100 protein-coding genes and 2 pseudogenes are annotated in these 86,652 nt (G+C 37.6%); 45 read left to right on the top strand and 57 right to left on the bottom strand.

All coding sequences use genetic code 11. The annotated features are described in order from the left end of the window. Positions 1 to 13: 13 nt before the first annotated feature. From WIW52_RS06075 to WIW52_RS06060, 4 genes are read left to right on the top strand one after another with little or no spacing between them, the layout of a single operon-like run. Positions 14 to 124, top strand: coding sequence for a hypothetical protein (locus tag WIW52_RS06075; RefSeq protein WP_443295577.1), 111 nt, complete (start codon positions 14 to 16; stop codon positions 122 to 124). A gap of 41 nt (positions 125 to 165) precedes the next feature. Continuing rightward, entirely contained in the window at positions 166 to 837 is a 672-nt protein-coding gene (locus WIW52_RS06070) for a DsbA family oxidoreductase (protein ID WP_337709250.1), read from the top strand. A gap of 55 nt (positions 838 to 892) precedes the next feature. Next, the gene (locus tag WIW52_RS06065; RefSeq protein WP_337709265.1) at positions 893 to 1,042 is read left to right on the top strand and encodes a hypothetical protein; all 150 of its coding nucleotides are present in this window, start codon (positions 893 to 895) and stop codon (positions 1,040 to 1,042) included. Continuing rightward, entirely contained in the window at positions 1,008 to 1,259 is a 252-nt protein-coding gene (locus WIW52_RS06060) for a hypothetical protein (protein WP_337709249.1), read from the top strand. Before WIW52_RS06065 ends, WIW52_RS06060 begins: the two co-directional genes overlap by 35 nt. 59 nt (positions 1,260 to 1,318) lie before the next feature. Here the strand turns inward: WIW52_RS06060 and WIW52_RS06055 are convergent, their stop codons facing one another. Beyond that, entirely contained in the window at positions 1,319 to 2,266 is a 948-nt protein-coding gene (locus WIW52_RS06055; RefSeq protein WP_337709248.1) for an IS110 family transposase, read from the bottom strand. A 246-nt stretch (positions 2,267 to 2,512) separates the two neighbouring features. Here WIW52_RS06055 and WIW52_RS06050 point away from each other — a divergent pair, with 246 nt between their 5' ends. The 8 genes from WIW52_RS06050 to WIW52_RS06015 all read left to right on the top strand — a co-directional run bounded on the left by WIW52_RS06050 (position 2,513) and on the right by WIW52_RS06015 (position 9,280). Continuing rightward, positions 2,513 to 2,896: a CBS domain-containing protein gene (locus tag WIW52_RS06050; RefSeq protein WP_443295573.1), complete on the top strand. Its 384-nt coding sequence runs from the start codon at positions 2,513 to 2,515 to the stop codon at positions 2,894 to 2,896. Positions 2,897 to 2,927: 31 nt separating this feature from the next. Beyond that, positions 2,928 to 3,563 carry a hypothetical protein gene (locus WIW52_RS06045; protein ID WP_337709247.1) on the top strand — a complete coding sequence of 212 codons (636 nt, stop codon included), beginning with the start codon at positions 2,928 to 2,930 and terminating at the stop codon, positions 3,561 to 3,563. Between the two features lie 119 nt (positions 3,564 to 3,682). Continuing rightward, a complete protein-coding gene (locus WIW52_RS06040) occupies positions 3,683 to 4,000 on the top strand; it encodes a hypothetical protein (protein ID WP_337709246.1) in 318 nt (105 codons plus the stop codon). Between the two features lie 148 nt (positions 4,001 to 4,148). Then, entirely contained in the window at positions 4,149 to 5,753 is a 1,605-nt protein-coding gene (gene thsA, locus WIW52_RS06035) for a thermosome subunit alpha (RefSeq protein ID WP_337709245.1), read from the top strand. Positions 5,754 to 5,805: 52 nt separating this feature from the next. Further along, positions 5,806 to 6,270 carry a hypothetical protein gene (locus WIW52_RS06030; RefSeq protein WP_337709244.1) on the top strand — a complete coding sequence of 155 codons (465 nt, stop codon included), beginning with the start codon at positions 5,806 to 5,808 and terminating at the stop codon, positions 6,268 to 6,270. A 38-nt stretch (positions 6,271 to 6,308) separates the two neighbouring features. Then, positions 6,309 to 7,130 carry an isoaspartyl peptidase/L-asparaginase gene (locus tag WIW52_RS06025; RefSeq protein WP_337709243.1) on the top strand — a complete coding sequence of 274 codons (822 nt, stop codon included), beginning with the start codon at positions 6,309 to 6,311 and terminating at the stop codon, positions 7,128 to 7,130. A 449-nt stretch (positions 7,131 to 7,579) separates the two neighbouring features. Beyond that, positions 7,580 to 8,695: an MFS transporter gene (locus WIW52_RS06020; RefSeq protein WP_337709242.1), complete on the top strand. Its 1,116-nt coding sequence runs from the start codon at positions 7,580 to 7,582 to the stop codon at positions 8,693 to 8,695. 111 nt (positions 8,696 to 8,806) lie between these two features. Next, positions 8,807 to 9,280, top strand: coding sequence for a DUF2258 domain-containing protein (locus WIW52_RS06015; protein WP_337709241.1), 474 nt, complete (start codon positions 8,807 to 8,809; stop codon positions 9,278 to 9,280). 6 nt (positions 9,281 to 9,286) lie between these two features. Here the strand turns inward: WIW52_RS06015 and WIW52_RS06010 are convergent, their stop codons facing one another. Next, positions 9,287 to 9,553 carry a 50S ribosomal protein L13e gene (locus WIW52_RS06010; protein WP_337709240.1) on the bottom strand — a complete coding sequence of 89 codons (267 nt, stop codon included), beginning with the start codon at positions 9,551 to 9,553 and terminating at the stop codon, positions 9,287 to 9,289. 345 nt (positions 9,554 to 9,898) lie between these two features. Here WIW52_RS06010 and WIW52_RS06005 point away from each other — a divergent pair, with 345 nt between their 5' ends. The 3 genes from WIW52_RS06005 to WIW52_RS05995 are packed head-to-tail and all read left to right on the top strand — an operon-like array spanning position 9,899 to position 12,073. Beyond that, on the top strand, positions 9,899 to 10,867 hold the full coding sequence (locus tag WIW52_RS06005) for an SPFH domain-containing protein (protein WP_337709239.1): 969 nt from the start codon (positions 9,899 to 9,901) through the stop codon (positions 10,865 to 10,867). Further along, positions 10,854 to 11,264 (top strand): hypothetical protein, encoded by a 411-nt coding sequence (locus tag WIW52_RS06000; RefSeq protein WP_337709238.1) that lies wholly within the window; start codon positions 10,854 to 10,856, stop codon positions 11,262 to 11,264. The genes WIW52_RS06005 and WIW52_RS06000 overlap by 14 nt, the downstream gene beginning before the upstream one ends. Positions 11,265 to 11,290: 26 nt before the next feature. Next, positions 11,291 to 12,073, top strand: a complete 783-nt coding sequence (locus tag WIW52_RS05995) for an aldose 1-epimerase (RefSeq protein WP_337709237.1) — start codon at positions 11,291 to 11,293, stop codon at positions 12,071 to 12,073. On the opposite strand, the gene WIW52_RS05990 is transcribed toward WIW52_RS05995, so the two are convergent. After that, complete coding sequence (locus WIW52_RS05990; protein ID WP_337709236.1) at positions 12,043 to 12,576, bottom strand: hypothetical protein; 534 nt, start codon at positions 12,574 to 12,576, stop codon at positions 12,043 to 12,045. The genes WIW52_RS05995 and WIW52_RS05990 overlap by 31 nt on opposite strands. A gap of 36 nt (positions 12,577 to 12,612) precedes the next feature. Continuing rightward, the gene (locus WIW52_RS05985) at positions 12,613 to 13,431 is read right to left on the bottom strand and encodes a cation diffusion facilitator family transporter (RefSeq protein WP_337709235.1); all 819 of its coding nucleotides are present in this window, start codon (positions 13,429 to 13,431) and stop codon (positions 12,613 to 12,615) included. Between the two features lie 173 nt (positions 13,432 to 13,604). Here WIW52_RS05985 and WIW52_RS05980 point away from each other — a divergent pair, with 173 nt between their 5' ends. From WIW52_RS05980 to WIW52_RS05970, 3 genes are all read left to right on the top strand, one after another. Next, the gene (locus WIW52_RS05980; RefSeq protein WP_337709234.1) at positions 13,605 to 14,258 is read left to right on the top strand and encodes an APC family permease; all 654 of its coding nucleotides are present in this window, start codon (positions 13,605 to 13,607) and stop codon (positions 14,256 to 14,258) included. Next, positions 14,215 to 15,132, top strand: coding sequence for an APC family permease (locus WIW52_RS05975; RefSeq protein WP_337709233.1), 918 nt, complete (start codon positions 14,215 to 14,217; stop codon positions 15,130 to 15,132). The genes WIW52_RS05980 and WIW52_RS05975 overlap by 44 nt, the downstream gene beginning before the upstream one ends. A 188-nt stretch (positions 15,133 to 15,320) precedes the next feature. Next, positions 15,321 to 15,635, top strand: a complete 315-nt coding sequence (locus WIW52_RS05970) for a helix-turn-helix transcriptional regulator (RefSeq protein WP_337709232.1) — start codon at positions 15,321 to 15,323, stop codon at positions 15,633 to 15,635. A 9-nt stretch (positions 15,636 to 15,644) separates the two neighbouring features. On the opposite strand, the gene WIW52_RS05965 is transcribed toward WIW52_RS05970, so the two are convergent. From WIW52_RS05965 to WIW52_RS05915, 11 genes are all read right to left on the bottom strand, one after another. After that, a complete protein-coding gene (locus WIW52_RS05965) occupies positions 15,645 to 16,007 on the bottom strand; it encodes a DUF973 family protein (protein ID WP_337709231.1) in 363 nt (120 codons plus the stop codon). A gap of 61 nt (positions 16,008 to 16,068) precedes the next feature. Continuing rightward, positions 16,069 to 16,848, bottom strand: coding sequence for a hypothetical protein (locus tag WIW52_RS05960; RefSeq protein WP_337709230.1), 780 nt, complete (start codon positions 16,846 to 16,848; stop codon positions 16,069 to 16,071). Positions 16,849 to 16,878: 30 nt separating this feature from the next. Next, positions 16,879 to 18,225 carry an ATP-binding protein gene (locus WIW52_RS05955; protein ID WP_337709229.1) on the bottom strand — a complete coding sequence of 449 codons (1,347 nt, stop codon included), beginning with the start codon at positions 18,223 to 18,225 and terminating at the stop codon, positions 16,879 to 16,881. After that, complete coding sequence (locus WIW52_RS05950; protein ID WP_337709228.1) at positions 18,222 to 18,731, bottom strand: hypothetical protein; 510 nt, start codon at positions 18,729 to 18,731, stop codon at positions 18,222 to 18,224. The genes WIW52_RS05955 and WIW52_RS05950 overlap by 4 nt, the downstream gene beginning before the upstream one ends. Before the next feature lie 67 nt (positions 18,732 to 18,798). Further along, complete coding sequence (locus WIW52_RS05945; RefSeq protein WP_337709227.1) at positions 18,799 to 21,531, bottom strand: hypothetical protein; 2,733 nt, start codon at positions 21,529 to 21,531, stop codon at positions 18,799 to 18,801. A 61-nt stretch (positions 21,532 to 21,592) separates the two neighbouring features. Further along, complete coding sequence (locus WIW52_RS05940; RefSeq protein WP_337702822.1) at positions 21,593 to 22,294, bottom strand: class II glutamine amidotransferase; 702 nt, start codon at positions 22,292 to 22,294, stop codon at positions 21,593 to 21,595. A gap of 153 nt (positions 22,295 to 22,447) precedes the next feature. Next, positions 22,448 to 22,981 carry a hypothetical protein gene (locus WIW52_RS05935; RefSeq protein WP_337709226.1) on the bottom strand — a complete coding sequence of 178 codons (534 nt, stop codon included), beginning with the start codon at positions 22,979 to 22,981 and terminating at the stop codon, positions 22,448 to 22,450. Further along, positions 22,968 to 24,533: a phospholipase C gene (locus WIW52_RS05930; protein WP_337709261.1), complete on the bottom strand. Its 1,566-nt coding sequence runs from the start codon at positions 24,531 to 24,533 to the stop codon at positions 22,968 to 22,970. Before WIW52_RS05930 ends, WIW52_RS05935 begins: the two co-directional genes overlap by 14 nt. A gap of 84 nt (positions 24,534 to 24,617) precedes the next feature. Beyond that, positions 24,618 to 25,607, bottom strand: a complete 990-nt coding sequence (locus tag WIW52_RS05925) for an energy-coupling factor transporter transmembrane component T family protein (RefSeq protein ID WP_337709225.1) — start codon at positions 25,605 to 25,607, stop codon at positions 24,618 to 24,620. Then, entirely contained in the window at positions 25,582 to 27,144 is a 1,563-nt protein-coding gene (locus tag WIW52_RS05920; protein WP_337709224.1) for an ABC transporter ATP-binding protein, read from the bottom strand. Before WIW52_RS05920 ends, WIW52_RS05925 begins: the two co-directional genes overlap by 26 nt. After that, positions 27,141 to 27,878, bottom strand: coding sequence for a hypothetical protein (locus WIW52_RS05915; RefSeq protein WP_337709223.1), 738 nt, complete (start codon positions 27,876 to 27,878; stop codon positions 27,141 to 27,143). The genes WIW52_RS05920 and WIW52_RS05915 overlap by 4 nt, the downstream gene beginning before the upstream one ends. Before the next feature lie 310 nt (positions 27,879 to 28,188). Between WIW52_RS05915 and WIW52_RS05910 the strand changes: the two genes are divergently transcribed. Continuing rightward, positions 28,189 to 29,025 (top strand): hypothetical protein, encoded by an 837-nt coding sequence (locus WIW52_RS05910; RefSeq protein ID WP_337709222.1) that lies wholly within the window; start codon positions 28,189 to 28,191, stop codon positions 29,023 to 29,025. An 8-nt stretch (positions 29,026 to 29,033) separates the two neighbouring features. After that, positions 29,034 to 29,351, top strand: a complete 318-nt coding sequence (locus tag WIW52_RS05905) for a hypothetical protein (RefSeq protein ID WP_337702831.1) — start codon at positions 29,034 to 29,036, stop codon at positions 29,349 to 29,351. Here the strand turns inward: WIW52_RS05905 and WIW52_RS05900 are convergent. The 13 genes from WIW52_RS05900 to WIW52_RS05840 form a co-directional block, all read right to left on the bottom strand. Next, on the bottom strand, positions 29,348 to 29,917 hold the full coding sequence (locus tag WIW52_RS05900; RefSeq protein WP_337709221.1) for a carbonic anhydrase: 570 nt from the start codon (positions 29,915 to 29,917) through the stop codon (positions 29,348 to 29,350). The two genes, WIW52_RS05905 and WIW52_RS05900, sit on opposite strands and share 4 nt — an antisense overlap. A 154-nt stretch (positions 29,918 to 30,071) precedes the next feature. Further along, a complete protein-coding gene (locus tag WIW52_RS05895; RefSeq protein WP_337709220.1) occupies positions 30,072 to 31,211 on the bottom strand; it encodes an MFS transporter in 1,140 nt (379 codons plus the stop codon). 26 nt (positions 31,212 to 31,237) lie between these two features. Beyond that, positions 31,238 to 31,714 carry a hypothetical protein gene (locus WIW52_RS05890; protein ID WP_337702836.1) on the bottom strand — a complete coding sequence of 159 codons (477 nt, stop codon included), beginning with the start codon at positions 31,712 to 31,714 and terminating at the stop codon, positions 31,238 to 31,240. 95 nt (positions 31,715 to 31,809) lie between these two features. After that, positions 31,810 to 33,165, bottom strand: coding sequence for an APC family permease (locus tag WIW52_RS05885; RefSeq protein ID WP_337709219.1), 1,356 nt, complete (start codon positions 33,163 to 33,165; stop codon positions 31,810 to 31,812). Positions 33,166 to 33,317: 152 nt separating this feature from the next. Then, positions 33,318 to 33,719 (bottom strand): SRPBCC family protein, encoded by a 402-nt coding sequence (locus WIW52_RS05880; RefSeq protein ID WP_337709218.1) that lies wholly within the window; start codon positions 33,717 to 33,719, stop codon positions 33,318 to 33,320. Further along, a complete protein-coding gene (locus WIW52_RS05875; RefSeq protein WP_337709217.1) occupies positions 33,716 to 34,213 on the bottom strand; it encodes a class I SAM-dependent methyltransferase in 498 nt (165 codons plus the stop codon). Before WIW52_RS05875 ends, WIW52_RS05880 begins: the two co-directional genes overlap by 4 nt. 45 nt (positions 34,214 to 34,258) lie before the next feature. Next, positions 34,259 to 34,741: a PaREP1 family protein gene (locus WIW52_RS05870; protein ID WP_337709216.1), complete on the bottom strand. Its 483-nt coding sequence runs from the start codon at positions 34,739 to 34,741 to the stop codon at positions 34,259 to 34,261. Then, entirely contained in the window at positions 34,716 to 36,842 is a 2,127-nt protein-coding gene (locus tag WIW52_RS05865; RefSeq protein ID WP_337709215.1) for a protein kinase domain-containing protein, read from the bottom strand. The genes WIW52_RS05870 and WIW52_RS05865 overlap by 26 nt, the downstream gene beginning before the upstream one ends. A gap of 130 nt (positions 36,843 to 36,972) precedes the next feature. Beyond that, positions 36,973 to 37,290 carry a PH domain-containing protein gene (locus tag WIW52_RS05860; protein WP_337709214.1) on the bottom strand — a complete coding sequence of 106 codons (318 nt, stop codon included), beginning with the start codon at positions 37,288 to 37,290 and terminating at the stop codon, positions 36,973 to 36,975. 38 nt (positions 37,291 to 37,328) lie between these two features. Next, on the bottom strand, positions 37,329 to 38,306 hold the full coding sequence (locus WIW52_RS05855) for an ABC transporter ATP-binding protein (protein WP_337709213.1): 978 nt from the start codon (positions 38,304 to 38,306) through the stop codon (positions 37,329 to 37,331). Beyond that, positions 38,299 to 39,258 (bottom strand): ABC transporter ATP-binding protein, encoded by a 960-nt coding sequence (locus tag WIW52_RS05850; protein WP_337709212.1) that lies wholly within the window; start codon positions 39,256 to 39,258, stop codon positions 38,299 to 38,301. The genes WIW52_RS05855 and WIW52_RS05850 overlap by 8 nt, the downstream gene beginning before the upstream one ends. Beyond that, positions 39,255 to 40,343: an ABC transporter permease gene (locus WIW52_RS05845; RefSeq protein ID WP_337709211.1), complete on the bottom strand. Its 1,089-nt coding sequence runs from the start codon at positions 40,341 to 40,343 to the stop codon at positions 39,255 to 39,257. The genes WIW52_RS05850 and WIW52_RS05845 overlap by 4 nt, the downstream gene beginning before the upstream one ends. After that, positions 40,340 to 41,371: an ABC transporter permease gene (locus WIW52_RS05840; RefSeq protein WP_337709210.1), complete on the bottom strand. Its 1,032-nt coding sequence runs from the start codon at positions 41,369 to 41,371 to the stop codon at positions 40,340 to 40,342. Before WIW52_RS05840 ends, WIW52_RS05845 begins: the two co-directional genes overlap by 4 nt. 280 nt (positions 41,372 to 41,651) lie before the next feature. Here WIW52_RS05840 and WIW52_RS05835 point away from each other — a divergent pair, with 280 nt between their 5' ends. Next, positions 41,652 to 43,484, top strand: a complete 1,833-nt coding sequence (locus WIW52_RS05835; RefSeq protein ID WP_337709260.1) for an ABC transporter substrate-binding protein — start codon at positions 41,652 to 41,654, stop codon at positions 43,482 to 43,484. 46 nt (positions 43,485 to 43,530) lie between these two features. Here WIW52_RS05835 and WIW52_RS05830 read toward each other — a convergent pair whose 3' ends face one another. The 3 genes from WIW52_RS05830 to WIW52_RS05820 form a co-directional block, all read right to left on the bottom strand. Then, a complete protein-coding gene (locus tag WIW52_RS05830) occupies positions 43,531 to 43,941 on the bottom strand; it encodes a hypothetical protein (RefSeq protein WP_337709209.1) in 411 nt (136 codons plus the stop codon). Positions 43,942 to 44,080: 139 nt separating this feature from the next. Beyond that, positions 44,081 to 44,293, bottom strand: coding sequence for a hypothetical protein (locus WIW52_RS05825; protein WP_337709208.1), 213 nt, complete (start codon positions 44,291 to 44,293; stop codon positions 44,081 to 44,083). 78 nt (positions 44,294 to 44,371) lie between these two features. Next, on the bottom strand, positions 44,372 to 45,070 hold the full coding sequence (locus tag WIW52_RS05820; RefSeq protein ID WP_337709207.1) for a hypothetical protein: 699 nt from the start codon (positions 45,068 to 45,070) through the stop codon (positions 44,372 to 44,374). A 117-nt stretch (positions 45,071 to 45,187) separates the two neighbouring features. On the opposite strand from WIW52_RS05820, the gene WIW52_RS05815 reads away from it, so the two are divergent. After that, the gene (locus WIW52_RS05815) at positions 45,188 to 45,448 is read left to right on the top strand and encodes a hypothetical protein (protein WP_337709206.1); all 261 of its coding nucleotides are present in this window, start codon (positions 45,188 to 45,190) and stop codon (positions 45,446 to 45,448) included. Here WIW52_RS05815 and WIW52_RS05810 read toward each other — a convergent pair. Both WIW52_RS05810 and WIW52_RS05805 read right to left on the bottom strand, forming a co-directional pair. Then, a complete protein-coding gene (locus WIW52_RS05810; RefSeq protein ID WP_337709205.1) occupies positions 45,433 to 46,230 on the bottom strand; it encodes an MBL fold metallo-hydrolase in 798 nt (265 codons plus the stop codon). The genes WIW52_RS05815 and WIW52_RS05810 overlap by 16 nt on opposite strands. Then, positions 46,217 to 46,930: a DUF3834 domain-containing protein gene (locus WIW52_RS05805; protein WP_337709204.1), complete on the bottom strand. Its 714-nt coding sequence runs from the start codon at positions 46,928 to 46,930 to the stop codon at positions 46,217 to 46,219. Before WIW52_RS05805 ends, WIW52_RS05810 begins: the two co-directional genes overlap by 14 nt. 34 nt (positions 46,931 to 46,964) lie before the next feature. Here WIW52_RS05805 and WIW52_RS05800 point away from each other — a divergent pair, with 34 nt between their 5' ends. From WIW52_RS05800 to WIW52_RS05780, 5 genes and pseudogenes are all read left to right on the top strand, one after another. After that, positions 46,965 to 47,342, top strand: coding sequence for a thioesterase family protein (locus tag WIW52_RS05800; protein ID WP_337709203.1), 378 nt, complete (start codon positions 46,965 to 46,967; stop codon positions 47,340 to 47,342). 31 nt (positions 47,343 to 47,373) lie between these two features. Next, positions 47,374 to 47,952 (top strand): alpha/beta hydrolase family protein, encoded by a 579-nt coding sequence (locus WIW52_RS05795; RefSeq protein ID WP_337709202.1) that lies wholly within the window; start codon positions 47,374 to 47,376, stop codon positions 47,950 to 47,952. Then, the gene (locus WIW52_RS05790; protein ID WP_337702871.1) at positions 47,945 to 48,586 is read left to right on the top strand and encodes a maleate cis-trans isomerase; all 642 of its coding nucleotides are present in this window, start codon (positions 47,945 to 47,947) and stop codon (positions 48,584 to 48,586) included. Before WIW52_RS05795 ends, WIW52_RS05790 begins: the two co-directional genes overlap by 8 nt. A 940-nt stretch (positions 48,587 to 49,526) precedes the next feature. After that, positions 49,527 to 49,779: pseudogene (locus tag WIW52_RS05785) on the top strand (hypothetical protein). Between the two features lie 565 nt (positions 49,780 to 50,344). Next, entirely contained in the window at positions 50,345 to 51,325 is a 981-nt protein-coding gene (locus WIW52_RS05780; RefSeq protein ID WP_337702873.1) for a metallophosphoesterase family protein, read from the top strand. Here WIW52_RS05780 and WIW52_RS05775 read toward each other — a convergent pair. From WIW52_RS05775 to WIW52_RS05760, 4 genes are all read right to left on the bottom strand, one after another. Beyond that, the gene (locus tag WIW52_RS05775; protein ID WP_337709201.1) at positions 51,304 to 51,426 is read right to left on the bottom strand and encodes a hypothetical protein; all 123 of its coding nucleotides are present in this window, start codon (positions 51,424 to 51,426) and stop codon (positions 51,304 to 51,306) included. The genes WIW52_RS05780 and WIW52_RS05775 overlap by 22 nt on opposite strands. Positions 51,427 to 51,649: 223 nt before the next feature. Continuing rightward, complete coding sequence (locus WIW52_RS05770) at positions 51,650 to 52,924, bottom strand: TldD/PmbA family protein (protein WP_337709200.1); 1,275 nt, start codon at positions 52,922 to 52,924, stop codon at positions 51,650 to 51,652. Positions 52,925 to 52,926: 2 nt separating this feature from the next. Next, positions 52,927 to 54,309: a TldD/PmbA family protein gene (locus WIW52_RS05765; RefSeq protein WP_337709199.1), complete on the bottom strand. Its 1,383-nt coding sequence runs from the start codon at positions 54,307 to 54,309 to the stop codon at positions 52,927 to 52,929. 154 nt (positions 54,310 to 54,463) lie between these two features. Continuing rightward, positions 54,464 to 56,029: an ammonium transporter gene (locus WIW52_RS05760; protein ID WP_337709198.1), complete on the bottom strand. Its 1,566-nt coding sequence runs from the start codon at positions 56,027 to 56,029 to the stop codon at positions 54,464 to 54,466. A gap of 264 nt (positions 56,030 to 56,293) precedes the next feature. Here WIW52_RS05760 and WIW52_RS05755 point away from each other — a divergent pair, with 264 nt between their 5' ends. Continuing rightward, positions 56,294 to 56,806 carry a zinc ribbon domain-containing protein gene (locus tag WIW52_RS05755; RefSeq protein WP_337709196.1) on the top strand — a complete coding sequence of 171 codons (513 nt, stop codon included), beginning with the start codon at positions 56,294 to 56,296 and terminating at the stop codon, positions 56,804 to 56,806. A 48-nt stretch (positions 56,807 to 56,854) separates the two neighbouring features. On the opposite strand, the gene WIW52_RS05750 is transcribed toward WIW52_RS05755, so the two are convergent. Beyond that, the gene (locus WIW52_RS05750) at positions 56,855 to 57,538 is read right to left on the bottom strand and encodes a peroxiredoxin (protein ID WP_337709194.1); all 684 of its coding nucleotides are present in this window, start codon (positions 57,536 to 57,538) and stop codon (positions 56,855 to 56,857) included. A 145-nt stretch (positions 57,539 to 57,683) separates the two neighbouring features. On the opposite strand from WIW52_RS05750, the gene WIW52_RS05745 reads away from it, so the two are divergent. From WIW52_RS05745 to WIW52_RS05735, 3 genes are all read left to right on the top strand, one after another. Beyond that, positions 57,684 to 58,094 carry a hypothetical protein gene (locus WIW52_RS05745; protein ID WP_337709192.1) on the top strand — a complete coding sequence of 137 codons (411 nt, stop codon included), beginning with the start codon at positions 57,684 to 57,686 and terminating at the stop codon, positions 58,092 to 58,094. Positions 58,095 to 58,850: 756 nt separating this feature from the next. After that, a complete protein-coding gene (locus WIW52_RS05740; RefSeq protein WP_443295561.1) occupies positions 58,851 to 59,159 on the top strand; it encodes a hypothetical protein in 309 nt (102 codons plus the stop codon). A gap of 61 nt (positions 59,160 to 59,220) precedes the next feature. Then, positions 59,221 to 59,544, top strand: coding sequence for a hypothetical protein (locus WIW52_RS05735; RefSeq protein ID WP_337709191.1), 324 nt, complete (start codon positions 59,221 to 59,223; stop codon positions 59,542 to 59,544). 2 nt (positions 59,545 to 59,546) lie between these two features. Here WIW52_RS05735 and tenA read toward each other — a convergent pair whose 3' ends face one another. The 5 genes and pseudogenes from tenA to WIW52_RS05710 form a co-directional block, all read right to left on the bottom strand. After that, a complete protein-coding gene (tenA, locus tag WIW52_RS05730) occupies positions 59,547 to 60,212 on the bottom strand; it encodes a thiaminase II (protein WP_337709189.1) in 666 nt (221 codons plus the stop codon). An 874-nt stretch (positions 60,213 to 61,086) separates the two neighbouring features. Further along, complete coding sequence (locus WIW52_RS05725; RefSeq protein WP_337709188.1) at positions 61,087 to 61,695, bottom strand: trimeric intracellular cation channel family protein; 609 nt, start codon at positions 61,693 to 61,695, stop codon at positions 61,087 to 61,089. Between the two features lie 68 nt (positions 61,696 to 61,763). Beyond that, a complete protein-coding gene (locus tag WIW52_RS05720; protein ID WP_337709186.1) occupies positions 61,764 to 62,120 on the bottom strand; it encodes a hypothetical protein in 357 nt (118 codons plus the stop codon). A gap of 197 nt (positions 62,121 to 62,317) precedes the next feature. Next, a pseudogene (locus WIW52_RS05715) lies at positions 62,318 to 63,753 on the bottom strand (MFS transporter). 93 nt (positions 63,754 to 63,846) lie between these two features. Further along, the gene (locus WIW52_RS05710; protein WP_337709184.1) at positions 63,847 to 64,407 is read right to left on the bottom strand and encodes a zinc ribbon domain-containing protein; all 561 of its coding nucleotides are present in this window, start codon (positions 64,405 to 64,407) and stop codon (positions 63,847 to 63,849) included. Positions 64,408 to 64,523: 116 nt separating this feature from the next. Here WIW52_RS05710 and WIW52_RS05705 point away from each other — a divergent pair, with 116 nt between their 5' ends. Next, entirely contained in the window at positions 64,524 to 65,156 is a 633-nt protein-coding gene (locus WIW52_RS05705; RefSeq protein ID WP_337709183.1) for a hypothetical protein, read from the top strand. A gap of 100 nt (positions 65,157 to 65,256) precedes the next feature. Here WIW52_RS05705 and WIW52_RS05700 read toward each other — a convergent pair whose 3' ends face one another. Continuing rightward, positions 65,257 to 65,682, bottom strand: a complete 426-nt coding sequence (locus WIW52_RS05700; RefSeq protein WP_337709182.1) for a hypothetical protein — start codon at positions 65,680 to 65,682, stop codon at positions 65,257 to 65,259. Between the two features lie 241 nt (positions 65,683 to 65,923). Between WIW52_RS05700 and WIW52_RS05695 the strand changes: the two genes are divergently transcribed. Then, complete coding sequence (locus tag WIW52_RS05695) at positions 65,924 to 66,496, top strand: hypothetical protein (RefSeq protein WP_337709180.1); 573 nt, start codon at positions 65,924 to 65,926, stop codon at positions 66,494 to 66,496. Positions 66,497 to 66,513: 17 nt separating this feature from the next. Here the strand turns inward: WIW52_RS05695 and WIW52_RS05690 are convergent, their stop codons facing one another. Then, positions 66,514 to 67,881: a dihydrolipoyl dehydrogenase gene (locus WIW52_RS05690; protein WP_337709179.1), complete on the bottom strand. Its 1,368-nt coding sequence runs from the start codon at positions 67,879 to 67,881 to the stop codon at positions 66,514 to 66,516. A gap of 32 nt (positions 67,882 to 67,913) precedes the next feature. Continuing rightward, on the bottom strand, positions 67,914 to 69,875 hold the full coding sequence (locus WIW52_RS05685) for a serine/threonine-protein kinase (RefSeq protein WP_337709178.1): 1,962 nt from the start codon (positions 69,873 to 69,875) through the stop codon (positions 67,914 to 67,916). 150 nt (positions 69,876 to 70,025) lie between these two features. Here WIW52_RS05685 and WIW52_RS05680 point away from each other — a divergent pair, with 150 nt between their 5' ends. Next, positions 70,026 to 71,189: a family 1 glycosylhydrolase gene (locus WIW52_RS05680; protein ID WP_337709177.1), complete on the top strand. Its 1,164-nt coding sequence runs from the start codon at positions 70,026 to 70,028 to the stop codon at positions 71,187 to 71,189. A 311-nt stretch (positions 71,190 to 71,500) separates the two neighbouring features. On the opposite strand, the gene WIW52_RS05675 is transcribed toward WIW52_RS05680, so the two are convergent. From WIW52_RS05675 to WIW52_RS05650, 6 genes are all read right to left on the bottom strand, one after another. Then, complete coding sequence (locus WIW52_RS05675) at positions 71,501 to 72,499, bottom strand: zinc ribbon domain-containing protein (protein ID WP_337709175.1); 999 nt, start codon at positions 72,497 to 72,499, stop codon at positions 71,501 to 71,503. A 73-nt stretch (positions 72,500 to 72,572) separates the two neighbouring features. Next, a complete protein-coding gene (locus tag WIW52_RS05670; protein ID WP_337709173.1) occupies positions 72,573 to 73,148 on the bottom strand; it encodes a hypothetical protein in 576 nt (191 codons plus the stop codon). A gap of 233 nt (positions 73,149 to 73,381) precedes the next feature. Continuing rightward, positions 73,382 to 74,215 (bottom strand): protein kinase domain-containing protein, encoded by an 834-nt coding sequence (locus WIW52_RS05665; RefSeq protein WP_337709258.1) that lies wholly within the window; start codon positions 74,213 to 74,215, stop codon positions 73,382 to 73,384. Between the two features lie 12 nt (positions 74,216 to 74,227). Continuing rightward, a complete protein-coding gene (locus tag WIW52_RS05660; protein WP_337709172.1) occupies positions 74,228 to 74,617 on the bottom strand; it encodes a hypothetical protein in 390 nt (129 codons plus the stop codon). 101 nt (positions 74,618 to 74,718) lie between these two features. Beyond that, complete coding sequence (locus WIW52_RS05655; RefSeq protein ID WP_337709171.1) at positions 74,719 to 75,288, bottom strand: hypothetical protein; 570 nt, start codon at positions 75,286 to 75,288, stop codon at positions 74,719 to 74,721. Between the two features lie 8 nt (positions 75,289 to 75,296). Next, positions 75,297 to 76,589 carry a cryptochrome/photolyase family protein gene (locus WIW52_RS05650; protein ID WP_337709169.1) on the bottom strand — a complete coding sequence of 431 codons (1,293 nt, stop codon included), beginning with the start codon at positions 76,587 to 76,589 and terminating at the stop codon, positions 75,297 to 75,299. Positions 76,590 to 76,907: 318 nt separating this feature from the next. Between WIW52_RS05650 and WIW52_RS11280 the strand changes: the two genes are divergently transcribed. From WIW52_RS11280 to WIW52_RS05640, 3 genes are all read left to right on the top strand, one after another. Continuing rightward, on the top strand, positions 76,908 to 77,069 hold the full coding sequence (locus WIW52_RS11280; RefSeq protein WP_443295574.1) for a DUF4898 domain-containing protein: 162 nt from the start codon (positions 76,908 to 76,910) through the stop codon (positions 77,067 to 77,069). An 84-nt stretch (positions 77,070 to 77,153) separates the two neighbouring features. After that, on the top strand, positions 77,154 to 77,819 hold the full coding sequence (locus tag WIW52_RS05645) for a hypothetical protein (protein ID WP_337709168.1): 666 nt from the start codon (positions 77,154 to 77,156) through the stop codon (positions 77,817 to 77,819). A 98-nt stretch (positions 77,820 to 77,917) separates the two neighbouring features. Continuing rightward, positions 77,918 to 78,448: a hypothetical protein gene (locus tag WIW52_RS05640; RefSeq protein ID WP_337709166.1), complete on the top strand. Its 531-nt coding sequence runs from the start codon at positions 77,918 to 77,920 to the stop codon at positions 78,446 to 78,448. Here the strand turns inward: WIW52_RS05640 and WIW52_RS05635 are convergent. Then, positions 78,426 to 78,752 (bottom strand): hypothetical protein, encoded by a 327-nt coding sequence (locus WIW52_RS05635; protein ID WP_337701204.1) that lies wholly within the window; start codon positions 78,750 to 78,752, stop codon positions 78,426 to 78,428. The genes WIW52_RS05640 and WIW52_RS05635 overlap by 23 nt on opposite strands. Before the next feature lie 125 nt (positions 78,753 to 78,877). On the opposite strand from WIW52_RS05635, the gene WIW52_RS05630 reads away from it, so the two are divergent. Beyond that, the gene (locus WIW52_RS05630; protein ID WP_337709164.1) at positions 78,878 to 79,183 is read left to right on the top strand and encodes a DUF4364 family protein; all 306 of its coding nucleotides are present in this window, start codon (positions 78,878 to 78,880) and stop codon (positions 79,181 to 79,183) included. 129 nt (positions 79,184 to 79,312) lie between these two features. After that, positions 79,313 to 79,708 (top strand): helix-turn-helix domain-containing protein, encoded by a 396-nt coding sequence (locus tag WIW52_RS05625; RefSeq protein WP_337709257.1) that lies wholly within the window; start codon positions 79,313 to 79,315, stop codon positions 79,706 to 79,708. Positions 79,709 to 79,719: 11 nt separating this feature from the next. Here WIW52_RS05625 and WIW52_RS05620 read toward each other — a convergent pair whose 3' ends face one another. Then, a complete protein-coding gene (locus WIW52_RS05620; RefSeq protein WP_337701197.1) occupies positions 79,720 to 79,932 on the bottom strand; it encodes a CDGSH iron-sulfur domain-containing protein in 213 nt (70 codons plus the stop codon). A gap of 67 nt (positions 79,933 to 79,999) precedes the next feature. Between WIW52_RS05620 and WIW52_RS05615 the strand changes: the two genes are divergently transcribed. Next, a complete protein-coding gene (locus tag WIW52_RS05615; protein WP_337709163.1) occupies positions 80,000 to 80,329 on the top strand; it encodes a winged helix-turn-helix transcriptional regulator in 330 nt (109 codons plus the stop codon). A gap of 276 nt (positions 80,330 to 80,605) precedes the next feature. On the opposite strand, the gene WIW52_RS05610 is transcribed toward WIW52_RS05615, so the two are convergent. Beyond that, positions 80,606 to 80,827, bottom strand: coding sequence for an LSM domain-containing protein (locus WIW52_RS05610; protein ID WP_337709255.1), 222 nt, complete (start codon positions 80,825 to 80,827; stop codon positions 80,606 to 80,608). 165 nt (positions 80,828 to 80,992) lie between these two features. Here WIW52_RS05610 and WIW52_RS05605 point away from each other — a divergent pair, with 165 nt between their 5' ends. Both WIW52_RS05605 and WIW52_RS05600 read left to right on the top strand, forming a co-directional pair. After that, a complete protein-coding gene (locus WIW52_RS05605; RefSeq protein WP_337709162.1) occupies positions 80,993 to 82,084 on the top strand; it encodes an RsmB/NOP family class I SAM-dependent RNA methyltransferase in 1,092 nt (363 codons plus the stop codon). Next, the gene (locus WIW52_RS05600; RefSeq protein WP_337709160.1) at positions 82,081 to 82,341 is read left to right on the top strand and encodes a zinc-ribbon domain-containing protein; all 261 of its coding nucleotides are present in this window, start codon (positions 82,081 to 82,083) and stop codon (positions 82,339 to 82,341) included. The genes WIW52_RS05605 and WIW52_RS05600 overlap by 4 nt, the downstream gene beginning before the upstream one ends. Here the strand turns inward: WIW52_RS05600 and WIW52_RS05595 are convergent. Then, positions 82,324 to 82,944 carry a stage II sporulation protein M gene (locus WIW52_RS05595; RefSeq protein ID WP_337701189.1) on the bottom strand — a complete coding sequence of 207 codons (621 nt, stop codon included), beginning with the start codon at positions 82,942 to 82,944 and terminating at the stop codon, positions 82,324 to 82,326. The genes WIW52_RS05600 and WIW52_RS05595 overlap by 18 nt on opposite strands. Before the next feature lie 162 nt (positions 82,945 to 83,106). Between WIW52_RS05595 and WIW52_RS05590 the strand changes: the two genes are divergently transcribed. Next, on the top strand, positions 83,107 to 83,496 hold the full coding sequence (locus WIW52_RS05590; RefSeq protein WP_337709159.1) for a hypothetical protein: 390 nt from the start codon (positions 83,107 to 83,109) through the stop codon (positions 83,494 to 83,496). Here WIW52_RS05590 and WIW52_RS05585 read toward each other — a convergent pair. Beyond that, positions 83,493 to 84,920: an elongator complex protein 3 gene (locus WIW52_RS05585; protein WP_337709253.1), complete on the bottom strand. Its 1,428-nt coding sequence runs from the start codon at positions 84,918 to 84,920 to the stop codon at positions 83,493 to 83,495. The genes WIW52_RS05590 and WIW52_RS05585 overlap by 4 nt on opposite strands. 89 nt (positions 84,921 to 85,009) lie before the next feature. On the opposite strand from WIW52_RS05585, the gene WIW52_RS05580 reads away from it, so the two are divergent. Beyond that, positions 85,010 to 86,335, top strand: coding sequence for an MFS transporter (locus WIW52_RS05580; RefSeq protein WP_337709158.1), 1,326 nt, complete (start codon positions 85,010 to 85,012; stop codon positions 86,333 to 86,335). A gap of 219 nt (positions 86,336 to 86,554) precedes the next feature. Beyond that, the coding region (locus WIW52_RS05575) for a peptide-methionine (S)-S-oxide reductase (RefSeq protein ID WP_337709252.1) at positions 86,555 to 86,652 on the top strand (98 nt) is incomplete at its 3' end.

The following is an 86,652-nucleotide window of genomic DNA, read 5'->3' as shown; positions in this document are numbered from 1 at the left end:
AGCTCAAGAACTCTTGAGTGCAGCTGAACAGACCAGAAGAGAGGACTTAATAGAAGAAACGAGAAAGTTAACCGGTGATAAGAAAACTGACTTATCTGAAATTACGAAGACGATGAGGAAATAGTAAATAGATGCTTTTTAAATCTTTACTGGTTTCTTAAACATATGATTAAGTTAACATTTTTCCATGATGTAATTTGTCCCTTCTGTTATATGACTTCTAAAAGGTTGAAAAAAGTAGTAAACGAGTTTAAGGGAGAAGTAATAGTAAATCACAAGGCTTTTGCAATCATTTCGTCTTTAGAGGACTTAAAGGCTATAGCTCCTACTGAAGAAGATGCGAGACAAGTATTTCTTAATGAGTTCTCTATTTTAAAAAGATATATACCAGATTATGACCCTGAAAAGGTAATAGGTAAAGGAAAAATAAAGTACGTATGGTCTATTCCTCCTTTGATAGCGTGTAAGGCAGCGGAATTCCAAAAGGGTGATGAAGGACACTGGGAGTTTTTTGATAAAGCACAAGATAAGTTCTTTCTTGAAGGCGAGGACATAACAGATGAAAAGGTACTAGTATCTATAGCTGAGGAAATTGGATTGGACGTTAACAAATTTAAAGAGGATCTGAATGCTAAGAGGACAAAACTGGCTGTGATAGAGGACGAAGAAGAGGCAAAAGCTATGGGAATTAGAGGAGTCCCTGCAATATTAGTTAATGACACTTGGTTAATAAGGGGGGTACAGGAAGAAAATTACTATCGAGCTGTTATAAAGGACATATTAGAACACGGAGAACCTAAGGAAATAAAGTTGAAAGCTTATTGGGAAAAAGACTAGTATTTTTCTAGTCTGTTATAACGCCTCTAGTCGTTTTAAAAGTGAATTTTGGAATATGAAACAAACTACCAGTACTTTTTACAATGAAAGGGGGTTAAGGGGGCAGAGAGCCTCGCCAGCGGGGATGGATAGCCCCGTGTTTAAATACTTCTTTGTCAAAATTTCTCTCAGTGATGCTAATGACGCTCTTCCCCAGCTCGATTGAGGGCTTAATGGGACTGTGGGAGGAGCAACCGTTATCTTCCTTTTCCTTCAAGGGACTAGAGCTTGGTAATGAAAGTCCCATCTTCACATGGGAGTGGTTCTCTGAGCCACTCGACTGCTCACCAGATGAGAGATGTAAACCCGAATCGATGGTGGGAACGATGAGCTCTCTGGAAGTGAACCCTCGACCCTTCCAGGGCGGAGAGCTTCCGGTATAAAAACTTTCCTTAAAAATTGAGCATAGTCCACACTACTTACGCAAGTGATGAAACCTGCTTTACTCACTAGTATCAAAGGGCTTATTGTAATACATCACAGCCCAAGTAATAACAGCCAACTTTCTAGCACACGCAATAATCAACTTCCTTCCTCTAAGCCTACCCTTGTGCTCCTCATAAAAACGCTTGATAACAGGATTAACCTTAATAGCAGTCAAGGCTGCCAAGTAAAAAGCCCTCCTCAAAACGGCATCACCCCTCTTGGATATACCCCTTGTGATAACACTCTTACCACTAGACTCAACAACTGGGTCAAGACCACAATAAGCAACAAACCTCTTCTTATCACTAAAGCGCTTAACATCACCAACCCTAGCCAAAATAATACAACCCAAGGTTTTACCAATACCGGGTATGGTGAAAATCAAACTATCCTTGGGAACTAACTCTCTAAGCCTGTCCTCAATCTCCCTCTTCCTACCCTCAAGCCTCTCAAGCTCCTCCAAAAGAAACCTAACCTCAGACATGACAATACTATCCCCACCACCCCTCAAAACCTCCTCCAAATTCCTCTTTGACAAACTGCTATAGCCTAAAAGTACTAAATCCCTCCTCAACCTATTCTTAACCCTAGCAATACTCCTAGTAATAAAATCCCACTGGCTTGTTAACTCCCTAGCTTCACTTGTTACAAACTCACTACCCATACTTACAACTATTTCTGCTAGCTTTTTAGCATCATTCTTATCACTCTTCTTACCCCTAAAACCCTTGAATTTCTTGAGTATAAAGGGATTAATAATCCTAACATCATACTCATTATTCAACTTTGCCAGGTTAACGTGGTAAACTCCGGTACTCTCAATACCTACTTTGCAACCCTTTGGCAAAATCTTCCTTATCTCCTCAAACCCTTGCCTATCATTAGTAAACTCGTAGAGTTTACCTTGAAAATACACGATTAATTTATCTTTTGATACGTCTATTCCTGAACTGGGTGCCTCCAATTACACTCACCCTTATGTTTTATTCGGGCTTTTTGCCCAACTTCCGGTCCGAGTTGGAGGCGGCCAAGCTCCCCACCGGGCTTTAAGCCCAAGGAAGTCAACGGCCTACACCCCAGTCAGATCTGTATTACCCAGATCTGACTAATATGTTTTATATAAGGAAGTCAGATAGATAACACTATATCGTGTTATTTCTGCTAAGGATCAAAAGGAAAGCTTATTTGGATAGAGAATATATAATGAATTATGAAAGCTGTTAAGAACTATATGTCGTCACCAGTATTCCAAGTTGAGGCAAATACCTCAATTCAAGAAGTATGTAAGTTAATGATGGAAAGAGGAGTAGGATCTGTAATAATAACAGAGAATGGTGTACCAAAAGGTATCTTCACTGACAGAGATGCTATAAAAGCGTTTTCGCTTGGTTTAAGCCCCAATGATGAAGTAAGACTCGCTTCAACGCTCGGTAACCTGATCACTGTGGATGAAGACACGGACCCGTTCACCGCAATTGATATTATGACAAAGAACAAGATCAGGCACTTACCAGTAAGGGATAAAAAAGGGAATATAGTAGGAATGTTTGCCATAACTGATATCTCAAAAGTAATGCACGATATGACCCCTTAACTTAAAAAATTCCAGTCGAAAATATTTTCAAATGAAAATAGTAACTTTGTTACCGTTATCAGCTAAGAATTTGAAAGAGGTAAATGAAGCAATAGTATCATCTTTAGATAATAACAAACATAAGTACGAAATTTTCTCTCTTTTTTACCAAAAGATATCCGTGGTGGGCCAAAGTAGCTATGATATGGTCTTTTCTCCAGAACTTCTTGAGGGCGAAATGTCACTATTACACCTTCTTTCTCCTTTAGTTATCAGGACAAACTCATCCTTATCTTTTCATACTCCACGACTTAGGCCTCCGTTAAAACTCGAATTAAAGGGAAAAAGTCTGTTGATCGGTTCACCTCTAGTTGAAGGGTTAATAAGTGTTACTAGTCATGATTGCTTGTTGAGTACAGACGAGGAGATCAGGGCTGTTTATCCTTTACCGTTTAGAGATGAAGTATTCGATAACGTAATTCTTTCCGAGATAATGGATTATGACTTAGTGAAAGAAGCTTATAGAGTTACTAAGAGAGGAGGGAAAGGGTTTATCATCGTTCCCTTTTGTGTAGACCCTGTTAACGCCCTTAAGGTATTGTCAGTAAAGTTTAGAATGATCAACGCTATAGCAAAGAACCGCTTCTGGATTATTGAAGGAATTAAGAGTGACTCGAAGCGCGTGTAACTACCTACTGAAAATCTCGTCTTTTGGGGCTTGGATGTCAAAGGCTTAACCACCTCATTTCTTCGGCACCATTTAGAAAAAGAAAACATTTTTAATTCATGTACAGTTAGCAATACTAAATGGTCAAAGTATACAAGTACGGAGATTATTATTTTGCAGGAGTGAGTCACGTTATTCCAGGTTATTTGCAAGACGTAGTTTTCGTTTATAAACAAGGTAACAACTGGACTTCAATAAGTGCTGAGAAATTAAGAACTAATAATGGGTCTTTAATACAAATAGCTGAAAGAATAAAGTACGCTACTCACGAAGACGATATAGAAAAAGCCGTATCAGAGTTAAAAAGGATGGGGATAAAAATCGAGGAAGTAGATAAACCGCCTTTTCCGCTAAAGATCTTAGAAGGGAAGAAGAAAATACAAGCGGAGTTCGACTAATCCGGCCCAGATTCAGTCATCATTTTTCAGTTCCGCAGAGACTCTTCATCTCGATGTAGAGGTTATTCAGGGTTAATTAACAGACCTTTAAGCCCTGCTTGTTTTAATTCATCTTCGTTTAAATATAATGAATACGAGATTTAAAACCATGTCAGTATTGTTTAAGGAAGGAACTCAAAGAGAGAGTGGTGTAGAAACAATAAAGTCGAACATTTTAGCAGTTAGGACATTAGCAGAGATGTTAAAGACTAGCTTGGGACCGAGGGGTATGGACAAGATGCTAATAAGTGGGACTTCTGACGTCACCGTAACTAACGATGGAGTTACGATAGTAAAGGAAATGGATGTTCAACACCCAGCAGCTAAGATAATAGTAGAGGCTGCTAAAGCACAAGATACACAAGTTGGTGACGGTACTACATCAGCCGTAGTACTAAGCGGTTTCTTAGCTGAACAAGCTGAAAAATTACTAGATCAGAAGATCCACCCGGTCACAATTATTGACGGATACAAAAAAGCCCTTGAATTCTCACTTGAACTCGGAAAGAGGTTCGCCCTCAAGGTCGATCCAAATGACAGAAAGATCTTATCTCAAATAGCATATACTGCACTTAGTAGTAAGTTCTTTTCCTCCTCTACTACTTTAAACAAGATCATAGACATCTCAATCGATGCTGTACTGAGCGTGGCCGAGAAAGTAGGAGACCAATACGTAATTGATATGTCAAACATTAAATTCGTGAAAAAGAGAGGAGAAAGTGCTGATGAAACAGAACTCGTAAAAGGATTCGTCTTAGATAAAGAAGTAGCTCATGAAGGGATGCCGAGAAGAGTTGAAAAGGCTAAAATTGCCGTAATAGATTTCGGCTTAGAAGTAGAAAAGCCAGAGATTTCAGCTAAAATGAGCTTTACCGATCCTGAACAGATAAGGGAAGCTTTAGAAGAGCAGACAAAGTATGTTAAATCACTTGTGGATACATTAGAAAAGCTCGGAGCCAAAGTAATCATCGGACAAAAAGGTATGGATGATATTGCATTATACTTCTTAGCAAAGAAGGGAATAATCGCAGTAAAGAACGTAAGTAGAAGTGATTTAGAGAAAGTAGCTAAGGCAGTTGGGGCTAAAATAATATCGTCCATTAAAGATGCTTCGTCTGACGACTTAGGCTATGCTGAAGTTGTAGAAGAAAGAAAAATTGGGAACTCGAAGGCAATATTTATTGAAGGGGCTAAAGACGCTAAAGCTGTTACAGTTTTAGTGAGAGGCTCCAGCGAGATAGTGATGGACGAAATCGAGAGAAGCTTCCAAGACTCAATAAATGCAGTTAAGAACGTTCTCAACTACCCGTACATAGTAGGCGGTGGAGGAGCTTACGAAGTAGAGCTTGCTATGAGATTAAGGGAGGAAGCTAAAAAAGTAGGAGGAAAAGAACAGCTAGCAATTGAGGCCTTTGCAGATGCATTAGAAGAAATAGCTACAACTTTAGCTGGAACCGCTGGGATGGACGAAATTGAAACTATAGTTCAGCTCAGGAACTTACATGCAAAGGGTTATAAATTCGCGGGAGTAAATGTAGAGAGCGGAAAGATAGAAGAAGATATGATGAAAATAAACGTCATTGACCCGTTAGTAGTAAAGGAAAGTATCCTAAAAAGCTCGGTAGAAGCTGTAACAGCATTATTGAAAATTGATGACTTCATAGCAGCAGCCCCCATGAAACAAAATCCACAACAGCAACAGCCTTACGGTTAAATAATTAAGCCGTGAAAGAGTTTTTTATCTATAATAATGTATTATGCCGTTGATGAATAAACTGACTCTCTTAGGAGTTATTCTAATTATCATCGGTGTAATACTATTTGTACTAGATTCGACCGTAGCACCAACCTTAATAAAGCCCTCAGTTAGTGGGAGCACTGTTATCCCTTCTAAAGGAGAATTTAGACTTCCATTAGCTGGAAGTTCTATTACTGCTGTCCAATATAATTCCTCTGGAACGCTACAACTAGAGAATCTACCCAATACTTCCGTTAGAGAGAATTTGCCTCAGGGACATCTAGTAACAGTTGAAAACTTGAACTCAACTCCTAGCTACATCGTATTTTACAATCCGAATTCCTATAACGTGACCCTAACTTACAAGGAGTCAACTGTAAACATAGGACAAGCCGCGACTATAGGAATTCTATTTATAGTGTCAATTGCTTTGTTTATAGTAGGAGTAGTAATAGCAATATATGGGTTTATAAGAGGTAGAAGGAGAGCATGATAAATAATAATATTTGGTTTACTTAATACTGTTCTTTCATGAGGTATAACAAACCCGTTTTAGCTGTGCATGGTGGTGCTGGAGATTGGAACAAAAGGGATAGTGATAAGGCATTAAGCGAGATCAAGAAAGCATTAGAGAGGGGGTTCGAACAGTTTAAGGCAGGATCTTCAATTGAGGCTGTGGTCGAGGCTATAGCCTACATGGAAGATTGCGGAATTTTCGATGCCGGGGTGGGAAGTGTGAAGAACCTAAAAGGGGAAGTAGAAATGGACGCAGGGATAATGCATGGTAACACTATGTCTGTAGGTGCAGTAGCCTCTACGAGGGCCAAAAACCCCATTAAAGAAGCGTTAAAAGTAATGAAACTTACTAAACACGTACTACTGGTAGGTGAAAGAGGAGACTTAACATTAAAAGAACTAGTAGGTTCCAGCACCATATCTGGCGATACAGTGGGGGCGGTAGCATTGGACAAAGCCGGGAATTTGGTAGCAGGGACCAGCACTGGAGGAATTTTCGGTAAACTACCTGGGAGGGTAGGGGATTCTCCAATACCTGGTGCAGGTTATTACGCTACTGAAAAAGTCGCCGTCTCCTCTACTGGTACAGGGGAGATAATTCTGAAAATTTTACCCGCAAAAGAAGTAGATATCCTCGTTTCAATGGGATTTAGGCTTGAAGATGCTATAAGGAGTGTCATTAATAAAATAACTGACAGATTTGAAACGGATAACGTAGGGCTGATAGGTGTTGACTACAGAGGTTTCGTATCAGCTCATTATAACACAAAAGGTATGGCTAGGGGTGTAAAAGACCAACAAACCCTTCGTGCTTTCATATTTGAAGGGGAACTCTAATGAATCTCTCTATTTAACTGAGATATGGCGTTAATGTTTCTAGGCTGGTATTAAGTTGACCTGAACAATTGAAGACACGAAATCCAAGTCAAGTAATGTATAATTAACTTAACATTAGAGCTTTTTTCCTTATTATTACTTTATAGTCAGTTCTTTTCGGTAATCTCAGATTAAGAAATACTTAAAATCGACAATAACAAATGCTGAAATACTCTCAGTTGTAACAAACACGCGTCAATTCACTTTCTACTGTTGTAAACTGACAGATCCCTTAAGATCCATGATTAGACTTCTTTATCTCTTTGAAAGGATCATGTTCACAGAGAATGTTTTAATGTGAGTGATTTAAACTAAAATATAACTAAAATATAAAGGTTATACACTTTCTTTTCCTTCGTTAAGCAATATATATCAAATAGCATTATATAATCAAATTATAACAATTATTCATGGCTCTAAAGAACAAGGGAGAAGTACTGAAGATCTCTTTCTCAGCATTCTTTGCAGACTTAGGGTATCAAGCAGCAGTTGGAGCCTTACCTATATTACTTGTAGTATACTTCCACGCACCAGTAGTCATTTATGGTATTGTAGAGGCGTTAAACTACGGTGGAGGAAGTTTAATTTCTCTATTGGGGGGATACATGGCGGATAAAATAGGAAGTAAAGTCATAGCAGTCACTGGTAATGCATTGATCATAATACTATCATTTACCGGATTAGCCCAGAATTACGTTGAAGCTGCCCTATTATTTATAGCCGGATGGTGGTCGCGGAACTTCAGGACCCCAGCAAGGAGGGCACTGCTGGCTGAAGTAACTTCTGAAGAAGAGAGAAAGGAAGCCTATGGCATTTTACATTCTTTAGGCATAGGAGGGGCAATGCTAGCTGTAACGTATTTGACACTATCGCTCTATTTCAACATATGGATAGGTTATGTGTTGTTATTTACTGCAGTTCCTCTCACAATTTCTACGTTGCTATTGTTGATAGTAAAGGCTGGAAGAAAAGGTACAGTAAGAAGACCCAGAAAAACAGCTCTATTTCTAGTTATTTCTACTATGTTTTTTGGATTTAGTCAATATAGTTTTGGTTTCCCGATACTCACAGCATACGATTTCTCACATAAAACCTATTTGGCTACTGTAACGTACGGAGTTTTCTTAGGTTTCTCTTCTCTTTTCGGATATATCTTCGGCAAGATAAGACTGGAGAGTTATAAAGGACTTGCTTTCTTAGGTTATTTACTGGCAAGTATTGCTACTCTGGGTTTTGCCCTTCTATCGTCAGGAGGTCTAATTTTCATATACTTGTTATCGTCAATAATGGGGATCGCTGTAGCGTCAACCGAGACTTTCGAACCCACAATTATGTCGAAACTAAGCCCAGAAGGTTTAGGCTCGGGAATGGGTGCTCTATCCTTCGGAAGAAGTATAGGACTCCTTATTGGAAATTCGTTAATGGGCTTCTTATACCAAATAAGTTATGTATACGCCTACTTATTTGCGTCAACAATGTCGTTCATTGCGTTCTTAATAGTCGTTTCTAAAGTTAGAGAGGGTTAAACAATCAGAGATTTTTTGTTTAGTATTCTAATAATTAAAGGATTTCAGTTCTTTTTCCATAAAAATAGAATTCCACAATGTTTTAATTATCCGTAAAATATAATTATAAATATGACAGAGGAGTATTCAAGAGATCTTGAAAGAGCAGAAGAGTACGAGCAAATTACAGCTAGAGCAACAGCTCTAGGAAAAAACAAGATGGAATTAAGTACCGGACTTATTATAGCTGCCAGATATGCAGACAAACTTAGGAGAGTTGCTCTAGTAGCTTTCAGTAAAATGGTCCCAAAAGAAGTAATTATTAGAGACATTGCAGAGTTAAATAAACAGCTCTACGACAAGATCGTTAATGAAATGAAGCTTGACAAGATTAGTGTGATTAAGATTATAGTAGATGCAGAATATGACGAGCAAAATAAGAAGTTAGTATTCTCTAATCTGAGAATTTTAAGGTACTATAATGAAGAAGAAATCAAAAAGATGTGTAAGAGTTATGAAGATAAGATAAAAGCACTAGAGGAAGATATTCAGAACTATAAGAAAAAAGTAGTTCAGATAGAACAACTCCTGAAGTCAATGGAGTAAGATAGTTTACTGTTTCTTTTCTTCACTCTTGCTCTTCTCCTCTTGTTTTTTGTTAATACTTTCAACATATTTTACTAATGCATCTACGTTCTCCTTGTGGACACTTTTTCTCCTCTTGTCAATTCTTATACTTAATTTCTTAGCTTGTAGTAAAGTGAGCTTTGCTTCCTTTATTTCGCCTATGCTAAACCCCCTTCCTTCTTTAGTTTCCTTTCTCTCGTACCTATACTCGAAATGGTAGTTAGGCCTCTTAACGATAGGCCTAAGCTCCATACTGAGATAAATTATATACATCACACTTTAAAATTAACGTCGAAGTGAGTTTTAAATAAAGAACCTACTTAAAAATATACATCACACTTTTCTACAGTGTCTAACTAAGCGAGGGAAAAAGCAATCTGTGAATAAAACATTGGTTAATCTAAGAGATAAGGTATAAATTATCACAACCATAGAAGATGCATACATAATAATTTAAACTATCTGATGTTCAATTAGTGAATATTTTATAAATAACAATGAGATGCTCGTCATAGGAAAGTCATGTTATAATCCACTTACGCTTTACTATCGATAAGGTTTTTAAACTCATAAGAGAATGTTGAAATTTGAAGGATTATGTCAATTTCAATAAGAGGTCAGGTAATTTCTACTGAATTAGACAACGGAACTTCAGCAATGGGTCAAGATGTAATAATTTTCAGATATCCTAGAGAAAATATTACCTCGAAATCTTTAATAATAGTGCAACCGACAGAGAAATGTGTAGTGGTGATCCAGGGTCAAATAGCTGCTGAACTACCACCTGGAAGTCATAACATACAGTCGCCAGCAAATCCGCTCTCAGCATTTCTTTCTAAATTCAGATATAACCAACTACCTTATGACACCGTAGTATATTTCATTTCGACCACAAGACATGAAGTTAGGCTAGCCGGTGTTAGTCAAACAGACGACCTTGTACCACTGGAATACGAAGTAGCTGTATATTTCAGAGTCCAGAACCCCTCATTACTAATAACTAACGTTCAGTTCGGGGCTCAGTTTTTCAGAGACGCTGATCTGGCAGCCTATATATCACCCATAGTAGACCAAGAGGTAAGTCAAGTGTTAAATCACGTGAAGCTAATCGAAGTATTTAAGAAGTTTGGCGATATAACTACTGCCGTAACAGCCGGTCTCAAAACGTTCTTATCTGAGATAGGAGTCGAGTTAATATCAGTAAGAATGATAAAGCTAATTCCCCAAGATCCAGAGCTCAGAAGGATCTTACAATTAAGAGATCTAGGTATTGAGATATACGACGCAGTAAGGTTAGGATTAGCGAGGCTTCTTGCCGAGAAAAGCGACCCAGCAAGCGTAAACATGGCTTTGGGCATACCTTATTTCCCAGATTTATCAACAATAGTAGTCAGCGGTGCACCGTACACTACAACCGGAGTAATGCTAGGGACTCAAGGAGGAAATACGCCAGGTGGGCAATCCTCTGGAGGAGGAACTGCTCCGAATCCCTCACTGTTCCAAGCGGCAATAAAACAAGTCTTCGGAGACGTAAAGACCAGTGGGACTAAAAATGATGAACAGTAGGGATCTAAGCTGGAACATAGCTGCAGGTGTAGGTTTTTCTTTCGTATTAACCATAATCATGGCTATTACTGCTGTAGCCGTTAAACTTTTCTACCCTCCGTCGATGATCTCGATCTCACCTATAATATCTCTTTTTATTACACCGGCTCTTGGAATAATTCAGTTAATAGTATTGGCTCTTAGCATAGCCTTTGTAACACCTATCAGGTCGAACTTAATTGTAAAAGAGCTCGGAGGAACTAGAAAATTAGGGTCCTACATAGGGGCAGGTTATTTAATATTTTCTATTCTCCCCTACGCCTTTCACGTACCCTATATTCAGACGTATGTGGGATTAATAATTGCATTTAACATAATTAACGGGGCTATCGGAGGCTTTGCCTCGTCGGTAAGTTAAAAGCCTTTTTTACAATATATCTTCTCATGGAGATAAGGAAGGGCGACTCTAGGGCAGTCATTCTCGAGAAAGGTGCTTATTTGTTCAGCTTAACTTTGAAAGGTAAGGAAGTTTTACTTCAAGGAAAGGAGAGACAAACAAGAGGGGGAATGGCGTTATTAATACCGTTCGCTAACAGAATAAAGGGCGGAGAGTACACGTGGAATGGAAAAGAATACTCATTACCAGTCAACACTGAAGGAAATGCAATACACGGGCTAGTTGTAGACAAAATATGGAAAATAGTAAAATCAAACGATACCTCTGTGTCGCTGTCATTAAGCCTTGATTCTGAAGGCTATCCCACATCGTTAGAGGTTAACACTCTCTACGAGATAGACTTTGACAGTATCCTTGTCAGACTTCAAATAAACAACATTGGTAACTCTAACGCACCACTTACAGTAGGTTTTCACCCTTACTTTATTGTTAAGGGATTATGGAATCTAACCCCCAATAAGGGAAAGAAATGCGTAAGTATAAATAAAATACCTACTGGAGAGATGATTGAGGAAGAGGTAGACGGAACTAAGCAATACGATGATTGTTTTTATATGCCTATCGAGGAGTTAGTGCTTTCCTCTGAGTACTCGGAGGTTAAAATAAATAAGAAAAATCTGGGCTATGTGCAAATATACACTACCCAGAACGCAGTAGCAGTTGAGCCTATGAGCGGAGCTCCTGATGCTTACCATAACGGTATAGGTCTTAAGGTCATACATCGTGGAGAAAAAGTTACCTACGAAGTAAAATTTGAATTGTTGAGATAAGGAGTTATTACCCTATTTTTGACAAGGAAGAGCTTTACTGGGAGCTTGGACTCGTAGAAAAACTTTAGATTTTCTTCCTTATCATCATAAACTTCGACGTCTCCCTTAAAAATAGAGATTATCTGGGCTTTCCATTCTTCATCCTTCATCTTCATTTCGTCATCTGTCCTACAAATAACTCCATTTACTATAAGACCGTGCGATAGTAGGGAGAAATCAACATAACTCCTTACGGAACAATGCCTAGCCGTTAAAACAAAAACTTTATCCCCTTGTTTAATCCTTAGTTTCAGATACTCAATCAAATCGACATTAGGCTCTGCCAAATAGTGGTATTTAGTATAGGCTAGAGAATATATTGCACTCTTACCGGGCCTTTTCTCCTTTCTCACCTGCTCTCCCGTTAATTTCTGACCCCATAATTCCAAAGCTGCTTGTTCCACACAAGGGTCTGTATTGAAGAGAGTGTTATCGAAATCAACTAAAAGAATTTTGAATGACACTAGCCATCTTGTTCTCGATATTATTTAACTTTTTATTCAAAACTCATGTTCGTGGAGAATATTACTCTCAAACTGTATAGTTACATGCGTAATATCGAATTTCTTTTTCAATATATCCTCTGCCATCTCTCTCTTCTTGTCTAACTCGCTCAATGTAATATCAGGATTTTCCCTTACATGTAGTGTAGCGATCCTAATATGATCGCATAAGTTCCAGACGTGTATATCGTTTATTTCCTTAAAAATTGGATTCAGATCTCTTTTCACTTCATTAACATTAACCGGAGAGCGTTCCATAAAGACATAATAAGAATTCTTTAAAACACCAACAGAGAAAAGTAGGATTATGGGAATCGTTAAAATTGCGGCAATTGGATCTAGGAAGTAATATTTTGTAAATACTATTGCTAATCCCGTTACAGCACCTATCAAGTATACTAAACTATCTTCAAAAGCATGAAATAAAATTCCAGTATTTTTGTCCTCATCTTCTCCGCTTTTTACTACTAGTACTGAAATAAAAAGGGACACTAATGAGGAGAGTAAAAGAATGTAAGGGTTATCAGTGACTCGATTAAGAAGGAATATAGCATCAAACACAGCTCCTAGACTTGAACCCATTATTACGGTAAAAATATTAAGTAAAGCACTCAGTACTTCTAATCTATGAAGACCGTAAGTATACACTCCATCCCTCTTATTGACTACTTTAATAATATATGCAGAAATCGAGACTACTAGGGCATCAAGTAGTGCATGTATTGCTTCCGTTCCTAAAGTAACGCTCCTACCTACAAAAGCTGTAATAAGGGCCAGTACAAATATTGACCAAAACCCTAGTTCTGTTTTTCTCACAATCTTTTATCTCACTGTAATTTTAAATACTTACTTTAGGGAAGTCCAAATGAACTCAATTTTTAATAGTAATACAGATAATTAACTTGTATAATTTTAATTTCTTGTTACACAATTTTCTTGTCTTTTTTAATAAATGGTTATATAGGCTTATATACTTTATATATGTAATAATGCCATTACGTAAAGAATTAGGTTTAATTGAACTTGTAGTTATAGGTATCGCGGGAGCAGTAGGGACTGGAGTCCTCTTTAGTTCAGCAGGTATGGCGGCAGTAGCAGGACCGGGTGTAGTGTTGGGATGGATATTGGGATCGATCTTCTACTTCTTTGTAAGCCTTACTTACGTTGAGTTATCCTTAACTTATCCTGAAGCTGGAGGCCCTTCAAGATATGCTTTGTACAGTCACGGAAGAGTAACAAATTTCATAAACGCCATGGCTGACTTGATCTGGTACCTTTTCATACCGCCTATCGAGGCCTTAGCCGTAGTAGAAGGTTTAGATTTCTTTTACCCTGGTTTGATCAACCAACAAACGGGCGTACCTACACTACAAGGTGTTATATTAGGAGTTATCCTACTCTTATTATTCGTTCCGTTTAATTATTTCGGTGTAAAAGTTTTTGGAAGGTCAACTTTAGCTTTCGGTATTATTAAACTTATCATGTACGTTGCTGTAGCTATAGGAGTTGTATTCGTATCGTTTAACGTTAGTAACTTCACTTCTTACGGTTTCTTACCTTTCGGAATAGCAGGAGTTTTTTTCAGCGGTTCCCCTTGCAATGTTTGCGTTCGGAGGGATAAGAGTTTTACCAGATTACGCTGAAGAGACTAAAGACCCAGATAAGCTTAAAGAGGGAATAATCTTGACGGTATTAGGACAATCCCTAATTTATGTACTGTTCGCGGTTGCATTTGTAGGAGCGATTAACTGGAGCGGACTGGGAATTAAAGAGGGGGATTGGTCCGCTTTATCATCTCTCCCTGGAAATCCCTTTATAGATATTGCTTCATCATACCATGCTAATGCGTTATTATTACTTACGGTTATAATAGGGATTATAGGACCTTTTGTTACAGGCTATATATACTTGGGAGCGGGTACCAGAGTGCTATTTGCTATGGGGAGGTCAGGATACGTCCCGAAAGTGATGGAAGATTTGCATCACAAATACGCAATACCCTCTTGGGCCTTATTAGTCTTTGTGATAGTAGGAGCAATAGTAACGTACATTTCTTCACCCTTACCAACGATTTACGGCTTAATTACTGATTCAGTAGTAGCCGGTTACCTCGGGTTTTCAGTTAATCCAGTAGCCATGATGGTATTAAGGAAGCAAGGCATATCTAGGAAAATCATTCCGGGGGGTGCCATCATTGCTGGGATAGCTTTCGCTTCAGCTTCACTGATTGTATTCTGGTCGGGTTGGCCTCTAGTCCCTTATGCGGTCTTACTACTTACTATAGGCTCAGTAATATTTGGAGTTATTTACAAGATAAAGGAGAACTTCACTAACTCTTTATGGTACATAGTCTATATAGCGTTCCTTACACTAATGTCTTACATAGGGTCTGACGGTGCGTTAAACCTTATCAATTTCTACTTAGCGTCAGCTATTGTAGCAATAGTTTCAGTAGCAGTGTTCTACCCTTGGGGAGTTATTTCCGGCATGAAAGAGGTGAGGACTAAACAGAATTAATCAAGTTTAACTTCTATACCTTTTTCTCCTTTATGTTAAACTAATATAACTAAATCTTTTATTAAATAGATTTTTCTTAATATTAGAGTAGACCATTTAATAAATACTTATTAAAATTTTTCGACGGTTTTGCAAAAAATTATAATATAGTATAATCTATTCTTTTCACATACATGAAAGGAGAACGAATGATAATGTTACGAGGACTACTGCCAGTCTTTGTCTCATTTATAATCTACAAAAGAGGAAAAAGAGCAAGAGCAGCAGATATAGTAAAAGATTTACAGTACTTATACGGAAGACCTATACCAAAGAGCTTGGTGTTCACAACACTGAAAAGATTGATAAGATATGGAGTAGTTGAAAAAGAGACTGACGGAAATAGAACCTTTTATATTTTAAATGAGGACGGTGAAGTATTTTTAATTAGACATATTGAGATTTTAAAGAATATGAATGTGGTCATACAGAAGGTAATAAGCGAAATGGAGAATAACGGATAATTTTGTTAACTAAACTAAAACAATCGCAGGAATGCCAACAGTATCCTTATCTGCTGTTGTTAGCATAACTGTAACTCTCTCTCCTACCCTTAATGAGTTGAGCATTCCAGAGAAATATATCGTTACTTGGTTATATCCCTTTCTCAAGTACGGTGGATTAATAACTTGAGATGTATAGGGGGTACCGTCTATTTGAGCTGACAGTAAATAAACTTGCCCTAAAGAATATAGATGTAACCTCACCATTCCGTTTAGGTAAACTTCGCCCACTTTCAAATATTTCACTAAATTTGCCTGAGGATAAGGAGATTGAGTAGACGTTGGCTTATTATTATAGGTAGTGTAATTATACTGAGTATTAGACCCACTCATAATTAACTATTTAGATATTTTGAAGCGCATTAATAAATCTTATCCGCTTATTCTAAAAGACTTATCTTACCTCATTCACCCATTCATACTTACCGTCTTGTATAACTAAGTTAGTGTTAGTATACTTTTCCTCTGCCGTCAAGATCGCGTCAATATTTCTCTTAACATCACCACCCAGTACGTTGTAACAGTTCCTTAGGTCTTTAATCATCATAAATTTTAACAAGGTCAAATCTGGAGGAGAGACTTCATTGCATTCAAACTTAGCGAAATCCCTTTCGAATATTCCTCCCTTTTGGATAAGTAACGCGAGGATTGGATAGTAATAGTTACAATCACCAATTTTTATTGGTTTTACTACCTCCCCTATATACATCATAACGTTTGTCAGGCATTTTTCGTCCCACGCATCTACTTCAATCAGATCGTTAATAATTAACTTTCCGTCCCCTTCAAAGTACTCAACCTTTCTTACACCAAAATACAAAACTTTTTGAAGTTTATCTAAGTCCCAACCATGATATATTACTATACTCGGGGTTTGATTTTCCACAATTTTAAACAGTCTTTTTATATCTTTTAATATAGCCTTAAGGTCAGCATAGAGATGAAGTTCCTTACGCAGGTCCTCGTCGATCACTACCACTCCGCTCTTGTTAATTTTTATCGTAGCTCTTTTGTGACTTACGTCTAGTAAGCTCTTTACATCCTCTACGTCCAACGACTCAGCGGTAATAATTCTTAGACTCCCGACATCTAGTTCCAATTCACCTAACAGTTTCAAAGGGATTTTGAGAGCCTCTGCGACTTCTATTAGCTTGATTATTCTTTCGTCAATCACAATAAGAAATGTGAAAACATGGTAAAAACGTTATGTCACGACTTCAGAGTTGGTTACATTGCTTTCCTTTTGTGACAGTAAAATAATTTTTAGTAATCCCCTTACTTTCTCCTCTAAGATAACAGTATCCCCACGGATCATTCTCACAACTTCTAACGTTGATAATTCTACGCTGTCTACACCTTCTAACGATATTTTTCCGTTGGTTATAACGAATCTCTTAGCAACTTTATACTCCTTTTTATCATGCTCTATAACATTAATGAAAGGTAATAATTGTGTCTCCGAGTCAACTTCTTGATTATTCATTAACTTCACCAGTCCTATATAAGCATATTCGCCGTAAATGAAGAATAGACCTACCGTAATATTTTTCCCTTTCACTTCCACTCTCTTACCTCTGGGGTGAACATATGTTATATCGTATTCTTTAGCCAAGTTTGTTAACTCTTCTCTTATCATTTTCTCTAGAGTTTTTGAGTCTGTTTCTATGTCTTTAAGAGTATAGGAGTTCTTTACTTTCTCCTTTACACAACTTAACTCCTCACTTCCACAATCATTTACTGCTTTATCAACTTCATTTTTGACGTATTGTAGAATAGAACTGACCGTGTTGAGTTCTTTACCGTTCCACACTGATAGAACTATTGGATATAATTCTTCACTTAGTGGTTTGCAGTAAACCTCTATGATTTCCCTTATATCATCCGCAGTTAACGCACTATCAAGGCTTATCCTACTCTCGTCAAGTCTTCTCCTTATAGCTAGGTCTGTGACCTTGTTATAAGCATCTGTAGGTATAGCCATTAAGACCGGTACAGCAAGGCCTGAATTTATAAGCCTATGAATCTTAGGTAAGTGTGAGTCTCTAACTTCATCTATAAATAACACTACGTCAGTTACTGACTTTAGATCCCCTATAAGTTTAAGCATACCGTCGAAATCTCTCGTGTAATTTATGCAATATAACCTGATCAAGGGATCATTCAGTTTATCGCAAAGACCCTCTAAATGCTTCTCAAAGTTTATGCCTCTAATCCTCTTAAAGAATGTGTAACCGTACTTCTTCTTATCCATTTTCGGGAGTACTATCTCTCTAAGCTTAAACTTGTCTACTTTACTCCAGAACTCGTCTTCTATCTCGTTTTTGCTGGCAAGATCAAGGAAGAACGTGAACATTTTGTCTTTACACGACTCTTCAGCCTTCCTAAGTATCGTAGTTTTTCCCATCCCAGGTTGTCCAATGATCGACGCAACGTCCTTAGAGCTTATTATCTCTAACGATTTATTTAAGTACTGCCTATAGGTAGGGCCTGCTAATACTATCTTATCGGAAGACCAAGTAGTTACAGTTACTTTAGGTATATTACATATCATTTCCCATTACCCCTCCTTCTTATAATCCCGTAAACTACACCTTTCTTTACTAAACCCTCCTCACCTCCTGCTATGAGGTCGTATAAAGACTCTATATGGTTCTTAAACTTAGAGTAAAATTCTTCCTTAGGTAATCCCAACTCAACCCTTATTGATTGGAGGGAAGCATATCCTAAATTATCCTTTATTTCATCGTAAATTTTGTCAAAAAGGGAATAGTCTATCTTAGACTTCTCGTTTACCAGATCTTCTAACCTCCTTAGCTCTTCCTTTATTTCCTTAAGCATGTTAAGAATTTGAGTTATCGGATCGGTTTTAACTGGTTCGTAAGCCTTACCACCTCCAACTTCGTATCTCCTTATCAAGCCCTCATCTTCCATTTGCTTAAGAAGCTCCTCAACTATCTCAGGACTCTCTTTTATTTTCTTTTTTATTTTAGAAAAGGCGACGGGTTTGCCGTCATATAATTCCTGAAGAACAGTCAATAGTTGTTCCTTCGTAATCATAATTCTTAGCTTAACTTAGTGTTTATAAAAACGTAAAGGTATATAATACTCTCCGTGTTAAACGAGATTACAATATAATGCCAGTGTCCCTTTCATCTCTCCTGCCTAACGTCAGAAGTCCTACCTTCACTGAGCCTGGCTTAAACTTATTACTAGTGATTACTGACGGATTCACCATAGGCTGTATATTTACACATATAAATGCCAAACCTTGACTCTTAGCGTTGTCTATGATGTCTTTAATGATAGTGAGGGCTGAAGTATAATGAGTGTTAAAGATTTTGTTAAAGTTTTCTATAAATTTCTTCTCATCATCTATAAGCTTTACAACTTCCTCGGCTTGGGGAAACTTTAACGTTATTATAATTTCAGGGTGTTCATTCCCCTCATGCTCAAGATAGACTTGTTCCCCCTTTACCGTAATTTTGTGACCGTGATGGCTTAAACTGAAACCGTCTTCTAAAGTTATGATGGGTGTGGTAAAAGAGAATAATTCAAAATTTTTTCTAGTTACTATTATCGTCCTATTATTAACTGTTATTGTATTTCTATCCGGCACGTAGATTATTATAGGTAGAGCCACATTCCTAAAAGTCTCATAATCCGTAGATTTCACGCCGAGAGAACTTTGAGAAGAAACCGGAAAAGGTAAGCCACAATCGATCTCATTTATTACCGATGCAAATTCCTCAGCGTTAAATTTGGACGGTATCTCGTTCTCAGGCGGGAGCCTCAGACCTCTTATCAACGTGTTTAGCATATACTGCCTAAATAAAGGCAACATTACATCTTTACCTCTCTCTCCGTGTCTTGTTAAGTGTTTATAGTAGAAATCGATTAATCCCTCCATACTAGTTGTAGCACTCTTTATCTCTGACTTTGTGACGTTAGCCTTATTTATACCGAGAAGATAAAAGTGACTTCTACTGACTCTAATTCCGTTTGCCTCCAATAATTTTATGAAATAAGCGTCCCTTAAAGTTAGAATAAGATCATAAATAAACTTCTCTCTATTGTCGTCGTATACAAGCCTGAGAATATTTCTTGTGAACGAGGATCTAGGGTTATAACATATTCTTTCTAATAATGCATAAACTCGGTGCATATCGTACTTTAACTTAGCACTAGTGATTTCGAATGCTTTTATGGAGAGTTCTGCTATTTTCCTTACGTCAGGCTTTGGCTGAGTTTTATTGTTAAAGAAAATTGTTACTACTAAGTCATTAAGAAACCTCATCAGAAACTCGTGTCTAGCATCTAGTTGTTTAACAATATCTATGTCTAACTCGTTCACTCGTTCGATTATGTTCCTAACAGTGTTTATAACCTTCTCAATCCCGCCTAAGAGGATTAAACTGCCGTCTAAAAGGATATTTACAAATAGATCCCCTAATCCGTAGTAAACTTTACACCCCAACTGTTCCTCCACGAAAGGTATTGAAAACAAGTAACTACCTTCACGTTGAAGTAAAAGACTGCTAAAAGGAATATAATAGTGAGAATTCCGACAATCCGAACTCGTAAGTTCGTATATTGCCTTTGAGAAATAAAATGAAGGGGTATCGTAATTGAATTTCTTTCCTAATAATTTTTCGAGGATTTCTGACTGATATTTTCTAATCTTCTTTACTTGATATTCCTTAAAATTCTTTAATAATAATAAAGATGACTCTGTTTCGTTTCTGTTCACTGTCGCTATTAATTCTTTTAGAAAGTCTAACGTGATTATAGGAGTTACTAATAGGTAAAAATCTCCTTGTTTTACAAGAGTCAAATCTTCTACCCTTATATAACCAACGTCATTTACAAATTCCTTTCTAGATATAATATCTAAATAGTCTTTCACATATTCCTTTATCCTTTCTGGCGGAGCCATAAACATATTTATGAATAATTTCTCTGTTCCGCCTATGTACTCAGCTTGTTTACCTATAATATAAACTGGGAAAAACTCCGTAAAGAAGTCTAAAAGCTCTTCGAAGAATATAGCGGAAAAGGACTTATCCAACGTCTCTGTAATTGATTTGGTTCCTACTAAAATGAGGTATTCGTCCGGTCTATTTGGTTTTAACTCTGTTATCAACCGATCTAAGTCATCTCTCAAAGCGTTGAGACAAGTTAATTCCTCACGCTTTCCCTTGTAAGAAACTCTGCAAGGCTTGTATAATGTCTTACCCATATCTTTAAGTTCGCCTTTTTCAAATTTGTACACATTTAGCGGATATCCTGATGCATAGCTTAATATACTCCCTACTATCGATTGATAGAACTGATTATCAAAGACTTTCGACGTAATATATTGCACTCTTATGTCTTGGAATATATAAAATCTTTCTATAAATTCTATCCTGTTTTCCTTAGGATTTTCCATCCTTAACTCAAAAAGAAACTTATGCGTACCGCTCTCTCTTATGACAATCGGGACGTAGAAGGATACAACTACCAAATATTTCTTCCCTTGTATATCAACGTGATACCTCGTTTCATTATTGGGTCTCTTAAGTTTTATTTTCCTCGTAGATCTTGTTTGTGCTACACTTTCCGTTTGACCCTCCAGTTTAAAGTATAACCTCATTTGATCTGAGCCGGAATCCACATCTCTTAAGACAAGATAGAATTCATTTGGAAGGTTTACGATTTCAGGAATATTGATCTCTATTTCGGATTCTCTGGGCTCGTCCATACTTGTGGGATAATTAACGAGAAATGTAGACGACATATATACGTTTATTCCCTCTATAGGGATCCTCAACTTTCTAGTAGGTGAACCAGTATGATCAAAGCTCTTGATAATATTCATAACATACACTCTTAAAAAATAATACTATAAACTTTGTTCACATAGAGCATTCATAAGTTATCTACAGTTCCCCTAATGAACCGAACATCACTTCGTCTCCACTTTCGCAGAAATAAGATAAGGAAGAAGAAAACACTACGTTCTCTTCTCGGTAGAGTTTATAATACTCACTAGGTATACCTTTCTTTTTCACGTAATCTTCGTTGTAAAAATTGACGTAGAGGAGTTGCGGTATGCCTTTCTCCCTAGGGATCCTCAGGATGAATAAGTTTAGTGCACTCTTAGTAAACTTCTTCAATTTGTCTATAGACTCTTTACTCAATCCTTCCCTGACGAGAAATTTCCCTATGAGTTCCGAATCGACCATAAACTGAGGGTCTATTCCCAAATATTTCCCTAAAGAAAACTTATCAACACTACCATTGTGAGCAAAATAGAGTAGCTCATGTGGGGTAGACTCTATGTAAGGGTGTGAGAACTTCGAGTCGACTAATTCTTTCTGCGAAGCTAATCTAGCGTGTATGATCACCCAAATCTGACCTTCCAAAATATCTAATATTTTCCACAATTTATTATCAGAAAAGATCGGCAAACTACTTCTGTAGTGAATTAAGGTTCCGCTGTCACTATACACGACTATACCCCACCCGTCACCATGAACATCGCCAGTAATAGGATCCTTTTCTGCAGCCTTTACAAGACAAGAGACATAATTTTTCAACTCCTCCTTGCTTTTTCCCTTATATGCAAGCATCCTACACAAAGCTAATCGTTCATATTAACCGCTTAGTCGGATTTTAATTTACCTTTAATTCTTCAACGAGTGTGAAGACCTTATTGTTTGTTTACTGTAAATAAGATCCAAACTTTCGGTTCAGCCAAAGTGGGCAAATAAGTTAAAAACATAAAAAGTTACTTAAACTAACCCGCTGGTAAGTACAACGAATCCAACAGAATACAGTATTGCAACTGCTAATCCTTTCAGTACTTTTTTCGATACCCTTTTAGACAAATCCCTAAATACAAATAAACTCCATAAGAAACCCAGGGAACCCCCTATCAATCCCAACGCACTACCAGATATTATCCATGCACTCACAGAAAATATATCGACTTCCAGTCCCTCAGCTACAATACCGATAAAGGCGAGCAGGAAAGCACTGTTCGGTTCAGGATAATTGTCCTCATAAAGGAAGTAGATGGCTAAAGACACGAGTAGAAGTCCTAACAAGAGTTTTATATAATATTCTGTTATATCGGACACTAGAATAGGTAGCATGATGAAAGTTAAATACAACATTAGTGTAACGACCAGAATACCACTGATTACACCCATGTTAGCCTTAGCTTTATCTTTCAAAGACGCTAGGCTCCAAAACATACTCATTTCAAATCCTTCGAAAGAGGAGGGAATAAAAGAGGCTAAAAAACCTACCTCATTTATATCCATTACTTCCCACCTTATTACCAGACCTCAACCTTAGTGCCCCCGCAGCTAAGAATCCTATTAGACCCGAGTATGTATAGTATTGAACTACGAAAGAATACATCACAAATGATGAGTTATAGTATAGAGCTATACCGGTAACTAATAACATTAAAACTAATGATAAATTTAGTAGAAGCTTTCTCTTAGACCTTATTAAAAATGACGTTACTATCAACGCAAACCCCGTAAATGTCATGGGAAATAAGAATGAGACTGCAGGGGCTGGGTACACTTGAGCGTAAGACTGTCCTTGAGATACCTTAGCTATAAAACCGTAATGAACTGGGTACTGTAAAGGTATTGGATAAGTCCAGTTATTAGGCGTCAAAATTATTGGAGGCCTTGGCTTTGAAGAGAAGTTGAAAGCTTGTAAAATGCCTTTCACATCACTATTCTCTACCCACTTCGTAAGCCATGGTAGATGCCAATTATAGTCTATAAACCCCAGAAGAGTATAACCGGAAAGCGTGTAGTTATCTACCCATGCCTCTTTAGCATAAGGGGATATTATAAGCAAAGGAGTCCTTTGTCCTAAGCCCATTGTGTTAATCGCAGGCGGGGTGATTTGGTCGTAATAACCTCCTCCTTCGTCAAACGTTATGAATATTACTGTTGAGTTCCAATAAGGGCTCTCCATTACTTGGTTTATAATGTTACTAAGCTCTACAGCACCCTTAGTGACGTTGTAAGGCGGGTGCATGTCATACTTGTCAGCGTTACATCCGATTAACATAACCCAACTTACTGCCGGTAGTTCACCGTCCTTAAGGTCGTTAAAGAACGTAGTTAGGCCGTGAATGTGGGATTGATATTGTTGAATCCCTATAAACGCGTTTAACGGCCAAGGAATACCTCCCTGATAATCATAAACGAAATAGTCCCACGAGATACCGTAAGAGCTTAGCTGATAGAATATTGTCTGATTAATTGGAATTACATTAGAAGCACTATCGGTAAAGAAGTTAGGAGGTGCGCCGGTTAAGAAAGCAACCCTGTTAGGCTCCGTAAGCCCTAATACCGGAGCGTAGTAATTATCTGCTAAAACATATTCCTCAGCGTAATCCCATAATATCCCTACCTGCTGATAGGAAAAGTAAGCCATAGACTGAGGGCCAGAGTAATAGACAAAGCCTATCGGCTTTCCGAACCAATAATCCCCGTGATATGATGGCCAACCTTCGTAAGGGTCTACCGTATCCCATGAATTAGCATAATAAGGATGTGATACACCAGCTAACGGAAACCAAGGGACGTTGGGTACCGTGATATAACTCAAGACTCCATTTTTAGACTGTTGTAACTGACTATAGTTGGTGTAAAGCCCTTCGGGCCACATGACAGATAGAGTAATGTTATTCACTATAGGAGGCCATCCAAAGGGATATGTACCGAACAAGTTGTCAAAAGAGTGGTTTTCTTCGATTATGATAATGACGTGCTTTATAGGAGTAGCAGTAGGGGTCTCTGAAGAAGCTATTGGAGAGAATAAAATTAATACTACGAAAGATAGCATAATTAGATTCCTAATTATAGATTTCATCAGAAACACCTAATAGATATTTTGAAGGTAATTTAAAAAGTTGTCTAATAAAAAGACTTACAATCCTTCGTAAGGTATCGTCCTACCGAAACCGGTTAAATTCGCAACAATATCAACAATGATTAATAACACTATCACTGCAAACATAATATAATCCAGTTTACCAAGAGTTAGATTAACTAATGACGTCCTGCTAGGATAAGCCCTGAAACCTCTAGTATCGGCTGAAATTGCCAATGTTTTTGCTCCCCTAAATAAGTACACTATCGCCGGGACTATAGCCATTATTCCGGCGTAAAGGTAATAAAATACCCTTAGAATCCTTGGCTTATTATGACTTAACCCTCTAAGTAACTGCATCTTTACGGAAGTATCTAAAACTTCGAAGATCTTAGGCACTGTCCTGACACCGACCATAACGGAGAATGTAATGGGGAGTGGGACCTTCATCTTGGTGAACATCCTAAAGATGTCAGAAGTTGTAGTTGTGAGAATTAAAAGAAGTGCTGAGACTAGTGTTGCCGTAACCCTAAAGGATGTCTGAAGACCGTAAATCAGCGCTTGCAAAGTGAGGACAGGCTCGTAACCCATGTAAGTGAAATAACTCGGCCACACCCATACGGTTTCGTAAGATGAAGGATTAGGGAATACCAACTCGAGAACGCTAATGGGAGTATAAGGAGCTATCGCCCACGTAGAGCCTATAATTGTAGAGAACACTAAGAGTATTACGTAAAGGAATTTCTTAAGACCGTTATTAAGAGTTAGATAAAGAGGAAGTATAGCTAGAGTTAGTAGAGCACCTATCCACCATATAGTAGTTGAAGCAACAACCATAACCACAACTCCGAAGACCAACTTTGTAATCGGATTTAATTTGTAAAGGAATGTACTTCCTCTCTCAAACCTGGTCAGCTCGATAAAACCCCTAAGACCTATTGCACCAATTATTATTACGACAGGTAATGCTACACCATAAAAGAACAGAAACCAACTTATCACGTTTTGAGTTAGGGGATTTTCATAAAGGAAATTCCAAGGAACCATATTTCATCACCAAATACTCCGTGGGAGGATGAATCCCAAGCCCTTCTTTGGAAAATATTTCCTCCGGTTTATCGTCAGCAACTATCCTTCCCTTTTCCATAACTACCACTCTATCACAGAACTTATCTACGAACCTTGAGTCATGCGTGACTATTAGGAAGGAAAATCCCTTATCTCTCAGGTACTGAACTTCTTTTCCAAACATCTCTCTGTGATACCAGTCTTGTCCGCTCGTGGGTTCGTCCATTAAAAGTACTTTAGAACCAGAAGCAATAACTGAAGCCATAGCCACCCTCCTCCTCTGACCCATCGACAGCATTAAAGGGTCTTCACGCCTTATTTCGTATAAAGAAAACATCTTTAGAATCTCGTCCAGCCTCTCTCTACTATAAATACCTCTATTTTTCATAGCAAAAGCAACTTCGTCTTCAACCGTTCTTTTTATAAACATCACGTCAAAGTTTTGAGGTAAGTATCCAATGTAAGCACCCCTTTCCATAATACTCGATTTGCTCAAGTCCTTTCCCTTTACTACCAGCTTTACCTCTGACTTCAAATTACGGTCTAAAATACCCATGATCGCCTTTAACAGAGTAGACTTTCCGGCACCGTTCTTACCCATTAGTGCGGTTATTTCACCCTTACGTAAGGTTAAAGACGTGTCTACTATTACCTTACTTGACTTCTTGTCCCAAACTTTCACCTCTGCATGTAAAATTGTGCTGTCCCCTTTCATCCTAGGTGGAGGTATATAAACGTAATCTTTAAGGGATTTACGGGTTCCTAAGTGTGAATAGTAATCCGGTACTTCCACCCCGGCCTCCCTTAAGAGGTGAACCTTATCGAAAAGCTCCTCTTTTTTAACGTCAAAAACTAACCTGCCTTTTTCTACTAAAACTACTCTATCAACATAAGGTAAAACCCTTTCCAACTTATGTTCAACAATTATTAACGTCCTTTTCTCCTGCCTAAACTTCTTTACAAGGGAAAAAATCTGAGCCGTTCCCTCAGGATCGATGTTAGAGGTGGGTTCATCAAGAATCAAAGCCTTAGGGTTCATGGCCAAAACTGAAGCAATGACTGTCCTCTGTAACTCACCTCCAGAAAGCTGTATCGTCTCCATATCTAAAAGTTCGTGAACTCCAGTGATCTTTGATGTCTCGATCACTCTGTTCATTATCTCTTCGGGGGGTAACATCAGGTTCTCCGGACCGAACGCAATTTCGTCTATGACCTTGTGATTAAAAACCTGCATTTCAGGGTCTTGTAAAACTGTCCCCACTTCTTTTGCAATATCGAAAATAGGAGTCTTCCTCGGATCCTTACCGAAGACGTTTATTTCCCCTTTTACATTAGCAGAAATCATATTAGGGATTACGCCATTGATTACGTTTATAAGTGTCGACTTACCGGATCCAGACTTACCCACTATCAAAATAGACTCTCCTTCCTCTACGTGAAAATCATGAACTACCAGAGACGGTTTGGCTCTACCTGTATATACCACCTCTACGTTTCTTAGCTCTATTACATTCACTGTCCCACCGCCCTAGCTATGTAATATGCTAGAACCCCACCTATAATACCCATTATAATATCTCCGGGTAGGAATGCTTGTAGATGAAATATTATTTTCCCCCAGTTGGGAGCGTATGCATATATGAATGGCCCGAAGAAACCACTATAAAACAATGGGTCTGGCAGTGCCCATAGAGCACCGACTATACCGCCCTCCAAGGCAGCTAATACATTAGTTCTCCTCACAGATACAGCATATGGTTGGTCTACTTCTTTTGGAGTATAACCAATACCGAATATCTTTCCCTTAGTGAACACTATCATTAAATCAACGAAAAGACCGTACGTTAACGCCTCGTATATAAAAAACATAGGTTCTCCTCCGAAACCATAGTGAAATAAGTCCGATAGAAAACTATATATGAATAACGTCAACATACCCACACCGGGTTTTCTAACCAACCCCGCTACTATGAAAACTATTATTAGTCTTCCCCAGAAACCCACACTAACAAAAGGTGTACTGGGAAGGAACCTTCCTATGAAGCTTCCTATGTAGAACTCCCATACCATTGCGAAGGCTCCACCTATACCTATGTAGACGAGATCCAATGTAGTGAACGCCTTTAAGCCTCCATATTTCTTACCTATAAAAAATACTATTGCTAGAGCTATGGCGAAATATCCTACTACAACTTCCCACGGTAATTCTCCAGGTTCATTTACCGCACCACTTATACCGTTAAAACCCATGTTTCCTCGATATAAAGTTACTAACACAATTTATAAGGATATCCTATTTAGACTATATATATTTTATAATTCTCTTTACAACTATGTATTGCTATGATTAATAGATTTTTAATAATGATAATATCAGTCAGACGTATTTCGATACAGAATTTAACGTGGAAACTGTTTTAACTGGAAAAATCCTTATATTATTCACCGTCTCAAGTTTAGTGTAAATAATGTGGACGTGTCGCGGCACTGACTGGTGAGGACGCTTGACCGCCTGAACCCTATATTATTGTTTTTAAACCACGTAAGTAAAATATACACTATGAGTAAAGGCACTTACCTGATTAAAAACGGCAATAGGATAACCGTTATAACGGGGAATTATACAGCTGAGTTTGAGGGAAATTCTGTAAAAGGCTTCATGGACTTTCAGGGATTAAAAGTTGAGTTTGAGGGAAAAGTAAACTCTCTGCCTAAAACAGTAGAAGAGGCAAACGAGATCATAAAATCCCTATTCTTAAGCCCGCCTATAAAGGTCAAAATGGGATCCGTTGTAGAGGCTGAAAACGACAAAGTAAAGATAAAGGCTTGGGGGATAATCATAAACGACATTAATTCTCTATTTAATAAACTCTCTGAAATAAAAATTTTCCCTGTGGATGTTAATAAAATTTCTCATTACTATGACCTACCTCCTAAGGTAGTGAAGAATATTCTTAAGGAAAGCCCTTTAGAGGTGGATGAGAGAGCACAAAGGGATTTTATGCACAAATATGGGACCCAGTTGCCCCGAGTAGAAGAACTGGGAGAGTTTAAGGTCATACTTGACGTAGACAAAAACTTTGGTATTGCCAGACTATTTTATAACAATATCTTGATATACTCAGTTAAGGTTAGCCTCTCTACACTTGCACACTACCTTAAACTTGATACCAAGGATTTAACTGAGGAACTTTTATATTCCCTTGAGGCTCTTATTAATCTCGCTGGCAAAGCTACTGGTAACGTGTTACCAGGTGTAGTTGAGGTACATAATGACGGTATCATAAAGATCACGAGTTCTAACGAAGTCGCGGAGATACCTATAAACGATACGAGTAGGCTTAGTGAGTTCATCGATGAGCTGAGGAAAAAGTTTTTACTATTAAGTCATAGATAGTGTTAGAAATGAGCATATTCGGCTTAGACGTAAAGAGAATTCATGAGAGTATCAGATCGCAATTGGATGATATATTGACAGAGTCTCACGAAGTGAGGGGAATTTCTAAAGGTTACGAGATAAGGCAGAGATACACGAGAAATATCGACGGTGAGATAGAGGAAATCTTCGTTAAGAAAGGGGATTATAGCGTAAGCCTTTACATAAACTCCAACGGAATATATACAGTAACTATTACCAAAGATGGAAAGATAGAGGCTAAAGAACTCTCACGTGAAGAGTTAGAAAAAATTATCAAAGATATTCTTTCGACCATATCGGGTTAGATCTTCTTACAATCACCGCTTGAACAGTTATAAATATCTTTAAAACCTAATTTATCTTTAGCTATTTCTATATCAGCCTTTACGTCGTCTATTGAAGTTGATTGTAGGATATATGCACCGATTTTATCAGTGGGCCTTGCCGTAATAGGGTAGAAGTACACTTCCGTCTTTTTCTGTGGCCACTGTATCTTCTTTACGTCGATTAACTCCGTCTTGACGTTCTTAGTCACTTCCTTTTTTAACATCTCTTCGTTTATTTTTGCGTTTAATTGTTCTAACTCCTCTAAAGTCTCGAACTTCTGCCCTGAGAAAACATCCACTAGCTTTTCCTTAACGTTTTTGCTTACATTTTCGCCCTTCTTTACGACGTTGAAGACGAGCTTCATTGCAGCACAATCCGTGTGAGGAAGGTATATAACCTCGTCCGGGTTTATCTCCTTAAGCCTTTGTAAGAACTCCTTTACATTTGCACCAGCATTCCTGAAAATTAACGTGTCTTTGTCTGTCCTCTTCAATATTTCATCAGTGAGTCTGTAGTCCATACATGAGACGATAACTCTTTTCATAAGATACAATTACACAAGATGCTAATTAATCAAAAATTTGAAGAATTGTTAATTTTATTTTTATGTACGTTTAAATAATTTAAACATTTCGATTAAAGTTAGTCAGCCCGGGGCTCTCAAATTATTAATTCACTGATCATCTTGGGTAGCGTCATCATCCCTTTATTTTCTCTAAGGGTATCTTGTTTGTTATTTGTCCGAAAACCATTATTAAGATTGACGATATTACAGACGCTATACCTACTACACTGGTAGAGAAAGCTAGACCTATGTGATCCTGCAATAACACGAAGACTATAGGCCCTACAGCTCCTCCTAAGTGACCTATACCGTCGGCAATCCCATAGCCCAAAGTCCTTATCTTAGTTCCTAGGTTTTCAGCAGTATACGCATACATAGCCGGAAACTTAAAACCTTGGAAGAACATGATAGCAAAACCTATCGGCAAAAACATGATTCCCGAAAAAGGCCAAATTATCATAAGAATAGCCGATAGTAGGTTTGCCGATGAAGAAGTGTACTTCCTCTGCAGACGGTCGTTTAGTACACTTGCAATAACAACTCCTAGTGGGTCTCCGTATAGAATATAGCCGAAGTAAAGATTAGAAGGGGTATATCCTTGGCTTGATATTAGTGAGAAGATTGGAGTCGAGAATAACGCATAACCAGTGAAATAACTTGCAAACCAAATCAATGTGAAGATAACTACATCCTTATCCCACCTAAGGCTCTCATATCTTTTATTCTCCCATAATGCCGACTCAGGTAATTTTATCCTAAATAAGAGAGCTATTACTGCCAAAAGTAAACTAGGTAGAAACAATAGTCTCCAAAAATCCTCTCCTAAAAGAATAGCTATAGGAGTTACTACTAAACTCATCAAGAATCCGCTCATTGTAGTATAACCGACATTCTTCCCCCTTGATTCTGCGCTTGACATTTCTGATACATAAGATGGAACTATAGCTACTTCACCCTCTATTCCTATACCTATTAGAAGTTCAGCCACGAGTAGCATTGCTAGGTTAAGCGATATAAACCCCAGTAGAGAGCCCATACTGATTAGAGCCATAGAACTGAGAAGCCCGAACTTTCTTCCGTATTTACTTGCTAAATAACCGTTTATTACTCCTCCTAGGAAGTAGCCTAGCATTTCAGCTGACAATATTAGTGTTGATGAGATCTCCCCTATCTGTTTTGATGCATAATTTTCGATATAGGGAACGTTAAAAATATCCCAAAAAGTCAAGGATGTTCCTATGGATAAAAGGGCAATCTGTTTTTTCGATAACATAAGGTGTTCAAAAAATCTAAACATTTTTAATCTTTCTTCACGCTCTTATTTTCTAGTTTATTTAATCTATATGAGACAGCTAGACCCATGAGAACACAAGAGGTTGTATATATGATAGTACCTCCTACAGAAGCTACAATGAAACCTAATAAAAAAGTTACCACGATGAGTGATGCAATACCCCCCATAAGACCCTTCATATACCAATGAGGACTTTTATTCCATAACTTGGCGATAAGATAACCGGCTAAAAGACCACCAGAAACCAGCGAAATTAGGTCTAGATATAGCAAACTAAAAGGAAGAAAAATGGGAAGTTCTTGACTATATTTTGTAGCTTCTGTAACATTTCCGTTTGTTGAATTAAGTATTTCATGATAATAATATTGTTGTAACTGAGGTAGTTGTGGATAAATGAATAATGTGTAGTATAACGCCGTTGAGCTAACCGCAAACAGAACCCCGAATATTAACCCCCATTTTAAGCCAGTGGACGTTTTCATATAACGTGATCATCGCATCCGTACTATTTAAATTAAGTAAGCTGAGAAAACTGATGCCTCTACCAGTGAAAATTGTAATTACAGCTTAAAATTCGTTATGTCTTGTTACTTTTTCCCTGATAATTTTCGTCTTCAAAATAATCCTCTGAAATCATTTCCCTTACTTCAGCGTAGAGGAATCCGAGTATTATCCAACCCATGAATGCATAGACTATGTATGCTTGAAAGCCTGGTATCGAATAAAATAGTACAAACAAGCTAATTACTATCGCTATTAAGCCAATAACAATTTCTGACTTATGTTTACGGGGTCTCTTAGACGCAGTTCTTATCAAGGAAAAATCTGCAGATAAGTGGATGAACAAATTAAACATTCCAGCTAAGGAACCCAGTATAAGGAAAGTATCATAGAGCCCTAGGAAGTAGCTTAACAAAACTACTAACGCAGTAAAAGTTCCAGCTATTGTCACCTCTGCATATAACGGCTTATCATTTCTCTTCTTAGCTAAAATCTGTGGAAATATCTTATCCTCAGCCATAGCCTTTAAAGTTCTAGAGTTAGCTAAGATATAGGTCATCCCCCCTAAGGTTCCGTCATTTAAAGCTACGAAAGCTAGCAATATAGCTACGATAAAACCGAAATTACCGAGTAAATATTCCACTAAGTTACCCGTGAAATCCATTGAGCCTAACGAGTAAAAGAAAAACGTAGCTATTAAGCCACCAAAAAGTAGTACAGCAATTGCAGCTTTACCAATTTCCTTAGATTTAGCCTCTTCACCTAGAGGTGCAATTGACCCGTAACCCGTAGGTATTCCCAAACCTAAAACTACTGCGTCCAGAACTCCCGGATTGATGGATTTCGGAATCGGATTATAAAATCTCCAGCCAGATTCATAAAGAAAGTAAACAGCCAAACCAGCTATCGCTATAATTTCAACTATTGACATGATCATAGCAAACTTAGCTGAAAATTTTATTCCTGAAATTACTAAGGAGGAAGCGGTAACGCATACTACTAGTGCTAAAAACCACTGTTGTGAAATAGGGAAGATCAAGCTATTACCAGTTACCTTGGAGAGAATAGTATACAAAACATAAGCACCGCCAGCCAAGAGTGTCCCACCGTAAGATAAGGCGTAAATAAGGTAAGTCCAACCAGTATTTAGTCCCAATCTAGGTGTTAAGGAGTATAGAGCGTAAACGTAGAAACCTCCACCTCTCTTATACCTCTTCGATAAAAAATACACTACCAGACCGTTAAACAATACTACAAAAGTTGCAATAAGCATGGCAAAAGGACCAGCCAAACCAGCTTCTGCTATCATCACAGTACCGAAAGTAAGGAGGGATATAAACGGGGCTTGACCCCCAAATGATATGAAGAAAAGATCAACGAAAGATAGACTATTATCTCCTTTGTTAAACTCTGATTTGGCTTGTGAGGACATTATTATACAAATTGAGACTTCCCTCTTATAAAAGTAGTGTAAAAACCGTCCTAGTAAATTAGTATATCTCTTCTAATCATTTGTAAAAAATTCTAACTAGAAAGACTTAAGTTAATTCATAGAATTATTTGGTTTTACTTGCCAAGTCCAGACTATCGCATACTATAGCTTAGTATCCTCTCCAAGGCGTGTTGAGTACCATTCTTAAAGTGTTCCTCAGTCCACCTTTCTCTAAGGCTAAAAGGAAAGGTTAACCTAACGTTCCATTTAGAGCAAAGCTTTGTTTCAGTGATATAAATCTCATGAGTTCCTAAAACTGGTCCTTTAAGGTAGTTGATGATAATTCTTTTTTCACCCTCGCGGATCTCAATTTTCACCTTTCCCTTAGATGGGAAAGCAAACCTTACATCCCCTTCATATATACCTTGACTCGTCTCCTCCACGTTAAGCTCTCTCGTCCCTTTCCAGAACTCTGGAATCTTCTTTACATCCTTAACTACATCCCATACCTTTTCCCTATCGTCTATTTCTTTACAAATCTCAAAGTTTATCATCTCTTAAGCACCAGCCCGAATTGATAAGGGCTAGGTGAGAATTTTTCAACTAATGAAAAGTCCTTGAAAAATGCTAGATAATCTGCCTCACTCATCCTCTTACTCAAGGGAGGTCCCATAGTAGTTTGTTCCTTTTTCCAATCCACTATAATAACCTTCCCTCCAGCCTTTAAAATCCTCTTTAACTCTTCTACCACTTTTTCCTTATTTCTCATGTCATGAAAGGAGTTAGCCAATAAAACAACATCTACACTAGTGCTAGGGAGAGATATTTCTTCAGCTGATTCACACAGAAATGAAGCTGAAGGTGCACTCTCTTTAGCCATTGAAAGTGCTATGCAGTCCACGTCAATACAGTACACTTTCTTGGCTAACTTGACTAATGTCTTACAATAATACCCTGGTCCACATCCTAAGTCGACAACAATATCATCTTTTGTAATATATCTTGGAAGAAAATCATCGGGATTCTCCGGGTGTATAACTAATCTCACAAATATTAAAACTCTCAACGTTTTAAAAATTTTTACCCTAGTATTTTAATCTGAAAATTCTGCAATTTTTTCCAGTTTTTTCATCAACTTAAAGAGATTATCTACCCTGAACTTAAATTCAGACTCACCTTGTGGTCTTGGATGGTATTCTCCGTGAAGTCTCTCACTATTAACAAAGAGTTTGACTATCTCTCCGTCATTAAGCTTATAGGAAAGATAATCTATAAGCGAGAAATAATCTTGATAACTTGTAATTTCAAATCCGAGCTTTGTAGCAATACTTTGCATAAGAAACGCTAGCCCCCTCCAATACATCTCTCCTGATTCGACTAGAGCACCTTTTTCTTCTAATTCTCTACCTCGGATTATGTACTCCTTACTTATTGCCTGAAGTGCCCTAACCTTTTCTTCTTGAGACATTATATTAAGTACTAATTTAACGACTATGTCACTAACTGAAGCCCTCTCCTGCTCACCTATCTTTTCAAGGTAGGCGTAAACTTCATCGGGTACTAGTATTTCCTTCATTGTTATTAATTATCTCACCTAGCCTTTTATATACTTCTAAAGCTGAGGGTCTTTTTTCGGGATCTGGAGAAGTCATCTGTCTTATCAACTCTATTAAACGTTTGTCTACGTTCTCCTCAACGGTTAGAATTTCATGGAATTTCACGTAGAACTCTTTTGCCTTTTGGATAGAAGGCATTGGATCCTTATTTTCTTTATAAAGCAGCTCAGCGTCATTAATGAAGTTTATTACTTCCCTAGGATTAAAGGGTTGTCTAACCAGTAGAGAATACATTGTAGCTCCAAGAGAATATATATCCATGTAGAACTCCGCCCCTTTGTCTCTGAATAAAGCCTCTACCTGATCTAAAGGGCAATATTCGGGAGTATATTGTATGAACCTCTCACCTCTCTTTCTAGCTGAACCTAAATCGCTTAGCTTAACTTTTACTTCTCCCTTAATTAGATTTTCGAAGACCTCTTTACCTGTCCTCCCCGGATACTTTGAGAACAAAATATTTGATGGTTTTACATCCAGATGTACGAAGCCCATTTCGTGGATAGATTTTAATGCTTTAGCGATTTCATAGCCTATTAACGCTACTATCTTCCACCATTGGTCGGAATAATATACGTTATTATCGCCCATAAGGGATTTAGCACTACCTCCTTCCATATACTCCATAACCAAGATCGGTGGTTCTTTCATATAGGACAACACGTCACCTGAAAGAATCTTTTTCAAGCTGAAAGAATCTATCTTCGCGTCGACGAACCTAACTATGTTCTCGCTTCTGTTAGACAAGTCCCTCAGCTGTGAGTACTCGTTTACGAAGTCATAATAACTCGCGCTAGATGTAGATGGAGGCATAAGTATAGGAATTTTAATTGCGTATTTTTTACTATCTTTTTCACCTACTAAGACGTAGGCTGAACCTCCTTTACCTAAATAAGATGTTATCTTATAATCGTAAAGTTCCTTCCCTATCCATACTTCTGGATCCCAATTATATTTTAAGTACTCTAGTTTTAAGACTTCTATTTCTTTCATTATATTAACCAGTTTAGGCGAAGGAGAAATTTCTAAAGCTAACTCACCTACTTTTTCAGCTAGGTTGACGTCTTTTTCCTTTACAAACCTTAGATAATTAACCACGTCTTTCGTCGGGACTTGTTTCAACTCAAAGAAGCATTCAGCTACTTTCTTGTAATCCACTTCTAAATAATTAATCTTATAAGGACAAAATTCCGGTAACTTAACTACAGCGATACATAACTTTATATCGACCAACTTCTTATACACTTCTGTTAGGTCACCCTCATATATGAAAGAAGCTCTTTCAGCCAACCTTAAATCGTTTCTCTTAAACGCTTCTATGATGACATTAGCTAAATCCTGCTGAGAAAAAACAAAACTCGTACTAATCGAGCCGGAAAGACCGAACATTATGGATATAGGTGAGACAAATAAATACGCTACCGCACTTCCTACAGCGACACTTATAATCGATATGATAACATTAATGTACTCGTGCATTAAGTAATCCTTTCTCATTAAATAGAGTACAAACGTGATAATTACTACAGCGTATGCAAGGTAAGCATACTTGCTCAGGGCTCCAAAGAGGTTTAACGCCCAAAGAGAAGGAGAGATATATGTGGAGTAGAAAGCTAGAAACAGAACTTGAGTAACAAAGTAAGGAATAGCTAAAGTGAAAACCCCACTTGGGTCAAAAGGTCTATTATTGACTGATAATATTAGCCCAGCGGATACCAATAAAGATACCGGTAAGAAACCGTTAAATAACACAGAGAGTAAAACAACAACTGCAAAACCTATTAGAGGAGAGAGCCTATTCTTGAATGAGAGAACAGAGGAGACTAGTCCTAAGATGGGAACGAGTAGTCCGATAACGTTAACACCGGAGACGAGAAGAGTAAACACTAAACCTGACAGAATAAGACCTATCCCTAAGGTTCTATAGCTAGGTCTTATTCCGAGAGCTACGATAGGTGGAATAAACGAGACCCCTAATGTGAATGAACCCCCCTTTATCACGTAGAGGATTATAGGTAACGCGCCGAGATAAATCAGCATCTTGCTAACTCTATATAAATCCATAGGTAAAATGAATGAAATAAGGTATATAAATTTTCGCATGAATTATTACTTATTTTCTTATTACTAAAATCACTTAATGAAAATCTATTGATTTATATAATTACTGGCTATTTTCCAATAAATGCATGATTTATGTAATCCTTTGCTTTATTACTTCCTCTATCTTCTCAGGCTCCGGTATATCTTTGAGGATCTCTACTCCTTTTCCTCCCTTTAAAACTATATATATAGAACCACAATTAAACTTTCGTGCTAATAGACCTTGGGATAGAAATCCATCCTCGATTTCACTATATTCTATCCTCTTTGTAGAGAGAAGGTTATGAACAACTATATACGTCTCCCCTATTTCATAGTAATTTAAATACTTAAGCGAAGAATAAGACAGTAAGAGAGAAAAGGAGATCAGTAAGAATTCAATAAAATTCTCTATCTTGCTTACATTCAAAAAAATAGAAAAAATTAAAATTAAAAATGTCCCTTTAACTATTGTTTTTGAGATTTTTGGTCTAACAACCAACATGCTACTTTTCTACCACCAATCTCGAAAAGTGGAGGCTCCTCTTTTTTGCAAATATCCATTGCATAAGGACATCTTGGATTAAATCTACAAGCCGGAGGAGGACTAATTAGCGAAGGTACTTCACCAGAAGGCGGAGTTAGTGCCTTCTTAGACAATGTTGGCACTGAAGAAATCAAGCTTTGAGTATAGGGATGTTTAGGTGAAGATATTACTTCCTCTACTTGCCCTATTTCAACCAACTTCCCTGCGTATAGGACTGCTACCCTGTCGGAAATGAATTTCGCCACACTTATGTTATGCGTAATAAACATATACGTTATGTTTTTCTCCCTCTGTAATTTAACCAGAAGATTCAATATTTGAGCTTGAACTGAAACATCTAAGGCAGAGGTAGGTTCATCCAACACTATAAATTCAGGAGACGTGATTATAGCCCTAGCGATAGCCACTCTCTGTAATTGCCCACCTGATAGCTCTCTAGGATACTTATTTGCTACGTATTCATAATCAAGTCCCACTTCTTCTAAAGTGTTTCTAACCGCTTTCAGCCTTTCCTCTTTTGGTAGTCTACGTGAGGCCTCCAAGAGAATATCTAAGATTTTCATTCTGGGATCTAAGCTCGATGCCGGATTCTGAAAGACCATCTGTACTTTTCCTCTAATTTTGGACAAATTCTCCTTAGTTACTCTTTCCCCTTTAAAGTATATTTCCCCCGACGTAGGAAGGTCTAATGTGGCTAAAATCCTTCCTAATGTCGTTTTACCAGAACCCGACTCACCTACAACTCCTAATACTTCACCGCTATAAATCTCAAGGCTAATATCGTCAAGAGCTTTTACGTAAATAGGTTTCTCGCGGAAGAGTTTTTCTATTAGCCCAACCTTTTTTATCTCAAAATACTTCTTTAAATGCCTCACTTCATATATAACCTCTTTACTCATATAACCAGCACCTCACCTTTCGCCCTTTTACTTCAACCAACTCTGGTTCTTTCATCTTGCATTTCTCCATCACCCTATCACATCTAGGGTTAAACTTACACCCCATTGGTAAGACTAAAAAGGAAGGAGGAGAACTTTCAATTGCTTTAAGTCCTCCGTCCTTCTTAGTTATAGATGGTATACTTGATATTAAACCCTGAGTATAAGGATGCAAAGGACTTTTTATCACATCTTCTATGTTTCCATCCTCCATTATTCTTCCTGCATACATCACTACCAGTCTGTCAGCTATAGCGTAGACTAACGATATATCATGAGATATAAAGATTATAGAGATCTTCTCTTCATCCCGTAACTGTTTAAACAATTTTACTATCTGAGCTTGAATAGTTACGTCCAAAGCTGAAGTAGGCTCATCTGCAATCAGGATCTTAGGTCTCAATATTAGAGCCATCGCTATTACGACCCTCTGAATTTGACCGCCAGAAAGTTGATGAGGGTATTTCTTTATGAACTCCTCAGGATCAGGTAACCTTACGTCTTTTACCGCGTTTAGTACAATTTCATTAGCCTCTTTTTCATCTACTCCAGGCTTCTTGACTTTTACAGCTTCTAATAACTGATCTCCTATTCTTTTTACTGGATTCAGACTATTAAGGGGATTTTGAAGGATCATGAATATACCAGTTCCTCTTACCTTAGTCATCTCCTTTTCATTCAATTTCACGAGGTCGTTACCCTGAAATATTATCGAGCCTTTTTCTATAAATGAATTAGGAGGTAATAACCTTATGATAGCGTGACCAAAAGTACTCTTTCCAGAACCAGATTCTCCAACTATTCCTACAATTTCTCCTTCCTCTAGCGAGAAGTTAATTTTATGAAGTACTGTAAACTTACCTGCTAACGCCTTATATCCCACACTCAAATCATTAACTTCTAGTAAGCTCAATAAACCACCCTCCCAGAGATTATGTCTTGAATTCTGTCTCCAAGTAATATAAAACTGGTTACAATAATCACAATAACTAGAGATGGAAATAATGGATACCACCACGCTTGCGGTAATTCTTCAACTCCGTGAGACACCATTGAGCCCCATTCTGGAGTGTTGGGATTGAGCAATCCGATTCCCAAAAACGTTAAAGTCGCGTACGTCAAGATCACGTTACCGAAGTCAAGAGAGGCATAGGCTAGAACAGCATCTATTACATTATGGACAACGTGCTTCGTGAGAATCTTCAACCTACCTAGACCAAGAAGTTTTGCTGCGTCAATATATTGCATATTTTTGACTACTAACGTTTGACTCCTGAAAAGCCTTGCATAAGTAGCCCACCACGGTACCATTAAGCCTATTATTGCACTAGTAAAAGACTCTCCCAATAAGACACTAACTGCTATAACTAAAATCAAACCCGGTACTGCCAGAAACACATCAGTTATTCTCATTAGTACTTCATCAACAATACCACCAAAATACCCAGATAATATTCCTACCACTCCCCCTATTAATATAGCTGATAATACTACAATCGTGGAAATCTCAGCATCAGAAGGAGTTGCATACAAAACTCTTGATAAAATGTCCTCTCCGTTAGAGTTAGTGCCGAAAGGATGCGCAAATGACGGAGGTAGAAGAGCCGTTGACGGGTTGTACTGGAACGGATTATAAGGTAAGAACATATATGAAAGTCTTACGTAAAGTATTTGTCCCGAGGCGTACTCCAACAGTCCCTCAAATAAAGACCATATGTAATAAGCGAAAAGAATTATGAAAGCTACTAGTGCAGGTTTACTTCTCAAAACTAGCCTTACTGTCTTATTCGTCAAAAAGAAAACTAGCGCTAATATAGCTACTGAGATCGTTATACTGAAGGTCGAGAACAGGACGTAAGGAACTAATGATAATATGTCGAAATGAACGGATTGTAGCGTTCCTTTGTTTGCATAATGTAGGTACACTCCTATGTTTATTAAAAGGTAAAGAGCTAATGCTATTATAACAAATCTTCTCCACTCCTTTCTGAAGTTCATTGAACCTTCACCCGCGGATCTAATATACCGTAAAGAAGATCCGCTACAAAGTTGGCTACTATTACAGCAATTCCGACTATAATTGTAAAGTCTAGAACAGCAATATAATCTAGGTTCTCTATTGCTTGAGTTATGTAATATCCTATGCCCTGATAACTGAAAATGTCTTCAACCAGAACCGCCCCAGCTACTGAATAGCCAAAGAAGAGCGCTATTAGGGTTATTACTGGAATTAGACTATTCCTTAACGCAATCTTATATACTACATAACGTCTTGTGAGACCTTTAGCTAAGGCTAGTTTAGTGTAATCCGATTCCATAGAGTCTATCATTGTAGCCCTAGTTACTCTTGTGAACAAGCCGAACGTAATTATAGCAATACTTAAGGAGGGTAGTATTGCATGCCTAACAGCGGATACAAAGAACGTCCAGTCTCCATCAATTAACGCGTTAAGTATTGGAAAGTCTGTATAGTGAGGTGGACAAGTGAGCAACTCATTTACCGGTTCCCCTGCAGGTAACAAATTTAGATAGTAAGCTATCACTAGTTGCAAAACAATTGCAATGAAGAAGGGAGGGGAGGCCCACGTTGTAATATATAACCCTTTAATTGTTTTGTCCTTCCATGTCCCCCTTGATGATGCTGCCACTGCCCCACTGAGTAGTCCGAGGATTGCCGCTAGAATATCACCGGGTATCACTATCTGAAGACTTATAGCAAGTTTAGGAATTAATAATGACAGTTCTGAAGTCTTATATATAGGATCTACACCCCAGTTTCCAGATAATATATCTTTGAGATAGTTCACGAACTGGACGTAAAGTGGTTCATCCAACCCGTATTCCTTTATTATTTGTTGAATCTCCACGGGAGGGGCATGGGGGTTACCAGCATATATTCGGGCTAGCTGTGCAGGATTTGGTGCTGCTGCATGGATGAGGACGAACACGAAAAAGATCAATAAGAGTATGGTGATAAAGCCGTTTATCATTCTCTTTATAGCAAATTTTATATAATCCGTCAGCATAAACATAAATCCCTTAAATTGTTTATTAAATTTTCCCATAGTATATGAAAACTAACGAAAAAGTTAATTACTAGTTAAAAAGATGCTTATACTGATTACTATGAAAAGTAAAAAGAAGTTAGGTCTTTCAAAAACTGCTATTATAGGAATAATAATAGTAATTTTAATCATAGCAATAGCAGCTGGAATATTTTTAACAACGCAGCATCCTAGTACTACTTCTACAACTACAACTTCGGTTAGCACATCAGTAAGCACAAAAACATCAACCTCACCGACAATGGTTACACTTTCGCCACCAAATACAAGTGTACTAATTGATGACTCTCAAATTGCTCCACCAGACGCTTTAGACCCCGCTACAGGTTTCTATGTACAAGACGGTCCATTGTTTACAGCCTTATTCCAAGAGCTAGTCGAGTTCAACGGAAGCAACTTCCATCAAGTAGTTCCAGTAATAGCACAAAACTATACTACAACAAACTACGAGAACTATACATTCTTTATTAGACAAGGAGTATACTTCCCAGATGGAGTACAAGTAAATGCTTCAACCGTATGGTTCTCGTTTTATAGGACTTTACTAATAGGTCAAGGGCCAGGAGTTGCTAATTATATAGGACTATTATTCAACTCTACGGTTTACGGACAGACTGGTTATGCAATTCCTTGGGGAGTTAATAATGCAATTCAAAATGCTACTGGTTTACCCACTGCGAAAAACTATACCCTAACAGCTCTTATATTGGCTTCTATACTGTCCCACTTTAATGCCAATAACGCAACTATTCAAAAGATAATGGAGTACCCATATCAGGCTGTCGTTGTTAAAGGACCTTATGAAGTCCAGATCAACGTGTTAGCTCCATACAAATTCTTCCTTTACGATATTGCTTCATGGTGGGGTGCCATAGTGAACCCAGTATTCGTTGATGAACACGGGGGTGTACAGCCTAACTCACCTAACGCCTATCTAGATGAAAATGGTATGAACGGGACTGGTCCATACGTTATAGTAAAAGTTACCAGTGGTTTCAGCACGATAGTCTTAGATAAAAACCCACACTATTGGGCTCAAAACGTATCTAATATACCGGCTGTTGCACAGCCCGCTCATATACCCGCATTAGAGATAAACTACGGTCTATCCCATGAACAAAGAGTAGAGGACTTCCTCACTAACAAGGCTCAGATGAGCTATGTGAGCATAACTTACATATACCAGATACTTAATCAAAGCCCCTACAACTCAATGCCAATTAACGAGACTTTCAGAAACTTCGGATCTGAACCTGGAGTCCTATACATCTCGATGAATATGATGAAGTTCCCCACTAACATAACCGACTTTAGACTAGCGATAGAGTATGCAATTAACTACCAGCAATTACTAAGCATATTCAGTTATCAAGGACAAGATTTAGCAATTGAGTATTTAGGGCCAATTTCCCCCCAATTCCCTGGCTATTATAACCCAGACAACCTAAGTGAATATACTTACAACCCAGCATTAGCAATTAAATACCTAAACGAGGCTGGATATCAGGGAGGCTTTTACGTAGTCTTACCTAATGGTACGGTAATAGGAAACCCGAATGGTCAACAATTACCTACGTTAGACATATATTCATTAGCACCAGTTAATTTATTAGAGCAAGAAGAGCTTACAATAATAACTCAGGATTTACAGCAAATAGGAATAAGCATATCTACCAAGTTCGTTCTACCGTCAGTAACAGATAGCTGGACAACTCCTAACGGAACGCCGGTTATGGTTAACTTGGGATGGTTCCCAGACTGGCCTGATCCAGTATTCCAACAATTAATGCCATTAACAGACGTGCAATTTGGAGGAATATCTGGCAATTTAGCATGGGTAAATATTTCGACCTTGCAGACAATGTATCAAACTTTACCGTTTATAACTAATACGACAGAGCAAGAACATATGGTAGCACAAGCATATAACATTATATACCACGAAGCACCTTACGTATGGTTACCGGTTCCAAGCACTTACTACTTTGTACAGCCATATGTACAAGGATTCGTATACGACCCATTCGTCGGATATTTCTATAATATGATGTACTACTCTAATTCAAGCAGTTAATTTTTTTAATTTCAAATTTAAACATATAATGAAAACAGTAGAAAAGTTATTCGTTTCTAAGGAATTTTAAATTATAAGACAGATGTTCTAATATATGTCTCGGTTCTATTGGAATCGAAGTAAAAAGACCTTTCTTCTCCACACCAACCATCACATTTAAAGTTCTTGAGGTAACGCTAGACGATATGATAAAAGTGTACTTAATCTTTCCCCTTATATCTTCTAGAAGATACTTAATTCCCTCACTTGAAGTAGATATTGTAAGATCAAATTTTTGCAACTCATCTCCAACTTTTATATTTTTTACTGTTTCAAACGGGTATAAGAATACTATGTATTCATTTTCACTCTTCTTTTTAAAGAGATGAAAATGCCATATTAAGGGTATGAAGAGCTCTGCTTTCGATAATAATTTATAAACATTTGATGAATATGGTAAATGTTCATTAACCCACATAATTCTTCATCAATAATATTCCAGTTCCAATCAGTAACATAATATCTAGAAGATAGCAGGATACACTTCTGCTATGATATGCAATGGTTTTCCTAGTAATGGAGCTTTATCAACGTGGGTATAAATTATTAAAAATGTATTAAAAAGGAAGAAGAAGTTTTCTTGTATTCGTAAATATCTCGTATGATGCAAACAAATACAAAGCTGCGTTAAAACCGAAACACTCCGAATATATAGCAAAGATTAAAGACGCATGACCTACAACACTCGAAGCTATTACTGCAGCATTATAACCTACTATTAGATGAACTGTAGACCATATTGCTGCTGAAACACCTACAATTATCCTCAATATCTTTTCATTACGCTTCCTACTCGGTTGGGCATTAAGGGGACTTAGAGCTTAGATATTATTAGACTATTTCCCAACTCAGGATAGCCTAACTTCATACTCTAAACTTCCACTTTTAACCCTTAACCTATCTCCCTTTTTAACGTTAGTGGGTCCTACAAACACTCCTGAAGATACATAACCGTTTACGTAACCTACCCTCCTCAATAACCACTTCACCATATCATCTACAGTTCCGTAAACATATCTAGGTCTGCCCTTGCCTACTTTATGACCGTTAAGGTAAAGCTCCACTTCCTCGTTGTAGGGAAGTTTAATACTTTCACCGACGAATAACCTACCAGCAGCACTATCATCTGCTACGATCTGGTAAGCCTTCAGATTCCAAGTGTCAAACCTCGTAGCGGGCAATTCAATACCGAGGTAGACACCGTTTACACAAGTTGGATAAGATTCAACAGTGCAATGATCCATCTCGAAGACAATTTCGACCTCAGCCATATGATTCTCGAACCATAACTCCACTTCGCTATCAGTTTCAATCATTGGTTTAGTTAATATCCCATATAACGGTTCAGTGGAACCGAAACGTTTGAGCGTTTCTTCAGTAGTGAGGGATATTTTATATCCTCCAAATCCCTCTGATTGAACTAGCATCGAAGAAAACACGTTAAAGACCCTTTTTGCTTGGGCCATAGTCACTTCGAAGGGTTTAACAGATTTCCTCTCTTGGTATGCTTTATAAAGCGTTTGGGCTAGAACATCTTCCAAAGACATGATATATAGTGATAAATGTTACATCTTATTAAGAATAACTATACATTAATTTTACTTCGAATTATAATCAAACGTAATAACTTAAACTTAATTATGCGTACTGATTATCCCTTTAATATGGGTTGGAAATTTAAGGTCGGTAATAAAGTGGAAGCAAAGAAGTCCATTTGTACCGTTGACGAGTTAGCTGACGAAATAAACAAAATAGTAGGGAACGCTGAATTCTCTCAACAACTGGCTACCGAACTACTGGTTAAAGTCTTCACTGAAAAGAAGGAAACTTTAGAGGAATTTATGCAAAAACACAAAGATTTAGGCCCAGATAAACTTCAGAAGATTATTAACATAGCTAACTCCAAACTTCAAGGTGATCTGTAAGCATACACGATCCCTTTTTCACTCACTTTCACTTCATTTGCTATCCCCATCAATATACTCTTCACTGTTACGGAATTTAGCATTATGTTTGTGATCTCTTTAGATCCTGAAACTAAGTAAGTCACTTCTTCTGCCGTCCTCTCTTTATTGGTTATCAATTCCTTAATTTTTTGAACAAGTTTCAGATTAAATTGTATATTAAAATCTAATAATTCCTCCATTTTCTTTCTATTGTTATACACGGGACCATGAGAGATAACTACTTGTTCTACACCTTTTATTATCTCCTTTAAGGACTCAAGTGTGTCCGTAGCCTTCCAAAAGTCGCTGTAGAAAGGTACGCCGAAAGACTCTAAGACCTTTTGGCCGAAAAAGGAATCACCCGCATAAAGAACTCCCCCTAAGATATAACCAACTTGACCCGGCGTGTGCCCCTGCAATTTAACCTTTTCTACCTCAGTTTCACTGAACTCATCCCTTAAATCCTCTTTAACCAGATCAAAAGTAAAGTATCTATCTTCCTTAGAACTAAAGCCGTAAATCATACACCTCCTACCCATTAAAGTCAGAGACCAGTAGTCTTCTTTAGGTAGATACTTAATTTTCGCTTTTTTATCTAGTAACCCGGCAATGTGATCTGCGTGCCCATGGGTTGCAAGTTGAACTTCAGCGTTCAGTGTCAAGTTAGCGTTTTTCCCTCCTTGATCAACAACCACTCTTCCTTGGTAAACAAGGGTGTTAGGACTTCCCGGGATAACTTCAACGTCTTTATTTAGCTTCAATTTTCAGATCCCTCACGTTTGGTTCAACAACACTATAAACTCTTATTGCCTTTTCCAGTTCTTCCCTGGAAGTTGTTAGCATATGTGAATAAATGCCTATTATCTTCCTCATAATATCCAACGAATAGTACTTACTAGCAGAAGAAATTATCATTGCAGCTTCTTCCGGTTTTTCCCTGATCATTTTTATGCCCTCTGAATAAGCTTTGAGAACTTCAGAGGCATTAATTTTTGCATAAATTACGCATTGGGGTACTAAGTAACCTAACGTCTTCATCTCGTCTTCAAAGATCTCCCCTAATTTAACTTCTATCCCTACAAGACCTATTCCTTTTCCAGCTTCAGCCATTTTCACAGCCTCATCTGCAGTAGTGTTAATTACCTCATCAATTCCTCTTATAACAGCGTAAAGCCTTGCATTATAATCTGCTAGAGTCCCTTGCTTGATCGTGAAGATCTTTGAAGGCCTCTTAGTCTTATCTCCTATTAAAGAGTACATCCTGATGTAAACTCCCGCAACTATCGAATAGCCCTTTACATTAAGTTTCGCAACGTTAGTTATTGAGTCGAGAACTACTTCACTAAGTTGAGGATTTTCACAACTGTTTCTTAACTCGAATGAGGACTTTCCGCCGCTCAATACTTTATAAACCAATAGAGGGAACGATACCGGTCCGGCAAATGGTGCACTAACTATCATAAAAAATATTTGGCTTAATGACTATAAATATTGTATGCAAGTAGGAGAGACACTAGAAAAAGTATTTAAAGTTCTTCCAGAACATTCTGCATCGTCAATCTCTAGCGGTGCTGTTTATGTCCTTTCTACTCCATGTATGATAGGCTTTATGGAAGACGTTTCTTTCACTCTATCTCAAAAACACCTGGAACAAGGACTGACTACTGTAGGTTATCACGTAGACATAAAACACTTAGCACCTGCACCAGTAGGGGGCGAAGTAAGAGTGAGATCAACTCTTATTGAGATAAACAACAAGAGGTTAAAATTTAAGGTCGAAGCATATTATAAAGACGTCAAAATAGGGGAAGGAATTCACGAGAGAGTTATTGTAAACGAGAAGGAATTCATGGATAGAGTGTCGAAAACTTGATTTTTTAATTTCGAGATGTAGTGTAAACTCTATGAAATCCCTAGTCTTACACGGTAAAGGATCGTCGCCAGAGAAAGTAGAATGGTTAGCAAAACCTTTGCGCCAATTCGGAGAAGTAATAATACCTGAGTTCGAGATCGAGGCTAAAGAAGGTGTTCAAAAAGCTTTAACTTACGACTTTGACCTAATCGCAGGTCATTCTAGAGGAGGCTTAGTAGCTCTAATTGCTGCGGCTTTAAAGGGAAAAAGTGCCATAGCAGTTTCCGCCCCCTCGGATAGGAGAAAACAAAAGGAATACCTTTCGAAATTCCCGCCCGGCACTATTCAACGTAAGATATACGAGGACATAAAGAACTTACCTGAGGAGGAGTTAGAGTGGTACCCGTTAAAGTACGCTGACAGAATTAAAAATGCGCTGTTAATACACGGAGAGAATGACGACATAGTATTGAAAGAGCACTCGATTATTTTGTGCGATGAGATACGTAAATACGGAGGTAAATGTCAATTATATATAATAAAAGGAATGAAGCATTCGCCTCTAGGACAACACTACAACGAGATCTGGAAGATAATAACAGAGTGGGTTAAGGCGAATAACTATGCCTAAGACGGCTTCCCTGATAATATCTGAAGAAAACCCGACATTACCAAGGGACGTTAATTACCTCTACCCCGGGAGGTTTAATATCTTTAATATGAAGTTCTACCCCGGGCACGGTATAAGGAAGGACGAAATGGAAAGGATGTATAAAGAATTAAGCCAGATCAAACACGAAGTCGAAAAGAGCGACGTGATCTTCTATGCTAGATCTTACGGAGTCTTCTTCAAAAATCAGTGGGAAAGAATGAGGAAGTTCTTCTCCAAACCGACGATAATCGCAACAGAAGCGATTATAACTAGGCTCAGGGAGTTAGAAGCTAAAAAAATCTACTTGGTCACACCTTATAACCAGAGGAGGCATGACTACGAAATAAAGTGGCTTAAAGATTTCGGATTCGAAGTGATTGGTTCAATAGCCCTCGGAAGGACTGGAGGGAAGGAAATAGCGTCTACACCGCACGAACTCACGTTACAAGCCGTTAAGGTAGCTCAACAGTCTTCAGCTGATGCCGTTTACATCGCTTGTACCATTCTTTCTACTCTTCCAATACTTCAGGAAATGGAAGGCAGACTTCCCGTTATTACCGCTTCCGGTGCTATGTTTGAAGTCGCAAGGGAAAAGGAGTTGATTGATTTCTAACAATATCATTAAAAGATCCCTAGCCCACACGGTAAAAACTTTCTCTTTGGGCAAATCCGTAAATCCGTAAGGGTGTAAAACTCGCGACAAATTAGCGTAAATCTTGAGGAGGGAGTTAGGTTTCTTGCCCACCGTTTCGCAAGCTAGAGCTATTAACGCACTAGCTTTAGGCATTGCCAACGTGAAATACTTAGCCTCTTGTTTACAGTATTTACACTTTATATCCTCCTTGCCCTTCTTTTTCTTAAAACCTAGTTCTTTATACAATTCATGGATTGAAAGCGAATATCCATCCCATTTCAAATGTTTTTCACACACAGGTTTCCCGGCAAAATAGATAGTTATACCGTTGACCTCCCTGCCTCCAGTGAACTTCCTTATCCTAGTTAATCCTTCTCCTCCAGACCTAATTATAAAACCGTCATCGACTAGTTTGTGCCACTCCCTTCTCTCCAACGCTCTTTTGTAAGCCTCGGTAGTATTTTTCACAAAGACCGAAAGAGAGGCCCTCTCTATAAGAAACCTGTTATTTTCCTCAGCAGAGTGGAGATAACCGAGTATCGCGGTCTTGTAACCAGCCTTCATGGCGGTAACCATATCATCACTGAATAGAACGCTATTCAGTCTCGCACTTTCGTCAATAATTATTCTCTTTATTAATTTCCTGAAGGACTCGTCGCTAGGTGGAGCTTTAGTTATGGCTTCTATCGTTCCTGATGTGTTCTTTAGAAATTTAAGTATGTACTTATCCACGCATGTACTCATTGAATCACGGTTTAATATTTATTTACTAAATTACACAATAACTAGTTAATGATAGTGACACGAATTTAAGCCAAATTTTACAAAGAAAGGGGTTAAGGGGGGGGGGGGAGCCTCGCCAAGTGATGGATAGCCCCTTATAGAAAGTTTAAATGCTCCTTTGCCAAAATTTCTCTTAGTGACGCTAATGACGCTCTTCCCCAGCTCGATTGAGGGCTTAATGGGACTGTGGGAGGAGCAACCGTTATCTTCCTTATTCCTTCAAGGGACTAGAGCTTAGCAATGAAAGTCCCATCTTCACATGGGAGTGGTTCTCTGAGCCACTCGACTGCCCACCAGATGAGAGATGTAAACCCGAATCAATGGTGGGAACGATGAGCCCTCTGGGAGGGAACCCTCGACCCTTCCAGGGGGGGAAGCTTCCGGTATAAAAACTTTCCTTGAAAATTGAGCATAGTCCACACTACTTACGCCATGGAACCCGCTTTACTTACTAGCGTTAAACTGCTTATTATAGTACAATTAATTTATCTTTTGATACATCTATTCCTGCAACCGGGGGCCTCCAATTGTACTCACCCTTATGTTTTATTCGGGCTTTTTGCCCAACTTCCGGTCCGAGTTGGAGGCGGCCAAGCTCCCCATCGGGCTTTAAGCCCAAGGAGCGTCACGGCCTACACCCCAGTCAGATCTGTATTACCCAGATCTGACTAATATGTTTTATATAAGGAAGTCAGTTTAACGAAACCCACAGTGTGGAGCTAAGATAGTTTTGTTCGAGTTACTTCAACTCTACGATGTGCAGACTTAACGTAAAACGAAATAAGTGATTTATGGTTCTCCCGTAGCATTATTAATTGTTTATGAAAATTTAGTGAGAAATGTCCATTAACAGAAGGAATTAAAAGTAGTAGACCTGAGGCAGTTAAGACGAATCCTGAAACATAAAACCTTTAATAGGACAACTTTAAAAACTAACAAACAAATAGTCAACTCGTGGGTCTGTTTAGGAGGAATTCTGATAAGACTATTGACAAGAAAAGCAGCCAAGTTAAAATATTATTTACAAGTGACATTCACGGTTCCGATATTGTATTCAAAAAGTTTCTCAATGCCGGACTTCAATTCAAAGTTGACGCCTTTATAATTGGCGGAGATCTGGCAGGAAAAGCACTTTACGCAATTATTGACCTTGGAAACGGCAAATACAGAATAGAAGAAAAAGAGGTAGGAAAAGAAGGTTTAGCGCAATTAACAGAGGAAATTAGAAAGAGAGGGGAATATTACACTATAGTTAGTGAAAAAGAGTACGAGGAAATGCAGTATAATAAAGACCTCGTAAACCAGAAGTTTAAGGAGGCTATGGAGAGTGTTGTGAGAGGTTGGATGAAGATTGCGGAGGAAAAGCTCAAAGGGGCTAACATTCCTATTTATGTGAACCTAGGGAATGATGATCCAGAATATTTATTTCGAGTAATAGAGGAGTCTGATATAATGAAGAGATGCGAAGGAGAAATAATCGACATAGGAGGACATGAGATGATCTCGTACGGTTATGTAAACCCTACACCTTGGAAAACACCAAGAGAGAAGGACGAGAACTCGTTATATAAAGACTTGAAGGAAATGGCTGATAAGATAAAAGACCAGAGCAAGGCAATATATAACCTTCATGCTCCCCCTTATAATACTCATCTTGACAACGCGCCGTTACTCGACTCGAATCTGAAACCAGTAGTAAAGGGAGGAGAGATCGTGTTTACTCATGTAGGTTCTATAAGTGTTAGAAGAATAATCGAGGAATATCAACCGTTAGTTGGGCTCCACGGTCACATTCATGAGTCTAAGGGCTTCGATAAATTGGGCAGGACTATGATATTTAACCCAGGGAGTGAATACAGCGAGGGAATTCTTCACTCCTTGTACCTAGTACTTGAGGGAGACAAAGTAAAGACCTATATGTTTAGGCATGGGTAATTAAGTAATGCTAGAAAAGGAATTATATACATGTTATCTTCTACTTTTTGTAATCCCAATAACGTCGTAACGAAGTCCCTATCTTTTAGTTCATCAAACAAAGATTGCGTAGGTAAACTCAAGTTATAAAGCTCAGAATAAGCTACATTCTCTACTTTCTTCCTGCTATTCTTCGCTTTAAATAGTCTGAAGAGTCAAAATGGAAAGAATTAATGTCAATAACAATAAGTTACCACTCAATAAATATAAAATAGCAAGTAAATAAGTAGAATTTCTTCTTAGCTTAAAATTTTAAAAAATAGAAATAGGACGCTAATTCCACCTTTACCAAGCTTTAGTTATGTTAACACCATCTACATACACATACGGCGAGATAGTAGGTATAGGTGCGTCCCACCACCTCACACTATATTTATCCTTTCCGAGTCCTTTGACATTCTTCATCAAGTTAGGGAAGGAGTCAGATATTCTTATTCTACCAGCAACACCTTGCGGTTTACCTTCTTTATAATATACTATTGCATCCCTGCCTACAGTTGAAAATGTTCCTTCATAATAGTTCTGAAACCTGGTATACCAATTGTTATTAAGAAAGATCACTTCTTTGCTACTCGCCAATAACGAGTCCAGAGATTGGTCTCCCGAGTTAATCTCGAAAGAATAAGCAATGGGATATATTAACCCTGCATTACCGGTACTCTTTTCTCCGAAAATCTGGGCTAACTCGTTGTTAAACAACAGCGAATTAAATACCCCGTCCTTAATTATCTCCTTATCTCTGGTATAGGTAGCCTCATCATCGAATTCTGCAATCCTACCCTTTCTGGGGACGTCGGATATTGTGAGAAGTTCACTGGCTACTTTCTCACCCTTTTTATATTTAGCGAGGAAGGATGACGCTGTCATTACGCTGAAAGCTGAAGCGAAGTCAGCAAAGAACACCATGAAATTAGCCACCACCAGAGGTGAGAGAACAACGTTATACTTTCCGTCGTCTATCCTCACTTTACCAGTTATTGAAGCGAACTCATTAGCCTTTTTCAGGGTTTCGTTAAACTCCTTAAGCGAGTCAGAGAAAAATGCCCACTGACCGCTATACTCACCGTTAAAAGACCTCGCATAACCGTCAGCCCTTATTCTGGTCTCCGTTCCTTTAAACCCCTTGTTCGTCATAAGCTCAGTCGTCGTCTCATAAACGTTCACTATCCCAGAACTCGGAAACTCTGACTTCGCCAACACTGAATCTATAAAACTTACGTCTTGTCCTTCTATCACAGACCTTAACTCAGCGTTATCCTCTTTTACTTTCACTTCACCATCGTTTTCAGTCAATTGCGGGACTATATCGCTCTCAACAGTGTAATTAAATCCCTCTTTTACTCCCGTAATTATCTTATCCAGTTCTTCCTCTCCAGAGAAAGTATAGGAGTAAAATCTCTTACCTTTGACTACAGAGACAGAATATTCAACTTCATTTAACCTCTGGACTTCCGCTATTTCGCTTAAAACAAACTTTACAATTAACCTCTTAGTCTTAACTTTCTTTATTATTACACTGTCAAATCCCTTAAGACCGTCAAGTATTTTCTCCAGTTCCACGGTTACTCACCCCTTACCTTTACGGTTATATTCCTCGCCCTCATGTTAGGTCCACCAAACCACACGGGGATCGGTTGATCAGGGTCCCCTTTCCCACAAGTCCCTCTATAAAAGGAGAGAGTATTGTCCACCGCGTCTATCGAAGACAGAAGCTCAAAAGTAGTAGTCTCTAAAACGGGGAAGAGAAGTGGCTCCCCAATCTCCCCGTTTTTAATCTCATAAGCCTCAAGCCCTACGTATCTCTCCCCTACCCTCAAATCATCAATATTCCACTCCATATAAGATTTGAAGTAAACCCCATCCTTTACGTCCTCTATCAACTCCTCAAAAGTAAAGTCGCCAGGTTTAAAGAACGTATTCGACATCCTTACTAGGGGTTCTCTGTCATACGCTGAAGCCCTTGCAGATCCGTTACTGTTAACACCGAACTTATAAGCAGAGAACCTATCCTGAAGAAGCTCATTAATTACTCCTTCCTTTATGAGATATTTAGGTCTTGCTTCTATCCCCTCGTCATCTATAAGGTAGTAACCAGAACTACCGTAGATCGTAGGATCGTCTATTACAGTGACTTTATCGCTAGCTATCTTCTCTCCGAAATTCTTCCCTACTAAATAACTCAGCCCAGCTTGTGCTCCCTCCCTCCCTAAAATCCTGTCCGCTTCGAAGGGATGACCTACGGACTCATGGACAATTATCCCCGCTAACTGATTACTCAGGATTACGTCTTTTCTACTTGGCGTTACCGCTTTTCCTTTTTCCAGAACTCTATCAACTGACTCCAAAGTGCTCAGGAGGAATTCCTCAAGGTTCCAATTTTTAACGATTTCAAACCCTCCGCTACCTCCTAGATCTCCATTAGCAATAGTCGCGGATCTTTCGCCGTTCTTCAACGTTATAGAAAAGTACAGACTGACCCTAGGCACATAACCCTTTACTTTAACACCGTCCTCAAAAATTATCTCCTTTTCCTCCTTTGACTCCGTGTAATAGAAATTAACTGAGACAACCTTAGACTTAAGGTTCTTATCTGAGTAGATTAATTTAGAGAGGTCTACTAAGAGTTTGACCTTCTCTTCAGTCGATATGTTGTCTAATTTTATTTTCTCTTTTACTGAATACTCTCCGCCAACCCTTTTATCAGAAGAAATTCCTTTCTCCCAACTCCTAAACCGTAAACCTTTTAGTTCTAGACCTTCAGGAGTAGGTGAAGAAGAGAATAGAAGAGATGAACCGTCAAAAGCCCTAACACTGTACCCTCTTTTAGACCATTTGTAAAGACCACTAGGTTTTCCATTAACTATCGCTATATTAAGATAAGAATTAGATTGGTATCTGAGCTCTATCTCCTTAAAGGTTGAAAAATTTCGTAGCAAATACTCCATAGTATAACTAATATGCCTAAACCTAAAAATCTAAAGTAATAAAGCAAAGCACAAATAGATATAATAGAAAACAGATAAGGTCTTAAAAAGATTTATTGTTATTATTTATTTAATTTTAATTACTATATTTTTACTTAAATTATCTAACACTAACTTATTTCTTTTCCTTTTCTTCTTCTTTCGCTTCTATTTCTTCTTCTTTCGCTTCTACTGTTTCCTCTTTTTCTTGTTTAGCAGACTCAGGTAAGGTTGCTAATAATTCGGAGTATGCCACCTCACCGTGCATTGCGTAATCTCCTACAGCAAGCTCAGTGGGTTTGGCTTGAAGCGGTATGAACAGACCTATGAGTTTCAACAGACCGAACGTCATTGTGAAATCATATGCAAATACTACTGCAACTCCTAACGCTTGAACAGCCAATTGGTACCAGTTACCATAGAGTGCACCAGTTAAGCCTGGATCTACGTACTGTGTGACATTAGGGTCTGCAAATACACCAGTAAGTAAACCACCAAGTATTCCAGCAATCCCGTGTGTGGAAAAGACTCCTAATGTGTCGTCTACCTTTAGTTTAGGCTCTAATTTGTATAAGGCAAGCCATGGTACCGTTCCAGACGCAATTCCTATCGCCATTGCCTCCCAACCATTCACGTATCCTGCTGCTGACGTTATAGCTACTAAACCAGTGATTGCACCTGAAGTAGCACCTACTAACGTTGGCTTCTTGAAGAATTTCATATCCATAAGCATCCATGCTATGGCACTTGCTGCAGTAGCTATGTTAGTGTTTAATACAGCTATCGCAGCATCTATTGTAGCTCCTCCGGGGTCACCACCGTTAAATCCGTCCCATCCTAGCCATATAAGCCCCGCACCTGCCAAGACTAAAGGTAAACTGTGAGCCTCTAACTTTCTCTCACTAGCTAATCTAGAACCTACAGCTAATGCAGCAGCTAGAGCACCCACACCAGCATCTACATGAATTACATAACCTCCACTGAAGTCTACAGCCCCTAACTGGTTTAGCCAACCTCCTGCGAATAACCAATACGCTACGGGGCTGTAAACCAGTAAAGACCATAGAGGTACAAACACCATCCATGCCTTAAAGTTCATTCTTTCGATAATACCACCAGCGAGTAATATTGGGGTTATGGCAGCGAAGACAAACTGGAAAAATATGAAGGTCGATGTAGGTATATCAACTGGAGCACCCCCTGGTCCGAAGACTGTCTGGTGAGCTTCATAACTACCTAACCAAGCCGGTAACGGATAACCCAAAATACCGTATTTTCCAACGTGAATAAATGCAGGATAACCGAAACCTGCATTATAACCAGCGATCATCCAAACTATTAGGACAGCAGCAAATGCATAAAACACCATTAAAGCGGAATTAACAGCGTACTTCTTCTTAGAAAGGCCTGCATAGTAGAGTGCAACACCAGGAACACTTTGAAGACCTACGAATGTAGCCGCCGTGAGCATCCACGCATTACTTCCGGTGTCAAGCCAAGATGGTACCGCTGCAGAAGGATAGTCTGCAGTGTGATTCTCTAAAGCTAAAATGGATTGGTTTAAAGATTGAATTTCAGCTGTAATATTGCTAGTGGTTTGTGCTGAAGACGAATGTGAAAAAGCTATTACTAAAATTGTTAAACTTAAGATTATTGTTAACTTAATTAAGCCCTTTTCATCGAACCAGACCTTTTTAGGCATCAAAACCTATTAAACTTAAATTGGTTTTAAACATTTCTGAGATTTACACTTAAAGTTTTTAATTTTTTATTGACAAACAAGAAAACAGTTAAGATATTGTCAATTATAAACTAGTTGGACTTTATGAATATTTTTTATTTCAAATGTATTATCTAAAAAAATTCTCATTGAAAAGTTTAAACCTTATAAGAAGTCCTCTCAGAATGCCGTTTCCAAATCCTAATAACAGCAACCAATATAATCATGTGAAAATAGAGTTATACTATGCAAAAAACATATACAGGGAGATACGTAAATATACCGTTATTAGTCCAAGAGATAAATAACCTGTTCTTAAGCGAAGGTTGGGAAAGCCAAGTCCAACAATTATCAATGGGAATGATACAACCAACTATGCCACAATATGCGGATTACGAGATAAGGGCTATAAAAAGAGGACATTTTCACCGCGTAGAAACCGTAATTGTAAGGGTTAAGGGTTATCCTAACGATTTCACCATAATTGTAGAAGAAGAGCATATAGGACCCATTGGTAGAGAATTGATTAACAGAAGATTATTCGGTAACATAGATAAACAGATAAACGACGGTCTCTTTGACATGCAAATGCCCATGGGAATGCAAATGGGACCACAGCCTGGAACGATGCAATCACCAATGGGACAACCAACACCTCAACAGCCAATGCCTCAAACACAAATAAGATGCCCCCAGTGCGGATATATGAACCCACCCGGAGCTAAGTTCTGCTTAAATTGCGGAACAAAGTTAGTGTAAAGAAATTAAATAAAGGCGGGGATAATATTTTTCTTTTTGTTTAATCGTTCAGATGTATTTAGCTGTCTCCTCAGCTTCCTTCTTATCTATTTCTCTGTAAGTTAACCACCATGCATAGCCTTTATATTGCCCTAACCTCAGCTTAGCGTCTTTAACAGTTCTTGGAGGAGGATTCAACACGTTATCACCAATTATCTCGTTCTTAGGCCAATTTGCCGGCATAACAGCTCCGGTCTTGTCTATTAACTGTAAAGCTTTTATACTCCTCAGGATCTCGTTAATATTTCTTCCCAACTCGAGGGGATAATACATTATAAGCCTCACTGTGCTCTTGTCGTCAATCATGAATACTGCCCTTACTGTAGATGTGGATGACTCGGCATGAATCATTCCTAGTCTTTTTGCAACTCTGCCCATAGGGTCTGCTATTATAGGGAAAGGTATCTCCACCTTCAGAGTACTTTCTATCCAGTTAACCCATTCTATGTGGCTGATATTAGTATCTACGGAAAGACCTATTAGTTCTGTATTTAACTTCTTAAACTCTTCATACTTTTTAGCAAAAGACACGAACTCGGTAGTACATACGGGTGTAAAGTCTCCAGGGTGGCTAAATAACACAAACCATTTACCCTTGTATTGGTCTGGTAGCTTTATTCTTCCATGAGTTGTTTCAACCTCTAGTTCAGGAAACTTTTCACCTATTAAAGGCATTCTAAATTCTTCTTCCATTTTTCTTTTACCTACATTAAATTAGACTTAGTACTATTTAAAATTTATGATTATTTCTAATTTGAAGTTATTCCGATTTAAAGCTTCTTTATAAGATTGGCTTATGAACAATCTTAATAAAAGAGGAGTGTAATAACACCCTGAAATGAAAGGAGCTATAGTAGCTATCGTAATCCTACTGATATTGGCAGGTGCTACATATTACCTCTACAGTAACGGGTACTTCTACACCGTTAACGTACAAGGCATTTACGTGGAATACCAGAACAGTTTCCTGATCAATACGATCCACACGTCGTATAGTAACTCTTCCTTAACTCTCCACGGCGGTCAAACCTTTGTTATAACGCTGACTATGGCAAATAACGGCTTGTTACCCACTGAAATAACCGGGATTAACGTATCAGCTCCGTTCACTCTTTTGAGTGTATCGCCATCCTTACCAACCACAATAGACCACGGACAGAGTATGAGCTTCACCTTGACTATAAAGGCACCTATAAAATCCTACACTGGATCATTACAAATCTACGTTAATGGTACCAAGACATTATGATTAAATTCCAACATTAAAAATTAACATTTAATAAAAATTTAAGATAATTAAAATCTTTTTTCAAACGAGTAAATACCTGATTGTTAATTTATAATATAGCGGATTTTTAAAATGTTACAGATATTATTTCTATATAGATTTAGCTGACCGGAGATAGCCCAAAGGAGTAATTCTAACGGATAATACGAAAGTGGGGAAATACCATAACGAATTCTATTTTTCTTCAAAGTTAATGCTAAAGACTTATCTTATTTAAGATGTAAATCTAATCTATTTTAACAGTTATTTTATATCTTTTTAAATACTAACTATTATCTTTTAATAGAATTCACTCTAAACTATAGACAAAGTGAATTCTTGGAATGAATTAGGATATCGCGTATTTACAATTTCATAAATACTATTTGTAAAATAATATATTTTTTATGTATATATATTGATGTAGAATATTTAATACTAATAAGATATAGCAATCGTGGGCTAGCCCAAACTGGTCAAACTTACTGGGTATTATCTACAGTGTTATTACCCTATATATACGATCTCCTTTCTACATATGAATGCCGTGAGTTTTATATGTAAGTGATGTAAAGGACAGAAATAAAAAGCGTACCGCATTTTGTAAATCAAAGAGTTCTTATTAAGGTAAAGATATATTTACGATTAACACTTATTCAGCTGTAATGTTCAGACAAGAAAAACGACGGAGCTACTAATACAGTAATGCTTTATAACTTTCTCTAGTGATTGTAACTCATGGCTATCATTGTAAGAAAAGTACACAAGAAAAACGATGGAGGAATAGTGTGGATCTCAATCGACGAAGTACCACCCATTATTAAAGATACTAGCGTAGTAGACGGTGCTTTCTTTGTACGCATAGCAGATGACAAAGGAGACAAGGTAATTAGGTTGACAGACCAAGAGGCGTTAGACATAGCGTATAGAATCATAGAAGCTTACAAGAGACACGTCAACGAGTACCCTAAGCTGAACCAGAGAGCTTATGAAGAGTATAAAAAGAGAAATCCTGAAGAAACGGATTCCTATGAAGACCTTGAGTAAATGAAAATGTTTTTTCATTTTGATGAAAAAATTTTTAATATAGTAAATTCTAAATAATCATATGGTTTGGAAAGAATTAATGGATGAAATGAAGAAAAACGTGAAGGAGATGATAGAGACTGGAAAAGAAGTCGGAAAAGCGTCAATGTCTGCAGCAGCAGGTGTAACTAAAGATACAATGGAAGTAGGGAAAGACGTAGTAAAGGCCTCAATGGAAGTAGGGAAAGAAGCGGAAAAGGAGTTTAAAGGGACTGTGAAGGAAGCTATAAACCACACTAAAGATGTAACTGGGACGCTGACTGAAGGAATAAAGGACGCAATGAAGGGACCTATTAGAGAAATGAAAAAGTTAGGAGGAAAAGACGAAGAGCAACAAAAGCAGTAAGCCTAATACCCTGCCCTTTTTAAGTTAAAGGGAAATCTCTCTAGCTTATATGCAGAGTCCCAGAACATGTACTCAAATATCGAAGCAGTTCTGAAATGCCTCATCATATTCTCCTCTTGTTCCTTAGTCACCTCAAATCCATCTATGATTTGAATAACAGCTCTGACTCCCTTTTCGTACTCCTCTCCGCCATAAGTGTCTATCCACTTCTGGTAAAACTTGTTAGCACTGCCCATCCTCTTCAACTCCTTTCCCACCTCCATGTATATCCAATAACAAGGGAGAACTGCTGCTACCCCCTCATAAAAGGGTCTCGAGTATACTACAGATATTAAATAGGACGTATATAAGAGGTTAGTAGGCGAGACCTCATATTCCTCGGGGTTTATTCCCCACTCTTTTGTAAATCCTTGGTGAAGCACCCTCTCCGCATCGAGAGCGTGAGTTACGTGAGTTGCGAATAACTCTCTTTCCTCTGATTTCTCAGCCTTAGCGGAAAGGAGGGCTAATGCCTTAGCGAATTCCTTCAAATAATGATAGTCCTGAATAATATAATACTTAAACTTTTCAAGAGGTAAAGAGCCATCTGTGAGACCCTTTATAAAAGGGTGAGTTAGGATACCTTCATAAACGTCTCTTATGCCAGACCAGAGTTCGTCAGACCTCATATTATTACCATCATTCTTCACCTATTTTTCTTTTTTCAGTTAAACTAGAGCATTGTTAATCTCATTAAAGTGAGTGTAATAAATTCGTTATTCTAGCTCTATGTTTATTAAATTGCCACAATTTCTCTCCTTTTTCATTTATTTTTATTAGAAGGAGTTTAGATGTCTTGGTTATATCTTCCAACATCCGAGACCAAGGAATACTCAAGGTGTGTATTACTTTCAAATCACGTTATGAATGTCTTTACCCTTATTTCAAGTGGAAGTGACGTCTTTATTGTTCTCTTTATAGGAACTATATAATACAGTGTAAAGTTAACTGCGACTTAACTGCACAAATTAACGGGGCTTACATCACTCCATAACTAAACCACGTCTTAACATAGGTATAACAGAACCATCGTGGGAAATAAGCTTTTATGAAGTTCTTTTGGAAGTGGGAGTTTGTGCTCAGATCTCGTAATAATAATCAAATATTTCTTGTAGTGAGTAGGTTTTACGAATTAAATATTGTTACCACATTAATTTTTGAAAATAGGTCAGTAAGAGGAAATATAAGCCGTAACATTTAAGGTAGGTAGACTCTAGAGTTAACAATATCACTACTACTTTACAATAGAAACATTGATGTAAAAATTTTATGATTTTGAAAAATTAGTTGAGCGTCTGATCTAGTAATGTGTATTCATAATCTATAAATAATTAAACCTATGAAATTCTTGTATCTCATAGATATTATTAAAAAATAGAAGTACTTAATGCTCATATAGTCTTAAAAACTAAATAGAAAATAAACCTTAAAAGCTCTAACTAAGAATTATTGAAATAATAAGAAAAAAGGGATAAAAGGAAAGACAATAGAACTTTACTTAATCTAAAGCTTAATTTTGGGCAACTCCCATTTATTCCTTATTGCCATAACCCTTATTACCAGAGCAATGGTGAAACTTACTATTGTCGTTACGAGATCCGAGTATCCTAATTGTCTCAGAGAGAAGTAAATTGCTGAGCCTAGAATAGCTACTGTAGCATAAAAGTCCTTAGTAAGTACCATGGGAACTTCGTTAGAGAGAAGATCCCTGATTACACCACCACCCGTAGCTGTGATAGTCCCAACAGTAATTACTAATACCACGTTTTCAGAAACCGAGTATGCCAGAGAAGAACCAGATACTGCAAAAGCTGCTAGACCTATAGCGTCAGCATAAAGTAAGGGCTTTTGACCATGAGAAAAGACCTTGTAGAACGCGAATGTGAACAAGCTTGATAGTAAGGCAACAGTAGGATAAGGCAAGTACGTTAAATTGGTAGGAGGAGTTTTGCCGAGGAGTAAGTCTGCTATTATTCCACCACCTAACGCTGTAGAGAAGCCTAACACCAGTACACCTAAAAGATCCATGTTTTTCTTAATCCCTTTAATTGCACCAGAAACAGAAAAAGCTACAATACCAATGTAATTGGTGGCATCAAGTACCAAGTTCATTAAGGTCTATTCACTAACTAATTATCGGAGTTTAAAGAGCTTTCTATATCGTCTCGTCGATTTAAATTCTAGTTATCCCGAATTGTTAAGTTGATTCTGTCTCCTATTCCTAGGTCCTTCGCCTTCTCATTGACTTGTCCTAATTGTACTAACATTAGTATTTCGTTAGTATTACTTTCTGCTGCAAAAGCTAACACCTCTCTGTCAGGGAAGATTCTGTTAAAGACCCTAACAATATTTTCAGCATCTTCTTTAGTAGGTACTACGAATATTATAGTTTTGAAAGGAATTGAATTTAACATTAGTCTGAAAAATTTACCGTAATCACGAATTACTGATTTAGGAATTCGTCTTGATATTAGTTTTCTCTTATCCACGGATAATGTTCTAAGTATTTCATCGATTTCCTCTACTCCAAAAGGCATACTAATATACTCCAGTTACCCTTATATAAAGTTAAATTAAAGAGTGTTCAAAATGAATACTGGATTAAATTTCGCTAGGGGTATTTTTAATTTGTTTAATCTTTTATCTTATATTTTCTATCTTTGGAATATATAGTTATTTTTGTAATAACTAATAAAAGTTAAAGTAATTATTAGGGAGCAATAGAAGGGATTTATCAATTTGCCCTCCTTGCAACATCAACTTGAGTAGTCCTTACTTCCTTACCCCTCACGGCCGATAACACTAACGCAACTACGAGTACTCCTACAGACACTAAAAACGCGGAATGTAAACCGTTTATAAATTTGCCAGCTACACCACCTATAAGGTCAGAAGTGCCCAGAAAGACCTGAAAAGCTACATAACGCGGAATTGTAAGGGATGCCGCTGTAATCGAGATCACGTAACTCATTAAGATACCCGTGTTGCTTAAAGTCCTTAACATACCAGAAATACTACCATAAGAGTGTTTAGGTGTATTGGCCATTACTGAGCTGTTGTTAGCTGGGTAGAAAAGAGAAGAACCTAACCCACCTATAACGGATAAGCCTACGATATAGATTAGAGGAGTGTCTAAATTTAACGTATAGGAATAAAGGAACGATACTAATGTCATCAAACCTATCCCTACTGTGGCAGGAGTTCTAGCCCCAATCTTATCCGAAAGTCTACCAGCTAAAGGACCTACCATACTCGCTATTACATATCCCGGGACAAGCAATAAAGAAGCGTTCAAAGGAGATAAGCCCCTTATTCCTTGCAAAACATGATTAACAAAAAGGCTGTAGACAAGTACCCCGTACTCTGGAAAAACAATGCCAATAAAGAAGTTGTAAGGACTCTATTTCTAAAGACACTAAAGTCTATAAGCGGGGCTTTAGCTCTTTTTTCTATCACTATAAAGGGAAATAGAAGTCCTAATCCTATTAATATTAGTATCTCATTTTTTAACGCTAATCCTTCGCCCGCCATGTCAGCGCTTCCGTAAGTTATCAGAGATAACGCCGTTCCGAAGAGGATGACCCCATATACATCAACGTCTCTTTTTACCCTATTTACGTCCTTCACTACTCTAAACCCTAAAAGGGATGCTACAACACCTATAGGGACATTAATGTAGAATATGTATCTCCATCCTATCAACGTTGTTATTATTCCACCTAGCACTATTCCTAACACAGCCCCTACATTCCAACCTATTGAAGTATAACCGAAGGCCTTGCCTCTTTCATTAGGAGGAAAGTGGTCTGAAATAATCGCTCCGCTATTAGCCTGCATCATAGAGGCTCCCAGAGCTTGAATACCTCTAGAGCCGATGAGAAAATACGCTGAAGGAGATACTCCGCACAAGGCAGAACCGATAGTGAAGATAATGAAACCTGAGTTGTATACCTTAGCCCTTCCATAAGAGTCTCCTAGTCTCCCTAATTGGGTAGTTAACACAGCAGCTTCTAATAAATAAATTAATATAACCCAGATCATTGTGAAGAGATTAGAATGAAGATCTGTCACGATTGTAGGTAGTGCTAAGATGACTATAGTAGAATCCACAGCACCCATTAATACACCTAATACTACAACCAATAGAAGCAGTGTTCTGTTTGATACCATACAATATTTTTAACGTATATATTTAAATTATCTTCTGACTACTAACTTATTCTTTAATTAGTTTTATTTCAAATTTTTATTAAAAATAAAAAATTATAATGGACTTCCACAATTAGTGCAGAACCTAGCATTTCCAGGGTTCCGATATCCGCATGAAGGACATACTTTGACCTGGTTAAACTGGTAGGGTTGAGTGTAAGGTTGAGCATAATAAGGCATTGTGGTCTGATACCCATACTGATAGCCAGGCTGTGGCATAGTACTTACGGCACCACTGTTTATAAGCCTCTCTATCTCTTTCATGATTTCATGCTCTATCTCGATATTCCACAGTCCTTCTCCAGCTTCTACTAAGAGTCCTACAGGTCCTAATATTAAGTCACCTAAGAATGCCTCAGTAACGTCTTCAGCTTTCACCCAGTTAGCCACTCCCGTTTCTGCTTCAAGGTATCCCTGGCCACCAAAGAGCTTGACTGTGAAAGCCCTATCCGCAGCAAAAAAATGTCTCAAAAAACCTTCTTTTTTAGCCTGAACTATATAGTAATTCCCTGCACCGTAATACTGAGACTGATACCCTTTAAAACTAAACCACTGAAAAAGCTGTACAGCTAACATTTGAAGGTTCACATTTACACCTTGAAATACTTTCTTCATTAACAAAATTTCCTATTTTCAAATCTATTAACTTTATCCGAATACAGCAAGGAGAAAATATTGTCAAAACTTAATATTTATTAGCGTTAGAGCTAAGACGATTAGATAGTATAAAAATGAGCTATAAAACAAGTAGTGGCAAGAATACAGTAAATATTGTACTCTCTTTCGTAATTTCCATTCTAGTTATGATATCGACGTTATTCTTAGCCCCGACGCTTATCTCAGTACCAATTCCACCGTCTATTAACACCGGCGCACTTAACGTAATTACGCAAGGTAATTGGACTCAAGTTGTTAGTGCTGTAGTATCTCGACAAGACTCTATGTTTGTAATTACATTTTCTAACGGGACTTCATTAACCTTAGAAAGGAATAATTTCCTCAAATCAAATTTAGGAGAAATATTTCTGAATAGTTCTAATAATCGTGATGTCATCGAGTTTACCAAGGCTTTCGTGTATTTTTATGAAGATAATTACAGTGGCAAAACCACTTTACTTATAATTAAGGCTTATTATACTCAACCTAATTTCCAAGTCCCTTACGAGATCTATTCAAGTACTCAGGGCTTCAGCGGCACTGAAGGACCTTTCTATTGGGTTGGAAATTCAAGTTATTGGGTTGGTTACTCTAACCAAACTTCCAATCTATCCGTCCTAACTATAGTTAAAACCGTTAGCTTTAACATAACTGTATATCAATATCTGTCTATTCTTCAGCTTATAACGACCTCGAACAACTTATAGCATTTTATACAAAGATATTTTAGCGAGATATGCCTTAACAAGAGCTAATTTCATTACAACCAGATTATCTCTAAGTTAACGATATTCTCCATTTAAGTTGTTATTTTAAACCTTTCATCATTCGGCATTTAATCATCTTTATTCTATCAACTTGTTCCTTCGTGAGATATTGTGAAACCCATTCATAGTTTAACGAGACCAGAAGTAAGATTATACTTTTTTTATCCACTTTGTTTTCTTTATATTGTTCGAATAAGGATAGAGCCATCTCCGTAAACTGATATATATTGCGATAAATTTTATCCAACTGTTTCGATACTTGTAACATTTCCTTTTTTGGCACTGCACACCTTATATCTTTTCTATGAAGATTATGGCGCATAGCTAATGAATGTAACAGCCTCCTCTCTGCTTTATACGCCCTAAATGCTGACAATCTTAGATCGCCTTTCTCTAGTCTGTAATAAGACACAATAAAGTCGTTGTAGCTTATTATGGCATACGTAATTTCATCCCTGATAGTCATTATGATTAATTTACCTTATGGAGGTTTTTAACTTTCGTGAAGTGACTTCTTAGCAACTTACTTTCATGACGAACTGCTGAACCCTACGTAATTATTTAAGTGTTATAGCTCCACACTTATATTTAGATTATAACAAACTCTAGAAGGATTCTCATAACCTATAAATGAACTTTTGCAAGATTCTCAACTAGGTTTAAATTATTCGAATAACTTTTAAAGTAAGAATATTGAGTGACTACTCATGGATATAGGATTAATAATAGGAATATTAATACTAATCTTCGATTTTGCAATCTCTATATGGAACAGTTATAATGCGGGGAAAATATCCAGTTACAGAAAAGGATTAGGAACTTTAGTATTCTTTTTGGGAGGATTCTTGCCAGTAAGTTATGTAATCGCGACAATAATCACATTTATACTAGCATACTTAGGTTACATCTCAATATCAACTACAACATTCATTTTAGGATTCGACTTCCTATTTTTCGGACTAGCAATAATAATGTGGGGAGTAATAGCTACAACCCTAAGCGTTGTAGCCACAGTAAGGGGAAGAAGCTGGACTGCTGGAATAATAAGCGTTTATAACGCCTTTGCAACTATAGCAGATGCGTGGGAATATATCACGGGCTTCCTTTCAGCTTGGAAAAGCATAAGGAGAGCTATAGATTCCAGTGACTTTTCCATTATAGACGTAATAGCCATCCTAGCTATAGCACTCGGCATTGGGTATGTAATCTCTTATGTAGCGTACAAAGAAGGTCTTAAATCTGAGATAGGATATTCTTACGCTTCAAGGAGAATTTTTTAAAAGTATTTAAAAAAAAGTCATAGAACTTTTCTTGCAGTATACGCTATAAGTTCATTCGTCGTAGGGTGTTGGTCTGCGAATTCAGCCAAATCCCTTGCTGTCAATCCGTGGGCTACAGCTTGTCCTAACTCGTTAATAGCAAACCCTGCATGAACACCTACGATCCAGGCCCCTATTAACCTCAAACTACCACGTTCAAAGTAAAGTTTTAAAACTCCGCCCATCTCGTCATACATTTGTGCCATAGGATCATTCTTTAACTCGTAAGAAGCCTCAACGAAGCTGATCCCCATTCTTTTTGCTCCGGAAGGCATAATTCCTACGTAAGAAGCTGGCGGAATTGTGAAGATAGTTACTGGAATACTCTTGAAGTCCACGTAGTCCACTGGCGTGCCATTACTCATAATATTATAAGCTGCTGCAATCGACATCCTTACAGCAGCGTGAAAATATGGAGCCTTTCCATTGACATCACCAGTTGCAAAGACATTAGGTAAGTTTGTTTTCATGGAGTCGTCGACACTTATATGACCTTTACTATCTAGTGCTAAAATTCCTCCAGCACCCTCGGGTAAAACGGGTTTCCTACCCGTAGCAAGCATAACTAGTCCAGTTTCTAAACTCTTCTTATTCCCCTTACCGTCACTATAGAAGACCTCAAACTCTTGTTCCCCTATCTTTTTGATTTCTAGGATAGGGGAGTTATACATTATTTCTAAGCCTAATAGAGGTAATAACGTGTTTACTATTTCGCTTTCGAAACCCTTGAGTACTTTATCGCTCCTTACTAGCAGTCTAACGTTGTAGCCTAACGCCTTAAGGATGGTAGCAGTCTCGAGTGCAATGTAACCTCCTCCTACTATTGTTATATCACCAGGAAGTCTTCTCAAGGACGTTTTGTAGCCATAAAGATCGTCACTTGTTATCGAGAATTCAGACCCAGGGAATTTCGGTTTAACTGGTTCACTTCCAGTAGATATAACTAAGTACCTACCCTTAACCTCGATCATTCCATTTTCGGTTTCGGCTTCTACTGTCTTATTATCTATTAACTTTGCCTTTCCTCTTATTAGCTCTATATTGTCTTTAAATTCCTTTAATTCCTCTCTATGCTGCATATACCTTATTTCCTGAACACGATCCTTGTGATCCTGAATTAGGGAGAAGTCCGGTTTTAAATTAGCTTTCAGAATTCGGTTATTTCTCCAGACTATCTGTGCTAGTTCTCTAATAGTCTTTGACGGGATACACCCTGAAAAAAGGCAGTTACCTCCTAGTTCTCCTTTAGGATCTATGATTACTACTCTGTACCCAGATCTGGCTAGTCTGAATGCACCCGGATATCCTCCACCACCCGCCCCTATTATTATTACATCTGTTTCCATAAAAGTATGTAGAATCGTATGTGTTTAAAAAATCATTTAGAGAGAAGATAAGCGACTTGTTCACTCGTATACCTCTTCGTGAAATCGGTACTTATACAACCGTAAATAACGTTAACAAGCTCTTGAGGAGTATTAGGAGGCAATTGAGGGCGCCAAGAGGCTAGAACAACCTTAGCTTGGTTAATGTAACCCAGTGCCTCGTTTATTCTACCACTGATAAACAGATCAGAGGCTTTATTAAGATAGGGAATTGCAGGGTTATCGTTATGTAGTGTCAGGAGATAGTAAGCTGTAATCCCTAAGGAAAATACGTCCATAGACGGATTCGCCCCTTTTCCCAACACTATCGCTTCTAATTGCTCTGGAGGGCTATAAGCGGGAGTTGCTTGGTTAAACTTTTGCCCGGCTTTTACTGCAGACCCTAAATCACCTAACTTCACGTTACCTACTACGGTTAGATTCTTCAAGACCTCGTCCACTTGGTTTCCAACCTTTTTTGCGAAAAATATATTTTGAGGCTTGACATCTAAGTGAACGTACCCGTTTTTGTGTAAAAAGCTCAAAGCCATAGCTATTTCCCTAATAATTAACTTAACAATTATGGGCCATTGCGGGTAATTAACCAATTGAGTCTTTATCAGATCTGCGGCAGTACCACCTTCCATAAATTCCATAATTATTGCAGGTGGATATTTGAAGTAGGCTTCACTGTTCCCCCTTAAGGCTGATGTAATGTTATTTATATCAACATATATGCCGTAAATTCTCACAAACCGTGGGTTCTTAGACAACTCTTTCAGGTTCTCCGACTCACGAAATAAGTCATCAAAAGATGAGAAACTTAGTGCCCTTGTTTGTGAAGACTCATTTCTCATACTTAATACTTTTATAGCGTAGTATGTTCCGTCCTTTTCAGCCTTTAGAACGTACCCGTTTCCCCCTACCCCGAGGACGGAAAGAACATTATAACCATAGATATCATTACCGACCCAAATCCTTGGATCCCACTTATCCAAAGAAGGCAATATAATGGGCCTCTTAGGCTCTACAACGCTTGTGTATGGTATAATAATCTTTTCTCCTCTGTTTATTATTCCGCTTTCTACATTAGGTTTAAAAACTACTTCACCTATTCTGATCTCTTTCGCCTTCCACAGAGCGTTTTTTGAGCCCAATATAGGAACTAAGATAGGAGACGCTGAACTACTCGAAACGTAATCATAACCTCCTACGTTAACGCTCCACTGGATATTGGAAGGAAGACCCGTTACTAAAAAGGTAGCAAAACAGTGAGGATACTTATCGTATGGTATTGTACCGCTGGTAACGAAATTAATTTCAATCTTTCTCCCCTCTTTCACGTTCCCACTTATCTTGTCTGGCAAATAGTATTTACCTTGCACGAAGGAGGGACAGAGATAAAACTCTACCCTTTTCTCGTTCAACACCAGCTTTCGTCCGGTGACTTTTCTGACAACACCGTTAATCTCTATCTCCCACTGAAAACTATCAGGTATACCCTTTTGCAAAATTACTATAGGATAGCCTTTACCGCTAGCTGCGATTATATTTGCAAAGGCTAAAGTAGTAAATGCAGACGATAGTAATGGCAATGTGAAATCATTAATTAACGGTTCATAAGAGGACAGCTCGTAAGCCACTAGGGCTGAAGCAATAGTAATAACTTCCCAAGCACATGGTATCGCTAAACCGGGTAAACCTAATATTACTGCAAGTAGCACAGACAGAAAAGGAATCCCTAAAATGCTCGTGTTCCCCGATGAAATAATTAAGAGAAGTGATACCGAAAATGATAGTGTAAAGGCTATATACGTTAGATTACGATTAAAAGATGCTAATATAGAAATCAATGACGTCAATATTAACAATGTAACATATAGAAAGGAAAACGACTGAAAAAGCAAGAGCAATACTATAGGGGTGGAAATACTGACAATGGACGCTTTGATTAGTCTTCTATTATAGTAAGGCATAGTAGATAATACTTTTACTCGTCATAAAAAATTAAGCGATGGTAAAATAGCCGAACTGAGTACATTATTAAATAGAAAATTTTCACTGTCTTCCTTAACTTTAGTCGAGTAATTTTAAAACGTTAAATATTATGAACGTTTTTATAATTTGTGAAATTCGGATTTTCTACGTCAGCTTTTCAGTTTGAAGAGACAAACACAAATTCAGACTGGTACGAATGGTTAACCGACGACGTTAATTTATCCACGGGTAAAGTGGTTCCCTACTTACCTTACATGAATGCTTACTTATCAAAGTACTCCGTTATACACGATTTAGCCTCAAAACTTAATGCGAGTATTTGGAGGTTTAACCCTAGCTGGAGTAGGCTTTTTAAAGTAGAAGATAAAATAGATATCGAAACTGTCAATAAATACAAGGAAATCTTGAAAGACTTAAAAGACAAGGGGTTTACAATCATTCTTTGCTTAAATCACTTCGACCTTCCTCTATGGATACATCAGCCCATTATCGCACGCGACTATCTTCTTACCAAAGGAAAACTGGGTTGGTACGACGAGAACACCGTAAGAAAATTCCTAACCTTTGCAAAGTTTATCCGTGACACTTATTCAGAATATGTTGATTTATGGTGCACTTTTAACGAACCCAATATACTGATTAACTTCTCTTATCTTAGCGGAATATTCCCTCCGGGTGTAACTAGCAAAATTGCCTATCAGAAAGCGTTATTAAACGTTATAACAGCTCATAACTTAGTATATGATGAATTTAAGGGCTTAAAAGTAGGGCTTGTCTACAACTTTCCATATGTTCAGGGAAACGACAGAATGGAAGAAGCTGTTTATTCCTTCCTAGAGAAGGTCAAAGTGGATTGGATAGGAGTGAATTACTACTCAAGAATAGCCTATGATAAAAACGGAAGCCCTAAGAAGGGATATGGTGTATTTTGCCAACCTAACTCAACTTCTCTAGACGGTAATCCGACCTCGGATTATGGATGGGAATTATATCCTAAAGGCTTAGAAGAAGTATTAAGAAAAGTAAGTCGATTTTACAAACCTATATATATTACCGAAAACGGAATAGCCGATTCCAAGGATAAACTAAGACCAAACTTCCTTCTTCAACATATGGAGGCAATAAAAAATTCCAGGGTTAAAGTAGAGGCTTACATGTACTGGTCTATAATAGATAATTACGAATGGAACTTTGGCTATGAAATGAAGTTCGGCTTATTTGAATTGGACTTTAGACCCAGACCGAGTGCATTTTTGTTCAAAGAGTTGGTGGAAATCTACTCCAATATTTGAGTGAAAACAAGAGACGAGATGATAAGAAAATAATTATTACACGATAAAATTATTTATACTCCCTTCTCTAGCTTAATAATTACATTGTTTACAAGTCAGCCTTCTTCTGCAACAAGTAACAACTGAGGCAATACCAGATTAGTGCTCCTTATCCCCTACAAGCTAATAAGTTTAGGAAACTCTAAAACTGTTATTTTATAACAATCTAAAATTAACTTGAGAACTAGCGATCATCTTTTAATGAATTAAGAACGTAGCTTATTTTTATGCCTATTATAATAATGGAAGGAATTATAACGAAGGAACACGGCTTACAAAGTTTTAGTTACTTCCATATCGGCGATTAAAGAGCTTAACTGCAAGTTAGAATAGCTTAACATAATTGAAGGAGAGGAATATATTAGCACCATCACTACCCAATTTCCGAAAGCGGTAACACCAACTAATAAGTTTCCGCCTTTTGCTATATAAACAGTATATCCATTAACTAGGGTAGTATATTTTAATGTGTTAGGAGAAGAATAATAGAGCCCATTAGATGTTATATATGCCACAATATTTTGTGCAGCCTGGTTAGTAGACGCATTAAGGTAGATGGAATAAACGTTAACTTCAGAGTTACTATATTCAACTAAACTACCTGCAATTACCCCTTGCACAGACGAAGTTTGATGACCTATGACGTAATAATATATTGTAGATAAATTACTAGTGTTCATAATTATTGACCAACCAGAAGCACCTAGTACACTGTCCAACTGGAATTTGGTGAGATTGTGCACTGAGATAGCAGGAGGAGGTATGTAAAGAGGTGGAAGTAAAATTATGTCGAAGAAATACGGTAACACAACTGAAAGGAGTAATAGTGCTATAGATACGACAGCGACGTCGGCTATTATTGCCTTAACGACCTTTTTCCTCCTATTCTTAGTAGTTTTTACACTCTCTTGATATGAAGCAGGATCTTGAGTATTAACTGGCAGAGGTGGGGGAGGTACTTGGGGAAGAGTTTGTTGTGGTGGCTGATAAGATATTGTCGGTTGTTGAAGTGATTGGCTCTGTGCTTGTTGTGGTTGCTTTAGAGGAAATCCACACTTCTTGCAAAAGTTAGCATGAGGAACATTTAGAGTACCACATCTAGGACATTGAATTAGAGAGGAAAAGTTTACGGTCTGAGAAGAAGAATTGTCAAATTTCATAGTGGTTGGTGTGTTTTGCTGTGGAAAAGTTACAAGAAGATATCCACATCTGGGACAATACAAGAACTCGTCGTTATTTGGATATCCACATCTGGGACAATACTTAACCATACGATAAATAAAAACAACATATTATTAAAAATTGTCCGAAGGTATAAGAAAGTATAAGATACACAAAATCAGTCTAAATCTCTAACTCCTTACAGCTTTTCTTCAATCGTCTTCTTATATAAAACCAATTTACTAACATTAAATAAAAGATAGCCAGAAGGTCACTTCCTATTGTGAAAGGGAGAATGTCAACTTTATAACTATCAAACTCTGGATAGAAGTTTAAGATAGAATCTACTAATGGTAAAGAGAGTAACAAAATAGAAATGATTCTCAATTGTTCAGAAAAGATCAAAAGCTCTTTTGCTAAATTATCTATCTTAATCATTAACCCCGACAAATTATATATTTTCTTTATCTCTTCGTTCGTAACTTTCGCTTTACCTACTACTTCTTTCTGTATATTATCTAACTTTATTTCTTCTTCTACTCTATTAGCTATCAGTATTTCTTCCAGTAATTCTGATAGACTACTTTGAGAAAAAAATTCTACTCCTTCTTCCAAGAACTTTAAGATCAGTTTTCTTTTCCCTTCTCCCAATAAGTAATTTGCATGTCTTTTTAATTCCTTACTAAAATTGTATATAATTACACTATTAACTAATGTAAATGTTGTGAGCCCTAATAGTGATATTAAATTTTCACTCAAACTGGTTTACCTCGTAGGATTGTTTTGTTTTCATAAACTTAATTAATCCTATTACTCTTAATTTCTTTATATTTACATAAAACGACATTGAGTATGATTCACGTCCCATTATACTTATTTCTCCTTAGGATCTATTTATACCTTATTTAATCAATTATGTTTCTTGCTTAATTATATTTACGTTGATAAAACTTATTTTCACCTAAAATTAAAATATGTTAAAACCGCGTAAATCATAGATTTTTAACTAGATTAAACAAACTCTTTACATTATATTTTATAGAGGTTTCCACAAAGTTTCTTAAATTAGACGGTACATTAGATGGAAGGTCTATATTCCAAGATTTTAGAACGATCTTGGCTTCGTCGATACGTTTCAATGTACTACCTACATCATTTCCGTTATAAAGGTCTATTGCCTCATCTAAGTATCTACTAACGGGGGACTCCCTACCCGTAAGCATATAATATGTAGTCATTCCTAGACTGAAAATATCAAATTCTACCTTGGCGCCTAAGCCTAATATAGCATACTCTAACTGCTCAGGAGAACAGTATGCAGGTGTAGCTTGAAAGAACTTTTCTCCTATTCTCACAGCAGAACCTAAATCACCTAGTTTAATTAAGACTTTTCCAGAACTCAACGCATTTGTTATATCATCTAAAGTTCCGTTAACTTTTTCTGACAAGAATATGTTCTGAGATTTCACATCTAAGTGAACGTATCCGTTAGAGTGTATATAGTCTAATGCTATTGCTGTATGCTTTACGATAAACCTAACGATCTCGTACCACTCCTTGGAGTTAGAAAAATAAATTTGAAAAAGGTCTTTAGCAGTCCCCCCGTCCATAAACTCCATAACAATAGCAGGAGGGTATTTCAAATAAGTCTCAGTATCGCCCCTTAGAACCGAGCCTATTTGGTTGACATCTGCAAAGATCCCTGAGATCTTAGCGAGGTAGGGACTGTTATTACTTAACTTAACTAGGTTGTTGGACTCTTTGAACAAGTCCGTAAACTCCCTAATCGCTACGGTTTGAGACCTCGAAAAATTCGGCTTAAGTATTTTTACGGCACATTACTTTCCGTCCTTTTCAGCCTTTACGACGTAACTACTACCGCCTTCGCTAACCGTGTCTACTACACTATAACCGTAAAGCTTGGAGCCTACCCACGCCTTAGGATCCCAATTTTTAATGTCTAATGACCTCTTATCTATTTTCGGTTCGAACTCTAAACCTACAACAGAGCCTCTGATAACTGTACCGGTTTTTTGTTTAGGCTCAAAAACCACGTCACCGTAGGCTATTCGGTCCACTTCCCATTTAATAAATGGATGGTCGAAGACCGGGACCATAATCCTCTCCCTTCCGGTACACTTATGGCCGTTTACTAAGACAGAGAAGTTTAACTCCTTAGGTAAGTTTACCGGAACAAAGACGACCACACATTCTTCATATTTATTCAAAGTACTCGCATCTGTAACTTTTTTGAATACGATTTCGACAGAGTCTCCAGCCCTTACAAAACCCTTGTAATTTAACGGAATATAATACTCGTTACCGTCTTTTACGGGGCATGTGACCCAAGAGCCTCCTCACTGATTATGTTTATCTCCGAATCGGATGTAGGAATTACACTACCGTTGAGATCTACAAACCAAGATAGACCTTTAGGCAAGCCATTAGCTTTAAACGTTACAATTGTGAAGTCCTTACCTTTATATGCCCTCAAATTCATAACGGTTACATAAGTCAATGGTAAAGAAGTCACAAGACCTATAATGTAAAACGGAACCGTATAGGGAGGAATAACAGCGTATAAAGTTGATATTGCTATTAGGATAATCTCAATTATCCCAGCTATTAGAGAACCGGAATAATACTCATAAAAAGCGTAAACTACCACCAAAATAGAGAACACAAGTAAAGGACTGGGGAAACTGACAAAGCTTGAAATTGCTGATGCCAAGAACGTGTATTTCGAGAATTTTCTTTCGTAGGCAGATCTAAGACTGAGTACTACTGCTATTATTCCGGGGACTACGTAAATATCCTTAAATATCAAGCCATAAGACACTAGGATTGGTAACGAAATAAGACTAGAAACAAAAAGTTTCACATTCCCAGGTTTTTCCATAAATTGTACTATTGTTCAAATCTAAAAACTCTTTTTACCAACTCTACTCTTTCTCTCCAGTCAACAATAGGTTTAGGATAAGCCGGTATATTATACTCATATACCTTATGTATAACCGAAGGGGGGTAATCCCTTAATTCCTCTATCCACTCTTTTATGAACTTTGCTTCGGGATCAAACTTTTCTTGTTGTTTCCATGGGTCAAAAACCCTGAAAATATAATCCGTTCCGGTAGACGCTACCCATTGCCAATTCCCGTTGTTAATCGCTGGGTCATAATCGATGAGTTTAGTCGCGAAATACTTCTCCCCCCACCGCCAATCCACAAATAATACCTTCGTCAAGAAGAATGCAACTATCATTCTAAGTCTACCATTGATAAAGCCAGAATTATTTAAAGCCCTCATAGCAGCATCGACTATTGGATAACCGGTTCTACCTTGTTTCCAAGCTTCAAAATACTCTTCATTATTCTCCCAATTTATCGAATCAAATTCCCTTCTGTAACAGTGTCCGAAAATATAAGGGTTATAATAAGCTAAGAGCGTGTAAAAATCCCTCCAATATAGCTCCCTTATAAACGCAGGATCATCCCTCTTCTTGTAATAAGTTTCCCTAATAGACAAAGTTCCGAACTTCAAATGGGGGGACAACATAGTGTAGTTCTTCTCCACAGGATAATCCCTCCTTTTAAAATCCACCTTTCTCTCAAGTAATTTTAACCCTTCAGACCTACCTCCTTTAAGTAGTGGAGACTCAACTTTTATGAAAGATTTCAAAAAGTCCACATCCATGCTGTCTTCCATAACGGTAAAATTGACTCCATCCCTAACATCTCTAGGCTCTCTAACCTTATACTGTAATGCCTTTTTATAAAATGCTGAAAAACTCCTAGTTGGCTTTAATTCTTTAGGAGATAATAACACATCGGTAAATGAGAGAAACTTTATCCCTTTAGACAAAGCGTTTTCTCTCATTTTTTCGTCTCTTTGTATAGCAAAAGGTGTGTAATCCTCATTCACGTAGATTGCGTTTACGTCTAACTTCTTTATAACCTCTTCAGCATTACCAAAGAACACGTTTAATTTTGCATCCCATTTAGTCCTCAACTCTGCGTCAAGCTCTATCAAGGAGTTTATCATAAAAGATGATGCAAACTCCGATTTGTAATTGTTGTGTAACATTTGCCTAGGATCGACTATGAACAAAGGAATTATCTCATCGCAATCATAAGAAGCTTCAACTAACCCTGTATTATCATATATTCTTAAATCACGCCTGAATACGAACGCACATTTCACGTTACTCCTATCTCGTTCTCAATTTAAATGAGTTTGTCCTAAAACATCATATATCAGTCCGGTGGTCCTATAATCACCGCTCAGTATCCCAGCGTCTAACTAATTTTACTTATAGACAAATTAAAATTTTGCTACCCCTTTTTATAAAAGATTTATGGAAAATACTTATATTGTGTAAACCGCTTATGTAATAAGACTACAGAGATGGAGATACTAGAAGTCATAAAGAATGACATGATTAGGGAACTCATTTCGAAATTTAATGTCACTCATGAACTATCTGTGACTATTTCACTGGTAATTGATTGAGGGAAATTCATAAACTTCAGTATTCCAAAAGACGTAAAGAACGTAATTATAATTGTTCCGGAAGATTTTGACTGTAACATAAGGAATCAAATTAAGAGTGTTAGGAGAGAACTTTCTGTAATAGTAATGAAATCGCCGGAAATCAAAGGTAAATTATACGTGCTATATTAATTTTACTATAATAAGTTAAATATTGTTAGTGTAGAATATTATCGTAAAAATTAAATACTAATATCCTAGTTAATATTATTGTAGATGCAGATTAGTAAGTGCCTAATAAAGAGAGACATTCAAGACCTAGAAATCTTTGCAATATTAAATCTTGACGATAAAGGTAGGAATATTAAATTAAAATCTCTTATAGAAAATGGACGAACCTTAAACGGAGACTTACTAAGATTAAGCGATTATATAAGGATTGAAGAGGAGTTACTCTCAGAAGTAGTTAATTTAATTAAGAAGAAATATAACATCATAGGGCTTAAGTCTTCAATATCTCTTGTGTTCTTACTCTTCGGTATTGGTCTTGAAAAAAGAGATAAGTATATGAAAGAGGTAGGTGAAGAGTGGGAAAAAGTGAAAAACACAATAGGGCTATTCCCTTATGAGAAATATTTTGATTATGAATATAATGCTTACGAGTATAATATCAATACCCTTAAAAAATTAGAAGGGAACTCTGAAATATTAGAGCTACCTAAGAATGACTTCGTCCACTTACAGACATGGATAACTGCGATATTACTATCAGAATTTAAAGAAAGAGGAATAAAATTCAAGGCTGTAAAGGAAGGAACAGAACTAACGGGAATAAAAGTAGAAAGCAGATATAAAGACATTGAAGATATATTAGAACGTCTTGAAAAAACTTACGGGAAAATAATAAAGCTTTATACAGGATGGTTTATATTCAACGAATGATACTGAAAAGAACTTTTTCCTTATTATTTGAACCTACAAGAAATTTACAGTGTCAAGTGGTAAAATGGGTTTAAAAAGATATATTCAAAATAAGCCATATGGAATGCGAAAAAGAAGCGTTAACAGTACTTGACATTCTATTTAATAGTAACTTGATCAAAGGGAAGGTTGTATTTGAGGATGATATAAGACATTTAATAAAACACGAGAAATTTATTTGTAAAGAGGAAGAAATAGTAAAAACGCTAAAAATATATCTTAGACCTTTAGGAATAATTATCATAAGAGGAAGCTTTGATAATTATAGAAAAATATTGAAAAACTTTGATGACGGAAGCAAGTTAATTGAGGGAGTGTACGGAGTCGAATACGACTTGGTAGATGAAAATGAATTGCTATATTTACGCATTATACTTTATAACGATTCAGTAATATTACTGAGAGAAAAAGAAGAGAAAAAGTACAAGATTGCTAAAGTAACTGCAATAAGAGCAATAAAAGACATTTCTGAAAGGACTAGGACAAAAGAAGATTTCACTAACATATTTGTAGATTTCTTAGAAAATAATAATGACGATAAAACTATAGAGTGGCTTAAAGACTTCCTTATTCATAAATCCTCTTCCTAAGATAGATCTTTTCATAAAGATTTACCACCTTATCTATTAACTCCTCGCTTATATCTACGTCTTTAACTACCGGCAATCTAATCACTACTTTCGTCTTATAAAAGAATAAATAACCTACGAAACCGTCAACTTTATTATCAAGAGACCTGAACAACCAAACCTTAAATCTGTAAACCTTTCTTCTTACATCCTCAGCCACCTTGACTATGTAGAAGTCATTAACAACAGAGTTATTATCTAGGAAATACTCTTCTAGTAATAACTCTACAAATTTGTTATCTATTAGCCTGAGATCTGATAGCATATAATGCACAATGTTTAATAAAGCGTTAGAGTTAATCAAAAGTAATTAATTACTATTAATACAGTGATATAATTTTGATACATGTTAGTTTACTTTATATTATTGATCTTTCTATCACAAAACTAATGACTAAGAAAAGGAGCACAGCTGAGATAATATATAGTATCCTAAACGCGTGCAGAGAGAGGACTAACAAGACAAAAATTATGTACGCTTCGGCATTGAATTTTGCAGAGCTAAAAAAATATCTTGAAATACTTGTGAGAAACGGATATTTGAAGGAAGAGCAAGAAGGCAAAAGCTCGTATTACAATGTAACAGAGGAAGGAAATAAACTCCTACAAATTCTCGAAAAATATGTAATGGTTATTCATGAAAAAGAAGAGCTAGAGACCAAACTACAAGACGTTCTATCAAAGTTTAAAGAATAAAGTCTTTAAATCAATTTACGAAAAACTTGTAACGCTCCCTTAGACTATGTTAAAATGTACACAAATGTATATTTTTAAATATATAGTGTTTTTTAGTTTCTGAATGCAAAATAATTATCTGTGGAACAAATGGCAAGTAAGATAAAATTCCCCGATGGAAGAGAAGTAGACATTCATGAAGTAATTTCGTTCATGTACGGACTTGGAATAGGAGAGGTAGAAGTATTGCACGTATTGTTAAGCAGAGGACAAGAGTATTCGGCAGACGAACTAGCGGAAGTACTAAAAGTAAGCAAAGCCTCGGTTAACAAGGCACTTAACACCTTGCTAAGTAAAGGACTAATCGAGAGAGAGAAGATAATAACTGATGGTAAGAAGGGAAGACCAGTTTATATGTATAGGGCTAACAAAGAATTAGTAAGCAAAAAACTCAGTGAAGATGTATATAAACTCATACTGAACACTAGAGATACTTTAAAGAAAACTTTAGTTGAGAAAAAGAAAGTTATTTTAGAAACTGCTTAAACATTTTTACCTTACGTCTGCGGGTAAGAGGTGGAGATTTTTACTCTATTCTCGTTGTCATATACGTATATTTCATTAGGATTCTCGTCTTGCGTCCTTTTATGAGAACCGTCACAGAAAGGCTTATTCTTAGACAAACCGCACGCACATATGTAAAAAACCTCTCCATTACTAGCCTTTACTTGATAAGGAAAGTTTTTGTCATGCCTTACTAACCTAGCCATTGCAAGTTATAATAGATAAGGAAAAATATTTATACAGTGAGTGATATACAAATAACTGACTTTCGAAATGAAAGTAAGTGAAAAAAGTAAATTATGTCCCGTAATAGAGTCAATTAAAATTTTCGGAAACGAGAGAAAAATGATAGTGATTTATTACCTATTCGACGGAGGTAAGGGATTTAACGAACTGGAAAAGTTGACTGGACTAAATTCAAAGACACTTTCAACTACCCTAAAGGAATTAGAAGAATCGGGTTTAATAGAGAGAACCATAGTCAGTGATAGACCCTTTCGGGTTAAGTACGAACTAACTGAAAAAGGTAGAGAATTGAGGAGCATTTATGAGGAACTTAGAAGATGGGGAAGCAAATATGCCGTTGACAACGGTTTCCGATAAACCGTGAATTTTATGTCATTTGATATTATTCAACATTCCTAGCTCTTCTATTGAGAGTTTATAAATTTTGTAGTTACATACTATCACGTAGAAGAGAGCCCTACAGTGAACTCAATGAGCAATGTGAGGGGGAGGATGGGTCCGATGAGGCTCCCTATGTCCTTGAAGGGAGTGGTTTAACTACCGCTCCCGTAGACGGCATGGGGAGGGAAATAAGGGGAATGAGGACGAGAGGTTGAATACAAACTCATGAAACCTTAATGAAAGTCCGACCCCTTAAACGGGTGACACTAGAATAACGTTATCTCCCCTTATTATTATAGTTCCGACCTTTCTAGTACTTCCATCACTCATAACCTCTTCGGAGTTTTCTAACACCAAATTCATATGCATATCGTAACTTTTCAATGTGCCCCTCACTACTTTATCACCTTTTAATTTCACAAGAACTGTTGAACCCAAAGATTCGGCTAGCACCTTATGAGCAGTTTCCGCCAATATAACACCCAAGTTAATCACCATCGATTAGGTATTTAACTTTATCTTCACAAAGCCAAACGTCTACAATTATTAAACATAGAAAAAGGCCTACACTCGTTAGCTCAATAATAAAGCTCGGCAAAAATAATAAGAGGACCGGGAAAGAATTGTAACCATCATAAAATGGAAGAAAAACTTTACGCTAAGGCTATAAGCCTTATACTTAAGAATAAGATTTCTCCCGAAAGGGCTTTTGATATAGCTTATAAATCGCTCGGTGTAAGGGGAGAGAGAACAAGTTTATACAGAAAATTTCTGGAAGTTCTTAAAAAATATTACTACTGTTCCTACTTATTTCCTGGGAGAGACGTCTATGAAATAGTGAGAATATTACTCAATGACGATAAAAACATAACCTTTAAACTGCCTGAATGGGCGGAACTAAGATTGAAACTTGTAACCGGTGTAACGTCGAGTAACGAACTACTCGTTAAAGACACTTGGATTAGAATAAACACACTTAAAACAGACATCAAAAGCACAATAGAAGAACTCAAAAGAAAAGGCGTAACTGTCGAAAAAGATACCTTTGATTTCCTATATAAAATTATCAAAACGTACAAGAGGATCTCAGATCTCAAAGAGTTTAAAGAAGGGAAAATCGTCATACAAGATAAAGCCAGCGTTTACCCAGTGATAGTACTAGACCCTAAGCCCGGTGAGAGAATCCTTGAAGTAGGTAGTGCCCCAGGGATGAAGACTTCGCTTATCCAGCAACTAACTAACAACAAGTCCTATGTAATTGCCGTTGACATTTCACAGAAGAGGATCAACACACAAAAACAACTAATGAGAAGACTAGGAGTAGAGAACGTTGAGTTAATTATTGCTGACGGCGCTAATTTACCGGTGAAAAAAGCTGATAAAATCTTGATCGACGCACCATGTACTAACAGCGGAACCATTGCCTCCGACCCTTCAGTATTTCTGAGGCTAAATAAGAGCGATATGTTAAGGCTCTCAAGATTACAAGCAATAATCTTAGAGGAGGCTAGAAGGTTGAGAAAACCCACTGTGTTCTCCACTTGTTCTTTATTCCCTGAAGAAGGCGAAAGACATGCAGAGAGATACGAAAATTATCTAGTTCCGCTAAAATTAGATGAAAGTAACTACGGTTACAAAAAGAGTAGAGTGTGGATGAGGGTAGTTAGATTTTATCCTAACGTACACCATACGGAAGGATTTTTTATATCGAAGTTCGACTTTAGCTTATGAAACAATGTCCGAGATGTGGGCAAATTAACAAGGATATAGCAAACTATTGCGCGAGGTGTGGATATCCGTTATACATTCAGCCCACTTTTCCGAGTCTTTACCAACCGACTTATTACTTCTCTCAGCCTCTACCAACATACTACTATCCTCAGAGCCTTCCTACTTCAAGGGCACAAAAACCGGCTTTCCCGACTTACGCTTTAATTTTGGGGATAGCAGCAGTCCTTACGGCTGTTTTATTAGCTACAATCCGCTAGCTTTTGAAAGTACTTGTAGAAAGTTATAAGAAAATAAAATGCAGGCAAAGCCGGGATCCAAAACAAGTAGGGTAATAGACCGTAAGGCTTGTCTACTATTTCCCCAGCTTCAAAGCTCGCAGCTACGAAAAGTTCTACCGCTACCATTAAGTACATGTAGAATAACCTAACCAGAGCCTTTCTTAAACCTTTGTCAGCCGCGTCAAATAGAAAATAGACACCACTAGCTGAGGCTACTGCATATGCCGGCAATTCTAACCAAGAGTGCGGTAAAGTTAGGAGATAAAGAGATATAGTTAACCCTGGAGTACCTATGATAGAACCGCTAATCGCAACAACCAATCCCGTCTCAATTATACTAAATACCATCATCGCGACTCCCATTAACGGTATAAAATCCAGTGTAGCTACTGCTAAGTTATGGATAAAGATGGTAAAGAGAACGATAAAATAGGGCTTATAAACCAACCCGTTATAAATTACAGTAAGTCCTCCAAACTCAGAGGCAAGGGCAGGGTTATAAAATGAAGAAAACAACAGGAAGAGTCCTACCTCGCCGACAAAGGTTATGATAAAAAGGAATAGTGGACGTACTATTTTCATAGTTTGACTAATTCGTTACCGTCTAAAAAACCTTTTCGTAAAGGCTAAAATTATTATTATTACTTGTTACAATTATTATATTCTTAGCTTTAGTAATTTATATTATTATAGTAATTAAGTTCTTATGAATAAACTTTTTAGTGAGAGAGACTGTATAATCGTATGGGAATCTTTAAAAAAGAAAAGGTATATACTACACAAAAAGACGTGGGACAAATTATAAATCAGTTCGTAACATATCTGCAACAAAAAGGCTTTAAAACACAATATAGGGAGGAAAACGGTAAGGCGATAGTCCAGGCTCAAAAGGGAGGAATTCTTAGGGATTTAATAGCTGCAGATAGAGCTTTAACATTTACCTTCGAGAAGGTAGGAAATCAATTAAAAGTGACAGCAGGCATAGGAAAATGGATACAAAACTTAGCTGTTACAGCTGTAGAGACTATAATACTCTCACCCTTATTCCTTGCCATAGATGTTCCAGAAATGTTATGGACCGAACATGTAGAATCTGAAATTATGAAAGGACTTGAACAAATTGTATCATCCTAAACCAACTCTTTTTCCATGTAAGGATAAGAGTTATGATACCCCTTCTTCCTATAATACTCTCTAGCACCTATACCAGAAAGGACTAAGATCCTTTTTGCGTCAAATTCTTCGGAAGAGACTCTTTCAGCCTCAGCTAAGAGCTTTGAACCGTACCCCTTGTGTTGAAAACTTAGGTCATCCCACAAACCCACCGGAGTCTCAAGACCGTAGATATGGAGTTCTCTCACTATAGTAACCTTTTCGACATCGGAGGGCTTCCTCAACCTTAAATACCCGACTAGCGTACCGTCATCATATTCAAAGGAGAGGAAGACCTCCGTCCCCCTGCTCGCTTCGTAAACATATTTCTTTAACTTAGGCTCTCCTTGAGGTAATTTACCCGTGTGTAACCATTTAATCCCCACTTCCCTGAACCTTATCTCATTTATCTTAATACCTTTCTCCAACGACCTCTCCTCCACTAACTCCCTCAAATTACCCTTCTTATTACCGTCTAAGATTATCGGAGCAGGGATGTCCCTCTGTACTCTCATTACCCTAACCCACGGGGGAATATATCGATACATTTCGGAAATCAGTTCCACTAGAGTATCAGTGTCGTAAGGCTTGTAGAACCCCCTCTTCCACAGCTCAGCTAAAGGTGCTGTCTCGACCACTAAAGTAGGGTAAATCTTCAGCATATCTGGCATGAAGTCCGGATCTGAAAAAAGCCTCTTAAACCCCTCAAGATCCTTATCGGGGTCAGAACCAGGTAGACCTAGCATCACATGATAGACTATCTTGAAACCTTTATCCTTTAGAATCCTTGTAGACTCTATTGAGTCTTTTACAGTGTGACCCCTATTACTCTTCATCAAAAGTTCATCATAGACAGTTTGAACTCCCAGTTCCACTTTAGTAACTCCCAACCTTAGCATCTGCTTAGCCTCTCTCTCCTTTCCCCAATCCGGTTTCGTCTCAACGGTCATCCCGACACATCTGACCGTAGCAGTCTCATTTCTTACCTGAGCATCTTCCAAATACACAAACCCAGGCTTTGTGGGGTTCGGATATCTGTTCATTCCCTCTAACGCTTGGGTCACAAACCACTCTTGGTAATCTAAAGGGGTAGCTAAAAAAGTCCCTCCCATTATTATAAGTTCTACTTTACTCGGGGTATGACCGTTTAACTCATACTGCCTTAAACGTGATTGAACTTGGTAAAACGGGTCATAGTTGTTCTCAATAGCTCTCATCAAAGTCGGTTCCTTACCGTAGTAGCTTTGAGGCGTGTTATACTCAACGCCCCCGGGACAGAAAATACACTTACCGTGAGGGCATCTGTGCGGAGCTGTCATAATCGATACGATAGTAACGCCAGATAACATCCTGACGGGCTTCCTCACTAACATTACGATATTTGATCTCGCGTGAGTATTTAAAATAGTCAGATATTCTCTCCTACTATATAACGAAATATGTCTAAAAGTAAATAATCAAAATTTTTAACTGTAAGTATATACTAAATTTACTCATGAAGCTGACTTGGAGATCAGTACTCATCTCCGGAATGGGGGTATTTTCAGACGGTTATAACTTATACTCATTATCATTAATGATCTACACAATCTCTGCATTTATACCAATGAATAAGTTATTAGAGGGCTTACTGGTCGCGGGATCTTATCTCGGTGCAGCGTTCTCCGCGTTATTGTTCGGTTTAATTTCCGATTTAGAAGGAAGAAAGAGAATGTACGGAATAGACGTCACTCTAATGGCAATAGGAGCCGCACTACAAGCCTTCTCACAAAATTATAATGAACTCTTCTTATCGAGGCTATTACTCGGTATGGGGGTCGGTGCAGACTACGTACTATCACCGATAATTGTTGCTGAAAACGCCGATAAGGATAAGAGAGGAAAGGCAATGGTAATAACTTTCGCCGTAATGTGGGGTCTGGGAGCAGTACTGGCAGCGTTCGTAGACCAAGTCACCTTACCATTACCATCCTCAATAGCATGGAGGATAGTATTAGGCTTCGGAGCAATCCCTGCACTTTCCGTCATATTCGCCAGAAGAAAGCTGAGCGAAACTTTACTTTTCCTTTCAAGAGTGAGACCGATAGAGAAGGAAATCAAGAACTTAGAGAAAGAAGGGGTGAGCCTACGTGTTAACGTTGATACTGAGAGTTTCAAACAGAGGTTTGCGTCCTCTCTTTTCCTAATAATAGTATCTGCAATATTGTGGTTACTTTACGACGTTTACTCCTCCACTTTTGCAATCTACGGTCCTATAACCATTGCCTATAACTTGGGAATAACACCTATAATGTTCACTTACATCGCCCAGTTCTTTGCGGGAATTCCGGGACAATTACTCTGCATACTCTTGATAGACAAGATAGGGAGAAAACCGCTTATAATTATAGGCTACACCGGAGTTTCAACATGGTTAATCCTTTATTCACTACTGCTTTTAGACCCCTCTATTTTCGGCTTGCCTAAGGCTAACCAACTCACCGGAGAAGGAGCAGTTTTAGGTCTGACTTTCTACATGCTAAACTATCTATTCTCCGCAATGGGGCCTGCGTCAATAATAGGCTCAGGTATGGTCACTCCCGAGCTGGTCCACACTAAAGTTAGGGGGACTTCACAAGCTATTAGTGTAGCTGTCGATAGGACAGCTTCAGCCACTGTAATTTCGCTCTTCCCTTCACTAGTTTCGATTATAGGATTAGGTGGAATGGTAGGAATTTACGGTTTAGTAGCGTTGTTATCAGCACTGATAACACTATTTCTAGTACCAGAAACGAAGGGACAAGAACTGGATAAAATCGGAAATTTGGTTTCCAGGGGTTAGAATCCTAAAGATAATGACTAAACCTCTCACCCTTAACTATATAACTGAATAGCATAATTCTTGCTTCAGATCGTTATTCCTAGCTAATACCAAATCGGGAAAATAAGAAAGCATGTTCTCCTGCTAATATCTTCATTCTCGAAATAGTCAAAAAACCCTTTTCCAAGCGTAAAATTTTTCCTAACAATAGTTTAATACTGTAAACATTGACCAGAATTTATGGAAAAAGCTACATTAGGCGGAGGGTGTTTTTGGTGCACAGAAGCGGTTTTTTCAAGGGTAAAAGGAGTAATAGACGTTAAGCCTGGGTACGCCGG

Origin of the sequence: Stygiolobus sp. RP850M, assembly GCF_037389295.1 — an archaeon.
Classification (GTDB): domain Archaea; phylum Thermoproteota; class Thermoprotei_A; order Sulfolobales; family Sulfolobaceae; genus Stygiolobus.
Note: the sequence above shows the minus strand (reverse complement) of the source record. Positions and strands in the feature narration are given on the sequence as shown.

Excerpts from the sequence above, each read along its gene's own strand:
- WIW52_RS06070 (WP_337709250.1), top strand. The coding sequence starts at position 166 with ATGATTAAGTTAACATTTTTCCATGATGTAATTTGTCCCTTCTGTTAT.
- WIW52_RS06065 (WP_337709265.1), top strand. The coding sequence starts at position 893 with ATGAAACAAACTACCAGTACTTTTTACAATGAAAGGGGGTTAAGGGGG.
- WIW52_RS06050 (WP_443295573.1), top strand. The coding sequence starts at position 2,513 with ATGAAAGCTGTTAAGAACTATATGTCGTCACCAGTATTCCAAGTTGAG.
- WIW52_RS06045 (WP_337709247.1), top strand. The coding sequence starts at position 2,928 with ATGAAAATAGTAACTTTGTTACCGTTATCAGCTAAGAATTTGAAAGAG.
- WIW52_RS06040 (WP_337709246.1), top strand. The coding sequence starts at position 3,683 with ATGGTCAAAGTATACAAGTACGGAGATTATTATTTTGCAGGAGTGAGT.
- thsA (WP_337709245.1), top strand. The coding sequence starts at position 4,149 with ATGTCAGTATTGTTTAAGGAAGGAACTCAAAGAGAGAGTGGTGTAGAA.
- WIW52_RS06030 (WP_337709244.1), top strand. The coding sequence starts at position 5,806 with ATGAATAAACTGACTCTCTTAGGAGTTATTCTAATTATCATCGGTGTA.
- WIW52_RS06025 (WP_337709243.1), top strand. The coding sequence starts at position 6,309 with ATGAGGTATAACAAACCCGTTTTAGCTGTGCATGGTGGTGCTGGAGAT.
- WIW52_RS06020 (WP_337709242.1), top strand. The coding sequence starts at position 7,580 with ATGGCTCTAAAGAACAAGGGAGAAGTACTGAAGATCTCTTTCTCAGCA.
- WIW52_RS06015 (WP_337709241.1), top strand. The coding sequence starts at position 8,807 with ATGACAGAGGAGTATTCAAGAGATCTTGAAAGAGCAGAAGAGTACGAG.
- WIW52_RS06010 (WP_337709240.1), bottom strand. The coding sequence starts at position 9,553 with ATGGAGCTTAGGCCTATCGTTAAGAGGCCTAACTACCATTTCGAGTAT.
- WIW52_RS06005 (WP_337709239.1), top strand. The coding sequence starts at position 9,899 with ATGTCAATTTCAATAAGAGGTCAGGTAATTTCTACTGAATTAGACAAC.
- WIW52_RS06000 (WP_337709238.1), top strand. The coding sequence starts at position 10,854 with ATGATGAACAGTAGGGATCTAAGCTGGAACATAGCTGCAGGTGTAGGT.
- WIW52_RS05995 (WP_337709237.1), top strand. The coding sequence starts at position 11,291 with ATGGAGATAAGGAAGGGCGACTCTAGGGCAGTCATTCTCGAGAAAGGT.
- WIW52_RS05980 (WP_337709234.1), top strand. The coding sequence starts at position 13,605 with ATGCCATTACGTAAAGAATTAGGTTTAATTGAACTTGTAGTTATAGGT.
- WIW52_RS05975 (WP_337709233.1), top strand. The coding sequence starts at position 14,215 with ATGTTTGCGTTCGGAGGGATAAGAGTTTTACCAGATTACGCTGAAGAG.
- WIW52_RS05970 (WP_337709232.1), top strand. The coding sequence starts at position 15,321 with ATGATAATGTTACGAGGACTACTGCCAGTCTTTGTCTCATTTATAATC.
- WIW52_RS05965 (WP_337709231.1), bottom strand. The coding sequence starts at position 16,007 with ATGAGTGGGTCTAATACTCAGTATAATTACACTACCTATAATAATAAG.
- WIW52_RS05955 (WP_337709229.1), bottom strand. The coding sequence starts at position 18,225 with ATGATATGTAATATACCTAAAGTAACTGTAACTACTTGGTCTTCCGAT.
- WIW52_RS05950 (WP_337709228.1), bottom strand. The coding sequence starts at position 18,731 with ATGATTACGAAGGAACAACTATTGACTGTTCTTCAGGAATTATATGAC.
- WIW52_RS05945 (WP_337709227.1), bottom strand. The coding sequence starts at position 21,531 with ATGAATATTATCAAGAGCTTTGATCATACTGGTTCACCTACTAGAAAG.
- WIW52_RS05935 (WP_337709226.1), bottom strand. The coding sequence starts at position 22,981 with ATGGATATAAATGAGGTAGGTTTTTTAGCCTCTTTTATTCCCTCCTCT.
- WIW52_RS05930 (WP_337709261.1), bottom strand. The coding sequence starts at position 24,533 with ATGCTATCTTTCGTAGTATTAATTTTATTCTCTCCAATAGCTTCTTCA.
- WIW52_RS05925 (WP_337709225.1), bottom strand. The coding sequence starts at position 25,607 with ATGGTTCCTTGGAATTTCCTTTATGAAAATCCCCTAACTCAAAACGTG.
- WIW52_RS05915 (WP_337709223.1), bottom strand. The coding sequence starts at position 27,878 with ATGGGTTTTAACGGTATAAGTGGTGCGGTAAATGAACCTGGAGAATTA.
- WIW52_RS05910 (WP_337709222.1), top strand. The coding sequence starts at position 28,189 with ATGAGTAAAGGCACTTACCTGATTAAAAACGGCAATAGGATAACCGTT.
- WIW52_RS05905 (WP_337702831.1), top strand. The coding sequence starts at position 29,034 with ATGAGCATATTCGGCTTAGACGTAAAGAGAATTCATGAGAGTATCAGA.
- WIW52_RS05900 (WP_337709221.1), bottom strand. The coding sequence starts at position 29,917 with ATGAAAAGAGTTATCGTCTCATGTATGGACTACAGACTCACTGATGAA.
- WIW52_RS05895 (WP_337709220.1), bottom strand. The coding sequence starts at position 31,211 with ATGTTATCGAAAAAACAGATTGCCCTTTTATCCATAGGAACATCCTTG.
- WIW52_RS05890 (WP_337702836.1), bottom strand. The coding sequence starts at position 31,714 with ATGAAAACGTCCACTGGCTTAAAATGGGGGTTAATATTCGGGGTTCTG.
- WIW52_RS05885 (WP_337709219.1), bottom strand. The coding sequence starts at position 33,165 with ATGTCCTCACAAGCCAAATCAGAGTTTAACAAAGGAGATAATAGTCTA.
- WIW52_RS05880 (WP_337709218.1), bottom strand. The coding sequence starts at position 33,719 with ATGATAAACTTTGAGATTTGTAAAGAAATAGACGATAGGGAAAAGGTA.
- WIW52_RS05870 (WP_337709216.1), bottom strand. The coding sequence starts at position 34,741 with ATGAAGGAAATACTAGTACCCGATGAAGTTTACGCCTACCTTGAAAAG.
- WIW52_RS05865 (WP_337709215.1), bottom strand. The coding sequence starts at position 36,842 with ATGGATTTATATAGAGTTAGCAAGATGCTGATTTATCTCGGCGCGTTA.
- WIW52_RS05855 (WP_337709213.1), bottom strand. The coding sequence starts at position 38,306 with ATGAGTAAAGAGGTTATATATGAAGTGAGGCATTTAAAGAAGTATTTT.
- WIW52_RS05845 (WP_337709211.1), bottom strand. The coding sequence starts at position 40,343 with ATGAACTTCAGAAAGGAGTGGAGAAGATTTGTTATAATAGCATTAGCT.
- WIW52_RS05840 (WP_337709210.1), bottom strand. The coding sequence starts at position 41,371 with ATGCTGACGGATTATATAAAATTTGCTATAAAGAGAATGATAAACGGC.
- WIW52_RS05835 (WP_337709260.1), top strand. The coding sequence starts at position 41,652 with ATGGTTACACTTTCGCCACCAAATACAAGTGTACTAATTGATGACTCT.
- WIW52_RS05830 (WP_337709209.1), bottom strand. The coding sequence starts at position 43,941 with ATGTGGGTTAATGAACATTTACCATATTCATCAAATGTTTATAAATTA.
- WIW52_RS05820 (WP_337709207.1), bottom strand. The coding sequence starts at position 45,070 with ATGTCTTTGGAAGATGTTCTAGCCCAAACGCTTTATAAAGCATACCAA.
- WIW52_RS05815 (WP_337709206.1), top strand. The coding sequence starts at position 45,188 with ATGGGTTGGAAATTTAAGGTCGGTAATAAAGTGGAAGCAAAGAAGTCC.
- WIW52_RS05805 (WP_337709204.1), bottom strand. The coding sequence starts at position 46,930 with ATGATAGTTAGTGCACCATTTGCCGGACCGGTATCGTTCCCTCTATTG.
- WIW52_RS05800 (WP_337709203.1), top strand. The coding sequence starts at position 46,965 with ATGCAAGTAGGAGAGACACTAGAAAAAGTATTTAAAGTTCTTCCAGAA.
- WIW52_RS05795 (WP_337709202.1), top strand. The coding sequence starts at position 47,374 with ATGAAATCCCTAGTCTTACACGGTAAAGGATCGTCGCCAGAGAAAGTA.
- WIW52_RS05790 (WP_337702871.1), top strand. The coding sequence starts at position 47,945 with ATGCCTAAGACGGCTTCCCTGATAATATCTGAAGAAAACCCGACATTA.
- WIW52_RS05765 (WP_337709199.1), bottom strand. The coding sequence starts at position 54,309 with ATGGAGTATTTGCTACGAAATTTTTCAACCTTTAAGGAGATAGAGCTC.
- WIW52_RS05760 (WP_337709198.1), bottom strand. The coding sequence starts at position 56,029 with ATGCCTAAAAAGGTCTGGTTCGATGAAAAGGGCTTAATTAAGTTAACA.
- WIW52_RS05755 (WP_337709196.1), top strand. The coding sequence starts at position 56,294 with ATGCAAAAAACATATACAGGGAGATACGTAAATATACCGTTATTAGTC.
- WIW52_RS05750 (WP_337709194.1), bottom strand. The coding sequence starts at position 57,538 with ATGGAAGAAGAATTTAGAATGCCTTTAATAGGTGAAAAGTTTCCTGAA.
- WIW52_RS05745 (WP_337709192.1), top strand. The coding sequence starts at position 57,684 with ATGAAAGGAGCTATAGTAGCTATCGTAATCCTACTGATATTGGCAGGT.
- WIW52_RS05740 (WP_443295561.1), top strand. The coding sequence starts at position 58,851 with ATGGCTATCATTGTAAGAAAAGTACACAAGAAAAACGATGGAGGAATA.
- WIW52_RS05735 (WP_337709191.1), top strand. The coding sequence starts at position 59,221 with ATGGTTTGGAAAGAATTAATGGATGAAATGAAGAAAAACGTGAAGGAG.
- tenA (WP_337709189.1), bottom strand. The coding sequence starts at position 60,212 with ATGAGGTCTGACGAACTCTGGTCTGGCATAAGAGACGTTTATGAAGGT.
- WIW52_RS05725 (WP_337709188.1), bottom strand. The coding sequence starts at position 61,695 with ATGAACTTGGTACTTGATGCCACCAATTACATTGGTATTGTAGCTTTT.
- WIW52_RS05720 (WP_337709186.1), bottom strand. The coding sequence starts at position 62,120 with ATGCCTTTTGGAGTAGAGGAAATCGATGAAATACTTAGAACATTATCC.
- WIW52_RS05710 (WP_337709184.1), bottom strand. The coding sequence starts at position 64,407 with ATGAAGAAAGTATTTCAAGGTGTAAATGTGAACCTTCAAATGTTAGCT.
- WIW52_RS05705 (WP_337709183.1), top strand. The coding sequence starts at position 64,524 with ATGAGCTATAAAACAAGTAGTGGCAAGAATACAGTAAATATTGTACTC.
- WIW52_RS05700 (WP_337709182.1), bottom strand. The coding sequence starts at position 65,682 with ATGACTATCAGGGATGAAATTACGTATGCCATAATAAGCTACAACGAC.
- WIW52_RS05695 (WP_337709180.1), top strand. The coding sequence starts at position 65,924 with ATGGATATAGGATTAATAATAGGAATATTAATACTAATCTTCGATTTT.
- WIW52_RS05690 (WP_337709179.1), bottom strand. The coding sequence starts at position 67,881 with ATGGAAACAGATGTAATAATAATAGGGGCGGGTGGTGGAGGATATCCG.
- WIW52_RS05685 (WP_337709178.1), bottom strand. The coding sequence starts at position 69,875 with ATGCCTTACTATAATAGAAGACTAATCAAAGCGTCCATTGTCAGTATT.
- WIW52_RS05675 (WP_337709175.1), bottom strand. The coding sequence starts at position 72,499 with ATGGTTAAGTATTGTCCCAGATGTGGATATCCAAATAACGACGAGTTC.
- WIW52_RS05655 (WP_337709171.1), bottom strand. The coding sequence starts at position 75,288 with ATGGAAAAACCTGGGAATGTGAAACTTTTTGTTTCTAGTCTTATTTCG.
- WIW52_RS05645 (WP_337709168.1), top strand. The coding sequence starts at position 77,154 with ATGCAGATTAGTAAGTGCCTAATAAAGAGAGACATTCAAGACCTAGAA.
- WIW52_RS05640 (WP_337709166.1), top strand. The coding sequence starts at position 77,918 with ATGGAATGCGAAAAAGAAGCGTTAACAGTACTTGACATTCTATTTAAT.
- WIW52_RS05635 (WP_337701204.1), bottom strand. The coding sequence starts at position 78,752 with ATGCTATCAGATCTCAGGCTAATAGATAACAAATTTGTAGAGTTATTA.
- WIW52_RS05630 (WP_337709164.1), top strand. The coding sequence starts at position 78,878 with ATGACTAAGAAAAGGAGCACAGCTGAGATAATATATAGTATCCTAAAC.
- WIW52_RS05625 (WP_337709257.1), top strand. The coding sequence starts at position 79,313 with ATGGCAAGTAAGATAAAATTCCCCGATGGAAGAGAAGTAGACATTCAT.
- WIW52_RS05620 (WP_337701197.1), bottom strand. The coding sequence starts at position 79,932 with ATGGCTAGGTTAGTAAGGCATGACAAAAACTTTCCTTATCAAGTAAAG.
- WIW52_RS05615 (WP_337709163.1), top strand. The coding sequence starts at position 80,000 with ATGAAAGTAAGTGAAAAAAGTAAATTATGTCCCGTAATAGAGTCAATT.
- WIW52_RS05605 (WP_337709162.1), top strand. The coding sequence starts at position 80,993 with ATGGAAGAAAAACTTTACGCTAAGGCTATAAGCCTTATACTTAAGAAT.
- WIW52_RS05600 (WP_337709160.1), top strand. The coding sequence starts at position 82,081 with ATGAAACAATGTCCGAGATGTGGGCAAATTAACAAGGATATAGCAAAC.
- WIW52_RS05595 (WP_337701189.1), bottom strand. The coding sequence starts at position 82,944 with ATGAAAATAGTACGTCCACTATTCCTTTTTATCATAACCTTTGTCGGC.
- WIW52_RS05590 (WP_337709159.1), top strand. The coding sequence starts at position 83,107 with ATGGGAATCTTTAAAAAAGAAAAGGTATATACTACACAAAAAGACGTG.
- WIW52_RS05580 (WP_337709158.1), top strand. The coding sequence starts at position 85,010 with ATGAAGCTGACTTGGAGATCAGTACTCATCTCCGGAATGGGGGTATTT.